At 41.4% G+C, this 92,605-nt stretch carries 53 protein-coding genes, 1 pseudogene and 1 CRISPR repeat array; of the genes and pseudogenes, 28 read left to right on the forward strand and 26 right to left on the reverse strand.

Annotated elements, in window-relative coordinates; genetic code table 11:
• The first annotated feature begins 339 nt into the window (after positions 1-339).
• Entirely contained in the window at positions 340-864 is a 525-nt protein-coding gene (locus H6H03_RS25395; protein ID WP_190957833.1) for a hypothetical protein, read from the forward strand.
• Between the two features lie 213 nt (positions 865-1,077).
• Positions 1,078-1,956, forward strand: coding sequence for a CheR family methyltransferase (locus H6H03_RS25400; RefSeq protein WP_190957834.1), 879 nt, complete (start codon positions 1,078-1,080; stop codon positions 1,954-1,956).
• A 201-nt stretch (positions 1,957-2,157) separates the two neighbouring features.
• Here the strand turns inward: H6H03_RS25400 and H6H03_RS25405 are convergent, their stop codons facing one another.
• Positions 2,158-3,324 carry a pyridoxal phosphate-dependent aminotransferase gene (locus H6H03_RS25405; protein WP_190957835.1) on the reverse strand — a complete coding sequence of 389 codons (1,167 nt, stop codon included), beginning with the start codon at positions 3,322-3,324 and terminating at the stop codon, positions 2,158-2,160.
• Between the two features lie 106 nt (positions 3,325-3,430).
• The gene (locus tag H6H03_RS25410) at positions 3,431-4,081 is read right to left on the reverse strand and encodes a class I SAM-dependent methyltransferase (RefSeq protein ID WP_190957836.1); all 651 of its coding nucleotides are present in this window, start codon (positions 4,079-4,081) and stop codon (positions 3,431-3,433) included.
• 318 nt (positions 4,082-4,399) lie between these two features.
• On the opposite strand from H6H03_RS25410, the gene H6H03_RS25415 reads away from it, so the two are divergent.
• Positions 4,400-5,881: a bifunctional metallophosphatase/5'-nucleotidase gene (locus H6H03_RS25415; RefSeq protein ID WP_190957837.1), complete on the forward strand. Its 1,482-nt coding sequence runs from the start codon at positions 4,400-4,402 to the stop codon at positions 5,879-5,881.
• Between the two features lie 201 nt (positions 5,882-6,082).
• Here H6H03_RS25415 and H6H03_RS25420 read toward each other — a convergent pair whose 3' ends face one another.
• From H6H03_RS25420 to H6H03_RS25430, 3 genes are all read right to left on the reverse strand, one after another.
• Positions 6,083-7,504 carry an AAA-like domain-containing protein gene (locus H6H03_RS25420; protein WP_190957838.1) on the reverse strand — a complete coding sequence of 474 codons (1,422 nt, stop codon included), beginning with the start codon at positions 7,502-7,504 and terminating at the stop codon, positions 6,083-6,085.
• 1,067 nt (positions 7,505-8,571) lie between these two features.
• Positions 8,572-8,967: a hypothetical protein gene (locus H6H03_RS25425; protein WP_190957839.1), complete on the reverse strand. Its 396-nt coding sequence runs from the start codon at positions 8,965-8,967 to the stop codon at positions 8,572-8,574.
• A 473-nt stretch (positions 8,968-9,440) separates the two neighbouring features.
• Positions 9,441-16,199 (reverse strand): DUF4347 domain-containing protein, encoded by a 6,759-nt coding sequence (locus H6H03_RS25430; protein WP_190957840.1) that lies wholly within the window; start codon positions 16,197-16,199, stop codon positions 9,441-9,443.
• Between the two features lie 1,509 nt (positions 16,200-17,708).
• Here H6H03_RS25430 and H6H03_RS25435 point away from each other — a divergent pair.
• Both H6H03_RS25435 and H6H03_RS25440 read left to right on the forward strand, forming a co-directional pair.
• On the forward strand, positions 17,709-20,477 hold the full coding sequence (locus tag H6H03_RS25435) for a zinc-dependent metalloprotease (RefSeq protein WP_190957841.1): 2,769 nt from the start codon (positions 17,709-17,711) through the stop codon (positions 20,475-20,477).
• Between the two features lie 439 nt (positions 20,478-20,916).
• Entirely contained in the window at positions 20,917-23,700 is a 2,784-nt protein-coding gene (locus tag H6H03_RS25440) for a PAS domain-containing protein (protein ID WP_199339088.1), read from the forward strand.
• A gap of 9 nt (positions 23,701-23,709) precedes the next feature.
• On the opposite strand, the gene H6H03_RS25445 is transcribed toward H6H03_RS25440, so the two are convergent.
• Both H6H03_RS25445 and H6H03_RS25450 read right to left on the reverse strand, forming a co-directional pair.
• The gene (locus H6H03_RS25445; protein WP_190957842.1) at positions 23,710-24,597 is read right to left on the reverse strand and encodes an alpha/beta fold hydrolase; all 888 of its coding nucleotides are present in this window, start codon (positions 24,595-24,597) and stop codon (positions 23,710-23,712) included.
• Positions 24,598-24,656: 59 nt separating this feature from the next.
• A complete protein-coding gene (locus H6H03_RS25450) occupies positions 24,657-25,166 on the reverse strand; it encodes a HugZ family pyridoxamine 5'-phosphate oxidase (RefSeq protein WP_190957843.1) in 510 nt (169 codons plus the stop codon).
• 83 nt (positions 25,167-25,249) lie between these two features.
• Between H6H03_RS25450 and H6H03_RS25455 the strand changes: the two genes are divergently transcribed.
• Positions 25,250-25,552: a hypothetical protein gene (locus H6H03_RS25455; protein WP_190957844.1), complete on the forward strand. Its 303-nt coding sequence runs from the start codon at positions 25,250-25,252 to the stop codon at positions 25,550-25,552.
• A 277-nt stretch (positions 25,553-25,829) separates the two neighbouring features.
• On the opposite strand, the gene H6H03_RS25460 is transcribed toward H6H03_RS25455, so the two are convergent.
• Positions 25,830-26,780, reverse strand: a complete 951-nt coding sequence (locus H6H03_RS25460; RefSeq protein ID WP_190957845.1) for an AAA family ATPase — start codon at positions 26,778-26,780, stop codon at positions 25,830-25,832.
• A gap of 47 nt (positions 26,781-26,827) precedes the next feature.
• Entirely contained in the window at positions 26,828-27,922 is a 1,095-nt protein-coding gene (locus H6H03_RS25465; protein WP_190957846.1) for a DUF4350 domain-containing protein, read from the reverse strand.
• A gap of 253 nt (positions 27,923-28,175) precedes the next feature.
• Between H6H03_RS25465 and dpdE the strand changes: the two genes are divergently transcribed.
• Positions 28,176-31,478, forward strand: coding sequence for a protein DpdE (gene dpdE / locus H6H03_RS25470; RefSeq protein WP_190957847.1), 3,303 nt, complete (start codon positions 28,176-28,178; stop codon positions 31,476-31,478).
• Between the two features lie 365 nt (positions 31,479-31,843).
• Positions 31,844-32,716: a DUF4351 domain-containing protein gene (locus H6H03_RS25475; protein ID WP_190957848.1), complete on the forward strand. Its 873-nt coding sequence runs from the start codon at positions 31,844-31,846 to the stop codon at positions 32,714-32,716.
• 281 nt (positions 32,717-32,997) lie between these two features.
• Here H6H03_RS25475 and H6H03_RS25480 read toward each other — a convergent pair whose 3' ends face one another.
• Together H6H03_RS25480 and H6H03_RS25485 are read right to left on the reverse strand one after the other, a co-directional pair.
• Positions 32,998-33,186 carry a WYL domain-containing protein gene (locus H6H03_RS25480; RefSeq protein ID WP_190957849.1) on the reverse strand — a complete coding sequence of 63 codons (189 nt, stop codon included), beginning with the start codon at positions 33,184-33,186 and terminating at the stop codon, positions 32,998-33,000.
• A gap of 40 nt (positions 33,187-33,226) precedes the next feature.
• The gene (locus H6H03_RS25485; protein ID WP_190957850.1) at positions 33,227-36,988 is read right to left on the reverse strand and encodes a DUF4912 domain-containing protein; all 3,762 of its coding nucleotides are present in this window, start codon (positions 36,986-36,988) and stop codon (positions 33,227-33,229) included.
• Positions 36,989-37,378: 390 nt separating this feature from the next.
• Here H6H03_RS25485 and H6H03_RS25490 point away from each other — a divergent pair, with 390 nt between their 5' ends.
• Complete coding sequence (locus H6H03_RS25490; RefSeq protein ID WP_190957851.1) at positions 37,379-38,986, forward strand: DUF6798 domain-containing protein; 1,608 nt, start codon at positions 37,379-37,381, stop codon at positions 38,984-38,986.
• 123 nt (positions 38,987-39,109) lie between these two features.
• On the opposite strand, the gene H6H03_RS25495 is transcribed toward H6H03_RS25490, so the two are convergent.
• Complete coding sequence (locus H6H03_RS25495; RefSeq protein ID WP_190957852.1) at positions 39,110-40,237, reverse strand: precorrin-8X methylmutase; 1,128 nt, start codon at positions 40,235-40,237, stop codon at positions 39,110-39,112.
• Between the two features lie 219 nt (positions 40,238-40,456).
• On the opposite strand from H6H03_RS25495, the gene H6H03_RS25500 reads away from it, so the two are divergent.
• The 3 genes from H6H03_RS25500 (at position 40,457) to galT (ending at position 46,557) form a co-directional block, all read left to right on the forward strand.
• Positions 40,457-42,397: a heavy metal translocating P-type ATPase gene (locus H6H03_RS25500; RefSeq protein WP_190957853.1), complete on the forward strand. Its 1,941-nt coding sequence runs from the start codon at positions 40,457-40,459 to the stop codon at positions 42,395-42,397.
• 1,224 nt (positions 42,398-43,621) lie between these two features.
• On the forward strand, positions 43,622-45,478 hold the full coding sequence (locus H6H03_RS25505; RefSeq protein ID WP_190957854.1) for a glycoside hydrolase family 2 protein: 1,857 nt from the start codon (positions 43,622-43,624) through the stop codon (positions 45,476-45,478).
• Complete coding sequence (gene galT, locus H6H03_RS25510; RefSeq protein WP_190957855.1) at positions 45,457-46,557, forward strand: galactose-1-phosphate uridylyltransferase; 1,101 nt, start codon at positions 45,457-45,459, stop codon at positions 46,555-46,557. The genes H6H03_RS25505 and galT overlap by 22 nt, the downstream gene beginning before the upstream one ends.
• A 290-nt stretch (positions 46,558-46,847) precedes the next feature.
• Here the strand turns inward: galT and psaB are convergent, their stop codons facing one another.
• The 3 genes from psaB to H6H03_RS25525 all read right to left on the reverse strand — a co-directional run bounded on the left by psaB (position 46,848) and on the right by H6H03_RS25525 (position 51,287).
• The gene (gene psaB, locus H6H03_RS25515; protein ID WP_190957856.1) at positions 46,848-49,076 is read right to left on the reverse strand and encodes a photosystem I core protein PsaB; all 2,229 of its coding nucleotides are present in this window, start codon (positions 49,074-49,076) and stop codon (positions 46,848-46,850) included.
• A gap of 619 nt (positions 49,077-49,695) precedes the next feature.
• The gene (locus H6H03_RS25520) at positions 49,696-49,917 is read right to left on the reverse strand and encodes a hypothetical protein (RefSeq protein WP_190957857.1); all 222 of its coding nucleotides are present in this window, start codon (positions 49,915-49,917) and stop codon (positions 49,696-49,698) included.
• A gap of 365 nt (positions 49,918-50,282) precedes the next feature.
• Positions 50,283-51,287 (reverse strand): GNAT family N-acetyltransferase, encoded by a 1,005-nt coding sequence (locus H6H03_RS25525; protein WP_242057885.1) that lies wholly within the window; start codon positions 51,285-51,287, stop codon positions 50,283-50,285.
• Positions 51,288-51,408: 121 nt separating this feature from the next.
• Between H6H03_RS25525 and H6H03_RS25530 the strand changes: the two genes are divergently transcribed.
• From H6H03_RS25530 to H6H03_RS25555, 6 genes are all read left to right on the forward strand, one after another.
• Positions 51,409-52,500: a M24 family metallopeptidase gene (locus H6H03_RS25530; protein ID WP_190957858.1), complete on the forward strand. Its 1,092-nt coding sequence runs from the start codon at positions 51,409-51,411 to the stop codon at positions 52,498-52,500.
• Between the two features lie 5 nt (positions 52,501-52,505).
• Positions 52,506-53,588: a galactokinase gene (gene galK / locus H6H03_RS25535; RefSeq protein ID WP_190957859.1), complete on the forward strand. Its 1,083-nt coding sequence runs from the start codon at positions 52,506-52,508 to the stop codon at positions 53,586-53,588.
• Positions 53,578-53,955: a cupin domain-containing protein gene (locus tag H6H03_RS25540; RefSeq protein ID WP_190957860.1), complete on the forward strand. Its 378-nt coding sequence runs from the start codon at positions 53,578-53,580 to the stop codon at positions 53,953-53,955. The genes galK and H6H03_RS25540 overlap by 11 nt, the downstream gene beginning before the upstream one ends.
• A 230-nt stretch (positions 53,956-54,185) precedes the next feature.
• Positions 54,186-54,995: a phytanoyl-CoA dioxygenase family protein gene (locus H6H03_RS25545; protein WP_190957861.1), complete on the forward strand. Its 810-nt coding sequence runs from the start codon at positions 54,186-54,188 to the stop codon at positions 54,993-54,995.
• A gap of 338 nt (positions 54,996-55,333) precedes the next feature.
• Positions 55,334-55,573, forward strand: a complete 240-nt coding sequence (locus H6H03_RS25550) for a hypothetical protein (RefSeq protein ID WP_190957862.1) — start codon at positions 55,334-55,336, stop codon at positions 55,571-55,573.
• Positions 55,574-55,791: 218 nt separating this feature from the next.
• On the forward strand, positions 55,792-56,796 hold the full coding sequence (locus H6H03_RS25555; protein ID WP_190957863.1) for a glycoside hydrolase family 43 protein: 1,005 nt from the start codon (positions 55,792-55,794) through the stop codon (positions 56,794-56,796).
• Between the two features lie 2 nt (positions 56,797-56,798).
• On the opposite strand, the gene H6H03_RS25560 is transcribed toward H6H03_RS25555, so the two are convergent.
• Positions 56,799-57,278 carry a DUF4383 domain-containing protein gene (locus tag H6H03_RS25560; RefSeq protein WP_190957864.1) on the reverse strand — a complete coding sequence of 160 codons (480 nt, stop codon included), beginning with the start codon at positions 57,276-57,278 and terminating at the stop codon, positions 56,799-56,801.
• A 979-nt stretch (positions 57,279-58,257) separates the two neighbouring features.
• On the opposite strand from H6H03_RS25560, the gene glf reads away from it, so the two are divergent.
• From glf to H6H03_RS25585, 5 genes and pseudogenes are all read left to right on the forward strand, one after another.
• Entirely contained in the window at positions 58,258-60,696 is a 2,439-nt protein-coding gene (glf, locus tag H6H03_RS25565; RefSeq protein WP_190957865.1) for a UDP-galactopyranose mutase, read from the forward strand.
• A gap of 284 nt (positions 60,697-60,980) precedes the next feature.
• On the forward strand, positions 60,981-63,212 hold the full coding sequence (locus tag H6H03_RS25570; RefSeq protein WP_190957866.1) for a family 1 glycosylhydrolase: 2,232 nt from the start codon (positions 60,981-60,983) through the stop codon (positions 63,210-63,212).
• 210 nt (positions 63,213-63,422) lie between these two features.
• A pseudogene (locus H6H03_RS25575) lies at positions 63,423-63,632 on the forward strand (SDR family NAD(P)-dependent oxidoreductase); the annotation flags it as partial.
• Positions 63,633-63,823: 191 nt separating this feature from the next.
• Positions 63,824-65,095: an ATP-grasp domain-containing protein gene (locus H6H03_RS25580; RefSeq protein ID WP_190957867.1), complete on the forward strand. Its 1,272-nt coding sequence runs from the start codon at positions 63,824-63,826 to the stop codon at positions 65,093-65,095.
• 429 nt (positions 65,096-65,524) lie between these two features.
• Positions 65,525-65,737, forward strand: a complete 213-nt coding sequence (locus H6H03_RS25585; protein WP_190957868.1) for a hypothetical protein — start codon at positions 65,525-65,527, stop codon at positions 65,735-65,737.
• Positions 65,738-66,185: 448 nt separating this feature from the next.
• On the opposite strand, the gene H6H03_RS25590 is transcribed toward H6H03_RS25585, so the two are convergent.
• Positions 66,186-66,389, reverse strand: a complete 204-nt coding sequence (locus H6H03_RS25590; RefSeq protein WP_190957869.1) for a hypothetical protein — start codon at positions 66,387-66,389, stop codon at positions 66,186-66,188.
• A gap of 2,003 nt (positions 66,390-68,392) precedes the next feature.
• Entirely contained in the window at positions 68,393-73,615 is a 5,223-nt protein-coding gene (locus H6H03_RS40550) for a PAS domain S-box protein (protein WP_190957870.1), read from the reverse strand.
• Positions 73,616-74,610: 995 nt separating this feature from the next.
• On the opposite strand from H6H03_RS40550, the gene H6H03_RS25600 reads away from it, so the two are divergent.
• Entirely contained in the window at positions 74,611-77,343 is a 2,733-nt protein-coding gene (locus H6H03_RS25600) for an EAL domain-containing protein (RefSeq protein WP_242057884.1), read from the forward strand.
• A gap of 411 nt (positions 77,344-77,754) precedes the next feature.
• Here H6H03_RS25600 and crcB (H6H03_RS25605) read toward each other — a convergent pair whose 3' ends face one another.
• From crcB (H6H03_RS25605) to H6H03_RS25630, 6 genes are all read right to left on the reverse strand, one after another.
• Positions 77,755-78,186, reverse strand: coding sequence for a fluoride efflux transporter CrcB (crcB, locus tag H6H03_RS25605; protein WP_190957871.1), 432 nt, complete (start codon positions 78,184-78,186; stop codon positions 77,755-77,757).
• A gap of 68 nt (positions 78,187-78,254) precedes the next feature.
• The gene (crcB, locus tag H6H03_RS25610) at positions 78,255-78,653 is read right to left on the reverse strand and encodes a fluoride efflux transporter CrcB (protein WP_190957872.1); all 399 of its coding nucleotides are present in this window, start codon (positions 78,651-78,653) and stop codon (positions 78,255-78,257) included.
• A 134-nt stretch (positions 78,654-78,787) separates the two neighbouring features.
• On the reverse strand, positions 78,788-80,626 hold the full coding sequence (locus H6H03_RS25615) for a PAS domain-containing sensor histidine kinase (RefSeq protein WP_190957873.1): 1,839 nt from the start codon (positions 80,624-80,626) through the stop codon (positions 78,788-78,790).
• A 16-nt stretch (positions 80,627-80,642) separates the two neighbouring features.
• Positions 80,643-80,912, reverse strand: a complete 270-nt coding sequence (locus H6H03_RS25620; protein WP_190957874.1) for a hypothetical protein — start codon at positions 80,910-80,912, stop codon at positions 80,643-80,645.
• A gap of 412 nt (positions 80,913-81,324) precedes the next feature.
• Positions 81,325-81,828, reverse strand: coding sequence for a hypothetical protein (locus H6H03_RS25625; RefSeq protein WP_313931913.1), 504 nt, complete (start codon positions 81,826-81,828; stop codon positions 81,325-81,327).
• A 650-nt stretch (positions 81,829-82,478) separates the two neighbouring features.
• Entirely contained in the window at positions 82,479-83,081 is a 603-nt protein-coding gene (locus tag H6H03_RS25630; RefSeq protein WP_190957875.1) for a glutathione S-transferase N-terminal domain-containing protein, read from the reverse strand.
• Between the two features lie 138 nt (positions 83,082-83,219).
• Positions 83,220-84,547: a CRISPR direct-repeat array (repeat unit 37 nt; unit sequence GTTTCAATCCCTAATAGGGAGTAAGTGAAATTTCAAC).
• Between the two features lie 340 nt (positions 84,548-84,887).
• On the opposite strand from H6H03_RS25630, the gene H6H03_RS25635 reads away from it, so the two are divergent.
• From H6H03_RS25635 to H6H03_RS25645, 3 genes are all read left to right on the forward strand, one after another.
• Positions 84,888-85,079 carry a hypothetical protein gene (locus H6H03_RS25635; RefSeq protein WP_190957876.1) on the forward strand — a complete coding sequence of 64 codons (192 nt, stop codon included), beginning with the start codon at positions 84,888-84,890 and terminating at the stop codon, positions 85,077-85,079.
• A gap of 318 nt (positions 85,080-85,397) precedes the next feature.
• Complete coding sequence (locus H6H03_RS25640) at positions 85,398-88,610, forward strand: PAS domain-containing sensor histidine kinase (RefSeq protein ID WP_190957877.1); 3,213 nt, start codon at positions 85,398-85,400, stop codon at positions 88,608-88,610.
• Positions 88,607-89,062, forward strand: a complete 456-nt coding sequence (locus H6H03_RS25645; RefSeq protein ID WP_190957878.1) for a response regulator — start codon at positions 88,607-88,609, stop codon at positions 89,060-89,062. Before H6H03_RS25640 ends, H6H03_RS25645 begins: the two co-directional genes overlap by 4 nt.
• Before the next feature lie 149 nt (positions 89,063-89,211).
• Here the strand turns inward: H6H03_RS25645 and H6H03_RS25650 are convergent, their stop codons facing one another.
• Both H6H03_RS25650 and H6H03_RS25655 read right to left on the reverse strand, forming a co-directional pair.
• A complete protein-coding gene (locus H6H03_RS25650) occupies positions 89,212-91,272 on the reverse strand; it encodes an EAL domain-containing protein (protein WP_190957879.1) in 2,061 nt (686 codons plus the stop codon).
• A gap of 233 nt (positions 91,273-91,505) precedes the next feature.
• Positions 91,506-91,706: a hypothetical protein gene (locus H6H03_RS25655; protein ID WP_190957880.1), complete on the reverse strand. Its 201-nt coding sequence runs from the start codon at positions 91,704-91,706 to the stop codon at positions 91,506-91,508.
• A gap of 77 nt (positions 91,707-91,783) precedes the next feature.
• Between H6H03_RS25655 and H6H03_RS25660 the strand changes: the two genes are divergently transcribed.
• A complete protein-coding gene (locus H6H03_RS25660) occupies positions 91,784-92,248 on the forward strand; it encodes a hypothetical protein (RefSeq protein WP_190957881.1) in 465 nt (154 codons plus the stop codon).
• Positions 92,249-92,605: the final 357 nt, after the last annotated feature.

The raw sequence follows: 92,605 nt of genomic DNA on the forward strand, positions 1-92,605 counted from the left end.
GGGACTGGGGACTGGGGACTGGGGACTGGGGACTGGGGACTGGGGACTGGGGACTGGGGACTGGGGACTGGGGGGAAAGATTTCTTCCCCATCCTCCCACACCCCCCAGACCCCCCAGACCCCCCACACCTCCTGCTTGCCCCATGCCCCAATCCCTTTTTTGTCAAAACAATATCAATGACAGGAAATTGACTTCAGTAATAAAATAATCTATATAACTTCTGTATTTAGAGGAAATGCCTTTGTTTCATGCAACTTTTTCGGTTATTTCTCTAGATAAAAGATGTTTCTCTCGGTAGATAGGTGTACTGACATTAACATACCTGTTATGTTTCAAATATGACAATAGTAAGACAAAATTCTCTAAATACATCACTCATTCCTCCAGAAATATTGGCAGAAAAATATATTGAAGCAGAGCGTATGCATGACGTTTTGCTACTACTGCAAAACTTGATTAACAGTGAGGAAGCCACTGTGAAATTAATTCTGGATTGTCTGTATGATGTTGGCTCGGTTAACCTAATCAATCAAAAGCTTCCCGTAAAACCTGTAAACAGGTTGATGAAATTAATTGCCCGGATGTCCAAACCAGTTTTTAGAACCTTGGCTTTTAATTGGTTTAAAAAGAACTGCCCGCAATTGATTGCTGATTGGTTACATTCTCAGGTGACTTTTGGAACTACCCCAGCTAAACCGCGAGAAATAGCCATTGAAGTTGCACCGATTCAACCATATTCTGCACTACAGACTGAAAATCTCAACCAAGAGATTAAAAATCTGCGTCACCAAGTGAGATTGCTAGCTGGGATTTCAATAATTGCGATCGCTGTTTTAGGAGTAACAGCCACTTGGTTAAACTGAAGCCCAAAATTAGCACCATTATCAAATTTAAAATTTAATCCCTCCAAGAACTCTTTTCGTCGTAAGATTCACTTGAATTAGCAAAACCTGACCAGCCTCAAACATTAATCATAGAAATGACCCCAATTGCAGAAGCATTCTTTCAAAAAGCTAATTCATGCATGAGTTAAAAATTACGAATTACGAATTACGAATTACGAATTACGAATTATTATGACTTTGCCCAAACCTAGCTTGGAGGACATAGAAATACGTTTGCTGTTGCAAGGGGTGTATGAGTACTATGGTTACGACTTCCGCAATTACGCCCTTTCCTCAATTAAGCGCCGTATTCTCGGCTTTATGCATTTAGAAGGGTTAGCTAATATTTCTGCTTTGCAAGAACGCTTACTTCACAACCGTGACAATTTAGAAAGATTTTTGCTGGCTCTGACAGTGAATGTAACATCAATGTTTCGCGATCCCAGCTTTTACAACACCTTTAGAACTCAAGTTATCCCGTTCTTGCAAACCTATCCCTTTATTCGCATTTGGCACGCTGGCTGTTCCACCGGTGAAGAAGTCTATTCAATGGCAATTCTACTAGAAGAAGAAGGGCTTTATCACCGCTGCCGTATATATGCAACTGATACTAATGAAAAAGTATTACAAAATGCTAAAAGTGGTATTTTTTCTCTAAAACTAATGCAGGAATATACTCATCTTTACCTCAAAGCTGGGGGCAAAAGGTCTTTTTCTGAATATTATACGGCAGCTTATGACAATGCTATTTTTCGAGCATCTTTAAGAGAAAATATTGTTTTTGCTCAGCATAATTTAGCAACAGATAGTTCTTTTAATGAGTTTAATGTCATCCTTTGTCGTAACGTCTTGATATATTTCAATCAGATACTTCAAAAGCGGGTACATGAACTGTTTTATAATAGCCTCTGTACCTTTGGTATCTTGGGTTTAGGAAGACAAGAATCCATCAGATTCACTCCCTATGAGCAACAATATGAAGAGATAGTCAGAGGTGAAAAGCTATATAGAAAAGCAAGAGCGCGAGGACATGAAGAGGCTCTCAGGCACAGAGATTTTAATCATAATTGATATATAAAAATCCGGTTTGATTTTTGAAATTATTTGAGTAGAGAGGGAACAGGGAAGAGGCGAGGCACAAGTATAATGATTTTTGAAAAAAAACTCAGTACACTCAATCTTCTAGAACCTTATTGCCTATTGCCTGCTATATAAAAAAAGCCCTCCCTGTTAGAAGAGGACATTTTTATTTTTAAATCAAATGACAAATCATTAAATACGCGACTTCACAAATTTCTCTAACCTATCCATCCCTTTTTCAATCGTTGCCAAATCGGTGGCGTAGGAAAGGCGAATGTTGTCATCAGCGCCAAAGGCAATTCCGGGAATGACTGCGACTTGATGTTCTTGTAGTAAGGCGTCGCAAAATTCCAAGGATTTCAAACCTGTTTTGCTGATGTCGGGGAAGAGATAAAAAGCGCCATCTGGTTTAGCGGTACTCAGTCCGGGAATGGCGTTGAGTCTGTCTAACATTACCTGTCGGCGTTTGGCGAAGGCTTGACGCATTTCTTCTACACAGTCTTGGGAACTTTCCAAGGCAGCGATCGCTCCATATTGAGCAAAGGTACAGACGTTAGATGTACTATGTCCTTGGATGGTACTCGCGGCTTTAATAATTTCCACTGGCCCTGCTAAATAGCCAAGTCTCCACCCAGTCATGGAGTAAGCCTTAGCAAATCCATTACTGATTAAAGTCCGGTCAAAAATTTCCTGACCCAAAGAACCAATGCTGATATGTTCTGCACCGTCATAGAGAATCTTTTCGTAAATTTCATCAGAGACGACAAAGATATCTGCATCAACTATTACCTCTGCCAATGCTTTGATTTCAGCTGGCGTGTAAACCATCCCCGTAGGATTAGATGGAGAGTTGAGGATAAATAACTTTGTCTTGGGCGTGATGGCTTTACGCAGCTGTTCGGGAGTAATTTTATAGCCTGTGCTTGCATCTGTGGGGACAATTACCGAAACTCCACCCACCAAGGTCACCATTTCTGGATAACTTAGCCAGTAGGGTGCAGGGATGATGACTTCATCACCTGGATCGATTAGAGCCACTATCAAATTGTACAGAGAATGCTTACCGCCATTGGTGACGATGACATTCTCGGATTTATAATCAAGACCGTTATCAGTTTTAAGCTTACGGGCGATCGCTTCCCTTAACTTTGGTTCTCCGGCTGCTGCACCGTATTTGGTTTTGCCTTCATCCAAAGCTTTTGCCGCTGCGGCCTTGATATGCGCTGGGGTATCAAAATCTGGTTCTCCAGCGCTAAAACTACAAACATCTATTCCCTCTGCCTTCATTGCCTTAGCCTTGGCTGCGATCGCTAAGGTTAAAGAAGGTGTTACCTGACTTACTCTTGCTGCCAGCTTCATTCTTACTTTATTTTGGCAAATCTTTCACTTACTTAAGGATATCCCAGAATCCACACCCAGATTTGCTTTTTGAAGGACGACAAACAAAAAAAATATTTTATCGCGTTTAGAGGCAGGGGGGCAGAGGGTCTTGCCCCCCTACCTGGGCTGTAGCTACCATTAATCCCCAAAACAAACCAAAACGAACTTTAGTTGCACGAGAAATTACAAAATTTGCACAAGTCAGGAAACTATGAAATTCTTCTTGGGTATAACATTGCTGGTGTGCTGGGTCAAAAATCTTCAATATAATATCCAAAATTTGGCAAAATAAATAATCTTTACACCAATCGAGAATTACAACTTTGCCATTAGGTTTGAGTACGCGCTTCATTTCTATTAATGCTGCCAATGGATCGTTAAAGTAATGGAATGAACTGGCAGACACAATTACATCAAAACTATTGTCAGCAAATGGTAACGCTGATGCACTGGCAGTATGAAATGAAACTTGGGGATAAATTTTACATTTTTCTTGAGCAATTGCTAACATTTTTTCTGAAATATCTACTCCGACAATTTTTAGAGTTGAATTTTCAGTTAATAGCAACTTTTCAAACTCACCCGTTCCACAAGCAACATCAAGTACAGTATCTAGTGGTGAGATTTCTGCCCAGTTTTTGAGAAAAGAAAGTGTATGAGAAATATACTTTTTCCAACGGCGATCGTACACAGATGCTAGACCGTTGTATTGTTTGTTAACTGTGGTTTCAATCATACCATAGCACTGTTATTTATTTTACTGTTATTAACATAGTTTTCTTTAATCGTGCCTACTTACTTCGGCTGCGATCGCTTTGCTAGCTAAAGCTAAAACTACTTCAAATGTCAAGAAAATTTTACCATTTGTATAGTTCAATTGGCTGAATTAGCAACCAGCGATCGCTCTTTAAATGTAATCACGATAATCCAGCAGATGATCTCACCTTTTCAGTACATTAATTTTATTTTTACTTTATAAATAAGCTCTAAGTTCGATTTAGCTGCGTGATATGATGCGATTGCCAATCAGCTTAATTATTTGAGGTAAAAAACGATGACGACGACTACAGAACGGTTTAAAAAATTTACAATTTTACATTCCAATGATATGCATGGAGACTTTTTGGCAGAAGCGAAGGGTGCCGAGGGTCATCTAATTGGTGGGCTGTCGCTGCTTTCAGGATATTTGAATAAAGTGCGTCAAGAAGAGAAAAATACACTTTTTGTCATTTCTGGTGATATGGTTCAAGGATCTATGATTGATGCCGAATACAAAGGTATTTCAACCATAGAAATTATGAATTTCCTTGCTCCTGACGTAGTAACTTTAGGAAACCACGAATTAGATTATGGATTTCCTCACTTACTTTTCTTGGAAAAGATGGCAAATTTTCCCATCGTCAATGCCAATTTATATATTAAAAAGTACAATAAACGATTGATGAATCCCTATCTGATCCTAAATGTAGATGGATTTGATATTATGTTCATCGGAGTTGTAACTGAAGAAGTGCTTAATTCATTAAGACTTGACACGAGTATAGGTACGTTTGTCAGTTTGGAAGATGCAGCAGCAGAAGTAGGTAAGATTTGCAACGCATACAAAAATGATGACATTGACCTGACAATTCTTCTGACACATATCGGTTTTGAAGAAGATAAAAAATTAGCTGCAATGCTAGATCCGGCCTGGGGCGTAGATATGATAATTGGCGGGCACTCTCATACATTTTTAGAACAACCAGCCCAAGTCAACAACATTTTGATTACACAAGCAGGAGTTGGTACAGACCAAATTGGACGCTTCGATATTACGGTGGACGACGATACTAATAGCATTGTTGAATGGAAGTGGCAACTCATTCCTGTAGATAAAAATCTTGCAGAGCCAGATCCAGAATTAGAAAAGTTTATTAACATTTTCAAAGAAGAAGTAGACCGCAAGTATAATAGACTGATTTGCAGGTTAACACGTCAATTGACCCATCCTAAGCGTGAAATAGAAACTGAATTAGGTAACTTAATTACTGATGGTTTAGCTGAATCAGTTATGTCTGATGTAGTTTTGGTAGCAAGTGGTTCAATACGTGTAAAGCAGTTAGGCCCTTTAGTTACATTGAGCGATCTTAAAGGAGCTTACCCTTATGATGGCCCGCTTTTTAGACTTAAAGTTACTGGTCAACAACTCACTCAAATATTTACATATATCATGAGACCAGAAAACAGAAAACCGGGTGAAAGTCAATGTTTTCAGGTAAATAAAGGTATTAAGGCAGTTTACAATGATGCAGAAAAAAGACTTGAGTCTTTAAGCATTAATGAAACTCCTGTGCAGGCAGATAAGCAATACACTATATGTTTACAGGAATATTTTTACAAAAGCTCAATTGTATGTCTAGGCATAACTCCTGAAGAATTGACAAAATTAGGCGATGCAAAAGTAGTAACAACATCTGCTCAGAATGTTCTTGAGGAATACTTTAGCTCTCACCAACTTCTTAACAGTAATACCGAAGGACGATTAATATATAAATAGGTAGTACCCCAAAGCAAAAGTAAAAAGTAAAAAGTTTATAGGTAGGTTTTTGAACTATTTAAAATACTTGCTTTATTTTGGCGAACCTGTAATCTGACATCACGCCGCAAATAAACTTAGCATCTGAAATAGTTAAAAAGCCTAGAAAACAAGACTTCTTTGTTTTGACTTTTCTATTTTTACTTTTGCCTTCCAGGCCGATTATTCAACAATTGTAGATAGTTGCTTTTCAAAGTAAGCGCGGTAGAGTTCGCAGCGCGGTAAAATGCGATCGCCCTCGTAGCGAATCACCCCCAAGCTTTCGAGTTTATGAACATCAACGGGATTGAGCGAACTGTTTTGCTTTTTAGTCACAACTTCAGCGTATGCTTTGGCTAAATGAGGTTTTTCTTGAAGGATTGACCAATGTCGCCATAAATGGTAGCGGTAAATGCCGCCATTAGCGATCGCCTCTTCTATGAGATTTTCTAAAGTAATTGCTTGACAGCATAGATAATACAAACCAATCCTAACCAATGCTGGATGCCCCCCCACCAGCGACATCAGTTGCCTAACCTCTTTATCAGCAGACCAGTTCAACCCATGTCGTTGGGCTAAATATTCTACTTGTTTTTCAGTAAATTCATTTAGACGAATAGGTAGGCCTATATTCAATGGTGAGTGGTTTATATCCTGCCATACATAGACTTCTGTAGAGTAAACTACCACTAACCTCAATTTTTGCAAGTTAGTATCTTGCCGTGCTGCTTCATACCAGGAGCGGAAGCAAGCAAACAAATCCTGAGCAACTTCAGGATGTTCAAAAAAGCTGTCAACGTCATTTAACACAAAAACTACTGGGCTTTCGAGCTGCTTAAGCAAATAAGATTTTAAGTATAATATGTAACTAATTTTACAGCCTATTTCCTCATTCCAGTTATCATTTAGCTTCGGGTCAATACCTAATTCTGTTGCAACTCGCCAGCAAAGACAACGCAAAAGCTTGTTTAAGTCTGTCAGACAGCTGGCATCGATTTGGTTACAGTTTAAGTTCACTGTGTGATAACCCTGCATCTGTGCAAAAGCTAACAGCCGCAGCACCAGAGAGCTTTTACCCATCTCTCTTGGCGCTCGAATCCAGATCACAGAGCCTGGTTGAGTGACTTCTCGATAAACTAGCTCCTCAATCGGGGGGCGATCGACGTAAAAGGGCGAATCTAGAGCTACCGGGCCATCTGGATATGACCAAAGATTTTCCAATGGTTCATGGTCTTGGTTAACAAATAAGTCTGTGTATAAAGGCTGGGACAAATTTACTTCTTCTGTATCTACACTCAACGAGAGACTTTTGTTGCTTGGTGTATTATTCGGCTCATTTAAGATTGTATAGTCTTCGCTACTTAGTTCTAGATTAAAGGCACTAAAGCACAACTTTAGGGTTTTTTGATCTACGCCTGTATTCAATGACCATAATCGACTCAGAGTTTTGGTAGAAACATTCATCCGAATCCGTAGTTCTTCTAGAGTAAAGCGATCGCCTTTATTTTGTGTCTTCTCTACAGCTAAGATCGCCGCTTGTAAGCGCTGCAACCCAGCAGAAGTTAGCACAAGTCCCCGCTTTCGCGTGCCCTTAAATTGTTTCATCTCGCGTAAGTATGAATCTACTTTTTTATTAACTGCCTTCGTATTTCTTTATTCTTCCATGTTTTCAAGCGCTTACTCAACTGTTATTTGAATGTTAATCGACATTTAGTTTATAGTTAAAAAAGATACCAAAATTTTTACTTAGGCTGCTAAGTAAGTGGGTACAAATAAACATAGCTATTAATTAGCTTTACAGTAATTTCCGCTCTTTATATTACTCGCTTTCTACTTAAGTCTTCCTGTTTTTTGGAAAAATTAACGCGAAAATATCCTTTATTTACTAAGGAAAGATAAAAACTCAAACCGTCTGATATTTAGAAAAAACGTTTTCTACATTAGAGTAAAAAGTAAACTCCACTACTTAACATGGGGTGTAGCAATTTTTTTAAGGGGGGTACAACTAACTTGTATTTTAAGTAATAAAATTAAATTTACAGTATTATTTATTGCATAAACTCAGTTAATAAGCTTTATATAAATAAGTTTATTTATGCTCAATTTGCTACGATATAGGACTCATATTTGATTTGGAGAAATAGACGTAGGGGAGCCAGCCGCATGGACGGGTTTCCCGACTTGAGCGGACTAGCATTGCGTTAGCCTGAGGGTACGGCACCAGTTAACGATTTAGGTGCGTTAGGCTACGCCATAACACACCCTACAAATACTTAGATTTTTTCATAACTCAAATCGGACTCCTATATTATCTAAAGCTATTTAACTAACTTATTTGGTATTAATATAGATTTTTGAATACAGATAAATCGAGCAAAATTCAGAAAAAGTTAGCCCACGGAGGTGGACTTCGTTTGTCTAGTAGCGAATTCTATTCGCCTAATACTTTTCTTCGGTAGTAACGTATTCATTGCCCAAGTTTGAGTTATAAATATAACATAGGCAAAGGAACAGCAATGCTGTTCCTCCGAGGATATCTTGTATTCGATTAAACTAAAAACTGTAGATATAGCAGTTGAAGCATAATTTAGGACATAAACCACTCGTAAAACCCTTACATCCAGAGACTTTATTTGCCTATTGCCCGCTATATACCAGTTTTCAGACAGAATTTAGCGTTGAACTTGGTTGGAGAGATTTTGCCCGGTCTTTGCTGGACTATTCCCTACATCACGGGCAGTTTCCTTAGCACCTTGTACGTACCCTGAGCCGAATTCTTTAAAGGCTTCTCCTGACTGTTGTCCAATTCTTTGAAGCCGTTCGCCAGGAGAGCCTTCGGTTTCACGAGCTTCTCGATTCCACTGGCCTGTTGTTTTCGGTCTTTGAGCATCATTTTGCTCTACCTGTTGACGAACTCTCTGTCCTAAATCTTGGTTACTAGACCCAGAAGTAATATTCGTCGTCAGCACTAGAAAACCAACTAACGCAACAGCTAAAAAACGTTTTACCTGAAGTCCTTGAAGCAGAGAACTGATATGACCAATCGCGTTAGAAATCAAATTTTTCATGGGAATTAAGTTGCTTTTTTTCACTACAAATAAAGATTAACTAGAAAAAACTAATTATCCTTCTAACAAAAGGCATATCTCATTTGTGAAAAATTAAAGGTTTTTAAATCCTGGGGAAGAGGTGATTTTTTAAATACAGTGATTTGTTACCCAATTGTCAATATAAACCTCCTTCCATATGAAAACTGCAATTTTTCAAAAATTAAGAGATAACAAGGTTAGGGGAACAGGCGAAAGTAGAAAAAAATGGAGATAAAATTCAATTATAAAAAATTAGATTCTTTAAATTAAATTGGATTCTCAATAAATGTTTTAATAAAAAGTTTTAAGAATTTAATACTTATAAAAAAAACTGTTTTAATTATTTACTATTTAAATACAAAAACCCCCCTTTTTGAGGGAGGTTGTAAGTAGCTACAAAGTTTCAAACTTCCTATAATTTGTCATTAAGTGTAACCCATGACCTGAAAAGGTCATACTAAAGTAACATCTTGACTGACAGAAAAGTTACTATTAGTGACGTTATCTAAAATCGCAATTTGCTGACTGTTGAAGAACAAGGTGTTGGTGCTGTAGTTGAAATTGAACTGCTGTAAAGTAACTCCTGTTCCAAAATTTAAAGCAGTAATCAAAATCTTATCTCCTTCTAGCCTATTAAAGTCTTTAATACGGTCGGTTCCTTCATTTGCTCTGTTAAAGATGAACTTATCTGCACCAAGTCCTCCCACAAGAAGATCGTTACCGAGACCACCCACAAGAAGATCGTTGCCATTTCCACCATATAAGGTGTCATTATCTTGGCTACCGTCATAGCTTTGACTCTGTGTGCCGTCGTCTTCGCCATAGAGAGAATCGTTGCCATCTGCACCGTAAAGGATGTCGTTACCTTGCTGACCGAAAAGAAGGTCGTCGCCATTGTTGCCATCAAGGGTGTCATTCCCCTTATAACCATTGAGATAATCCTTGCCATCCCCACCGCTCAAGGAATCGTCGCCCTCTTCACCATAGAGGATGTCACTACCTACTCCCCCATAAAGATAATCGTTACCATTTCCACCGTTTAGGATGTCATTGTCTTGGCTGCCGTCGTATGTTTGATTCTGTGTGCCGTTATCTTCGCCGTAGAGAGTATCATTTCCATCTCCACCGTTTAGGATGTCATTGTCTTGCTGACCGAAGAGAAGGTCATCGCCATTGTTGCCATCGAGGATGTCTTTACCCATGTAACCATTGAGATAGTCATTCCCGTCTCCACCGTTTAGGATGTCATTGCCAGTATTACCATAGAGGGTGTCGTTGCCAACACCACCATAAAGATAGTCGTTACCAGCACCGCCATCTAGGATATCGTTATCATAGCTACCGTCGTAGGTTTGGCCCTGCTTGCCATCGTCTTCACCGTAGAGATAATCGTTGCCATCTCCACCGTAAAGGATGTCGTTACCTTGCTGACCATAGAGAACATCATCCCCAGTGTTGCCATCTAGGGTGTCATTTCCCTTATAACCGTGGAGATAATCCTTGCCGTCCCCACCGTTTAAGTAATCGTCGCCCTCTTGACCGTAGAGAAGGTCGTTGCCAAGACCGCCATAAAGATAGTCGTTACCATTGCCACCGTCTAGGATGTCATCGTCGTAGCTACCGTTGTAGGTTTTTCCTTGTTTGCCGTCATCTTCGCCATAGAGAGTATCGTTACCATCATCACCGTGAAGGACATCCTTACCTCCCTGACCAAAGAGAAGGTCGTTGTCATTACCACCTGTTAAGAAATCGTTGCCATCCCCACCTTTGAGAGTGTCGTTGCCCGTCCAGGCATCAAGATAGTCATCACCAGAGCCACCATCAAGAAGGTCATCACCCTCATCACTGTTAAGGCGATCGTTACCATCTCCCCCAAAGAGTGAATCATTACCCCATCCGCCGGAGATAAAGTCATTATCCCATTCGCCATCAATTCTGTCGTTATTCCCTTCACCATAGAGTACGTCATTTCCACGCCCACCAAGGATTGTGTCGTCTCCATTTCCACCACGTATTTTGTCTTTTCCTGCTCCTGGAGTAATGAAGTTGTTTTCGCTACCAAACTTTTGATCTACCCCATCACTACTCTTACCGAAGATGCTTGTATATACACCCTCAAACGCTTTATAAGCCGAATTCGCTATATTACTACCAAATTCAAAAACTTTATTGTAGGTATTTAATACAGCTGAACTGACTATATTGAATCCACTAACCGCAGTATCGATCGCGCTATTTATAAGCTCAGCAGCTTTACCAACAGATGTAACGATCGCCTCTTTAAGCAAAGTCTCAACACTCGTCAGAGGAGCTAGCGATACCTCGTAAGTCTTATCTTTTACCAAATTACCAACGTTATAGTCTACTCTCACCTTTGAACCAGCAGCTGTGCCATCTGAGGTAATAGTAAGACCAGCAGCGATCGTACCAATACCAATATCTAGGGTTATTTTACCTGCAACGGTCAGCTTGTTGTTTTCTATACTTATCTTGCTATCTAATTTTTGACCGAATATTGTGGCATTACCTCCAATGTCAATTGTGTTGTCTTTTTTGTTGATAGAAAATACTGCATTTTCTATTTTCAGAACACCGAATAAATCAAGGTTAGCCTTAGCTATAAAATGAGATGAATTGACATCAATGCTAGCTGTTGCTATATCTTTTCCGAAAAACTTCACCTTACCCGATCCGGTAACCGTACTCTTCGTGAGAGCATTTTTGTTAATGGTTACTGAAAGATTGTCAATGTCTAACGCTACAAATCCCAAATCCAAATCGAAATCTTTGATATTGACATTGGTCGGAGTAATTTCTACGTCAATTTTAGCAACGGTCTTACCAAAAATTACTAACTTTCCGTCGCCGCGGAGATATGACGATCCTGGATCTGTAGGAGATACATTAAATGCTAAATCTAAGTTCCGATCGTTAGCTCCTGAAAGCTTCATAAATCCCCAGTCAATTTCCGGAAGCTTCAAAGACCCTGTTAAGGTTGGATTAGTCACGAATGGATTGGCATTAATATTTAAAGTAGCTTCTTTTCCCCAAGCACTTAATTTCCCATTAATACCAATACCTTGTGTTAATGTTGTGTCGCCAATTTTTGTCTCGAAAGGCACAAGCTTGATAAGTGGATCGATTTCTAGATCTTCGTCGGGTCCATCGATAGATACAACACTGACATCAAGGATTGTATTTACAATGCCTAGTGCATCGGTGATAATGGTGCTTTTACTAGCAGCTTTCGACAAGCCATAAGAGCCAACTGGTCCCAATAAAAGGTCAACCAAGCTGATTGGCTTCTCTGCCGTTAATTGAAAAGCATTTTTTGTTGGATCGAAAGTATTCTGCAAGAAAGCGCCTTTCAGAGATAACTTCCCAAACTTGAAGTCTCCTGCAAATCCCAAATTATTAATAAACGGTGCTATATAACTCCCACCAAGCTCAAATGCTAAATTCCTAACTTCTACACCATCCAGTCCAAAGGGGTTCTTCCAGGGGCTATTTTTTGCATCAAGTTGAAAACTCGCCTTCAGAGACTTTAGATCGAGAGCCAGTTCTCCAGAAAGATTTAGGTCAGGTTCATTATTTTGGAAAGGATCGTAGCCTTTAAGAGTTAAACCTCCTGCAATTGCAAACTCCGGAAATAAGTTATTATTCTTACTCACTTTCAACTTTAATGCAGCATTATTCAATATTGCAGTAAAATCGCCTAGACTGAAGAGTTTAATATTAGTCAATTTAGGAATAATACCAGCAAAACTAATCGATCCAGCCGTATCGATGGCAATATTGGCCCCTATCTTACCAATGCCTAAGCTATAAATAAATTTCCCAATATCAGTATTAACATTACCAAAATTAAGATCGCCGATAAAGTTGAATCCTTTGGTTAATTTGAGAGTACCTAATTTTGGATCGTTCAGTGAGGATACCGACTTACTGAGAATAAATTCAGGATTTTCTATCGTAAATGAATTGAGAATAGGAATTTCAGCAGCCCAAGCCGACTGACTAAAATCAATTTTATCCTTGAGCTTATAGTCAAAAATAGTCTTGGTTTTGTCAAAAATGAATCCGACATTGTTTTTATTTAGTAATCCATTCAGTTCCAGTTGCAGATTTTTTTCATCATTTTTTAAAAGATTAAAATTGAGTTGAGATAATGTGATATTAGAATTACCAAGAATTTCCTTTGTAATTTTATCGACGGTTTCCTTTATAAAAGTAATAGCACTATCAAAACTGAAAACTGTTCCCAAATCTAAATTAAATTCCTTCGCAAAACTGAGTGATAATCCTTGATTGGATAAGACTAAATCTACATCTCCGAGAGAATAAAGTTTATTTTTGATATCAGTCGGTAAATCAATTTTACTCAAGTCTTTGATTATGCCTAATAAATCACCTAAATTAATTTTGGGAATGGAAACTTTATATATGCGCTCCTGACCTGTCCCTTCTATAGTTAGGCTAGAATTCTTTAGAAGGAATGATGTTTTAGTGTTTCCTATTCCTAATTTATTAATTAAGTCACTAATGTTTAGTTCTCCTAAGTATGTTAATTTTACTAGGTTGTTTTCCTGCGTGACTTCTATACTGTTTAGATTAGCCGTTAGCTTTTCTACAACAACCTTCCGGAAGCTTTCAACAAATGATGGTAATTGCGTTCCTAAGTCCGTATATACTACTGCGACGTTAATAGCACGAGTGGTAGTATTACTGTCATCACTACCATCATTAACCGTAAAGCTGACAGTACGAGTGGAGATATTAGGGTTTTTGCTGGTATTACTGTAGGCTATCTGTCCAAGTGCGGTTGTATAGTTAGCAAGAGTAGCACTACCAGTGAGTGTAATTTTTCCTGTTTCAATATCGAACGCACCTGCTGTAATTCCTGTAGGTAATGTGCCAAGAACTGAGAGAATGTCTTGATCTTTTTGATAGTTACCAGTAATGGAAATAGTTGCACTGCCGATCTCAGAATCATCAATATCGGTAATCTTTAAACCAGTAGAACTAATTGGGATAGCTATGTTCTTTTTCATATAAGCAAGGCTACCCGATGCAGCTGCACCTAATACAGGTGCATCATTAACAGCCGTAACCTTGATAACACGAGTGACAGCATTACTGTTATTTGTACCATTATTAACTCTAAAGCTGACAGTACGAGGATCGATATTAGGGTTGTAACTTGTATTACTGTAGGCTATCTGTGCGAGTGCGGTTGTATAGTTGGCAAGAGTAGCATTACCGGTGAGTGTAATTGTTCCTTTAGCAGCGTTGAATGCATCTGCTGTGATGCCTATAGGTAATGTGCCAAGAACTGATAGAATGTCTTGACCTTTTTGATAGTTATCAGTAATAGAAATAGTTGCACTGCTGATATCAGAATTATCAACATCGTTAATTTCTATAACAGTAGAACTAATTAACATTGCTGCGGCTTTTTCTGTGTAAGCAAGGCTATCAGATGCAACTGCATCTAATACAGGTGAGTCATTAACAGCCTTAACATTAATAGTACGACTGACAGTATTACTGTTATTCGTACCATCATTAACCGTAAAGCTGACAGTACGAGCATCGATATTAAGGTTGTCGCTGGTATTACTGTAGGCTATCTGTGTGAGTGCGGTTGTATAGTTGGCAAGAGTCGCACTACCAGTGAGTGTAATTGTTCCTGTTTCAATATCGAACGCACTTGCTGTAATTCCTGTAGGTAATGTGCCAACAACTGAGAGAAAGTCTTGACCTTTTTGATAGTTACCAGTAATGGAAATAGTTGCACTGCCGATCTCAGAATTATCAACATCGGTAATCTTTAAACCAGTAGAACTAATCTTGGTAGCTGTGGCATTTTCCGTGTAAGTAAGGCTACCTGATGCAGTTGCACCTAATACAGGTGCATCGTTAACAGGCATTAGACTAAAGATTCCACCTGCTGCTGTACTGCCACCGTTGCCATCAATGACGTTGTAGTTAAGAGTTACGAAGCCATTGTAGTTAGCATTGGGCTTAAAGGTGTAAGTTCCATTACCATTGTCAGCCACACTGCCATTGGTAGCGCTGAGCTTAGATACAGAAAGGGTATCGCCCTCAACATCTGTGAAACCTTCTAAAAGGCTAGTGGCACTGATGGTGTAAGCAGTATTTTCTACACCATTGTTCAGGGTAGCTGCTGTTCCCGTGAGGCCGGGGGCATCGTTTACCGCCTTAACATTAATAGTACGAGTGACAGTATTACTGTTATTCGTACCATCATTAACCGTAAAGCTGACAGTACGAGCATTGATATTAGGGTTGTCGCTGGTATTACTGTAGGCTATCTGTGTGAGTGCGGTTGTATAGTTGGCAAGAGTCGCACTACCAGTGAGTGTAATTTTTCCTGTTTCAATATCGAACGCACTTGCTGTAATTCCTGTAGGTAATGTGCCAACAACTGAGAGAAAGTCTTGACCTTTTTGATAGTTAACAGTAATGGAAATAGTTGCACTGCCGATCTCAGAATTATCAACATCGGTAATCTTTAAACCAGTAGAACTAATCTTGGTAGCTGCGGCATTTTCCGTGTAAGTAAGGCTACCTGATGCGGCTGCACTTAATACAGGTGTTTCATTTACTTCTGTTAAGCTAAAGGTACTATTTATGGCTACTGTGGAGGCTAAAATACCTGGATAATTTACGATCGCTTGATAACTAAAAGCTAGTTGGGGTACAATCTCACCCACAGTTACTTCTAAATTCCAATCTCCTCCTAATGCTGCATTACCCGTTTTTGTAGCGGAAGCAGCAATGTTAGCGCCTGTTAAGGAATGTAGTTTGTTGAGAAATTCCTCTCCCGCATCACCAGCAGCAACATTACAACCGTATAAAAGTAAGTTGAGATTTTCTCTCGAACATTCCTGTAACTGTGACGCATAATCTTTCAAGGTATTTAGACTAAGTTCGCTATTACCTAAATACAGACATCCTGGCGCACCATGAGAGACAATGTGAACTGTCTCTACGTTCTGGCGTTGTTTCAATAATTCTGTAATTTGCTTTACTCCGTCTTCTTGTGCTGACAGAATAATAGTTTCAATTCCAGGAAAAGTTCCTTTGAGAAGAATTTCTATATCGTCAACAAAAGTATCGAGGAATAGGATTTGTACATTCATTACTTTTGTGGCACGATCTGTGGTGATTCTAGGATTCAAAGGCATAATGAATTTCTCTTAAATAATTAGTCTGGTTGTTATGAATTAAGTGATTTCTAAGCAACAATATATTTGCCAATTTGTGAGCTTAGAGAATAGAGCTTAACAAAGTGAATCAATACTGTTCGGGTTTTACATTTTGAACTCGGAATTTGGTTTGGGGAAAACGGTAAAGGGAAAAGGGTAAAGGTTTTTTCTTTTCCCTTTTCCCCTTAACCGACAAGTATTGCAAAGTGAATACAACCTAAAAATGTAAGCTTTTAGAAAATATTGCTTAACAAAATAGGCTCTGTTTTTGTAATATCCTTACTAAAACAGTCCAACGCAAGCATAAGCTTGATTATTAGGTAAAAATTCAAAACCAACCCTGGGCACAAGGTAGTATAAATTAATTCAATAAAACCTATTGAGTGTTTTATTGACTCAGTTTTTGCCTCATAGGAAAAAAGCTTGTTTCATTTAGATTTGATGTATGTCAATCCTCATAAATACGCGAAGTATCAAGCAAAAAAGCTTTTTTCCACTAGTCAAGTATAAATTACATATCTATCTATGGAAATACGTAGGAATACTGGGGTTTTAAGTTCCTGAGGCAATCTCCAATAAAAACCCGCATCCTGTGTTCTGCACTTGTAGCAGTTCTTTATCCAGCAGTGTTTGAATCACTGAATCGGAGAATTGAAATTGCAGCCGATGTAATGGAACACAACTACTGCACTTAGATTTCTCACGAATTCATAAAAAATGGCAGTCAAAAACTGCCAATATATATAGCAATCCGATTTGATTCCTGAATTACTCGTAGAGACTAGGGACTGGGGACTGGGAAGAAGGAATAAAGGTGTACTGAATTTTTTTCAAAAATCAAATATAAGTCCTATATATAGGATAAGCACTTCATTTGCAAACCGCAGATTGGGTTAGTGATATAGTTCGAGGATAAAATATCAGGATGAAGCTGCAAGCTTTTTTGGGATGAGTGAATAACTATATGGAAAAAAATTAAAATAACGAGAAATTTTACTAAAATAACTTACTACTTATTTATGTGTTTTAGTTTAGCGATACCTACGGTACACTGCGTGAACGCTCGTTTTTTCTCCAACTACACAAAATCAGCTTGCTCCTAAAGAAAGTCTGATGCTAGGGCACAATAACTAGCATCCCGTAGCAATAGTTGAAATTAGGAACGATTATTGGGAAATACGCCGATTTGTCACGCCACACCACATTTACATAACCCATGCTTGAAATTTCTGACTATGGCAAATGTAGCACCCAATACAATTTTAGTGCTACATTTGGCTTTTAATACAAGATATAGTCTTAAAAAACATGTGTCTTTAGATATAGAAATTATATATCTTCAGACATAGATACTCTATGTATAAATAATCTCTTCTTAAAAACGCATAATTACTGAAGAGTGGCTAATAGCAATCAAAAGTCACATTACTTTTAGGCTATTTGCAAATTTAGTCAACACTATAACTGCTTCAGGTGGAAAGCCAAAGGATGAAATACTGGGTCGCGAAATTAGCAATTTTTTTAGTTTTACTGTGCAACTTGTTACTAGTGACAGATTACGCAGCAGCCAACCAACTTGAAAATATTGATTTGCAGCCATTTAATGCACTCCCAGTAATTGAAAACTTAGCAAGTGCTGACAATAGTTTTGGCAATAGTAGAAAAGATGATTTTTTGCGATTTATTGAAATAGCTAAAAGCTCAGATAAATTAGAGGGACTCTTCACAATTTATTGCAATCATGACTCAGATAAAATTTATTTAGAAATTAAACCAGAACAGTTAAATAAAAACTATTTAGCCACAGTAACCTTAGAATCGGGCATTGGTGAAAATGGAATTTATAGTGGATTACCACTAGCTGATTTTCTTTTTTATTTCCGACGAATAAACAACAAATTGCATTTTGTTGTTCGGAATGTGAAATTCCGGACAGAAAGTCAATCGGAACAGCGATCGCTTGCTCGTTCATTTAGCGATTCAGTTCTTTATTCACTACCAATAGATGGTACTCATCCGTTTAGTAAAAATATTTTGATTGACCTGGATAACCTTTTAATGCAGGACTTTCCCGGATTATCTTCTTTATTAAAATACTCTTTGCAAGCTGATTATTACTTAGAGCCAAGCAAGTCTTATTTTGGAGATGTTAACAGCTTCCCCGAAAACATAGAGATTGATTCAATTTATGGTTTTTCTTCGCAAGAAGGAGCAGATTTAGTCAGCGTACCCGATAGCAGAGCGCTGACTCTCAAGGTACACTACAGTTTTTCTCAGCTAAGAGAAAACAACGATTATGTTCCCAGACTTGCTGATGACAGAGTAGGATATTTTATTACTGCCTTTCAAAATTTCTCTAACAATCACTCTCAAGAAGAATTTGTTCGTTACATTAATCGTTGGCATTTAGAACCATCCGACCCCAACGCTTCTTTATCTCCACCCAAAAAACCAATTGTATTTTGGATTGAAAATGCTGTACCACTAGAGTATCGAGATGCGATTCGTGAAGGCGTCTTGATGTGGAACAAAGCATTTGAAAAAGCTGGATTCCAAAATGCGGTTCAAGTACAACAAATGCCAGATGATGCTGATTGGCAACCGGCAGATGTACGCTACAACACTATTCGCTGGTTCAATTCTTTGGATGGAGGTTTTGCCAGAGGGCCAGCCCGCGTCAACCCACTCACCGGGGAAATTTTGGATGCAGATATTATTGTGGACGCCAATATGGTGCGCTCAATTCGCCAAACATATTACACCTACGTGGAGTCAAACAATAAGGGATTAAACTCCCAATGCACTGGTGAAGATTTACCTGAGAAAAATAGGGAATGGGGAAAAAGGCTAACGGTTAGCGGTTTCCAGTCGCACACTGCTAACTCTCAAGCATTGACTTCACAAAAGAATTCTGATGTCTGCTATGGTATGGGGTCTGTAAATCAGGCAACTATGGGGGCACTGGCATTGTCAATTTTGCAAAACGCTACACCGAGTAGTGAAGCCATGCAAGAATATGTGCATCAATATTTGCGTTCTTTGATTGCTCACGAAGTGGGACATACTCTTGGTTTGCGCCATAATTTTCACGGCAGCGCCATGTTAGCACCTCAAGAGTTAAATAACACCGAAATTACTCACACTAAAGGTTTAGTCGGTTCGGTGATGGACTATCTACCTGTGAATGTAGCACCACAGGGAGCAGAGCAAGGGGACTATTTCCCGGAAATTGTGGGGCCATACGACCAATGGGCAATAGAGTATGGTTATAAAATCAACCCATCGCCAAGAATTGAGCCAATAATTCCAGAAATGGAAAAAACTTTTTTAGAAAAGATTGCCTTGGCTTCACCGCAACCAGAATTATCTTACGCAACAGATGAAGATATCTCAGATATCAATCCCTTAGCAAATGTTTGGGATATGAGTAATGATGTGCTGGTTTATTCCCAGTGGCAAATGGATAACGCCCGCGTGATGTTGCAGCGCCTCGAAAAGGGTTATTTATCACCAGGAGAAAGCTATAGTAACCTGCGCGTCTTATTTGATAGAGTACTTGGATATTATTTTAGTAATGCGAAATTGCTCTCTCAATACATTGCTGGACAATCGTTTCGGCGTCTCCATGCTGGTGATGATACATCCTGGGCATTTGTGCCAGTTTCATTATTAAAACAACGTCAAGCCTTGACTAAATTACAAGAATATGTATTTGGTGAAAAGGCTTTTAATTTCTCAGGACAATTATTGAATCAATTAGCCCCATCACGTTGGCGACATTGGGGTAGTTTTGCACCGAATTATCGCCTTGATTATCCGATTCACGATCGCATTTTGAGTTTCCAAAGTGCGATACTGCGATCGCTATTAGATGGCGATCGCTTAAATCGGTTACAAGATATAGAATTAAAAACCCAGCCTGGCGAAGCACTCTCGATTCCAGAATTGTTCGACACCCTGCAAACAAGCATCTGGACAGAAGTTTTAAACCCTGGAGAATTCAAGCCGATTTCTAGTATGCGGCGTTCATTGCAACAAGAATATCTGAATATTTTGCTAGGGATGATGTTGCATACTAATGATGCACCTGAAGATGGTCGGACACTGGCGTGGTACGAATTGCGGCAACTGCAAACAGCCATAGATGTCAGACTCAAACAACTAAGTGAAAATATTGATATTTACACCTTAGCCCACTTACAAGCTTCTGGCGATCGCATCGATAAAGCGTTGAAGTCATTAGTCATTAGTCATTAGGCATTGGGCATGGGGCATGGGGCATGGGGCAACAGGCAAAAGGCAAAAGGCAGAAGTTCTTGAATTTTGAATTGATTTGTCTCCTCATTTCCCTATTACCCGCATTTCTCACAAGTTTGAAATGCAGAGGGGCACAGGGGTAGAGGGAAAAGAACAAGGCACATTGAACTCTCCCCTGCTCAAGGTTTTGAGAGATGTGGTGAGAAATCCGGCTATTAGTCTCATGTTGATTGGTGAATTTATTGGAACAGTGCTTTTAAGAAATATGGCTGAGAGACAGTTGATGTTATGGCTCTGGTTGGTGTAATTTATAATCCTGCGATCGCTCACGAACCTCTAATCTAGTTAAACTGGTATCGCTAATAGTCAACCTGATTGGACAGTTTTTATTATTGGTGGTTCTTGAGGGTGGGTTAACGACTACTAATATGGGACAAATGTGCTGAACCAAACCCAATATTTGAAGCGGTATGGAGTGGCGATGGCATCTGTCGCGATCGCTTTTTTACTCATGCTGGCACTTGACCCTGTTCTTCAATTGACACACGCTCCGTTTTTATTATTTTTTGGTGCAGTCACCGTCAGTGCTTTCTATGGAGGCCAAAATTCGGGAATTGTGGCAACTCTCCTTTGTGCTGGGTTTGCCCATTACTATTTTTTAAAACCACAGTACAGTTGGAATTTAACCCTAGCCAGTGGACTCCAACTAGCACTATTCATCCTTGAAGGAATACTCATTACTCTGTTTCTTGACGCACACCGCAAGGCTCAAGCACAAGTCCGTAAAAGCTTTAACCAACTTGAGGTAACCGAAGCAGAAATTAAAGATTTGACCCAGGCACTTCAACGTCGAATCGATGAACTGCAAGCCCTCTTTAATGTCATTCCAGTTAACATTGCCTTTGCAGAAGATCCTGACTGTCACGTGGTAAAAGTCAACGCTGCTTATGCAAAGCTGCTACAAATTCCCACAGATACGAATGTGGCTGTCACTCCAAAAGCCAAACAGTCTCAACTGCCGTACAAGTTTTATCAAAATGGACGAGAACTGCTTGGACATGAGCTTCCTGTAGAGTACGCCGCAAAGCATGGTGTGGAAGTGCGCGATGTAGAAATCGAACTGGTTCGACAGGATAATGCTGTGTTTAGTTTGTTCGGCAGTGCCGTGCCACTATTTGATGAATCGGGTCAGCCAAGGGGCAGCGTGGGTGTCTACACCAACATCACCGAGCGCAAACAAGCCGAAATTGCTCTACGCGAAAGTGAAGAACGTTTAAGAATCGCCAATGAACGCTTTGAATTGGCCGCAAAGGCAGTTAACTGCTTGATTTATGACTGGAATCTAGAATCCGATCGCATTGAAAGAACAGATGGATTAACCAAGCTATTCGGTTACTCGTTAGAAGAAGCTGAACCGACAGGGCAATGGTGGGTAGATCGCATCCATCCCGATGATTTGCAATCTATACAAGATCGGGCATTGTCTGTAATAGCAAAGGAAGATAACTTTTCTTCAGAATATCGCATTCTTAATAAATCCAACCAGTATGTTTATGTCCTCGATCAGTGTTTAGTCGTGGCGCGAGACCCTGATGGTAAGCCAACCCGAATTGTCGGTAGCACAATTGATATTAGCGAGCGCAAGCAGGCTGAATTCAAGCTTCAGGAAAGCCAACGCTTCATTCAACAGATTGCCGATTCCATACCGGGAACGCTCTACGTATATGATATGCAACAGCAGCGCAATGTGTATGTCAACCGTCAAATTGGTGAACTGTTAGGGTATTCACCCGAACAGATTCAAGCTTTTGGGGATCAACTCTTTGCTCAATTAATTTATCCCGAAGATTTTGCCGCCATTGGACTACAGTTTGAGCGGCTTAATCAGGCTCAAGAAGGCGAAGTGATTGATTATGAATACCGTATGCGCCATGCCAATGGCGAGTGGCGTTGGCTGTGGAGTCGCAACACAGTTTCTACTCGCACAGCCGATGGACTCGCGCATCAAGTGGTTGGTACGGTGCATGATATCACCGATCGCAAACTTGCCGAAACTGAACGGGAGCAACTGCTACAACGAGAACAAGCAGCACGAGAGCAAGCCGAACGTGCCAACCGAGTTAAAGATGAGTTTCTGGCCATCCTTTCCCACGAATTGCGATCGCCCCTCAACCCCATTTTGGGTTGGGCACAACTGCTGCAAACTCGGCAATTTGATGCTGCTAAAACGGCTGAAGCCTTGGCAACAATTGAACGCAACGCCAGACTTCAGAGCCAACTCATTGACGATCTATTGGATACTGCCAAAATTCTCCGCGGCAAACTGACTCTGGAAATAGCGAGTGTCGATCTGGTAGTTGCCATCGAGGCAGCGATGGACACAGTGAGGACAGCCGCCGTTGCCAAAAATATCCTCCTCCATTCGGTGCTGCCTCAAATTGGGCGGGTATTGGGTGATACAAATCGACTTCAGCAGATCGTGTGGAACCTGCTATCGAATGCCGTCAAATTTACCCCTCAAAATGGGCGGGTAGACATTCAATTGGCTCGAATAGGCGATCGCGCACAAATTACCGTCAGCGATACTGGCAAAGGTATTAAGCCCGACTTTCTGCCCTATATTTTCGAGTCATTCCGGCAAGAAGATGCTTCAACGACTCGAAGGTTTGGTGGGTTGGGGTTGGGGTTAGCCATCGTCCGTCAGTTGGTTGAAGCACACGGCGGTACCATTACCGCACAGAGCAAGGGCGAAGGGTTGGGAGCAACGTTTACAGTAGAATTCCCGTTGGCGAACCTTGAGGTAGAACCTGAGCAGACAGAGGCAGTGTTTGAAAAGGAACCCGATCTCAGTGGAATGCGAGTCCTGGTTGTAGATGACGAACCTGATTCCCGCCAGCTAATAGTAGTCATCTTGACTCAGTATGGCGCAGAAGTTATGGCTGTTACCTCTGCGGTGGAAGTGTTGAACAACCTGGAATCTTTTCAACCAAATGTATTAGTCAGTGATATTGGGATGCCTGATGTGGATGGTTATTCCTTGATCCAACAGATTCGCGCTCTACCACCTGAAAAAGGAGGGCAAATTCCGGCCATCGCTCTGACTGCTTATGCAAGAGAGGAGGATTACCAGCAAGCGATCGCCAATGGCTATCAATGGCATATTACCAAGCCCGTCAATCCAGAGCAGTTAGTTAAGGTAGTGCTGACTTGTCAGTTTAGATAACGTCTCCAGCTACCCTAGATACCCCTGCAATAAGCCTATCAGAATTTCTGGGACTTCCAAATGAGGTAAAACTCCGGCATCTGCGATCGCGTAAAACTTTTGAATTGCATTTGGATTTAAATTTGCTAATCTTCGTCCTGATTTGATGTTAGTAAATTGTGCTTTTTCTCCCCAAAATATCACCGTGGGAATTGTTAATTGCTGAATATATAAACTTAAATCAAAATAAAGTTCACCGCGCAAAAATGCTAAAGCGGCAAACTTAGCATTAGGTTGTTGGGCAGAAGTTAAATAAGCTTCTACCATTTCTTGAGATACTCGTTGTGGTTTAGCAAAGAGAAAACTTTCTAAAAAGTTTCGCACTGCAATTTCATTTTCTGCACCCAGACTATAAATAAAATCGTCTACCACTGGTGTATTGATTACTGAAAGCGGAAGTCTGCGTCCACTACCTTGTCCAAAGTCATTAAATCCAGAGGGACAAACCAAAAATAATCTTTGGAATAAATTTGGTTGGGTAATAGCTAGGCGGATAGCAAAAGCCGCTGTTAGAGACGAGGCTACTACTGTGACTGGTTGGCGACAAGTTTGGATGATAAATTCAGCGATCGTACTTAGATAATCCTTAATTTGATAATCTCTAACTGGATGAGCCGATTCTCCCCAACCGATTAAATCTGGCGCTAAAATTTGATAATTCGAGGCAAAAGCCGGATAAACTTTAGACCATTCATACGCAGACGCACCACCACCAAAGTTATGCAGAAATAGAAGTGGCGGTAAATTTTCAGTGTCAGCAAGTGCCCAAGGTGCATTCGTTTGAGTGTAATAAACCATTGCCCCCAAGGATGTATGGATGACTTTATGTCCAAAGCCAGGAGGTTGAAACTTAAGCATAAAATTAAAAAATTTAGTTTAATTGGATAACTAATAATTGATAATTTATAACTTCTAATTCATTCTTGCTTTTGATTGCTATCTCCTGTAATGTGAACAAGTTGATGAAGGTTATCACCACTGATGCGATAAGCTGCCCCGAAACCCACTACAAAACGACCTTCGCGGGGAGTTAGCTGGAAAACGCGAAAATCAGACAAGCCTCGCAAAATTTCTATAATTTGACCAAATTGTCCTTGAAATTTGTCAACAATTTGATTCCACTTGTCAGTTTCGCGCTCTACCAAAGTTACCGTACAATCAAAATTCAAACGGGTACGGGCAAAAATTTGGTTACTTTTGGCTTCATCCTCAATAAATAAAACACTAACATGAGGATTGGTATGGAGATTTTTGGTATGAGTCGCCAGACCACTGACATAAATATAAATATTCTTAGCATCATCCATGACAAAGGGAGCATAACTAGCATTAGGTATTCCTTCTGGGCTAACTGTGCTAATAATTATACTTTCAAATTGTTCGGGAAACTTTTCGTACTCAGCTTGAATGCTTTCTAGTTGACTCATAAGTCAATTACCGTTTAAGGAGTAACAATCGATTCTGTATTCTAACGCGCTTGAGCGATGTCTAAAAGAAGCTACACCTAAATGTGGAATGGCAAACATTTGGCTTAATTGTAGCTAGTTTCAAAGTTATATGGGCAATTAATGAATTGCTTCTACCAGAAATGGTAAAAATTGTTTTGAGCATTGCGATCGCCAAGCCCTCAGCACCCTCACCGAAAAACCACGAAAAGCTATCAGTTAGTCCAAAACAAACCAATCAAAAAGGGAGAAGTACCCGGATAATCGACCAACTGCATGGAAAAATCACGCAGGTATGTGTTGGGAAAGTGCGATCGCATTTGCACCCATTGTGCAAACCTGAATCTAAAATTAGTTTGCCAAAATAGGAAACTAACACTTCGTCAAAAATTTTCTGCAATTCCCTTGCCTAACAAAAAAATTATATTATCCTTTAGGATACTCTTCTAGATAGCTTCCTCGTCCGCCTTGAACTTAAGTTCAAGGCTAACAGCTAAAGTTTTCTCAACATGACTAAATCGCCAGGGTTTAGTGGAATATTTCAATAAAGAGATTCAAAAAACCCAGATATAAAATGACGATTTCCAATCCAAAATCGTTCGACTGAGCGTAGCCGAAGTCTAAAATTCAAAATCCAAAATCGTATCACCTTGGAACCGGCACTTGATTGATTACCGACGCAATTACCGCATCAATTTGTAAACCATCCAACATTGCTTCTGGTTTCAAAATCAGTCGATGACGTAGTAATGGCGATGCAACTGTTTTGACATCATCTGGTGTTACAAAATCCCTTCCAGTAAACCACGCTAGGGCTTGAGATGTCTGCAACCAAGCACCAGCGGCGCGAGGTGATGCACCCAAAGTTAAATCAGGATATTGACGCGATACTCTCACTAATGCCAACAAATAATCGACGATCGCTTCTGATACTTTAACTTCTTTGACTGCTTGTCGTGCTTGCAAAATATCGTCTACTGTGGCTACTGGTTTCAAACGGTTAATATCTAAACGTTTTGCTGCAAAACCCGCCTGACGATTGAGTAACATTTGCTTTTCAGCAGCTTGGTCGGGATAATCTACCACTAGTTTAAATAAAAATCTGTCTAACTGTGCCTCTGGCAAAGGATAAGTCCCCTCAAATTCTAGGGGGTTTTGGGTTGCAATTACCCAAAATAAATCCGGCAAAGGTAAACTTTCACCATCCAAAGTTACCTGCATTTCTTCCATCGCTTCTAGCAGCGCCGCTTGTGTTTTAGGAGGAGTACGGTTAATTTCATCTGCTAGCAATACTTCAGTAAATATTGGCCCTTTTTTTAAAGTGAAATTGCGACTATTCAAGTCAAAAATATTTGTACCAGTGATATCTGACGGTAAGACATCCGGTGTTAATTGAATTCGGCGAAACTCACCTTGAATTAACTGTGCTAACACTTTTACCAATAGAGTTTTACCAGTCCCCGGAACTCCTTCTAAAATTATGTGTCCGCCCGCTAATAGCGCTACTAAAAGTTGTTGTATGAGGCTAGATTGTCCGACAATTACTTGGTTAAGACTTTGACCAAGGCGAATTAAAATAGAATGGGTTTCGTTCATAATATTAATTTGTCACTTGTCCTTTGTTACGAATTACGAATTACGAATTACGAATTACGAATTAATCTAATGGTTCGCCATTTTCCCAACCAGCTTAACAGCTCTTGTTCGCTCATGGGCTGTTTGTGCGATCGCAGCTTTAAAACAGCATCTAAATCCGCGGCACTTGCACCTGTTTTTTCTACCCAGACATTGAGTAAAGCTTGGTGTTCTAGCGGTATTTGACCCAATCCCAAGGCTTTTTGGAGTTGCAATTGTTCTTGTTTACCCACCATATCAATTACAAAGTCGGTGGTATCAGCTTTCTGCAACACCAAGGCTAAGGCTTGGATATATGCCTCGCTGTTGTCGGTAACTTGTGTATCTAAAGTAACTGGTTTGCCAAAACGGCGATTTTGCGCCCAAATTAGCGTTAACAGTAGGATACCTATTTGGATGGATATTGGAAATAAAGGGGTTTTAGCAAAAAAACTAGACAAATCTCCTTCGCTTTCTTTCTCTCTAACATCAGCATCTTTATAGCCGTGAATGTATTCATCGACAAGTATTGTGTTACTATTTTTATTGACTAAATCGGCTAAATACTTAAAATTACTTAAATTATCTTGATAGGCGTTGGCGGCTAAATAAGGAGTGGTAGAAAAAATTACTTTGCCTTGCTTATATGTTTCTTGCCAGACAATAGCACCAAAGCGATCGCCTAAATCAATTTGCTTTTGCTTGGCTTTTTTATCTCGCCTGCGCGTCTCAATTTTAATATCGCCTTGGGGAGATTTTTGTAGGGTGCTAAAGTCTGCTTCTGTCACTCGCCCCTCAACACCTAAAATTACCAAAGTATTTCCTTTTTCCACCCATTCCCGTTCTTGAATATCAAGGCTTGTACCTCTGGGATAAGTGCTAACCTGTAAAAAGGTAGCTGGGTTGTTCTGTGGCTGAATTTCACTAAAAGGTTTTTGCCAGCGCTGAATTGAAACCCCTTGTTTTTGCATAAAATTATACCAAGCTCCATAGCCATCGGGAGCACGATTATAAGTAGAACCAACAGTAATTTTGGTATTATTAGGAGCTGCTATTAAACTCAGTAAAACGAGCGCTGCAATGGCGATCGCTCCCATCCAAGCAAGGCGATTTGAACGTTTCATTTTCTAGTTTGAATAATGATAATATTTCAGGTCGGATTTGTGGACTTGTGTATACATTAATTGAAAGTACGGTACGGTGGCTGTGGCAATCATAACTAATTAATACAACATGATATGAATGAAATTTACAGATCGCTATACTGAAAAACTCTAATAGCAGTTTATTGTCTATAATGGGATCTGCAAAATTGCCAGATATGGCTGAATAAACTAGTCTGGAAGATACTTTTAGTCTGTTTAGGGGACTGGATCTATGATTAAAGTTGGTTTACTAGTACAGTCCCAGAATAATTATTTGGGTATAGGAAAAGTTATCGAAATATCTGAGACTAATGCGATCGTTGAGTATTTTTGCTCTATGGGGCAACGTTTACAAAAAACTTTACCTCTAAGTTCGCTCTCTCAAGTCAGGCTTGAACCCCAAGCACGATGCTATATCAAGTCCGAAACCCAAGATAAATGGATAATTGGCAGAATTTTCGCCTGGGACGAAGATACAGAAGAATATCAAGTTGATTTACCAGATAAGAAAACTGCAATCGTTACCGAAGAAGAAATTTACGTCCGTTGTAATTTACCGAACACAGACCCCATTGAAACTCTAGCAATGAAGGGTCACGAAACGCCGTACTTCCACGATAAAAGATTGGCTTTCGTAAAATCTTTGATTCAGCAACGCGCAGTTAGTCGCGGGATGACGGGACTAATTTCGGCAAATATTAATCTTTATCCCCATCAGGTTGAAGTTGTTCGGCGGGTACTGGAAGATCCGATTCAACGTTATATCTTAGCAGACGAAGTAGGACTCGGAAAAACCATCGAGGCGGGTGCAATTCTGCGCCAATTCCTATTAGATGAACCGAAAAAAGGTGCGATAGTCATAGTTCCCCAATATTTGCTGCAACAATGGCGGACTGAGTTAGAAAACAAGTTTTATATTTCGCATTTTCCCAAACGAGTAGCGGTACTAGCTGTTGAAGATGTTCATAAAATTAATCTGAGAGCTAACATCGGCTGTTTAATATTAGATGAAGCCCATCACATCGCAGCAATGGCGAACTCTAAAGATGCAGCGGTGCTTCAGCGTTTTGAGACTTGCAAGCAACTAGCTCATAAAAGCGATCGCTTACTTTTATTATCCGCTAATCCTGTTGTGAATCACGAGCAAGATTTCTTAGCAATGTTATATTTGCTCGAACCCGAAACCTATAGACTAGACGATTTAGAAGGTTTTCGCGCTCAAGTTGCGAGCCGTCAACAAATAGGTAAAGTGTTGCTGGCTTTGAGAGAAGATGCAAAGCCTGTTGTCTTGAAAAACAATTTGCAGGAATTACGCAACTTGTTTCCTGACGATAAGTATTTACTCAAGTTAGCAGACGATTTAGAAACTTGTTTAGAAGGAAATTCTCCTGAGAAAAATCAACTTGTCCAAGCAATTCGCAGCCACATTAGCGATACCTATCGACTATATCGGCGAATGCTTCGCAACCGTCGCGCGGCGGTGGAAGATGTGATATTTGACCGCAATTTTACGCCCAAAGAAGAATATGATTTAGACGAGCGATCGCTTGATATTCACGAACTCATCAATCAATGGCGTAGTGTTGCTCCTAAAGAAAAGCAATATCAGCGAATTTTCCTGTTATTATTCCTTGCTTCGGGTACTTGGTTAGGCATTTTAGAACAAGTAATTACAACCCGTTTAACTGGTAAACCCCATGCTAAACTGAGTCAGGAATTTAAAGAAGATGATATTCGCCTATTAACTACAACTCCTAAGTTTTCCGGCGAAGAAGACATTTTACAATCCATATTAAAGGTTATTCGTCAACCTGTAGAAGACGGAGAACGCAAGGAAAATTTAAGAACAGTATTGCTAAATCAGTTAGGTACATACTTCAAAATTCCGGCAAACGTTCGCAGAAATCAAAAGGAATTTCTCACCAGGATACAGCAGAGAATCAAGAGACCAATTACAGGCGATATTTTCCCCAAATTCATTATATTTACAAGTTTTGCCCAAAGTTGTGCAGAAATTGTCCGCTATTTATCTGATACCTTTGGTGCAGAAGCAGTAGTCAGCCATCAATTTGGAGAATCGCCGGATAAAGTTGAGTCTGGCTTAAATAGATTCAAAAACAATCCCAACTGCTTTATTTTAGTATGCGATCGCTCTGGAGAAGAAGGGCGCAATCTCCAGTTTGCTGACTGGTTAATTCATTTCGATCTGCCTTGGTCACCTAATCAATTAGAACAAAGAATTGGTAGACTTGACCGCATTGGCAGCAAAATTGGCATCCAGTCTTGTGTATTGATTGGCCCTTATCTAGAAGATAGTCCCCACAATGCTTGGTATCAAGTTTTGAAAGATGGATTTGGGATTTTTCAACAATCAATTGCCAGTTTCCAGTTTTACGTAGATGAAAAATTGCCAGAATTAGAAGCAGCTTTATTTCAATCGGGTGCTGCTGGACTGGTACAAATGATTGAGCCAATCAAAGCACAAATCGAAGCCGAAATTCTCAAGATTAGCGAACTGAATGCTTTAGATGAAATCGACGCTAGTGATGAAATTGCAACCGAATATTTTCAAGATTTAGATAATTATGATGCTCGTCATTTAGAAATGAAGCGAGCAATTGAAGGCTGGATTTGCGACGCACTGGGTTTCAAACCAATGACTAACCCAGATTCTCCAGAAATGAAACGTTATCAACCGATAACGCGTACTTTGGTGCCAGTAAATGAGTTAAAAACCCGTTTTACTGACAGTTATTTAGACAAATATGGTACTTATAACCGCAGAATCGCCAACCAAAGTTCTGACGTTAAACTCTTGCGAATTGGAGAAGGATTTGTAGAGGCATTGTTGAACTATATAGATTGGGATGACCGGGGTCAAGCCTTTGCCATGTGGCGCACTGATGCATCTTGGGACGCAAAAGAAGGCAAGGAATGGTTCGGTTTTCAATACAATTATATAGTCGAGGCAAATTTAAAAATTGCCAAACAAGTTTTAATCGAGAATAAACTCGATAATTCTCAATACAAAATTTTGCAACGACGTGTAGATGCTCTATTTCCACCAATTATGGAAACCATCTATATTGATGGTCGCCAAGAACCAATATCTGTTGTTGAAGATCGAGCGTTGTTGGATATCTTACAACGTCCGTATAAAGATAGAAACAATAGTCAGCAACGAGATTACAATTTAGCAAAAGAGCGATTAGAAATTATTGACAATTTTGTTGAGCCTAGTAAATGGCAAAATTATTGCTATGAAGTGCGTAACGCTTCTTTAGCCTTACTTTCTAATCGTCCTGATTTTATCGAATTGTGCGAAAAACGTAGCTTGGTTGCTGAAAAGAAATTAAGCAACAGAGTAGAACAATTACGCCTGTTGTTGAATCAGCAAAGTTGGGATCAAGCATTAGCTGAAGAACTCAAAATAGAAACAGCTTTAAGTGCAGCTATTTTAGAGGGAATTCGCCGACCGCAAATCAAACTTGATTCTGTCGGCTTCATTATTGTTTCAGGGCGATCGCTTGCCTAATTTCAGTGATATAATTTCTAATCAAATAGCCTTAGTAACGTAACTAACCCTGCCCTCTCTCAAGGGTAGGGTTTTTTAGTAGTTTCAAACCTCTACTTCGCTATAGGGTAATACTCAACACTCAGTAAGCCGACAACTGAATGTGAGTCAATTTTTGAATTTTGAATTGCTTAATGCACTACTACTGAATACCAATTCAATTAATCATTGCAACACATCTTGGGTGAAGACGCGATGAATCGCGTCTCTACAAATGGTCTATTTGTTGCATTCTTTTTTGAGATTGGTGTAACTTATTTTGCTTTGCTGTATTAGTTAATTTATAATTAGTTATCATCTCAGTGAATATGCTGTTAAATTTATAAATGGCAGAATATGACAACCTGTGTAAATTACTTGCAGAAAAATATCCCCGTGATTTTATTCGGTGGTTATTGAATCAAGAACCGCGCACAATTAAAATCTTAAAAACCGAATTGAGCATCGAACCAATTCGCGCTGATTCTGTGACATTCTTGCAAATAGAAAATCGGATTTTACACCTGGAATTTCAAACTACAATTCAATCTCAAGCACCAATTTCACTGCGGATGTTAGATTACTACGTCCGATTAACACGTAAATACCAAGTTCCAATCACACAAGTAGTGATTTTCTTGCAAGAAACTAATGATGAAATTGCCTTTACCACAGAATATGTCAGCGAAGTGACAACTCATCGCTATCGAGTTATCCGAATGTGGGAGCAAGATTCAGCACTATTTATGAATAATTTGGGCTTGTTACCATTAGCACCGTTAACACGAACGAATTCAGCCCCAGCATTATTATCGCAAATTGCAGAAGAAATTGCTAAAATTCCAGATATTGAGACTAGAAAAAATACGGCTGCATATACAGAAATTTTAGCAGGGTTAAAGTTTGAGAAAGATTTGATTCTGCAATTATTAAGGGAGGAAACTATGCAAGAGTCAGTGATTTATCAATATATTTTACAGAAGGGAGAACAGCGCGGCGAACAACGCGGCGAACAACGCGGCGAACAACGCGGCGAACAAAAAGAAGCACTGAAATTTTGTCTGCTTTTACTTGAAGAACGCTTTGGTGAAATTGATTCGTCGATTATTGAGCGAGTGGAACTTTTAAATAAGGAACGCCTAGAAGCATTAGGTAGAGCTATTCTCCGATTTTCATCGTTATCTGATTTAGTAACTTGGTTAAACCAGCAAGAAAATTGATTTGTCAAAATTACTCGGCTTCAAATCTCTAACTTTTTCAAGAAGTTATACCAATTTAATGTGAAGTTGCACATATCTAGATCCCCCTAAATCCCCCTTAAAAAGGGGGACTTTGATATGTTTTTCTGGTTCCCCCCTTTATAAGGGGGGCTAGGGGGGATCGAATTCTATGCAGCTTCATAAAAAATTGGTATTAGGGATATTTTAATATAGATTATAGTTTAAAATTACAGCAATAAATTTAACTATCTTAGCGTGATAAAAAAGTTATATTTTGACATTTAACTTTCATAATTTGTTTGACCTATTTTTTCCACATTCTGCACCAACTCCTGTGGTTGTATCACCTTAACATCTCCACCAAACTCAACAATCCATCTCAACAAATCAAAATCATCTAATGTCCACTTAGTAAATATTGCCTGAAAACTAGAGACGTTGCATTGCAACGTCTCTACATCTGGATTCATAGTGTTGTTTATTGACAGTTAACCGTCAAAACACAACTTATTAGCTTTCGTAAGTTTCCTGGGAGAATTTCTTATGAATAGTTTTTGGAGATTCCCCATCAGCAGCTACTGTTATGAGATAGTCCATTAAACCATCTGAAAAGGGAAGACGTAGGTGGAAAGTACCATCGGGTTTGATTTTGATGGCGTTACCACCAATGGCTACGGTTGTATTTGGTTCCGTTGCTCCGTGAATAATCAACTCAGCATCTGCAACAAACCAAAAATCCCCGTGAGGACGATTAAATACACGCACAATTTCTGAACGCGCTACGCTTAACCAACGATCGCCATCTGCAAGATAACCAATCTCAGCTATGTAGTCGCGATCGCTGGTGGGAATCGCCACAAAGCGATCCCTTGCTACTTCTTCGCATTCATACTGCTGTACAAGTTGGCCAGTTTGATAACTCAGGTCAACGCCAGTCACATCATAAAGCCGCACTGCTAATTGAGAACCACCTTGTTGTCGCAGTGCTTGTTTTTGAGTTGGGGAAACACACCACGAAACATAAGCCCACTTGGGAGTACGCGGTGTTAGGACAATATTGCTTTCTTCTTGTGCATCGGCTGTTTCATCCACCACAGGTGAATGTTCCACAATTCCTGTATCAGCTGTTTCTTCCACCACGGGTAAATGTTCTGCGATTTGTGCATCAGCTGTTTCATCCACCACAGGCAAATCTTCGATGATGGGATCTGGTTTCACAGCACTGAAGATACGCACAATTGCTGAACGCCCCAAGGAAAACCAACGATCGCTTTCAGCAAGATAGCCGATTTCAGCTATGTAGTCGCGATCGCTTGCGGGAATTTCCACGCTCTTGTTGAGTAATTCTTCACTGTCGTACTGCTGTAGAAGTTGGGGAGTTTGATAACTCAAGTCAATGCCAGTTGCATCATACAGCCGCACTAACAATTGATAAACACCCTGTTGCCGCAGCGCAGATTTTTGGCTTTCGGTAATTTCCCAAGAAATATCAGCAGATGTATAACTGCGCGGTGTCAGCACAAGAGTAATTTCTTCTTGTGCATCAACTATTTCCTCCACCACGGGTAAATCTTCCACGATGGGATCTGGCTCAACAGGACTGAAGACACGCACAATTGCTGAACGCCCCAAGGAAAACCAGCGTTCGCCTTCAGCAAGATAACCGATTTCAGCTATGTAGTCGCGATCGCTTGCGGGAATTTCCACACTCTTGTTGAGTAATTCTTCACTGTCGTACTGCTGTAGAAGTTGGGGAGTTTGGTAACTCAAGTCAATGCCAGTTGCATCATACAGCCGCACTAGCAATTGATAAACACCCTGTTGTCGCAGCGCAGATTTTTGGCTTTCGGTAATTTCCCAAGAAATATCAGCAGATGTATGGCTGCGCGGTGTCAGCACAATAGTAATTTCTTCTTGTGCATCAGCCACAGCTGAATCTTCCACCATAGGATCTGGCTCAACAGCACTGAAGAAACGCACAATTGCTGAATGGGCGATGGGGAACCAGCGATCGCCTTCAGCAAGATAGCCGATTTCAGCTATGTAGTCGCGATCGCTTGCGGGAATTTCCATACTCTTGTTGAGCAATTCTTCGCTTTCGTATTGCTCTACAAAGTCCGGAATTTGATAACTCAAGTCCAGGCCAGTCACATCATACAGCCGTACTAGCAACTGAGAAACGCCCTGTTGTCGTAACGCTGACTTTTCGCTTTCGGAAATTTCCCAACGGACATCAGCCAATCTATGAGTACGGGGTGTCAGGAAAATACGGCTTTCTGGTTCTGCATATACTACACTACTTGTCTCGGTTGTTATCGGTACATTGTCAACGGTACCAGCCCAAGCTCCAATTCCTGCCCCGCCTGCCAAGGCCGCAGCACCCGCCAATGCCGATTCTTCATCTAGTAAATCTACAGGAGGTTCGGCTGCATCTGCTACAAGATTCAAGGCATCTTCTGGCAATCCTGGTACTTCATCTGTTACCACCTCGTCGGACTCTACTGAGCCTATATCTTCAGTTGAGGTAATACTTTCTAGCCATTCCAATTCTGCCTTGAGTTCTTCTTGGATCTCTTCTTCGCTTACTTCTGTGTCCCAATACTCAAAATCTGAAGTAGCTTTGGGCACATCTGGTAATTCAGACGTTGGGGTTGTTACCTCAGATAAAGGCAGTTCTTCATTTGGTGTTTCTTCTGGAATATTAGCCAGTTGAGGATATGAAGTATTAACAACAGCCGCTGGGGCTTCTATGTCCCATGCAACTTCGTCGGATTCCGGATGATTTTTTTCAGTATTATTTTCTTGGATTGTATCTTTTGTGGCGTTATTTTCCTTGTCTGCAAAGGTAGACCAAGTAGCCGCGCCAATTCCGGTTGCCAAAGCAGCACCACCCATTAAAGCTGTGGCTCCCAAGTTGTTATTCTCTGATACGGCTACGCTTGGAGTGGTGCCATTACTTGTCTGTTGTTGCGTACCATTCTCTGTAAGGTCAGATGATGTTTGACCATAAATTTGAAAAGGAGTGCTTTGCTCTTTTGGCAGCTGAAGGGTAGTGTCAGGACTGAGTGCAGTTTCGCCATCATCTGTGTTTGGTGGATCGGGATTTGGTTGTAGTGAATTGTCTGTTTTCTCAGGCAGAGATGGCCGTCGCCCAAAAAACCACCAGAGTAAGCCTCCACCTACAGTGGTAACCAACAAAGGTAAGAGCAACCAAAATGGTGTTTCTTTATTGACAATTGGAGCTTTTTCTGGAGGGGCGGGAGCGACAAAGGGCTGTTCGCCAAATACAGAAGTAGTTGCACTGGGAGAAGCTGTAGCAGTCGGTGTGGTTCCTGCACTGGGGGCAGCTGTGGCAGCAGGTTGTGAAACACTGGTGGCGATCGCTTCAGCTTCAGCGACTCTAGCTTGTTCTATAGCCTGCTGGCCTGCTGGTGCAAGGGTAAAACCGAGAAAACCTGCTGCCCCCAAGCTGGGATTTTTTTTGTAGATGTAAACTAATGGTTGCGAGAAGGGATATTTGGCATCGTCTGGCAAAGTTTGATGTAATTGCAGAACTCGCACACCTTCTAACTTCGAGATCTGATTGGCTAGGACATAGCTGATGCCGTCTTTACCTAGTTGTTTGACGATTTCAGCGGTATTATCGTCAGTTACTTGGGTAGCATTGGAGCCTGTAGCAAATTTCGCAGTTTTGAAAGCTGGGTAATCGCGAAAAGTATCGCGAGTATCGCTGGTTTCGGGGCGATCGATGACGCGAATCTTAGCGTCAGGGCCGCCTAATTGCGACCAATTTGTAATCTGTCCCCGAAAAATGCGGGCGAATTGCCTACTAGTTAGACTTTGCTTGAAAGGATTCTCTGCACCAACCACGATCGCAATTTTTTCACGCCGCAACCGGACTTGTTCTAGTCCTAGTGCTTTTTCTGCTGGCGTTAAACCACGGCCGATTGCTGCTATATCAATTTTGCCATCCAGCAAATCTCTCAGTGCCTTATCCGTTCCATTGGCAGCAATTTCAACCTTTGTGCCCGAAAACTGTTTTTCAAAATTATCTTTAAGACTTTGGTTGATTGCAGTTAAGCTACTTGAACCATCGATTCGCACTGTCGTTCCATTCTCCACTGTTTGCGGCAGTGGGAAAGACGGTGTTGGCGATGCAGATTGCGCCAGTGTAGGTGCCCAAACTACCATACTTGCCATCGGAGTCGTAGCTAAAGCAACCCATAATACCAGCTTCACTATTGAATTATCTTTTTTTTGTTGTTTCCACATAAGCCCCTTATTAAAGTAAAAAATACAAACCCCACCAGCCTTAATCCTTATCTTTTTATGGATTATGCAGGAGACCCGCTAATTATACATCTCTGTTATATTTCTTATCAGTTATTGTAAATATTTGTGTCTATATATACTTCGTTTGACTTTAACTGTGTTGTGCTTTGCTGAGCAAAATTTTAGTTAAATACAATTACCATAAACTTAGTTAGCTTTTATACGATACTTAAGTATAGCTGAATAACCACGATGCTTGTAAGATCGGCTAATTACTAAAGATAGTATAAACACGTATTAAAGATATCGTATGGAGTTAAATTAAAGTTTTGCTTAAGTAGTATAAGAGTTATAAAGTTTAGTTTTTTTGAGATGTTGAAATTACCAAGCATGAACCAGAAATATTTTTTACCCAAGAAATGGGCTTTGAACGCTACGGGTTGGCTAGTGTTAGAAATCATAGCAGTATTAGCATTACTCTGTCTCAGAAATTTGTTGTCTGATATCATGAGCAGAAACGATATTGACGCTCTGCCTTTAGCGAGACAATACGCCGATCCTAACTGGGTTCCGAGAGATTGGTCTGTTAATCAACCACCTGTTTATCGAGTGTTATTTCAGAGCTTATTTGGCTCGCTCATAGGAAGTTGGGGATTTTTAGCTAGTTCTCTAATTGGTAGGTTTTTTTGCTACGCGTTGATAGCTTGGGGACTAGTACTGATAGGCAGAAAATTAGGATTGAATTTGCCTTTGCAGCTGTTAGCAGTTGCAATGTTTCTTAAAGGAAATCAAGGTGTTGCTGCTGGAGAAAGAATTGTCGGAGTATTAGAAACGAAGATATTTGCTTATGCGATGGTCATGTTGGCCATCGCATTTATGCTGAGGAAGCGTTATCGCCTAATGGCTTTTTTGTTGGGGCTAGCAACTTCATTCCATATTTTGGTAGGCGGTTATACAACTTTATTTGTAGCAGTATGGGTGATTTTAAAACGAAAAATCTATTTTCCGAGTATGCGGGAATTGGGAATTATTATTCCGCTATACCTGATAACAAGTGTATTCGGTCTCAAAGCGGCCATTGAACAATTGTCTACCCCAACACCTGCAAGTCCGATACCGATTTCTTATATATATGTTTTTCTGAGGATGCCCCACCACCTGAATCCTTTATCTTGGCGTGCAAATTGGTGGATAATTCCTACTTTTTACTTGGTGATGCTTGTGAGTAGCGCTGCCGTCCTTTGGTTCAATCGTCCAACTCAAGCACTACCCGAACAGTTAGAAGAATACCAAGCTCGAATCGGACTTTTTGAGTTTACGCTGATCAGTCTGGTTCCTTATGGACTAGGATTAGCGATCGCTCCATTCGACTCTCAAGGAACTTTACTACAGTATTATCTTTTCCGCGTAGGTGATGTAATGTTGCACCTTAACGCCTGCCTATTGTTTGCTTGTGCTTTAGATCGAATCTTCACAAGTAGAAAACAACAAAAAGTACTGGTACTGTTATGTACTATCGTAGTGAGTATAAGCATTGTCAAAGGATTTCATAACTTCCAGAGAGAATTTCAATCTACACTTAATTTTCCTGACGAAAGCCAAGAGGTAGATCCTCAGTGGAAAGATCTGGTTACTTGGGTGCGAAAAAATACGCCCAAAAATGATATATTCGTATCTCCACCGGTTGAATTTGCCAACTTCATTTGGCTGACAGAGCGTCCAACCATTGCTAAATATAAGCTTATGGCTCAGACGAAAGCCGGAACATTAGAGTGGTTTTCCCGTATGCGAGACTTGAGTGGTAATTTTAACGGGGCCGATCCATTGACTAACTTTAGTGAGAAACTGCTTACACAAGGCTACAACAACTTGACAACAGACCAGGCTAAGGCACTAATGGTCAAATATGACGCTAGCTATTTCGTAACTCGGATTGAACATAAATTAGATCTACCAATCGCTTACCGCAATAAATCTTACGTTCTCTATAAAAAATAAGCTAATAAGGGAACAGGCAATAGGCAAAGAAAGTTTTTTGGGGTAGTGCTTTGACAATCACTTTATGTCCTAAACTATGGTTCAACTTATGTCAAATTCGACAACAGATTCAAAGCTAAAACTTCAGAGAAAATCTGCTGTTGGTTGATTGAGATAACAATGACAATCTGGTTTATCAATTAGCGATTCCACCAAAGCATTCAGGGCAGTTGCAGCTAAAGCAGCACCTCCGAAAGTTCCTTCAACTGTAATAAAAGGTATTCGTTGTTGCATTAGTTGTCGCTTAGCAGCGGGAGCATGGCTAAACCCAATAGGCATTGCAATTACGAGTGCAGGCTGAATTTTTTGATTGGCGATCGCCACGGAAACTTCTAGCAGCACCGAGGGAGCATAACCAAATACCAGCACGCAACCTGGAGTTACTTGTTGCAATTTTTGACGCCATTCTTGCTGCTGCCAAAAAGCAATTTCCGCCTCTGTGGCAGTAGTAATGTGGGGATTATCAATTAAAGTTTCAATGCGACATCCCAAGTGAAATAATCGAGTTCGATCCAAAGCAGCAGCAACAGTTTGGGTATCGACAACAATTTGACAGCCAGAAGATAAAGCTTCTCGACTAGCTGCGATCGCATCTCGACTCAACTTGACAAAAGATACCAAGCTCACATCGCCACAAGCCAAAACCAACTGAGAAATTAAGTGTTGTTCAATTTCCGAACGATCGGATAAATCGGGTAATAAATGTTGTAGCGATTCGCCAAAAGCCTCTGAGTGTGTGTGAATTTCGGCATCCAAACCACTCCACAATTTTTCTAATCCCCCCAATCCGGCTTGGGTTTCCACATCCAGTAACTTCAGTTGTGCTAACACTTCCGCCTGCATAATTTGACAATGGCGATCGCGTCCCAATAATCCTTCTAGCGCCGATGCAGTTTGCCGCAGTTGGGAAATTTGTTGCATCACAGCTCGATATTGCTGTTGTAGTTGCACCATCAAATTTTGATTTATGTCCGCCTCTGGTTCCACCTGCAAAATGTGGCGGATATGATTTAGCTGAAACCCTTGCTGCTTGAGTGCGACAATCCGTTGCAACCTCAGGACATCTTTTTGGGTGTAGAGACGATAATTGCTAGGCGATCGTACTGGTTGCGGTAGCAGTCCCAATTGATGATAATGCCGCACCATACGCGGAGTCAAACCCCCACCAACTGCTTCAGTAAGTTCCTTGATAGTCAAACAAGCAGCATTCATAATTTATTCCAAAAACGGCAAAATTTTTTGTAATTCTCCACAAGCCGCCTGAAGAGATGGCGGTGCAACAGTTAAATTGTCGTCTTTACCCACATCCAGCTTTTGAAAAACCCTCCGCATTAACTTTGCGTTCCTTTGCGTTTCAAAATCATTATAAGCCTTGACATTAACATTAATGTCAAGGTTTAGCCTGAGAAAGTCCCTCTTAATTCACCTCTCATGCTTTACCCACAGCGTTTTACCCAATTCACCAGAGAACACGCAGATATCTTAGCAGCCCTCCTTTGTGGCTTGCTCTTATTTCTCGGATGGTTCGCCCTACATCTCGGTGCTTTGGAATTAGCGCTACTGCTGCTACCTGCTGCTTACATTATTGGTGGTTACGAAAGTGCGCGGGAGGGACTGACTACCCTTTTCAAAGAAAAAGAACTCGATGTCGATTTGCTGATGATTGTCGCCGCCATTGGTGCTGCTAGTTTGGGCTTATGGCGAAGAGAATATCATTTAATTATTGATGGGGCAATTTTGATTCTCATTTTTGCCATCAGTGGCGCACTCGAAGGCTATGCCATGCAGCGAACTGAACGGAGTATTCAGAGTTTGATGAGTTTGACACCAGACACCGCAAGGATTTTGCTTCAGGGAAGGGAAGAGGAAGTTTCTATCAGTCAGCTAAAAGTTGGTGATGAAATTGTCGTTAAACCCGGAGAGTTAATTCCCACAGATGGAATTATCGTGTCTGGTTATAGTACCCTCAATCAAGCCGCAATTACAGGCGAGTCTTTACCTGTAGAGAAAACAGTCGGTGCAGAAGTTTTTGCCGGTACACTCAACGGCTATGGTGCATTGCAGATTCAAGTCCACAAACCAGCCCAAAGTAGCTTGATTCAGCGGGTGATTCGTTTGGTGGAACAAGCAAAGACACAAGCGCCTCCTTCGCAAGAATTTATCGATCGCTTTGAAAAAGCATATGCCAAAGTCATTGTAGTAGCCGGGATATTACTGGCAACTTTACCGCCATTTCTCTGGGGCTGGGATTGGGAAACTACCATTTATCGCGCCCTCACCTTCTTAGTGGTAGCTTCTCCCTGCGCGTTAATGGCTGCAATTATGCCCACCCTGCTTTCCGGAATTGCCAACGGTGCAAGACAAGGGATTTTATTTAAGAATGGCGCACAGTTAGAGAAGATAGGTAAAGTTCGGGCGATCGCATTTGATAAAACTGGTACCCTCACAACAGGACAAGTGCAGGTATTCCAAGTCATTGCAAGTAGTAAATACACACAAAAGGATGTCTTAAAAGCTGCCGCCAGTGTGGAATCATCTTCTGAACACCCCATTGGTAAGGCAATTGTACAAGCCGCTGCTGATTTGAATTGGGTTGGTGCAATCGAAGTACAAGCCATACCTGGACAGGGAATTGTAGGAATTGTCAAAGAACAACAGGTGATGGTTGGCAATGCTGCATTTGTGCAACAGTATGTCACAAATTTGCCCGAAGAATTGCGACGAATAGCTCAATATTTGGAGCAAGAAGGTAAAACAGTGGTTTGGGTAGCAGGGGAAGGAGAGGGAGCAGAGGGGCAGAGGAGCAGAGGGGCAGAGGTGATGGGTATCATTGCCATTGCAGATGAAGTCAGAGTGCAAGCAGCAGCGACTATTAATCGATTAAAGAAGCTGGGAGTTGAACAAATTGTCATGTTAACCGGGGATAATCAGGAAACTGCCAATAGTGTGGCCAAAGCGGTAGGAATTGAGCGCGTGTATGCTCAACTTTTGCCAGAAGATAAGCTGAATGTGATTCGTCGTTTACAACAAAAGTATCAAACTGTGGCAATGGTAGGCGATGGCATTAATGATGCACCAGCTTTAGCGCAAGCATCTGTGGGTATAGCAATGGGAGGCGCGGGTAGTGATGTAGCATTGGAAACCGCAGATATAGTTTTGATGGCAGACAGGTTAGAAAAAATTGCTGTGGCGATACATTTGGGTAGGCGATCGCAACGCATAGTCAAACAAAATATAGTCATAGCATTGGGTTTTATTGTCTTGCTTTTAGTAGGAAACTTTCTGGGAAATATTAATTTACCCATCGGCGTCATTGGCCATGAAGGTTCCACAGTTTTAGTTACCCTCAGCGGTCTAAGATTGCTAAAGTAAGGACTAGAAAGGCAAAGCCTAAATCGCGCAAGCCACAATAATAATTCGTAATTTTTACCCCACAACTTCATACCATTTCTGTATGAAGATGCGCTTATAGTCCAAGTAATAAAGAACGAACCGCCAAGTACGCCAAGAAATAAGAAATTAAGAGATTTGGCGCAGCTTCGCCAGGACTTACGCACAGGTAACGGAAAATCGTAGACGCATTAGCGAAGCGGTAGCGACGTTCGCGCAGCGGACGCACTAGAAGGAGCGTCAGCGGCTTGCCGCAGGCTACCACAGATAACGCAGAGAACACAAACAGAAGTCTGAGCGGAGGTTTCCTCCGTTGGCGCAGCCCGCGGCAGGCATCAGAACTCCGGTGAATAAGAGTTTCAGAGACTTATTGCGTAAGTCCTGTTCACAAAGAAACGGTATCAGTCGTGGGGTTTTAATATCGGGCATTGCTGAATCTAGGGATGATTTTTACCTCACGCAAAGGCGCAAAGGCGCAAAGAATCTACCTTTAGCCTTCGTCAAAAATCTTAATTCATCCCGTCGATATGCAGTACCTCTGTTATTACGCACTCAGAATGCTACCTAATCTGACATTTAGAGCAACAGCCAAGCTTGTTAGGACATCAACAGATGATAAAACTTAGACACAAAAAGAGTTTTCACCCAATCCCCAGTCCCTTACTATACCTCTAAAGTTTTTAATGACAACTCAACTAATGACTTTACAACTACCTTTGCAAACAAAAATACCATTCATCTAGCAATATTTAACGAATGCTGAGGTTATCTTCTTATATAACCTAATTTTAGCTATTTTTCTTTTGTTTGCTAATATTTCTTGACTAAATAAATGATTTTCCAAAAAACTGCTTAAACAATTTATTATATAAATAAAATTTTCATTGACAGGTACTTTCTCCTGCGGCAGATTTATGATAGTTATTAGCGACCTAAATTTAATGCTTTTTTTTAGATAACCTGGCAAAGATTGGTAAGGTATATGCCATAATGTCACGAGCTAGGCGTATATAAACTTATTGTTATACTTCAACACCTAAGTGCGGAAGGTATCACTTTGGCTACACAAAAATACAATACTACTAGCTCAATCCGATCCTTCATCGATGGGATAAAAACCCTTGCTTTATCTGGGAATCCAATATTTGGGTCTGGATTTAATCTATAGCAGGGGTTGATTGAGTTATAGATATAGGAGGAAATTTGATGAAATTTTTAGATTTGGAGAATCCTGAGGTTAAATTAGCCTCTAAAACTGATAGTAATTTTGTTGACTTAGTAGCAACACACCCGCGACCGTTGTTAAAGCGATCGCACTGGCAAACTTTAAATGGGCTGTGGAAATTCGCATTTGATGACCAAGGAAAATGTATCCAACCAGGCGATCTTAGCCAGTGGTCTCATCATATACAAGTTCCCTTTGCGCCCGAATCTACCAAAAGTGGGATTGGCGATAACGGTTTTCATGCAAATTGCTGGTACGAGCGAGAATTTGAAACGCCACCAGGGGATGGGAGATTACTATTACATTTTGGCGCTGTAGACTATCGCGCTCGTGTGTGGATAAACGATAAATATATAGCTGAGCATGAAGGCGGACACACTTCTTTCTCCTTCGATATTACCCATGCCTTAAATGACAGTGGGACAACAAAGGTAACAGTTTGGGCGCAAGACGACCCCCACGACCTGGCCAAACCTCGTGGGAAACAGGATTGGCAGTTGCAACCGCATAGTATTTGGTATCCTCGCACCACTGGTATTTGGCAAACAGTCTGGCTAGAACGTGTAGGTGAAACTTATATCGGTAACCTTCGTTGGATTCCCGACTGCGAACGGTGGGAAATTGGGTTTGAAGCTGGGCTGGCTGGGAATTTACCTAGTTACGGCGTCCAAATTAAAGTAAAACTCAGCACTGGCGATCGGGTGTTAGCAAGCGATACCTATGAAGTATTCAATGGAGAAATTACCCGCCGCATTGTTCTGGGCGATCCGGGTATTGACGACTGTCGTAATGAATTACTGTGGAGTCCAGAAAAGCCGACGCTCATAGATGCCCAAATTCAGCTATGGGATAAAGATCGTCTTTTAGATGAAGTGCAATCTTATACAGCAATGCGGACTGTCAGCATTCAGCGCGATCGCTTTATGCTCAACGGTCGTCCCTACTATCTACGGCTAGTTCTCGACCAAGGTTATTGGCCTGATACCTTAATGACACCACCCAGTGACGAAGCATTGCGACGTGATGTAGAACTCACAAAAGCTATGGGTTTTAACGGTGTCCGCAAACACCAAAAAATTGAAGACTCCCGCTTTTTATATTGGGCAGACGTTTTAGGGTTGTTAGTATGGGAGGAGATGCCCAGTGCTTACCGTTTCACGCCGAAAGCTGTGGAACGCATGACGCGTGAGTGGACGGAAATTATTAAGCGAGATGTCAGCCATCCATGTATTGTGGCGTGGGTGCCATTTAATGAATCCTGGGGAGTGCCAAATTTAGTGGAGACGGCGGCTCATCGTAACTACGTATTGGCAATGTATCATCTGACCAAGACTCTCGATCCGACTCGCCCGGTAATTGGTAACGATGGTTGGGAAAGTACGGATACGGACATCCTTGCTATTCACGACTACGAACGCCACCCGGAACGGTTAGCCCATCGCTACAGACCAGATATTCAAGTATCCGATCTATTTGAGCGTAGCCGTCCTGGGGGACGCATTCTCACCCTCGATAACTATCCCCATCAAGGACAACCAGTGATGTTAACCGAGTTTGGTGGTATCGCTTATGCACCTCTCGATCGACCTAATGCAGACCGAGCTTGGGGATATGAAAACTGCTCGAATATCTCCGAATTAGAAATGAAATACGCTGCTTTGCTCAAAACAGTTAATGACATTGAGCTATTTAGCGGATTCTGTTACACACAATTGACTGATACCTTCCAAGAAGCTAACGGTTTATTGTACGGCGATCGCACGCCGAAATTTCCCATTGAGGCAATCCGCGCTGCAACTCTCTCAGGACAAGGATTATGTACTCCCACAAGCTGTTAAAGCCCGACGGACGCAAACTCAAGTTATACAGTCGCTACCCAATAAGTGGTCAGTTAGAAGCCCCTAGCCCTAGTAACGAGCCAGTGCAAGCTAATCCCCACCTGCGCTGGCATCCCCTACGGGGGGAATGGGTAGCTTATGCCAGTCACCGTCAAGGGCGGACATTCATGCCGCCCCCAGAATACAACCCCCTCGCACCTACCACCAACCCGGAGTTCCCAACGGAACTACCCCAAGGTAAGTACGATGTGGCAGTGTTCGATAACCGCTTTCCCTCAATGGTTTCCACAGCGAACAATCCACCCGATACCATCGTGGAAACGTTACCAGCGAATGGAGCATGTGAGGTAGTAGTTTTTACGCAAGATGCCCGCGCCTCCTTAAGTTCCTTAGAGTTGGATCATCTGGATTTGCTGTTAGAAGTATGGGGCGATCGCACCCGCGAACTCGGACAAAATCCCCAAATCCAGTACGTCCTGCCCTTTGAAAACAAAGGTGTAGAGGTAGGTGTAACATTGCACCATCCCCACGGACAAATTTATGCCTATCCTTTTATACCGCCGGTTCCAGCGCGAATGCTCTCAATGCAGCAGGAGTATTATCAAGAACATCGGCGGGGTTTACTGCAAGACTTGATTCTTAAAGAGATTGTAGCTAACCAGCGAATTATATATCAAGATGAGTATGCGATCGCCTTTGTCCCAGTATGCGCTCGTTACCCCTATGAAGTCTGGATTGCAACAAAAGAGCCAGTTAGTACTTTTATGGATCTGACCCCACAACAACGTTGGGGACTTGCTAAAGCATTAAAAACTGTCACTCTTAAGTATGACGGCTTGTGGAATCGCCCATTTCCTTACTTGATGGCTTGGTTTGGTGCGCCAACGGACGGTTTACCCCATCCAGAAGCGCATTTACATGCCCAGTTTTACCCACCATATCGCACAAGCGAAAGGCTGAAATATCTGGCGGGAACCGAACTCGCAGCAGGGATGTTTGCCAATGATGCTTTACCGGAGGAAAAAGCCAAGGAATTACAAGCTGTGAAGGTGAATATTGAAGAGCCGATTTCGGCATAATTTAAGAGGCAATAGGCAATAGGCAATAGGGGAATCCAAAATTAGAGGATTTAAATGTTTACCACATCTGTGCAAAAACCGGGAAACCCTCTTTCCCCCAGCCCCCTGCCGTCCTAATTATAAGTATTCAACCGGACATGATATCAAATTAGCGGCAAGAAGTCCGATTATTGGGCAACTTCTTTTTGTTGTTGCCTATTGCCTCCTATATCCTCCTATATATAGAAATCCCCCCATAACCTAACGGTAAGAGGGGGATGATGGCTAAGGTCAGAAGATTTTTATAGATTTCAACCAAATTTCCCGGCTGTTGAAGCTATAAGGAATGCTGCGTAAGTAAGGACGTAGCCCACTGTGAAGTGAGCTAGACCTACTAACCAACCTTGGACAATGGACAAAGCAACTGGCTTATCTTTCCAATGAACTAAATTAGCCAGTGGAGTACGTTCGTGTGCCCAGACTAGAGTTTCAATTAACTCTTGCCAGTAGCCACGCCAGCTAATGAGGAACATGAAACCAGTTGCCCAAACCAGATGTCCAAAGAGGAACATCCAAGCCCAGACAGATAAATTATTTGTGCCGTAGGGATTGTAACCGTTAATTAACTGAGCGGAGTTAGCCCAGAGGTAATCACGGAACCAACCCATGAGGTATGTGGAGTTCTCATTAAATTGAGCGACGTTACCTTGCCAAACACCTAGATGCTTCCAGTGCCAGTAAAAAGTTACCCAGCCAAGGAGATTTAACATCCAGAACATAGCAAGATAGAAAGACTGTTCCCAAGAGGAAGTTTGGCAAGTACCACCTCGACCAGGGCCATCACAAGGGAAAGTGAAGCCGAAGTCCTTTTTATCAGGCATCAATTTGGTACCGCGGGCATCCAAGGCACCTTTGACACAAATTAAGGTGGTGGTGTGCAGGCCTAAAGCGATCGCGTGGTGAACCAGGAAATCACCAGGGCCAATGGTCAGGAACAAGGAGTTAGTACCGGCGTTAATCGCATCTACCCAATTTGGTAACCAGACGTTACCGTAGTTGGGCCAAGCTGTATAGGCAATGCTATCTGGGTTAGATAATAAAGTATCCATGCCATACAGCAATTTCCCGTGAGCAGATTGGATGAATTGAGCAAAAACTGGCTCAATCAAAATTTGCTTTTCAGGAGTGCCAAAGGCAACCACAACATCATTGTGGACGTATAACCCAAGGGTGTGGAAGCCCAAGAATAGCGACACCCAACTTAGGTGAGAGATAATCGCTTCTTTGTGCTTGAGTACCCGGTCAAGAACGTTACCTTTGTTTTGCTCTGGGTCGTAGTCTCGTACCCAGAAAATACCCGCATGGGCGAAGGCACCAATCATCAAGAACCCAGCGATGTACTGGTGATGAGTGTACAATGCCGCCTGTGTTGTGTAGTCCTTAGCTATGAAGGCATAAGGAGGCAGCGAGTACATGTGCTGTGCTACCAACGACGTAATAGTTCCCAGTGCTGCCAAGTGTATGGATAACTGGAAGTGCAGCGAGTTGTTATAGGTGTCGTACAACCCTTGGTGGGGTAAGTTGAACTGGCCTTCAGTTGTGATGCCAAAGAAATTTCTGGCGTTGAGCATTTCTTTGATGCTGTGACCAATTCCGAAGTTGGTGCGGTACATGTGACCGGCAACGATAAAGATGACTGCGATCGCCAAATGGTGATGAGCGATATCAGTCAGCCATAGTGACTCTGTTTGGGGATGAAAACCACCCAAAAAAGTCAGAATTGCCGTTCCTGCACCTTGGGATGTACCAAACACATGCCCTGGTGTATCAGGATTCTGGGCGTATACACCCCAATCACCTCTCCAGAAAGGTGCTAAACCTGCTGGGTGCGGCAAGGTAGTTAGAAAATTATTCCAACCAACATGAACGCCGCGAGATTCGGGGATAGCAACGTGAACTAGGTGTCCTGTCCAAGCCAGAGAACTAACACCAAACAAACCTGCTAGGTGGTGATTCAAACGAGGTTCAGCACTCTTGAACCAAGCCAAGCTGGGACGATACTTGGGTTGCAAGTGTAGCCAACCAGCGAACAAGAAAAATGCAGCTAACAATAGGAGGAAGACTGAACCTTGGTAGAGGTCATTGTTCGTCCGCATCCCAATGGTGTACCACCAGTGGTAAACACCAGAGTAAGCAATGTTAACAGGATTGGTAGCGCCCCCTTGGGTAAAAGCTTCTACTGCGGGTTTACCAAAGTGGGGGTCCCAAATCGCGTGGGCGATGGGGCGGATATGCAGCGGATCTTTAATCCACTGTTCAAAGTTACCTTGCCACGCTACGTGGAACAATAGACTAGATGCCCACAGAAAAATGATTGCTACGTGACCGAAATGAGTAGCGAAAATCTTTTGGTATAGATTTTCTTCGGTCATGCCATCATGGCTTTCAAAATCATTTCCCGTAGCGATCGCGTACCAGATCCGACGCGTAGTCGGGTCTTGTGCGAGATCCTGGTTAAATTTAGGATACTTTGTGGCCATGCAATTTAATTACATCTCCATAAAACGCTAATCCAAGTTACTAGTTATAGTGAGCCAGTAACTTTTTGCAATTGAATCAGCACCCTTTCAGCCTTAAATTCGAGGTCAATCTAATAGCAAAAGCTGATGAATATTTAGGGAAAAACATCCTTACAGCAGAATTCAAAAGGAAGCACTGCGTTGGGCAGGTTCCCTAACTTGTACTCCTTTCGGGAAGCCACAGGTAGTAACTGCCGTTGAGAATTGGTGAGTTCAAAGAGAAGTTCGAGCGCCGACTTCTGGCGATGGAAACTTCGGTGAATAAAACAGGTTTTATACCTGGCTACCAGACAAATAGTTGTGTAATTTACTTCCCTTGCAATCTGCTGTAATTCTTGCACTTACATTTTTAGGGGTATGATGCAATTCATTTCTATTACAGTAATAAACTAATTAATTAGTACTACTTCCATCTAACTAACGGAGGATATTTATGTTAAATGAACTTGTAGCCTTCAAGACACTCCCAAACCCTCAACACTTAGCACAATTTCCATGATGATGAGCTTAAATTTTTGTAAACATATGGCATAATCAGAATTTTTTAACAAAAAATTAAACTCAAAATTAGGTTAATTACTCAGGGGTTAATAATTCCGTAGTAAATGGCGACAACAAATAAGAAAGTAGCCAATATAAGCAGGGGAAATCCATAGCGAACTAGTGGATTGGGTAAATCTTGATTGGTGATTACATTATTCCTTTGTACCTGAGTTATAGGCTCAGATTTGCTGGTTGTTTGAACATTGAAATTCTCAGGTTTATTCTCTGTTTTTGTATTTTCAGTCTCTTGAGATTTCATCGGCTTTTTCCATTTTTTTGTAGCTTGCGTACTTTCATAATTCCAAACATTAGCTAACGGCTACATCATTCTTAAGAATTACCTTACTTCCATGTCGGCTTCGCCTAGAGTAGTTAGTCGATATGAAGTTAATTTGTATCAACTGCATTGAGTAATAATGCACTAAATAAGTCAGCGAGAAAAATTCAATAGGAGACCTCTTGCAAAAGTCCTTCTTTGCGTTCTCTTCTCTGCGCCTCTGCCTGATATAAAAAATTATTTATGCAAGAGGTCTAGGGAAATGCTATTGGCATAGGTATAAATCCCCTGCCAATCCAGTCAAAATAATAATTATTTGACATTTTGCCGCGCGGTTGATGCTGCTATTAATACAGCACAGATGGTAGAAAAGCCCCTGCTGGTTCGTTATACAGGCCGAGGCTCATTAACGTTGCGGTCTGGGTGACACGCAGGCCATGGTTCAAACACCAACGGAACAAGTCAGCGTTACGCATCGGAACATAGAAGCCTAACTCAGCGGATGCTGGAGCCGCGGCAATCAGGGCCTTTAAGTCTTCATTGTTCTCGGCGACAGCGTGACCGAAGAAGCCAATTTCGCTGGTATAGCCCGATACGCGCCCATCACACTCGACAAGCATTGCTGTGCCTCGCCCGATAGCTGCCTTTAGTTCGCCGGCCCTGTCATGACCATGAATGCGATCGCAGAGTTGATTACACACAGCAAGGTCGGCCTCAGTCATCAGACGAACGCTACGGCCGGGTATCGTTAAGCTGAGCGGCTTTCCTTCAAAATTCGCCAATGGTTCGCGCACATCGAAGCCGAGTTTTGTATACAGGGAAAGCGAGCGGCTGTTATGGGCCGCTTGAACGAGTCGCACACCAGCGTACCGTTTTTCGCGTGCCCGCTGTAAAACATCTTCCATCAGGCGACGACCAACCGAGCGATTTTGTGCAGCTGGGTCTACCGTAGTGGGGCCGACTCCGGCGATAGTGTCGCCTTCCCACAAAAAGTTGCTGCCGATGACGCGCCCATCAGATGCCTCCGCCACCACCGAATAAACTGCTGGGTCTGCTAAAATTTCGGTCAACATAGCTGCTCCAAACTCCGCAGAAGGAAAGTCGGGTGCTAAGCCATGCTGTTCGGCAATGGCACGGAATCCTTGATACAGAATTGTGCCACAGGGAAGTGCATCGTCGGTTCGTCCCGCACGCAGTATCACTGAAAATGTTTGTTCTAATACTTTGTCCATGATGAAAAGCCTTTCAAGTGTTCCTTTCGTAAGTTTGGGCGAACGGGAGGTCGAACCGAAATCAGGGCAAAAATGGAAATAAATGTTGGGAATGTTTGATTTTTTGTTACCTACAATCAAGTTATACCAATTAGCAGGTAATTGCGATCGCTACTCCACTATTTTGAATAGCAACCTCAGACAGACGCAGACAGACGTAGATTAACTTGATAATTATCTGTATCTATCTATAGTTTTTCCTATGAATGAAGAAGTCTCTAGGAAGTTGGAGTTAATCAGGGAAACATTGCGGGAAAACGAAGCCCAAGGGGTGCGCTTGCGGGGGACAGACTGGTTTGCTTGGGCGACGGCTGGCGCTTCTAACACCGTGCTGCTTGCTGCTGAAACTGGTGTGGCAGAAGTATTAGTAACTACTGAAGATGCTTGGGTATTAACGGATGAAATTGAAGCCCAACGTCTTATAGATGAAGAACTGCCTGCTAATTTTAAGGTGTACGTCAACCCTTGGGCTGATGGTGCTGCTGCGCGTGAGTCTTTCGTTCGTGATGTAACTGGCGGTGGAAAAACAATTAGCGATCGCCCCATCTGCAATTTAGAAAAGCCATTACCCCCAACTCTACAAACTCATAAACGGGTAATGATGTCAAGTGAACTAGAGCGATATCGCCAAGTCGGGCAAAAAGCCAGCTTTGCAATGACAGAGGTACTCAAAGCCGCCAAGCCAACTTGGACAGAATATCAATTAGCGGGTGCAGGTGCAGAGGCGTTATGGGCGAAAGGCTTACATCCAGCGCTGACACTGGTAGCAGGTGAAAGGCGTTTACCACTATACCGTCATGCTACAGCTACCGGTGAACAGATTGGACGACAAGCGATGTTGGTGTTTTGTGCTAGAGGTTACGGTTTGTATGCAAATCTGACTCGATTTGTTTGTTTTAGTCAGCTTTCAGGCGAACAAGCCGAATTGCATCGCCATGTTCGTGAAGTAGAAGCAGTAGTTTTGAATTTGTGTCAACCCGGAACCACTCTCGACAAAGTTTATCACGCCCTAGCTCAGACTTACGAGCAGCATGGATTTCCTAATGCCATCCGCGAACATCACCAAGGAGGAACCACTGGATATTTAGCACGAGAAATCGTTGCAAATCCAACTACTACCGATACTTTGACAGAAGGCATTGCTCTTGCTTGGAATCCCAGTTTACCAGGGGCAAAGGTGGAAGATACTTTTGCGATTCTCAAGGATGGCAAGTTGGAAAATCTGACTTTTGATGCAAATTTTCCTAATGTTGAAGTAGAAGGAAGGTTACGCCCTGTACCTTTGTACAATTAAAAATTATGGATTTTCAACAAATATTCGATAAACCAGCCCAAACTCAAGCTACCGCACCAGGAAGAGTAAATTTACTAGGCGAACATACAGATTACAACGATGGTTTCGTTCTGCCAACTGCGATTCCCCAATCTACGACGGTACAGCTGGGTTTTAGTAGTGAGCATCAACATCACTTTTACTCGGAAAACCTCAACGAGCAAGTCACAATTTTAGATATTAATCATACACCGTCTGGATTTGCCAGTTATATTTTTGGCTGTCTTGAGGTTTTGCAAAAAGCAGGATACACAATACCATCGCTTTGTGTATACGTCCAATCCTCGGTTCCTATGGGTTCCGGCTTGTCTAGCAGCGCAGCTTTGGAAGTGGCAACCCTACGGGCGGTGCGCCAACTTCTAGACCTTCCCATTGATGATGTTGAAATCGCCCAATTAGCCCAGCAAGCAGAAATTCATTATGCTGGGGTGCAGTGCGGCATTATGGATCAGATGGCTTCTAGCTTGGCGGATACTGAGCATATTTTGTTTTTAGATACTCGTACTTTAGAACGCCGTGTCATGCTTTTGCCTGACAACACCGAGGTTTTGGTGATTGATAGCGGCGTACCCCGCACCCTGGCAAGTAGTGGATATAACCAGCGGCGTGCGGAGTGTGAAGAGGCGGCGCGATCGCTAGGAGTTAAAGCACTGCGAGATATTACTGATCCTAAAGTAACAGAAAAACTACCCGAACCTCTACGGCGGCGTGCCCGTCATGTGATTACAGAAAATAACCGCGTCTTGGAAGTATTGCAAGGTGTATCTTCTCAACGCTTTGGCGAGTTGATGAACGCATCCCACGCTAGTTTGAGAGACGATTACGAAGTATCAGTACCTGCACTAGATACCCTAGTAGAACTATTGCAAAAAACTCCCGGAGTGTTTGGTGCAAGACTCACAGGTGCTGGTTTTGGCGGTGCTTGTGTGGCTTTGGTTGCGGCTGGTGAAGCCACAAGAATTGCAACCCATGTCCTCGAACAATACAACCAAGCTGGTTACAACGGACGAATTTTGGTTCCTTCTTTGGAGTTAAGCAATGCAGCCTAAAGTTGTTTATGGAAACGCAGCCGTTGAAGGGGCAAATCGTTGGGGATGGTTCATCGGTCACTTTATCACCCCTGAAGACGATCCGCGTTCCACAGAAATGTTAGAAGTAAAATGGGCTGTTCATAAAGCAGGTGAAAGCAGAACTGATTGGGCAGTCAATAACCAAGCTGCTACGCTTTCAATTCTCATTGACGGGGAATTTCGCTTGCAATTTGAAGATAGAGAAATTTTATTAAGTCGTGAAGGTGATTATGTTCTTTGGTGTGCAGGCGTACCCCATTGGTGGGTTGCTGAGTCCGACTGTACAATTCTGACTGTCAGATGGCCTTCAAGGCCAGGCGATAGTGTTGCATTGCCTGGAATTTAAGGGGCAATAGGCAATAGGCTTGAAGGTAGGTTTTTGTCTGTATTCTAGGCTCAGTTTATGTCAAAAACTATGGTTTAACTACCATAAATAATTTTAATTATTTGTTACGGAGAATTAGTATAAGCCACTCATTTGGAAAATAGTGCGCTACCATCGACGAGCAATAAAAAAATCTCCTAGAGGTCTGATATTAATACGCCTCTAGTTATAAGTTAAAGAGGATAACAAAGATGGTTCAAAGTATAGGCGGTATAGCGAAATATTCGGCTACCGACCTAGACCGATTAGCTCAACAACTAAATCAAGACGGAATTTGTATCATTCCCAGTCTTTTTGAGCAAAAATTAATTGAAGAGTGGGCAGAAGCTTTTGAAAAGTTATTTAGAGAGCGTCAAAATCAACCAGGTGGTTTAGCTCCTCGTGAAGTTGCCCGCTATTATCTGACATTACCTTGGGTTTCTCCATTTGCTAATGAATTGGTTTTTGCGAACCCAGTGATTATGGGTCTTTTAGAGCGTGTTTTCTATCAAGAATACGTCATGGTTCAGTTGGGAGTTGATGTCCCATTCCAGGGTTCGGATTATCAGGAAATCCATCGCGATTTTCGTCCGTTATTTAGCGACCAGATAGTAACGCCTCTCTACGCTTTAGCAGTTAATTTCCCACTAGTGGAAGTAACCGCAGAAAACGGGCCGTTCCAAATGGCACGCGGTACCCATGTATTACTGCGGGAAGAGGGATTAAAGAAGGTTGCCAGTGGTGAAATTCCGATGGAATCTTTTTATATGCAGCCTGGTGACGTGATGGTGCGATCGCCTTTAGCTTTGCACAGAGGTTCCCCAAATCGCACGAATCAACCAAGACCAATGGTTGTGATGGGCTATGCTATGCATTGGTTACACACACCAAAAGTAGAATTGACTCTCCAACGAGACTACTATGAGAGCCTACGAATGGAGATAAAACAAATGCTGCGGTGTCAGGTAGCTGAAGAGTTGCCTAAAGAAAAAGTTGAAACTTACGTAAATTTCAAGTATTAGGAGTAGGGAACAGGGAACAGGAAAGAAGGCTTTCTTAGGTATAGTGAGTTTTTTCAAAAATCAAATATGAGTCCTATATTAAGCTATAGCAATCCTATTTGATTTGTGAAAGCTAAAGTACATTTGTACGTTGTTCTTGACTGTTGCCTATTCCCTACCTTCATGAGTAATTTTGTAACTCCTGTACGGATTGCTATAAGTTATAAATATTTTTTATTCAAAAGTTTTTCTTAAAAAAGTTATACCGGGAATTCTATCTGAGGGTAGGAAATCTCTCAACAACTAAAAGGTATCATTTTATTATTACAACAACCTATTAAATAAGGGAGAAATTTTTTATGCCGTCAGAAATTCCTGAAGATAATCGCAAAGAAGAAGGTAAATACGATCCTCAAGATAACCCTGGAACCCAAACAACTGTACCAACTACAGAAGAGGGTGATACTCCTCTTGATGAAAGATATCGGATGACTGGTCAAGAATCAGGTACAGACGTTCGTCAAGGTGCTGAACCTGAAGCTCCTGGCGGTACTATAACCACGCCAGGTCTTCCTAATCAAGGAACGGAATCTCGTTAAAAAGATTCTTGAATTTAATCAAGATAAATGTTCATTTTTGCGATTCCAAGGCTTAGTTTTTCTGAAATTTGCCACAATTTAACTTAATACTTAGGGTGAATCTCTCCAGCTTAAAATTGAAGTAAGAATTTTAAGCTGGTCTGCTTAATTTGATAAAAGTCTACGCTATATAACTTATTAGCTTCAACTCTGGCGATCGCAATATTTACGGAATTCAAATGCAAACATATACTAATCCGGTCTACAAAGGTTATTTTGCCGATCCTTTTGCTTGGCAGTACCAGGGAGTATATTATGCGATCGGAACTGGTGCAGCAGAAGCACAAGGAATGGTAGATGCAATAGCAGACGCAGCAAATATTAACTCCAATAACAAATGCGTCTTCCCTCTGTTACGCTCTTTCGACTTTGTGAATTGGGATTTTGTTGGTAACGCACTATTGCGGCCAGACCCCGCCCTTGGTGATAATTTTTGGGCACCGGAAGTTGCTTACTGTGATGGAAAATTTTATCTCTACTACTCTGTAGGACACGAGGACAAGAATCATCAGTTACGTGTGGCTACAAGCGATACGCCGTTAGGCCCTTATCAAGATGTTGGCGAACCACTTGTAGATCCAAATTCCTGTCCTTTTGCCATCGATCCCCACCCATTTTGTGATGATGATGGACAGTGGTATTTGTTTTACGCCGTTGACTTTCTCGATACACCCGATGGAGTCCGTGCTGGCACCGCATTAGTTGTAGACAAACTCCAAACCATGACTCAGCTTGCTGGTGAGGGGAAAGTCGTTTTGCGGGCGCGGTCTGATTGGCAAAGGTTTTTAGCCAACCGCTTGATGTATGGTAAAATCTATGACTGGCATACTTTAGAAGGCCCCTGTGTTCGCAAGCATGGAGGTAAATATTACTGCTTTTATAGTGGTGGACGCTGGGAAACTGAGAACTACGGTGTCGATTATGGCCTTGCTGACAACGTGATGGGGCCTTACTCCGATGCAGGAAACGAAAACGGGCCGCGGGTGCTAAAGTCTGTTCCGAATTTTGTTAGAGGGCCGGGACATAATTCTATTGTTCTTGGGCCTGATGGTCACACTGAGTATCTTGTCTACCATGCTTGGACAGAAAATATGGAGATGCGGCAAATCTGCTTAGACAGGCTTATTTGGACACCAGAAGGGCCAATTTGCAAAGGCCCTACCTGGACGCCCCAGAACATCTGATATTAAAGATTTTGCGATACATTAACACCGCTGACTTTTGCTGGTATGACAATACTATAGTAGCCAGCAGCGATCGCTGCTAATGCGTTAAGCAAAACATTGGCGCGAAATAATGGCATTAAGCCAAAAAATGTCTTACCCAATGGCAACAATCCAATGATGGCTAGCAACGCATAAGCAATTGTAAAACCACGATTGAATAAGCGTGCAGCGCTAGTATTGTTGTAAAAAGTGATTCCTAATAATCCGACGGCGCAGCGTACAAGGTTATGCAAAAAGTTGGTGGGAATTGCACCAAACATATAACCAAAGCCCGCAGAATAAGCGCCAACAGATTCATCAAGTGGAACAAAAGATTGGCTCGTTCCTGGCAATGAAACCAAAGCTGGTACAAATCCAGCTAAACCTAAAGCTAAATAAATGATTCCAATCGCTAAAGCAATGTAACGCTCTATCATTTTTCCCTGGTTGATGTTTTCCATCTTTTTTACCCTGTGAAGTGTGAGATATCTACAAGTAGTAGCTGAATCTATTTTCTTAACATCTAAAAATAGATTGACTCTAGCTTTTTAACTGTCTAAGTGCAATATTTATAATTAAATTAGGGATTGCACTTTATTAATTTGAAACAGTAATACTAATGTTGTAACTCATAGAAAAAATCGATTTTCTGTCACTAGTTTGAATGTATTCTCTGCCAATAGTTTTAAGTTTAACTTTAAGTTTTTCACTTGAAATCACAATTTAGCTTAAAAAATAAATAGATATTTTAGAGAAAAAATACATAAACATAAAAGTTTTCATAGCTAATTTGCTAATCATTATTAATAACAAAAACCAACATAATATAGGACTCATATTTGATTGCGTGAAAAAAACTCACTTAATCTTCTAGAACCCTGTTGCCCTTCTCTACGAGATGCTGCGCCCGAAGCGTAGCTATGCCACAGGCTTTTCAGAAGCGATCGCTTGAGGTTTATTAATGCGATAGAAGTATTTTATGCATTATCAAAAGCTTTTTAACCTACTTAAGGCATATCACTAGATTGATTTATTAAATTCAAGACTACTATTAATTATTTAAATTTTTTTATGTACGAAAACGAACAGACAAAAAGGAAATATACTTATATAATTTTTAGCTAAAAATCAAAGTTTTTGTTACACAACTTAATACTTTGTTGTTGATTTCATTTAGATACTGATAAAAATCTAGTACTCAGGACTTAAATAAAAAAGTAATTTTATATTTATTTGGATAGATGATAAAGTAATAAATAAAACAGTATTTTACTGTTAATGCAGTTGCAACAAAGTATTGATTTTAACGATTTGATATAAAAAGACGCCAAAAAATATGTTGCAAGCTCTTCATCTGGAAGTGAATTTTACCCTGCTTTGAAAAGAAAAGTATTAGCGATTGGCTAGTCAGAATTAATAATTTAATTAACGAGAGAATCTATGGCAAGTGAAAAAGCTAAAGTCAAAAACAACGGTACCAGCAATATTATTGCGCCAAAACAGCGTAAAACAAAGCGATCGCAGCTAGACGAAATGGAATCATCAAGTGTATCAGTGCTGAATTTAACTTCGTCTCATAAAAAAGTTAAATCCACAGAAAGCTTTAAAGATACCCCTGATATAGTTTGCTTATCTCATTTACGTTGGAATTTCGTTTATCAAAGGCCACAACATCTACTTAGCCGTTGCGCTCAAGGAAAGCGAGTCTTCTTTATTGAGGAGCCAATATTCTCCGAAGAACCCTTGAAAAGGTTGGACATCAACGAAGATGCTAGTGGAGTAGTTGTGGTTGTGCCACATCTACCACAAGGTTTAAGCGAAGAAACAATCAACGCAGATTTACAACTACTAATTGATAGTTTCTTCACAGAGCATAATATCAACAAGTACATTTGTTGGTATTACACACCAATGGCGATCGCTTTTACCCGCCACTTGCAACCGCAAACTGTGGTGTACGATTGCATGGATGAGTTATCTGCATTCAAAGGCGCATCACCTACCTTAAAAAATTACGAAGCCGAACTATTCCGTCGTGCAGACTTAGTATTTACAGGAGGGCAAAGCCTTTACGAAAGTAAAGTTAACCAACATCCCAACGTTTATGCCTTTCCTAGCAGCGTAGATGTCGCCCACTTTGGTCAGGCCAGAAATCTTCAAGAACCAGAAGATCAAGCTCATATTCCCCATCCTCGCCTGGGATTCTTTGGCGTAATTGATGAACGGATGGATATCGAACTGCTTGCTGGGATTGCCGAAGCTCGTCCCGACTGGCATTTAGTAATTATTGGGCCAGTTGTCAAAATCGATCCAGCAACTCTACCACAGCATGAAAATATTCATTATCTCGGTGGCAGAGACTATAAACAGCTACCCGCCTATTTAGCAGGCTGGGATTTGGCGATGTTGCCGTTTGCGCGTAATGATTCAACACGCTTTATTAGCCCGACCAAAACTCCAGAATATCTTGCCGCAGGAAGACCCGTAGTATCTACTTCAATTCGCGATGTCGTGCGTCCTTATGGTGAGTCCAAGCTGGTGCGAATTGCAGATACAGTTTCTGAATTTGTTGCCGCTGCCGAACAGGCAATGCAAGAAGACACCCCAACCTCAGAATGGTTGAGTCGAGTAGATACCTTTTTAGAAAAAATTTCTTGGGATCGTACTTGGGCATCAATGATGAAGTTGATTGACTCTGCCATTGCAGCCCGCGATAGTGAAGACAAAGTTAACTCCAAAGGTGCGGTTGGTAAACAAGCGCCAAATATCATTACCAGAGATTATGTCTTCGATTATTTAGTCGTCGGTGCAGGTTTCTCTGGTAGTGTGATTGCCGAACGTTTGGCCACTCAGTCTGGTAAAAAAGTGCTGGTTGTAGACAAGCGCAACCATATAGGCGGCAATGCCTACGACCATTATGACGAACATGGCGTTCTCGTACATAAATACGGCCCCCACATCTTTCACACCAACTCCCGCGAAGTCTTTGAATACCTCTCGCGCTTTACTAAGTGGCGGTCTTACGAACATCGCGTTCTTGCCAGTGTAGACGGACAGCTCGTTCCTATTCCCATCAACCTCGACACCATTAACAAGCTGTATGGTATGAACCTCAATTCATTTGAGGTGGAAGAGTTTTACAAATCCCTTGCCGAACCAGTAGAAAACATCCGCACTAGTGAGGATGTGGTAATAAGTAAAGTTGGTCGAGTACTGTATGAAAAGTTTTTTAGAAATTACACGCGCAAGCAATGGGGACTTGACCCATCGGAACTTGATAGATCGGTAATTGCTAGAATACCTACGCGCACCAATCGTGACGATCGCTATTTTACTGATACTTACCAGGCAATGCCATTGCACGGCTTTACCCGGATGTTCGAGAATATGCTTAATCATCCGAACATCAAGGTAATGCTGAATACCGATTATCAAGAAATTCAAAAAGTCATACCTTGCCGCGAGATGGTTTATAGCGGGCCTTTTGACGAATTCTTTGATTATCGTTACGGGAAATTACCATATCGTTCCCTCGATTTCAAACATGAGACACACAATACCAGCGTGTTTCAACAAGCGCCAGTAATTAATTATCCCAACGAACATCTTTATACTCGTGTGACAGAGTTTAAATACTTAACTGGTCAGGAACACTCTAAGACTAGTATTGTTTACGAGTTTCCGAAAGCTGAGGGAGACCCTTATTATCCCGTACCGCGTCCGGAAAATAACGAAATGTACAAGCAGTATAAGGCGTTATCTGATACAACACCAGGAGTATATTTTGTGGGACGACTAGCAACCTACAAGTACTACAACATGGATCAATGTGTTGCTCAGGCATTGTCTGTGTACAAACAAATTGGGGTTAAGGCTTAAAAAGAGAATTCAGAATTCAGAATTCAGTAGGGTGCGTTGGGACTCATGTCCGTAACGCACCGCAAATCTGGGATGGTGCGTTAGCTTCGGCGTAACACACAATACTAGCGTGGCAAGCCTTAAATTGTGCATTAGAAAACTCTTGTGGGATGGGCATCTCGCTCGTCCAGTGCGGGCAAGATGCCCACACTACAAGAAAACTTATTGCAACATCTAAGGCTTGCCACGCCACTACAAAACTCTACCTTTCTAGATCAAGAAAATATCAGCTTGAGTTGTAAATTATGACTTCTGCTTTCAACTCGATGCTCAACACTCCTGAATCAAAACTTCCTCTAGAAGTGTGGGCTGGTGTAGAGTGTACGGTTAATCGTGTGGGTGAAGAGTATTTTGACCAGTTGGAACGTAATGGTCATGCAAAGCGTTTAGATGACCTAGATCTATTTGCACAACTCGGCATACACGCCATCCGTTATCCAGTCCTTTGGGAGAGGATAGCGCCGGATGGTTTGGAGAATGCTGATTGGTCGTGGGTAGATGAACGGCTGGAACGCTTGCGCGAACTTGGTATTCGTCCGATTGTGGGATTAGTGCATCATGGTAGCGGGCCGCGTGATACTAGCTTGGTAGACCCAGAATTTCCTGAGAAACTAGCGGTGTTTGCTCGTGCGGTTGCAAAACGATATCCTTGGATAACACACTACACACCGATAAATGAGCCACTGACTACAGCACGATTCAGTGGGATGTACGGTCACTGGTATCCTCACGGTAGGGACGATTTGACTTTCGTCCGTGCTTTGTTAGGGGAGTGTAAAGCGATCGCTCTTTCCATGCAAGCAATCCGCGAAGTCAACCCTAACGCGTTGCTAGTACAAACAGAAGATTTAGCTAAGATTTACAGTACACCAAAGCTGGCTTATCAAGCAGAATTTGAAAACGAGCGCCGCTGGTTAAGTTTTGATTTATTATGCGGTCGAGTCAACTCAACTCATTTCATCTGGGGGTACTTGCTAAAGTGCGGCATTAATGAAGCTGAATTTGAATTCTTTTTACAAAATCCTTGCCCACCTGACATTATCGGTGTTAACCATTATCTGACAAGCGATCGCTTTTTAGATGAAAACCTAGAAAATTATCCCACTTGGACGCATGGTGGTAATGGTCGGGACAAGTATGCAGATGTAGAAGCAGTACGAGTTTGCGCTGAGGGTTTGGCAGGGCCGCGGGCATTGCTCAAAGAGACATGGGAACGCTATCAACTACCCATTGCTGTCACTGAAGTTCATCTGAGTTGCACCCGCGAGGAGCAGCTACGTTGGTTCAATGAAGTTTGGAATGCAGCGCAAGAATTACGAGACGAGGGCGCAGACATTCGTGCTGTAACTGCTTGGTCACTTCTCGGCAGCTACGATTGGAATAGTTTAGTCACTCGCTCCGTAGGATATTACGAACCAGGCGTGTTCGATTTGCGCTCTCCACGTCCCAGACAAACAGCGATCGCCAAGATGGTGCGAGATTTCGCCACTGGGCATAAACCCAATCATCCACTACTTGACATACCAGGATGGTGGCATCGGCAAGAGCGCCTATTATACCCAGCGGTTAGTTGCGATAGGGGCAGAGGAGCAGAGGGGCAGAGGAGCAGAGGGGAATCTAAATCTATACTCTCCGCTCCTCCTCGTCCCCTGGCAATTGTTGGAGCCACGGGAACTTTAGGCAAGGCTTTTGCTCGGTTGTGTGAAGTACGAGGAATTCCCTATCGCTTGCTGACACGCCAACATATGGACATTGCCGATTCGGCTTCCGTCAATAAAGTACTTGCCGAGTTGCAACCGTGGGCGGTTGTGAACGCTGCGGGATACGTGCGGGTAGACGATGCAGAACGCGAACCCGATATTTGTTTAAAGGTGAACGCTGAAGGGCCAGCGATTTTAGCTACTGCTTGCGCTCAACATAACGTGGGACTGCTAACTTTTTCTTCGGATTTGGTATTCGATGGTGCTGAGTCTAATCCTTATGTGGAAACTGATACAGTTGCGCCCCTCAATGTATATGGATGTAGCAAAGTTTTAGCCGAAAAACTGGTATTGCGGGCTAATCCTGCATCGCTAGTGATTCGCACCAGCGCGTTTTTCGGGCCGTGGGATGATTATAACTTTGTCACCATCGCCCTACGCGAACTGAGTGCTGGAAATACTTTTGTCGCCGCCGAAGATGCGATCGTTTCGCCTACTTATGTACCCGATCTGGTCCATGCCAGCCTTGATTTATTGATTGATGGCGAGAACGGTTTGTGGCATTTGGCTAACAAAAGTGCTGTTGCTTGGGCTGACTTAGCCCGATTGGCAGCGAAAAAAGCAGGTGTGAGTGTCAGAGGTTTAATTTCTTTGCCTACCCAAGAACTTGGCTTAATTGCCACTCGTCCAGCTTACAGCGTTCTTGGTAGCGATCGCGGTGAATTAATGCCACATCTTGACAGTGCAATTTCTCGTTATTTAGAAGAAAGAGGTTAAGTAGAAGGCAGGAGGCAGTGTTTCGACTACGCGGTAATCGAGCGAAGTCGAGATTCAACAACCAGGCAGAAGGGAAAAGCCAGTTTTTATAAGAGTTTTAAACTTTTGTATTTTACATCTAATAATGATGTCTCCCTACTTAGTATAAAAAATTTTGGATTTTGGATTTGATTTCAATCTAAAATCCAAAATTGTTTCTAGTCCCCAATTATGTCAACGATTTTAGTAACAGGAGGAGCCGGCTATATTGGTTCCCATGCTGTATTAGCTCTAAAAAACGCAGGTTATGAAGTAATTGTTTTAGATAATCTGTCTAACGGACATCGAGAACTTGTAGAAGAAGTTTTGCAAGTAAAGTTGATTGTTGGAGATATGAGCGATCGCTCTCTTCTCGATGACATTTTTTCGACTCACAATATAACTGAAGCCAATTTGTAATACTCACCTCCAGCCAGAAGCAAGCTAATTAATTGCTAAAGTAACATTTCATTTGGGTTTTCAAGTTTGCATGTGTAGCTTGATTTTTTCAAATTGGAGTTACCCAAATTAGGAAACTTGCTTTGCTATTAATAACCGCATCCACCTATGGATGTGATTTTTCGGAGGACTAAATGGATTCAAAATATAACTTTCAATACTTTCAAGGAAATTCTCTTTCTCACCTGTTTGCTGAAGATATCGCAGATGCATCTTATGGGTTTATCTTAAATTACCCTGCAACTGCTAGTTGGGCTGCTTATCCGAATCAGAAAAAATATTTTATTCAAGATGGCAGTAGTGAAGCCAGCAAAACCTCCTTCGACAAAATTTGTCAGAAGGAACCTTGGAAAAATTTGGCTGTGTTAGGCGATCGCCTACCGGGAATTGTAATTATTCCACCATCAAAGTCGCTAATTGAATATTGGAAAGAGCATTTGGATTTCAAGGATTCTAATATTGAAATGATGGATTGCTCGACTTATTTGGATGACCTCAGCCAAAGCGATCGCTTTAACAAACTCATCACCCTATTTCCCTTCGAGCGCCTGAAAACAGAAAAACACGCTATTGAACCAGACACTCATTATCACTTACTCAGCAAAGTAACTTTAGGTGAATTGGGAGTGCAATGTCCAAAATACAAAACTTACAATCTGCACGCCTATAGTTTAGAAGACATTGAGTTACCAGAATTCCCCTACTTGATTAAAACATCCCACGGACTTTCAGGAGAAGGCACATATATTATAAAAAGCCCCAGCGATTTGAATTACTGCTTTGAAGAAATTAGGAAATATCTCAAGATTAAGTCGCTAGATACGATTATTGTCTCAGAATTTGTCAAGAATGAAGTGCAAAATTACTGCGTACAGTTTTATGTCAACAAGACTGGAGAGATAACCCTTATCGGTACTACCAGACAACTCGTTACTCCAGAAGGCAACTATTTAGGAGGACTAATTGACTACCGCAACACTGACATGAGTAAGTTTTTTGAGATGATTGCTGCCATTGGTCGGTATGCTCACAAACAGGGTTATTTTGGTACCATCGGCTTCGATGTGCTAGAAGATCGAGACGGACAGTTATATGCGATCGATGCTAATTTCCGAGTCAATGGATCGACTCCTCTATGTTTGCAGCGTCATACCTTGCTAGGGCTGGGAAAGGAAGTAGCTAAATATTCCAGCGATTACCGTATGGAAGGAACATTGGATTCAATTTTAGTCACCTTAAAACCAGAACTAGATCGTAAAGACTTGATTATCCTGTCGGCTTTAGAGAAAGTCAAATACGGAAAAATTTACACTGAAATTTATGCGATCGCTACTGGAGAATCTCTCGAAGAAATGCAGTATGTCGAGCAGAAATTACAGGATAAGGGATTACAATGGCTCACCTAAACATCACCATTAAGGAATTAACTTTTTTTAAAATTACTATTTTTTACCTTATTTCAGGTGAAAAATTGAGGTAGAAACATTTGTTTTTAACATAGATTAAAATACAGCAGATTGCAGCTTTGTAACTTACAGATACTCGTAATGGCACAACATATTGTATCCATAGCCGTGTATTTAATTTACCTGAAATACACTGTATATTGAAATTTAGCCCTGGTAAAGGGTAAAGGTTTTTTATTTCCCTTTTCCCCTTAACCGACAAGTATTGGAACTCAACCTACATTTATTTTTATCTCTCCAGAGTTATAGAAAAGGGTTAGGTTTAAACTTCTAAATATCCACTTCCTTTTATAGATGTAAATCCTCAATAAGTTATAAATAATAAAATATATCTTCCATTCATTTAAATGTATTTAATAAGGAGAAAAAATGAAGCTTCAAATAGAATGTAATCTAGTACAAATTAGCAAAATATGTTTAATTTGCCAAGAACATTTCCAGATACATGAAGCCAGATTAATTGTATGCAATGACCAAGGCGAAGACTATGGTGATTTGTGCTATCAATGTATAGCTAAAGGAGGTAATTGGGTTCAATATCAACTCCAACAATTCAGCCAAAAACTACTAGCTTTAAAATGATTTTGAAGATATTACAGTTTTGTAGTAAGCGGCTTTAGCTTTATTTTAAAAGCTAAAGCCGCTTACTACGAGCAAACTTAATCTTAATATTACATAACAGTTTGATTTGTTATTGCTAACTTACTTAATACAATTAATTATATTAATTTAATTACATATCTTATTTGTTATGAAGTGTAGATATAGGACTCATATTTGATTTCTGAAATGTAGGGTGCGTTAGCCTGAGGGTACGGCATCAGTTAACGATTTAGGTGCGTTAGGCTACGCCATAACACACCCTACAAATACTTAGATTTGTTCATAACTCAAATCGGACTCCTATATATAGAAGTCCTAAATCATTTGTGAAAATTTACAGCCGATTTCAAATCAATGAACTACATAACTTAAGTTGCAAAGGCATTTATTAAACCTGTTTTATTCCTGAGTTCTGGATTCTTCTGTATTATTCTGCTTCAATCAAATCACTTGACTGCTTGATTGGAAATAGGAATCGCATTAGCTGACCCAGTGGTATGGAGCGTTTTTCTTGAACAAAAACCAAGGGTACAAGTGCAGTCATCCGTAGTAAGCCTGAGAGAACAAACAGCCACAGCAAACCGCCAGCACCAGGCAGAGTTGCTAAAAAGCCAGCGACAGTAATACCCATTGCTCCAGTGATACCAAGCGCCTAACTCTAGCAAAAAATTACTGAGCAACGCGCCGCCAATAATACTGTAGAAAATGGTAGCAAAGACACTTTCATAAGTTAACGCCCTTAGACTTTGGCGAATTTCTACTTTAGGAATTTTTACAAACAGTTTTGGAGTCGGGAAAAGTACCGTCTCTGTTAATGCCCTATCCTCTGAGATTTCTTGAATTGGCACAGGGGGAAGAGAACTAGCTTCTAACGAAATATCATCTTCTTGGGGGTGAACCATGTTATCTAACAAGTTTTAAAGACTTAAATTGTTAAAACTACTATACGAATGTAGTTTGATTTCTAATTTATGTACGTAAACAGGCAATAGGCAACGGAAAGTAAACTTTTTGAGTTGTACCTAGCTTTGCAGGAATTAAATATGAGTCCTATTAGTCATAATTAGTAAAATTTCTCTAAAATTTCATCAATAAGCTCTAATGCTTGCAATTGCTTAGTTATGCCCAAGAATACTCCATAGTGAGTATTGAATATAAACTGCTTTAACAGGAAAAAATTGCACATTACTGCGCTGAGGTTTTTAATGAAATATTATTACGCACACTCTACGATTGTTCTTTAGGAAAGGGTGCGCGATCGCCTAGCGTTCCGTTCGTGAAGCGTCTCCTAGAGAAGAGAACGAAAGGCAGTTCTATAGATTAAGCTTTTTATGATGATGTGAAAAAGTAATTATTAAAATATGCTGTCAGACTATAATATAATACTAATTACATAATTCTTGAGAAAATTATTTCACTAAAATTTCTATCGTCAGGTGAGCGGACAACACTTGAGGGTGGAAATAAAGAAGCTCTCAATCAAAAAACTTCTTTACAATTTATAATCAGCACAACACTGGTAGTTATAACAATTCTGATAGTTGCTGCAACTGCTTATAACGGACTTGTTCACTAATACTACTTTGTTTAAGTAGAATATTTTTGTTTTTTGATGACATTGAATAGCGGTTGAATAACTTAAGATATCAAATCAGCTTCTCCACAAGTTATGGCAGTGTTTTGAATTAATCAAAAATCTTTATTTTAATGAAAACACTGCCATATTTCTTGTAAGAGTTTAATTTTACTTTCTCTGATTTAAGATGTTATCAAGAAACAATGTACAAGTCTATTGAGCTAATCGAGAAGCTGGTTAAAGGTATAGATATCTTCAACCGCCTTCGGTAAGAAGATATTCACATTGGGATAACACCTAAGAGGTTGTTTGAAAAGTCCTTTCGTCGGTAGCAAAACGTTATTGATCCCCCCAACCCCCCTTAAGAAGGGGGGCTTTAATTCCAGTTCCCCCCTTTTTAAGGGGGGTTAGGGGGGATCGATAAGTGCCTAAAATCACAGCGAAATACTTTTCAAACATCCTCTAAGTAAGAGGTCTATCGGGAAGACAAAGTAGTGAGGAACCTTCAGCCTTTGCTACACTTCCCTTTACCCATAAAAGGTAAAAAACCTGATTACTATGGTTACCCCAGTTGATTTTCACATCAATGAAGGCTTATTAATGTTTGGATGTGGAAAATATTTGTACTCTAGGATACGTAATAATTTAATGAAATGCCCTTTCTTTAGGTAGAGGATTGTACAAATTAAGAGAGTTAAATTATTTTAGTCACTAACTGTTTTACACTCTAAAAGCTCCTCAAGCTCCTCAAATTATTTTTGTTTGAGGAGCTTCATTAAGGCTGAATATACGTCTATTACATATGTTTGATGTAAAGTTATAATTATCATAGGTTATCCAAAGAGCAAAAAAGATGAAGTTTCAAATTTAAACTAATAAAATTTTGTTTGTTCTTCATCCTTTATATTTCAGTTTTGCCTATGGTCTGTGCAGCATCTTAAAATAACTTTCCCATAGTTTCCGTTGAGTATCAATGGAGAATCTGCTAATCTGCTCTTGCAAATCTAAGAAGCTCCTACTGGATAGATAAAAATCCGCTTCTTCAGTGGGCCTGTTTGCTATACACTTCCAATGATGGTTGCAATTGCTCTGACTAACTCATCTGGGTTGATGGGTTTGGCAAGATGCTGTTGAAATCCGGCTTGTAGTGCTTGTTGTTGGTTGATTTCTCCTGCATAAGCAGAAAGGGCGATCGCTGGTACGGTTCCTCCTTTTTGGGGTGGGTATTGCCTAATTTGCTGAATCAGAGAATAGCCATCCATTTCTGGCATACCGATGTCAGACACTAGTAAATCGGGCACGGATTGATTTAACAAGGTTAATGCCTGTAATGCACAAGCGGCTGTAGTCACTTGTGCGCCAGCTTGGGTGAGGATGAATTCTGCCAAATCCCGCATATCTGCATCGTCATCAACAACCAATACCCGAAGACCTGTGAGGTCGGGGACACTTTCCAAATGCCTATCATCTAAAGATAGCTTTTGCTCAACAACGTTTAACGGCAACCTGACTGTAAATGTTGCCCCCAAATTTTGCCCTGGGCTATCTGCGGTGACTATTCCTCCATGCAGTTGAGTTAAATGGCGGACAATTGCCAATCCTAATCCCAATCCACCAAATTTTCGTGTCGTTGCGCCATCCTCTTGACGGAAGTATTCAAATACATAAGGTAAAAATTCTGGGGTGATACCAATTCCTGTGTCTTTAACTTGAATTTGAGCATACATGCCCGCCTGTTCTAGTTGTACTTCAACTCGTCCGCCAGAGGGAGTGAACTTCACGGCGTTAGAAATCAGGTTCCAGAAAACTTGTTGTAAGCGGTTGATATCACCGGAAACTGTTTCAGAAACAGGGTTGAGTGTGGTGTGAATTTGGATATTTTTGGCTTCTGCTGCCAGTCGTACTGTTTCTAGGGCTGCTTGAATAGTTGCAGTTAAATTAACTGGTGCGACATTTAAGGACATTTTTCCTTGTAGGATGCGGGAGACATCCAATAAATCCTCAATCAATTGCGCTTGTAATTTGGCGTTGCGTTCGATTGTTTCTAAGGCTTGGTCGGCTTTTGCAGGATTTAGCCGCTTACTTCGCAGCAGTTTTGTCCAACCTAAAATCGGATTGAGGGGCGATCGCAATTCGTGGGATAACACTGCGAGAAATTCATCTTTAACTCTGTTAGCGGCTTCGGCTTTGGCGCGATCGCTTTGAGCTATGCGGTACAATTGGGCATTATCAATGGCTAAGGAAGCACGGTGAGCTAGTTCCTCTGCTAATTGTAAACTGCTCTGGTCATAGCGTTGTCCAGACTCGGCTGCAATAAAGGAAATTACCCCCAGAATTCTATTTTGGGTTCGTAATGGCGCTGTCATTACAGATTTAAACCCAACGGAGCGCAAAATTTCTAAATGTTCTGGGTCGCTGGCTGCTTGTACTAACAATTCATCGGGAATATCTGGCAATAAATCTGATTTGCCTGTGCGTAATGTCCATGCAGCACCTCTAGGATCGTTGGGGTTCAAAGGATATTTCTGTCTGATTTGCTCAGCCCATTGAAGTTTGGCGGGGTCGGTGTGAGCTACCGCAATCTGCTCGATAGAACCATCTTCTTTTAGTATGTGGACTGTACACCAATCTGCTAACTCCGGTACTGCCAACTGTGCTATTCGCTCTAGGGTAATTTGGTAATCGAGGGAAGATGCCAAAACCGCGCTTGCCTGTGCGAGAAAGCGTTGGTTACGCTCTAACCTGACTTGCTCGGTGACATCTATCACATAGGCTAAAACATCTTCTATTTGAGCTTTTGAGTTGGTTGTGGGCAGATAGTAAACATTGTAGTAACCTGGAGAGCGATCGCTACGACCAGGAGCGTTGATACCAAAGCTCAGTGAGATAAAGCGATTTCCTGTATTGTAAATCTCATCAAAAACTGAAACTATTCCGGGATCGATTTCACCAAAAAGCTCAGCAACTGAATGTCCTAAATGTTGTTCGCGAGTCAGTCCGTTGATTTGAGCTAATGCTTCATTAATGGCAATAAATCGCTGCTTGCCATCTAACAGTCCGATTCCCACCGGAGAAGTTTCAAAAATGTTTGTTAGTTGGCGTTGTGCGGTTTCTGCTTGCATCCTGGCAATGCGTTCGCGTTCTAATAATTGTTCCCGTTCTTGTTCAACTTGTTTGCGTTGTGTGATGTCGATAACAACGCCAATGGAATTTTTGGGATTTCCCTTCAAATCGTAAGTAAACTCTCCTCTAGCTTCCACCCAATGAATAGAACCATCCAACCAACGCAGGCGATATTCATGGTGATACTCTTTCTGAGTCTGCATGGTTTGTTTGACTTTGGCCTCAGTTTGTGCTTTATCATCTGGATGGACTCGACTTGCCCAAACTTCATAACTGGGTTGACACTCATAGGGTTGCATACCTAGCACTGTGAAGTGTCCTTCTGTCCAGCGCAATGCGCCTGTTTGTATATCCCAGTCCCAAGCTCCCATGCGCCCGACATTCAGCGCCAGTTGCAGGTGCGCTTCGCTTTCTCGCAATGCCTCTTCGGCACGCGATCGCTCTACGGCTAACCAAGTTTGTTCGGCAATTTGCTCCATCAGCGCCACTTCTTCGTCTCTCCAGTTTCGAGGAGAAATATGGTGCAGCACAAACAAGGCCACAAACCTTCCCTGTTTCACCAACGGCACGCATAAAAGAGATTTGGTTTCAATTGTCTTAAAGGCGGCTGCACCTGCTCCCTTAGTTCGAGGATCGGTATCGACATCATCTACAACAATTGTCTTGCCCTGCTTGAGTTCAGCAATGATTTGCGGCCCAAAAGCATCCATGTAGTGACAGCCAACAACGCTAATTGTGCCGTTACAGTAGTCGCGCTCGACCATGACGTATTCTTGGGTGGCATCAATTTCACCGTAAGTACAGCGACTAACTTGGAAATGCTGCCCTGTGGCACATACCACCTGCCACATAATTTCCTTGGAGTCTGGAAGACCCCGAATTGCATTATTTAATTGAATTAAAAATTCCTGTTGTGCCTCTTTATATTGCAGCTGTTGGAAGATTTGTTTGCGTTCTGTGATATCGACGGAAACGCCAATGGTGCGAACTCCCCGTCCAGTTGCATCAAGGTAGACTCTTCCTTGGCTGTTGAGCCAGCGCACAGATCCGTCTGGAGCAATCACCCGGTACTCCTGCTGATAAAGTGCCTCTCCCTGTGCTGCTCTTTGGGCTGCTTGCATGATTCGCAGCCGATCGCCTGGATGAATTACAGCCATAAACTCTTCTACCGTACCTTCTTCCAGCCCCCAAACCGAAAGCGCATTGGGAGAACACACCACGCGATTTGCGATTAAATCCATGTCCCAGGCAACTATCTGGGCTGAAGATAAGGCAAGTTGTAGGCGTTCTTCTGTTTGTCGCAGGTTTTCTTCAATTTCCTTGAGTTTCGTCACATCCTGAAACATACAAATACAAATTGCCGGATGCCCATACATTGCAGGCAAGGTTTCTCCCCAGCAAAGCGTCGAGCGAATACCTCCGGGTGTATGCCAATTCATTTGGTAATTTTCCAGCCGTTCTTCCCGTGCTAACAGCACCGCAGGCATTCTCTGTGTGGGAATGCGATCGCCATTGGCATCGGTGCAATAATAAGCATCGGCATACTCATCTAGGGATTTGTTTTTCGGTAAGTCGCCACCAGCCAATTCGTTGGCGATCCGATTAGAAAAAGTAACTTTTGCGGTGACTGGTTCAATAAATACTGTTGGTGTTGGCATCAAATCTAAGACAGTTTCTAACCATTTGTGCTGGTTTTCTAATGCCTCAGCTTGCTGCCTCATAGCTGTTTCTATATGCTTGCGCTCGGTTATATCTTGAAATACAGCCACAGCGGCCACAATTTGGTTTTGACTATTGAGAATTGGTGCAGAATTGACGCTAATAAAAATTTGCCGATCGCTACTTTGGAGGTGCAATTCTTCGTTAGAGACTACTTCACCTGTTTGGAGCGATCGCGCCAATGGATATTCATTACCAGCATATATCTCTCCATTAGGGTACAAGGCTACAAATGGTGTAATAGGTAAGTATTCTTTGAGTTCTAGAGACTGTTCGTAGCTATACCCTAGAATTTCCTTGGCTTGTTCGTTGGCGAGAACTAATTTACCAGACGCAGCATCGGCAATTAGCACTCCTGTTGGTAACTGCCGTAAAACGGCTTCAAATCGAGCATGTTCGGTTTCAAGTTCGCAAAGCAATCGCTCCCGTTCTGCCTCGGCTTGTTTGCGTTGGGTAATATCACGAAAATAGACTGCCACGCCCTCAGGTGATGGATAAGCATTTGCCTCTAGCCAACAGCCAACAGGTTCTCCAAACTCTTCCCATGAAACAGGAAGTTGTTGAGCTACTGCTTGATGCAGTGCTTGATATGCTACACTGCCAACCAGTTCGGGAAACGCCTCATGCCAAACGTGTTTACCAATGAGTTCTTGTGGTGTTCTGTGTAAAATTTTCGCTGCTGCCTGATTGACATAGGTGTAGTGCCAATTGCCATCGAAAGCAACAAAAGCATCTGTAATACTTTCAAGGATTGTTGTCACCCGGCGTTCAGTTTCTTGGCTAGCGGTGAGTTGGGTGTGTTGTTGCTGGGTAAGTCTTGTGTCGGTCATATCCCGACTAATAACTATGACTGAAACCGGTGTTCCCTGGTTATCCAATTCTGGAACCAACCGAGCCTGATAAAACCGCAGGCCAAAGGGGGTGGCAAATTCAAATTCAATTTCTTGCTCTTGAGCAGTTGCAAACACCTGACGTAAATGCTCTTGCCAAAATAAGTGGATGGGGTCTGACATAAATTCAGACATGGATTTACCCACTAGAAAATCCCGCGAAAGTCCTAAGGCTTGCTCGACAATGCGGTTGACATACAGGTAACGAATTTGGGAATCGAAGCGGGCGATGGCATCTGGCGCGTTTTCCAGTAAGGCCTCTAACTCTTGTTTTTGACGCTCTAAAGCGGCGATCGCTTGCTTTTGTTCGAGGATGCGTTGTTCCAACAAAGGGTTTTCAGCGGTTGCCCTGTTTTGCTTCAAACCTAAATCTTGCTCATTTCCCAGACTGCGGGCAAAGTATTCGATCAATTCCGAACGGGAAATTCCTCGGCTTTGGGCTTCCTCATCAAGCGATCGCCACGCTGTACTGGTAAGAGAGATACTAACTCGTTGTTTTTTTTCGGAATCCCAATTATTAACAAATTTACCAGTAGAGTCGCGTTTCATTCAAATTTATCCGTATACTTACACGGTTATTCTATTCAATCTGAATTTTACCTTTAGAAGAATCTCTCTTGAGACTGAGGTTTTGATTTCCAAACAAGTGTGAGTATTTTTCGCTCTCCTCACACCGCAATTAATAGACCTCTTGCATAAATATGAATTTGTATCACCCTCCAGGCGCAAAGGCGCAGAGAAGAGAACGCAAAGAAGGACTTTTGCAAGAGACTCCATGAACACAATTCACAACGAAGGAATGAAAATATTTCTTTCCTAGTCCCCAGTCCCCAGTCCCCAGTCCCTATTTTCAAGGCAGGTCTAATGAATGCCAGCAGTTCAAGGGAGGTGTATGGTTTGACAAAATTCCCAATTGCCTTTAAAAACGAAAAATCCACCAAGGCTGGCAATCAGTTTTTGAAATAGCAAAAAAATCTCCATCAATCAGCCAAATAACTTCCAAAATTTGCGAACCAGACTTGTTTTCTGATGGTTGAAAATTTGAGTTTTTCTGTAAACTATTTCTTAGTTGAGACTTTTAAGTATTTATACATAATTAAATGTAAAATAAAAAAGGACACTGTTTTTATTTGGCTGGGCGTCTGGGAAAACACCTTCTCCAATCGGCTTTTGAGTTATAAAGAAAGTTTTTATAGCTGTTCCCTATTCCCTACTTCTTATTCCCTACCCGAAAACTTTTGTAAATAGGTTTCAAAAAAATCTAGCAATAACTAGCGTTTGAAGATGAGCAAAAATTCGCAAAAATTGAATTTATCTTGAAGCTAAATCTCGCTCAAAATAAATAGTTTTATCAATTATGTTAGAGAAATATTAAGGATTATGATAGTAAAAATTTTTCCGAAATAGACTTTGGCGATCGCTATCATCAAACTCACACCCGAAAAACTCCGTTTTCTAATCGAACTCAAGTACTTGCATCTAGTTAATTTCCGTGATAAACAGCAAATAGCAGAATAGTTGCCAGTTATTTATTAAATAAAGCTATGGCTATTCATGATGTTCAATCTCGATATCAGTCTCCCGCACTTAACGCTTTATTCCGCTCATTTTCCCAAAAAGCCAGTATTGCAGTAGTCTTAGTTGGCTGTGCTGTGATTGTTGGTTGGATACAAGATATTACAGTTCTCAAAAGCATTGTGCCAGGATGGGTAGCTATGAAAGCTAACACAGCTATCTGTTTGATTTTGGGGGGAACATCTTTATGGCTGTGGCATTGGCAACCAAGAATTGCCATCAGACGTACTATCGCTCAAGCCTGTGCCCTTTTTGTCTTATTAATTGGTTTGTTGACACTAATTCAGTATGCCTTCAATGTAGACCTTGGCATTGACCAAATCTTCTTTCATACCAGTATCGACCCGCTAGGTGATGCCGCTCCTGGTCGAATGGCAGTTCATACAGCGGTTATTTTTGTGTTATTTGGATTAAGTCTACTGCTGTTGAATTTGGCTGCTCCTAAATATTTACTAGCCCAATTATGTGCAATAGTGGCATTTTTCATTGCCGGAATGGGGCTGTTGGGGTACATATATGGCAATGCACTTTTGTTTAGATTTGGCTCCTTAACATCAATTGCAGTGCATACAGCAGTTGCATTCTTGTTGTTAGCCTATGGCATTTTGTTTGCCTGTCCAAATCGTGGGTTGATGGTCGTAGTCAGCAGTCAGAATGCAGGTGGGATTGTAGCGAGGTTTTTATTACCCCCCGCAATTGCGTTTCCGCCAGTTATATGCTGGGTAGTTTTAGCTGGTTACCGAATGCAAATTTATACTGCTGAATTCGGACTGTGTGCCTTAAGCATTTTGAATATTGTTGTCTTTGTAATACTGATTTGGTGGAATGCTCGTTCGCTCAACGCGATCGATCGCCAGCGTCGCCGAGCGCAAACAGCGCTTAAAAAAGCAAATGAAGAGTTAGAACAGAGAGTGTCTTCACGCACAAGGGAATTGTTAACGACTCTGGGACGGTTGCAAGAAGAAATTGCCGAGCGCCAATCTATAGAACAAGCTCTTTTTCAAGAAAAAGAACTGGCTTTAGTGACATTGCAATCTATTGGCGATGGAGTAATTACAACTGATGGAAGTGGCTTGATTAAATATCTGAATCCAGTTGCAGAAGTGCTGACTGGCTGGAGTTTAGCCGAGGCACTAGGCTTGCCATTAACAGAAGTTTTTAGAATTATTAATGAAATTAGCCGTCAAACCGTAGAAAACCCAGTAGAAAAAGTTTTGCATTCTGGTGCGATCGTGGGTTTAGCTAACCACACAGTTTTAATTACCCGCAACGGCACAGAGTTGTCCATTGAAGACTGTGCTGCACCGATTCGTACCAGAGACGGCCAAATCATAGGTGTAGTCCTAGTGTTTCGCGATGTGAGCCAAAACCGCAATCTGGCACGTTTATTATCCTGGCAAGCTAGCCACGATGCTTTGACTGGACTGGTTAACAGGCGCGAGTTTGAAAATCGCTTAATAGAAGCTGTAACCAGCGCTCAGTCTGCCAAAGAACAGCACGCATTGTGTTATTTAGACTTAGACCAGTTCAAAATTATCAATGATACTTGTGGTCATCTTGCTGGTGATGAACTATTGTGCCAAGTTGCTAGTTTGTTTAAAACTTATCTGCGTTCTTATGACATACTTGCACGTTTAGGCGGAGATGAATTTGGCATCATATTCAACAATTGTTCTCTAGAGACAGCATTATTAATTTGCGATCGCCTACGTGAAGCAGCGCAAAACTTTCGCTTCGTGTGGAAGCAGGAGAAAATTTTTAATTTGAGCGTCAGCATCGGCTTAGTTGCGATCGACGCAGATACTGACAATACGAACACTGCCTTAAGTGCTGCCGACGCAGCTTGCTATCTTGCGAAAAATCAAGGGTCTAATCGCATACATGTGTACCAAGCTAACGATCTTGAGCTAGTAAAGCAACGTGGCGAAATCCAATGGGTAGGAAAAATTAATCAAGCGCTGGCAGACAATCGTTTCCGCCTTTACTACCAATCTATTGTTCCTGTATCGCAGACTTATTCTTTAACAGAGCATTACGAAGTTCTGCTACGGCTAATCGATGAAACGGGTGAGGTGGTGTCACCAATGGCGTTTATTCCAGCAGCTGAACGTTACAATCTCATGCAAACTATCGATCGCTGGGTGATTCACACGTTTTTTGCTAATCTCGCGCAATACGGGAATTTACAATGGCATGATTCTCGATCGCTTAAACACAGTCGTCGCTCTTTATATACAATTAATCTTTCTGGCGCTAGTATTAATGACGATCGATTCATTGATTTTGTGTGCGAGCAATTTCTTTTATACAAAATACCGCCCACAGCAATCTGCTTTGAAATCACTGAAACTGTCGCCATCAAAAACTTAGGTAAAGCCGCTGGATTTATTCGCTCACTCAAGGAATTTGGCTGCTGTTTCGCCTTAGATGATTTTGGTAGCGGTATGTCTTCTTTTGCTTATCTCAAAAATCTACCAGTAGATTATCTCAAAATCGATGGCAGTTTTGTCAAGCATATTGTAGAAGAACCAGTTAGCTTAGCAATGGTAGACGCTATCAATAAAATTGGTCAAGTTATGGGACTGCAAACTATTGCTGAGTTTGTAGAAAATAAGGCTGTGTTGGAAGTAATTCAAAACCTGGGAGTAAATTATGCTCAAGGTTATGGAATTGCCAGACCACGACCTTTTCGTTTCAAATAAATTTTGACCAATTGGGTATCAAATATCAAGTTTAAAAATTCAAACATTTGGGATGCTCCCTATTTGCCTCTCATGCTGAAGCAGAAGCACTGGCCGATCTCAACTTTCTTTGGGAGAGAGAACAGCTAATATCAGGTTCGTCTAATTACTTACGATAAAAACTTTGCAGACTTCTTTGCGCCTTTGCGCCTTTGCGTGAGATTTAATCATAACTAATCAGCCGGACATAATATAACAGTAAGGTTTGTACTCACTTTTACGTTGCCTGTTTTTCCTTCCCTATTAAGTAGAACAATTCAAAAAAACCGAACTATGTAAAGAAACATAAACTAGGCTAAAACCCTCTTCACTCCTGCCTTCTGCCTCCTGCCTCCTGCCTATTCCTAACGATAAATATTCACACCGACCTACTTACAGCTTGTCCGAGTAATCAGTAATGCTGGATTTAGAATTAAGGTTACCTAAAATTACACCCAATTGCACAGCAATCATACCAACTATCATACTGCCTAACCAATAGATTAAAGCTACTGTTGTATTGCCTTTATCTATTTGGGTAAAAGTCTCTAATCCGTAAGCCGAAAAAGTCGTGTATGCACCGCAAAAACCAGTGGCGATCGCTAACCGAATTTGAGGTGAAAGGCTTTTAAACTTTTGCTCGTTTAAGGTGTAAAAAAAAGCAATGATAAAACACCCAGTTACATTAATAAAAAACGTACCATAATAGGAAAAATCTTTCCCAATAATTCCTTTGGTCAATTCAGCGATCAAGTAGCGTCCTACAGCACCGGGAATCGCACCCAACGCGATCGCCATAACAGTGCGAATAAAACTCTTTTGCATTATTAACAGTTTCCTTCGTAATTAACTAATGGGATACAGATTGGTATTTTTGTTGAAGAGAATCGTTATTATTTCACAAATAGATGCCCTAAATAACCACCTAATATAATACCAACTACTGCTAAAATTGCACTGCCAGCCCAGTAAAAAATGCTAGTTCCTTGCTTACCATTTCGCCACAGCGTGAATGTATCGTATCCATAGGTTGAGAAGGTTGTATAAGAACCCAAGAAACCAGTTCTTACTAATAAATCAATCTCTGGTGGAAATCCTTTTATCCCCTTAAATAAGGTGAAGAAAAAGCCCATTAGTAAGCAGCCTGTAAAATTGATGATAAAAGTGCCGTAAGGAAAGTTTGTACCTATGGCTCTCTTGCAAAATTCAGTCAGATAATACCGACTCACTGCACCAGGAATCGCACCAATAGCGATCGCCAGCACACCGAACAAAGTTACATCTTGCAACAATTGATACACTCCTTAGCTAACTACATCCACTGCCACAGAATTAAACCTTTTGAAAAAATAACCTTAAGTATTTAGCTTAATAGCACAAGTCCCTAAAGTCTAATGCTTTGTAAGCATTTCGTCCTCTGGAATATCTAGTGTCGAATTGGAATTGCGATCGCAAACTCTGTTCCCTGTCCTAATTTTGAGTAACACTTCAATTTGCCGCCATGCTTTTCGGTAACAATTTGATAGCTAATAGACATTCCCATACCTGTGCCTTTACCCACGGGCTTGGTAGTAAAAAATGGATTAAAAACCTGTTTTTGAACTTGCTCCGACATCCCTAAACCGTTGTCGCCGATGGCAATTTTTACCCAATTAGAATCAATTAATGTGGTATGAATGGTAATAGTGGGTAGAGAAACTTCATTATCTTTTTTTTGTTCTAAGGCATCAATAGCATTTGCTAAAATATTCATAAATACTTGATTTAGTTGTCCGGCGTAACATTCTACTAAAGGTAAGTTGCCATAGTTTTTAATGACATTAATTTCGGGGAAATCTGCCTTTTCTTTGAGGCGATGTTGCAAAATCATTAAAGTACTATCTATACCTTCGTGAATATCTACGGCTTTGAAATCGGCTTCATCCATGCGCGAAAAAGTACGCAGCGACAGAACAATTTGACGGATGCGTTGGGTTCCTACTTTCATTGAATTCAAGATTTTTGGTAAATCTTCTTGAATGTACTCTAGGTCAATTTCTTCGCATAAATTCGGCGGTACTAACTTGTAGTCTTTCGGTGAATCCATAGGATAGCAACTGCTATTTTGTAATTCACCCATATTGCTGAGTTGATATGAGCGAACTAACTTTAATAAATCTTGGGTATGTTCTTCTAGGTGGCTGAGATTACCGTGGATAAAATTAACAGGATTGTTGATTTCATGGGCAACACCAGCAACCAGTTGTCCAAGGCTAGACATTTTTTCCGCCTGAATCATTTGCGCTTGGGTGCGTTGGAGTTCTTGCAGGGCTTGGGCTAAATCCAAAGCCTGTTGTCTGAGTTGGGCTTCGATGTGCTGGCGATCGCGAATATCACGGGCAATAGTTGAGAAGAATTCAACCTTTCCCTGTTCATTTTTGTGGGCAATCAACACTTGGGAAACTGGAATCTCTTCACCATTGCGACTCCAAAATATAGATTTGCCAGACCAAATTCCCTCTCGAAGTGCTGTAGGGATAATCTCATTCTGGAATTGATTCGATCTTGATACTTCACTAATATGAAATTTTTTAGTTTCTGCGGCTGGAATTGCTAAAATTTTTTGACCTGCTGTGTTGAGATAGCAACTATTTCCATCTGCATCAGCCATACCTACAATGTCACTTGTAGCTTCGATAATCGCTAGTAATCGCCTTTGCTCTTGTTCTGCTCGTTTTTGGTTGCTAATATCCCGCACTACTGAAAGGGCTTGGAGTTTACCATTGTAGTCAAAGAGTTTACCTGTGACTTCTATATCAAAATTAGTCCCATCTTTGTGAATATCTATAGCTTGAGTGTAAAATTCTTTTCCCATCTTAATCTTGTTGATAAATTCCTCAAATTTATCAAAAGAATCTGGATGAATGAAATCTGTAGGATTTAACTGTAAAATTTTTTCTAGGGAATAGCCATGCATCTGGCAAAAAGCTGGATTGGCAGCGATAATCTTACCAGTATCTAAATCAACAATATTGATGCCATCATTGACAGTCTCGAAAATACTACGATAGTTAGCTTCTTTTTCACTTAGGGCAGCTTGAGAAGTTTTGAGGATTAATTCTGCTTCACGATTATTTTCTAATAGTTGTTTTGATTCTTGAAGTTCCTGCTTTAATTGGGCGATTTTTGCACAGAACTCGGCGGTAGATTTTGCAAGTTGTTGCTGTAACTGTGCGTTTTGCTGACGAAGAAAAAGTATTTCCTGTTCGAGTTTTTCAGTATACATGACTCGTTTCTCCTACTTAGTGTTGAACTGAAATTAAGATTGCAAATTCGACACTGTACCCTGGAGAAGAGTTACATTGGAGCAAATTATTATATTTTTCTAGTATAATTGGTCGAGCGATCGCCACTCCTAAACGTGTACCTTTATCGACAGTTTCAATGGTAAATAAGTTGCGTAGCTTGACGACTACTGATAATAAGTCAGTCTCTGGCACACCTCTATAAATTATAGTTGCCAAACCATCATAAAATTGTTCGCTCAGAGGATATCCAAGAATACTCAGCATAATGCCAAATCTGAAACACCAGATTTAGTATTCCCATATAGAGATAATATTATTATGGTAAATATAGCAATCCGATTTGCTTACTGAAATTATTTGCGTAGATAGGCAAAAGGCAACAGGCAACAGGATTCTAGAAGATTAAGTGTATTAAGTTTTTTTCACGCAATCAAATATGAGTCCTATATACAGTTGTGCCTTCAATGTTAGCGATCGAAGACGGGATAACTTTAGGTTTTAGCTAAAATCGTTGCTTAATGCATACTACAACAGGTATGACCATTTCAGTTAGTGCCTCCCCTAGACAATTGGCAATACCCCGTGTATTGGGAAGCAAGCTACGCAATTCGCAGTAACAATTATTAGAAGCTTGAACCCACCACTAGACAATTGACAATTGACTAAGGTTATGATTTTATTCTAAATAATTCACAGGAAAAGGCGAATCAACAGCGTTATCTGAAACTATTGGCCGGCTACCGTCTATATCTAGAGTATCTTCAACTTTAAAATTACTCTTAGCGATGGGGCGTTTGCCATCGATGTCAAGAATAGCCTCAACCTCTAAATCACTAGGGTCAATTGGACGTTTACCATCTATATTTAGCGTGTCATGCTCTTGAAAATGGCTCTTAGCAATTGGGCGTTGACCATCTATATCAATTGTTCGATCGCTAATATCTTCGTTTTTTACAATTGGGCGATCGCCATCTATATTAATAGTTTCCTTAATCTCAATGTTACTCGGATCGACAGGGCGATCGCCATCTATATTAATTGTTTTCGTTATCTGTTTGGATTCGTTAGATGATAAACGGATATTAGTTTCAGAAGTTTCTGTATCCCGTTCCGAATTATTTTTACTATTATTAACTTGGTTTTTGTTATCCATTTTTTCTATTGTTTGTTGTTCTAGCACTATATATCTGCTAAGAGCATAAACCCAAAAGCGATTTATGTCTCAGCTAAAGAAACTGGGGGATTGGTTAAAGAATAGGAAATTTGATAATTTCTCTGATATTTGATTCTCAACTAGAATACTGAAGTGGAATCAAAAAATCTTCTACCACAGCACCGAATAGATCTCTGACTTAAGAGAGATCTGCGAACATGAGCCTTCTAAGTTCACAGAGCGATCGCAGTTTCATAACTGTGTGACATTGCCTAACTTATACCATTTCACGAAAAATCTGATGTAGATGTAGGTTGGGTTGAGGAACGTAGACGCCGGAGGCGGCTTCCCGAAGGGTAACCCAACACCTCAAAGTCTTGTATGTGTTGGGTTTCACTTCGTTCAACCCAACCTACGCATCTGTTTCATTCGACGGACTCAACTTAAACCGCAATTCCTCCCACACCGTAATCTGTGATTCGGTGTCAGGAGGAATTGCAGAGCAGACTTGTAATAACTGAATACAAAAAACGGCGTTGCATAAATGCGGGATGAATTAAGATTTTTGACGAAGGCTAAAGGTAGATTCTTTGCGCCTTTGCGCCTTTGCGTGAGGTAAAAATCATCCCTAGATTCAGCAATGCCCAAAAAACATTGAGGTCGTTATGTACTTGTATTTAAGGGACTTGCATTCCACGTTGCACAGCAGGACGTTGCTGCACTGTCTCCACCCAGCGTTTGAGATTTGAGTAATTGTCAAGTGTTAAACCTTGAAATTCATAAATCGCTACCCACGGATAAGTTGCGACATCTGCAATAGAATAGTTACCACAGATAAATTCATTATCTTGTAGTTGTTTATCTAAGACACCATAAATGCGTAAAGTTTCCTTTTCGTAACGTTCGATCGCATAAGGAATTTTTTCGGGTGCAAAGCGTTTAAAGTGGTTAAGTTGTCCAAACATTGGCCCGACTCCTGCCATTTGGAACATCAGCCACTCTAGAACTTGAAAACGGCTTTTTTGGTCAGTAGGTAACAGACAACCTGTTTTTTCGGCTAAGTAAATTAGAATTGCGCCCGATTCAAAAACTGTAATCCCAGTCTCTTGGTCAACAATGGCGGGAATTTTACTATTGGGATTGATGGCAATATATTCAGGTGTAAATTGCTGTTGAGTAGTAATGTCAATTTTGTGGACATTATAAGGCAATTCGACCTCTTCAAGCATCACGGAAACTTTGCGTCCATTGGGCGTGGTAAAGGTGTAGAGATCAATCATCTGCTGCTACCTCAAAATCTTGGCAATTTACGATGGTAGTATAGCTTTGATTGAGAAATAAGGGTATTGGCCGATAGAGAGATCGCAGTAAGGCGAGGCGTGAAAATGTTCAGAGCTTGCGTTACTTAGTTGTTTACCAAAACAATCCCTAATAGGGAGTAAGTGAAATTTCAACCGTATACTCTGCCGATCGTCGTATATATTCCCCGTTTCAATCCCTAATAGGGAGTAAGTGAAATTTCAACGGAGATATTATGGCACGAGTAAAGAGAGACGATGTTTCAATCCCTAATAGGGAGTAAGTGAAATTTCAACAGCAATAGAAAGACCTGCTAGGGGAAACGCCAACCGTTTCAATCCCTAATAGGGAGTAAGTGAAATTTCAACTTTTATGTAATTTCGGAAGTGTCTTCACCGACTCGTTTCAATCCCTAATAGGGAGTAAGTGAAATTTCAACTTCACACTCAATAGTTATGGCGATCGCGAAGAATGTTTCAATCCCTAATAGGGAGTAAGTGAAATTTCAACTTATTTTCTAATACCCCAACTGGTTTAGAAATGTTTCAATCCCTAATAGGGAGTAAGTGAAATTTCAACATGGGCATTTACTCACTCTGGTAAAGTATCGGTGCAAGGACTGTTTCAATCCCTAATAGGGAGTAAGTGAAATTTCAACGAAAACTGTAGAAAGTCGTTACTTTCCGATCAATGTTTCAATCCCTAATAGGGAGTAAGTGAAATTTCAACTGCCTGGTAGTGAGAAGCTCCGGCTTAGTGACCCGTTTCAATCCCTAATAGGGAGTAAGTGAAATTTCAACATCAAGCGACAGGCGGAATCAATGAATCACCGCTGTTTCAATCCCTAATAGGGAGTAAGTGAAATTTCAACTATATCCGATGTCAGAAACTTTACGCAAGCGGTTTCAATCCCTAATAGGGAGTAAGTGAAATTTCAACAGCCAACCCTGTGCAGCGCCAAGGCTCACGCCGTTTCAATCCCTAATAGGGAGTAAGTGAAATTTCAACATCGGATGGAGGTGTGGATTACGGCAATCCTGCCGCATACGTTTCAATCCCTAATAGGGAGTAAGTGAAATTTCAACCCTGATATTACACCGTTGTATACAGTCTGTGTCAGTTTCAATCCCTAATAGGGAGTAAGTGAAATTTCAACTTAACACGATATCGAGCGCAATTATCACCCTGTGGTTTCAATCCCTAATAGGGAGTAAGTGAAATTTCAACTTGGTTTTGTCTACACAGGTAATGATGGTGAGCCAGTTTCAATCCCTAATAGGGAGTAAGTGAAATTTCAACACGCTATTTGCCAAAAGCGGGAGCGCTGAAACTTGGCAGTGGGTTTCAATCCCTAATAGGGAGTAAGTGAAATTTCAACGTCGTTCCCGCGGTTAGTCAGCAATTTACAATGTTTCAATCCCTAATAGGGAGTAAGTGAAATTTCAACCGTAGAAGTCCGAAACGCTGTTTTTATTTGATTTTCAAGGTTCTGATGCGCGGATGAGGCAATCATATCATGAAGAATTGAGATTGAGTAGTAAAAAAATAGCTAAAACCTAGCCTGTGTAAAGGGCGCGGATACCTGAGCAACTATTTGCGCCAAAACTCTTATACTAAGCGAATTTGAAACCTTCTCCCCCATATTTTGTTTTGGACACCTACCCATCCGCGCATTCGGTAAGAAGCTTAGGGGGGATCGATAAAGTGCCTAAAATCATAACCAACCACTTTTCAAACAACCTCTTAGCAAGGCTACGGTGTACACACAAGTCTCTTGACCTGCACCTTTGTTGCATCGCCTTGCACCTTTGTTGCATTGCCTTGCACCTTTGTTGCATCGCCTTGCACCTTTGTTGCATTGCCCTGCACCTTTGTTGCATCGCCTTGCACCTTTGTTGCATCGCCTTGCACCTTTGTTGCATCGCCCCGTTCTTCTTGCCTGTTGCCTATTGCCTATTCCCTATTCCCTACCTTCATGAGTAATTTTGTAACTCCCATAGGACTCATATTTGATTTATGAAAAAACTCAGTATACTTTAGAGAGCCTTCTTCCCTGGCTACGTAAATCGTTTCAGAAATCAAACGGATTCCTATAGCTGTAGTAAGTTAGTCGAGGATTTTGATTAGCCGAAGCAGCTGGTTTCAATCAGTCTGGTTCTAATAGCGATCGCTAGACTAAATGCCTTAGCCTATTACTAGGGAGTGAAAGAAAGTTGGGCTGAGGTATGGTGAATATTAATTTCTAGATTGCTAATTTAACCCTACAAAACTTAGTTTTGCAAAGGTAAGAGGCCGTCGTGAACTATCAATCTCAGCTATGGTCAGTGTCGTTGTTACCGAGGATAGCCAAACTAGCAGCAGCGTTTGTTGCTAGTATTGGCTGCCTTGTCCTGATTGGCTGGATTCTAGATATCAGCGTTCTCAAAAATGTGCTGCCATTAGCGACTATGAAGGCAAACACCGCTTTGGGCTTGATTCTAGCGGGAACTTCTTTATTTTTCCTCACCAAGGGTCAACCTTCTAAACAAGGCTGGATTGGGCAAATCTGTAGCCTTGCTGTGGCAACGATCGCTTTAGCTACCCTCAGCGAATATCTGGGCGGCTGGGATTTGGGAATCGATCAATTACTTTTTGCCAACAATCCCCAACCTATTGGCATCTTAACGCCAGGTCGCATGTCACCATTGACAGCAGTCTGTTTTGCTTTTGTCGGCAGTGCTTTATGGTTGAGTGCAGCCAATAAGCGATCGCCAAGTTCCAAGGGAATTTGGGTAGAAATATTAACCATCCTCACAAGCTTAATCGCCCTTCAAGTCGTTATTACCTATGTTTATGGGGTTCAACCTATAATTGCTTTTCCAGCCTACACCCAGATGAGTGTGCATACGGCAGTCTGTTTTGTCGTCCTAGCCATTGGCATTTTCATGGCTAACCCAGACCAAGGGTTGATGAGGATTATGATAGCAGATAGCGCAGGTGGAATGATTGCACGTCGCCTTTTGCCGGTGGCGATCGCTATTCCGTTGCTCTTGGGGTGGTTGCAGATCGCCACAGCGCGGATGGGATTGTTTGAACCAGGCTTTGCTACTTCTATCTCAGTTGTATTACACATCATCACTCTTACAGGACTCCTAGTTTGGAATGGGCAACAGCTACATCGCCTTGATTTGCTAAAGCAGGCAACCGCTGGGGCATTTTCTCACAGCAATGAACACTTAGAAGCTAGGATTCAAAAGCGACAGGCTGACTTACTAGAATTGACCAGCGAGGCCATCTTTGTCCGAGACGAACAAGGTGCAATTACCTATTGGAATCGCGGTGCAGAAGCGATGTATGGCTGGACGCGCCAAGAAGCGATGGGACATATCACCCACACATTCCTACAAACCCAACCCCTAGAGTTAGCCAGCAATCTCGACCAGATGCTCTTAGAGCAAGAACTCTGGCAGGGTGAATTAACCCACACTTGCAAAGATGGTCAGCAAATTATTGTTGAAAGCCGTCAGGTGCTAATCCGAGATGAGCAGGGCGATCCCAGTGGTTTTTTAGAGGTGAATCGAGATATCACCGAGCGCAAACAAACCGAAGCAGATTTGCAGAAGTATAAAGATATTTTTCAATTTGCCGAACATGGTTTAGCGATCGGCCGAGGAGCAATCATGGAAAAGGTTAATCCTGCCTTTGCTCGGATACACGGTTACTCGGTTGAAGAACTGGCAGGCAGCCAGATTCTCGATATCTTTCCACCAGAAACTCATACACAGACGATGGAGTTTATCCAACGGCTCAATGAGGTGGGACATCTAAGCTATGAGTCAGTTCATCTTCGTAAAGATGGAACCGTGTTTCCAGTCTTGCTTGATATTACAATGGTTGACGATCGCCCCAATTTACCGTATTGGATTGTCAACCTAGTTGATATAACTGAGCGCAAGCAAGCCGAGCAAAGAATTTTGAACTTAAACCAGGAACTCCAAAGACAGTTAGCAGAGTCTCAAACGCTATTAGAAGTCATTCCCATCGGCATTGGCATTGCACTTGACCCGGAATGTGAAAAGATTCGAGTTAACTCAGCCTTTGCTCAAATGTTAGCCATTGCGCCAACTGCCAATGCTTCCTTAAGTGCGCCAGAAGGCCATCGCCCAACAAACTTTCAGATTTATCAAAATCATCGGCAACTGGCTCCAGAAGATTTGCCCTTGCAACGTGCAGCCACTCACGGGATTGAGGTTCGAGATTTTGAAGTTGATGTGGTGTGGCATGATGGCACAACCCTAACGCTATTAGAGTATGCTGCTCCTCTGTTTGATGAACGCGGGCAAACCAGAGGAAGCATTGGCGCGTTTTTAAATATTACTGAGCGCAAGGGAGCAGAGATGGCATTACAGCACTCATTGAAAGACCTGGCTGACTTTAAGTTTGCCCTCGATCGCTCCTCGATTGTTGCCATTACCGATACCCAAGGTACAATTACCTATGTCAACGATAAATTCTGTGAGCTTTCACAATACTCAATAGAAGAATTGATTGGTCAAAACCATCGAATTATTAATTCTGGGTATCACCCTAAAGAATTTTTTCAGCAGATGTGGGCAACCATTACCAAAGGACAGGTATGGCAAGGAGAAATTAAAAATCGTGCCAAGGATGGTACGTTTTACTGGGTTGCCACCACAATTGTGCCATTTCTAGATGCCACCGGTAAACCATATCAGTACATCGCTGTTCGTTCTGACATCACAAACCGTAAAGTCGCAGAAGCCGAGCTTTTACAACTAAACATTACCCTGGAACAACGAGTTGAAGAACGTACTGCCCAACTTCGGGAAGCCAATAAGGATTTAGAAGCTTTCTCCTACACTGTGGCTCACGATTTGCGGGCACCGTTGCGAGGAATCCAAGGGTTTGCGGAAGCTTTGGTAGAGGATTATGGCGATCGCTTGGATGAAACTGCCCAACAGTACATTCATTACATCGTTGGAGGCATCGAGCGGATGAATGAACTCATTAGCGATCTGCTGGCATATAGCCGCCTGAGCCGCGAACAGATTCGGCTAACTCCCGTGCGGTTAACTCAGGTTGTGGCAGAAGCGCAAGCGCAACTGGAAGCAGATTTACGCCATCGTCAAGCCCAGATCGCTATTGCATCTGATTTGCCCATCGTCTTGGGACACCGCTCGGTTTTAGTACAAATGGTTGTCAATTTATTGTCAAATGCTGTGAAGTTTGTAGCCCCAGAAATTCAACCACACATTAAAATTTGGGTTCAAACCCAGGAGAATTGGGTGCGTGTGTGGGTTGAAGACAATGGCATTGGCATTAACCCCGCCCATCAACAGCAGATATTTGGCATTTTTGAGCGTCTGCACGGCGTTGAGGCTTACCCAGGTACAGGTATTGGATTGGCAATTGTGCGTAAAGGAGCAGAACGCCTGGGAGGACAAGCAGGCGTAGAGTCTGCTTGTGGAGACGGAAGTCGATTTTGGATTGAGTTACAGGCAAGCAAATGAAAAGTTATTACAATTCGACTATTTTGCTCGTGGAAGACGAGCGCGCTGATGTATTTAGAATTCAAAGAGCGTTTCAAAAACTAAATACAACCAGCACCTTAGAAGTGGTTAGTGATGGCGAACAAGCAATTTATTATCTTGGGGGGCAAAGCATTTATCAAGATCGCGATCGCTACCCAATTCCGATTCTCATACTGCTCGACCTCAAACTGCCCCGCTATTCTGGCTTCGAGGTTTTAACTTGGCTCAGAAATGAGTCAAACATTAAACATTTGCCAGTAATAGTTTTGACATCATCTGAACAGCAAGTCGATATCGATCTGGCTTACACTTTAGGAGCCAACTCTTATTTAGTCAAACCACCCGACACAAACACGCTATTAGAAATGGTGCGCTCCCTTGGTTTATTTTGGGTTGTGTTTAACCGTCCGCCTCGATTGGAACCTAGCTAGCAATACTAAAAGAAGAAAAAATTATCAGTCGTTACTATTAATTAATTGGCGTTGCATAAATGCGGGATGAATTAAGATTTTCAACGAAGGCTAAAGGTAGATTCTTTGCGCCTTTGCGCCTTTGCGTGAGGTAAAAATCATCCCTTGATTCAGCAATGCCTAATTAATTCTATTGCTGCTAAGTTATCCAATGGTTTGGAAAAAAAATATCCTTGGGCATATTCACAGTTCAAGTTTTGGAGAAACGTTAGTTGTTCTTTTGTTTCTACTCCTTCAGCAGTCACATTTACACCTAGCTTATGTGCCAAAGAAACGATGATTTCCACAATTTCTAAATTTCTCTTATCTGTACTGATTGGGTTAATAAAAGAGCGGTCAATCTTTAACACACTAATCGGAAAGTTATAAAGACGCTCTAATGAAGAATACCCAGTACCAAAGTCATCAATTGATAACTCAATGCCCAATTCTTGAAGTTGTGAGAGTGTCGCAATTGCTTGACCATTTTCTACAATTGCGCTTTCAGTAATCTCTAGTACTAAGTTCTTAGCATCAAGACCAGTCGAATTCAAAATTTGCCCAATCCGTTCAATCAAATCAGGCTGGGAAAATTGCTTGACAGAAAGATTAACGCTAATTTTCTCTAGCGAAGTATTACGATGGTTGACTAGCCAATGTTGCATTTGCCGACACGCTTGGTACAGTACCCAGTAGCCAATTTGGACAATTAGTCCAGTTTCTTCAGCTAAAGGAATAAAATCAGTAGGATTGAGCAAACCCCGTTCTGGATGCTGCCAGCGCAACAGTGCCTCGAAACCCAAAATAGAGCCACTAGCCAGCGAAACAATTGGTTGATAGTAAACTCGAAACTCATCACGTTCAATTGCTCGACGCAAATCGGTCTCTAATTGCAATCTCGCCAGAGCTGAAGCATACATCTCAGAGTTGAATAATTCAAACCGCGCTTTACCCGATGCCTTGGCTCTGTACATCGCTGTGTCCGCATCTCTAAGTATATCTTCTGGTTGCTCATACTCTACTGTCGAACTCAAAGCAATGCCAATACTAGCCGTTGTGAAAACTTCTTGAGAGTCTAAATAGAAAGGTAATGCCAGTTCTTGTTGAATTCGCCCTGCTACTTTGATAGCGTCTGATACATCTTGGATTCCATCCACTAAGATTGTAAATTCATCCCCCCCAAGACGTGCTGCTGTATCTGTTGAGCGGATACATTGCGATAACCTGTTTGCAATCACAAGCAGAAATTGATCTCCTTTTATGTGTCCTAGACTGTCATTGATCACTTTAAATCGATCTAAATCTAAAAACAGTACAGCAAACAAATAATTTTCCTGGCGTTTGGTTTGTGCGAGTGCATGTTTTAAACGCTCCATAAATAAGGCTCGGTTAGCCAAACCTGTGAGTGCATCGTAAAACGCACTTTGGAGTAATTGTTTTTCTGCTTGTTTGCGTTGGGTAATATTTCGATTAACTTCCAAAACTCCTTTTGGCTGACCTTGTGCATCCCGCATTAAAACCTGACGACTTTCGACAATAATTTGGGTTCCATCCCGTTGGGTTTGCGTCAGTTCGCCTGACCAGTTTGCTTGTAGATACAAGATTTCATCGATATTAGGGCAGGTTGGCGGAAATTGTGTTTGTAATAAAACATGGGGTATCTTGCCTAGTGCTTCTGCACTCGTCCAACCGTAGAGTTGTTGGGCACTACGATTCCAATATGTAATTGCATTGCTGGCATTGCGGACAAAAATGGCTTCATCCACCAGATCTAACAATTGAGCTTGTTCAGCAAGAGTGTTTTGGGCTGTTTGCTTTTGCTCTAATCGTTGCAAAATTGAACGGATAGCAGCTGGCAGACGGATATAGTGTTTCACTGATTTGATGATGTAGTCATCCAGTCCCGCTTTCATAGCTTCCACGGCAATCTCTTGAGAGCCACTACCAGTAAACATAACTACTGGACAATTCGGATAGCGAGATTTGATTTCATGTAAAATAGCTAACCCATCACTCCAACGCAGGCTGTAGTCAGTGATGACAAATTTAAAGTTACCTGCTTCCATTGCTTGCTGATATTGTTCTGCTGTTGCGACTTGTTCAATTTGAATATCAGAAAATTCTGACTTTAGTTTACGGATGACTAAAGCACGATCCTGTTCATTATCATCAATTAAAAGCAGACGCAGCATTTAACTTGGTTGAGAAGTTAATATGAAAAATTAGCAATAGTATTATTTATACTCAATAAGCATAAATAATACTATTCTTCTTTAGAAGTATCATTAGCGATTTCTCAACACCAAAAAAGCTTCTGTAGGATACATACCTAAGTAAATACCTATTGTCAACAGCAGCGCCGTCGCCAGATTTACCCCCAACTTATATAACAATAGATAAAAATACGTACAATTTTTGATTACTTTCAGTTAAAATGAGCAGAAATTTTTTCACAACGATGTAAATAAATTTGAAGCACGCGATCGCTTGCACAAGTTTCCAAACACTGCGTAAATAACTTAGAAGCTGCTGCAAGGTTTTTCTTATCTAAAACTACAGCTTGCTCAAATAAACTTTTTGTGTCCTGATTAAAGGTTTTTCTGGCAAAAATTACTCCTTTACTCAACCTGACATCATCTGTAAGGATGAAGCTTTTATTTTCATGCTCGGCTTCAATGTAACTGCATTGAGTAAAATCGAACTATGAAAACTGACTCAAGTGTTACTATAGATACCAATCCGCCTAAAATTCAGCCTCAAAAAAAGACATGGCGAACTATTGGCATAGTGTTATTTTTGATTATTATTGTTACTTTCTTCGCTTACAGACTAGAAATTGTTTTAGGTAAAACTCCCAGCTTAGATAAAACTTTTACACCCATAACACAAGCTGCACCCCAGGAAATAGGTTCTTATGATGTGTTGGGGTACGCAATTAATAAAGAAGAAGCAACACGATTATTGCAAACACAAGCGGGAAGCAAACAACTATCGCCGGAAAATGGCGCTTTTGCTGTCACAGAAGAAACATTAAAACTGGGACGAGATGCTTTTTATTCAGAAACCTTTGGCAATGAAATCTTTCAAACCGATGTAGTGGGAGCGCTGAATGGCCGGATTAATATGATAACTGTAGGGCAGGCGATCGCCACGATTAGTACATCATAATCATGTCCTATTTTAGAGTTTGTGTGCGAGCGATCGCTCAAGAATCTTGATTAAACTATCGTTTGGGAATTGCATTTGTTGATTACTATTATTTATTCTATTGAATCAATTTGAACAAACTTTATTACCAGCACTACCACATACAGCAGTTTTCTTTTGCATGAAGTACAAAGTCACTGGTTTTGAGGCAGGAGGCAGAAGGCAGTGTTTCGACTACGCGGTAATCGAGCGAAGTCGAGATTCAACAACCGTGTTTCGACTACGCGGTAATCGAGCGAAGTCGAGATTCAACAACCAGGCAGGAGCCAGAAGAATAATTTGATTTGTGAATCCTTGGTTCTGTACCTCATTTAGTTG

The organism is Nostoc paludosum FACHB-159, from assembly GCF_014698835.1.
In the GTDB taxonomy this organism is placed as follows: Bacteria; Cyanobacteriota; Cyanobacteriia; order Cyanobacteriales; family Nostocaceae; genus Nostoc; species Nostoc paludosum.

What these genes read in the sequence shown, in the direction of transcription:
- H6H03_RS25395 (WP_190957833.1), top strand. Translation starts at nt 340, where the DNA reads ATGACAATAGTAAGACAAAATTCTCTAAATACATCACTCATTCCTCCA.
- H6H03_RS25400 (WP_190957834.1), top strand. Translation starts at nt 1,078, where the DNA reads ATGACTTTGCCCAAACCTAGCTTGGAGGACATAGAAATACGTTTGCTG.
- H6H03_RS25405 (WP_190957835.1), bottom strand. Translation starts at nt 3,324, where the DNA reads ATGAAGCTGGCAGCAAGAGTAAGTCAGGTAACACCTTCTTTAACCTTA.
- H6H03_RS25410 (WP_190957836.1), bottom strand. Translation starts at nt 4,081, where the DNA reads ATGATTGAAACCACAGTTAACAAACAATACAACGGTCTAGCATCTGTG.
- H6H03_RS25415 (WP_190957837.1), top strand. Translation starts at nt 4,400, where the DNA reads ATGACGACGACTACAGAACGGTTTAAAAAATTTACAATTTTACATTCC.
- H6H03_RS25420 (WP_190957838.1), bottom strand. Translation starts at nt 7,504, where the DNA reads ATGAAACAATTTAAGGGCACGCGAAAGCGGGGACTTGTGCTAACTTCT.
- H6H03_RS25425 (WP_190957839.1), bottom strand. Translation starts at nt 8,967, where the DNA reads ATGAAAAATTTGATTTCTAACGCGATTGGTCATATCAGTTCTCTGCTT.
- H6H03_RS25430 (WP_190957840.1), bottom strand. Translation starts at nt 16,199, where the DNA reads ATGCCTTTGAATCCTAGAATCACCACAGATCGTGCCACAAAAGTAATG.
- H6H03_RS25435 (WP_190957841.1), top strand. Translation starts at nt 17,709, where the DNA reads ATGAAATACTGGGTCGCGAAATTAGCAATTTTTTTAGTTTTACTGTGC.
- H6H03_RS25445 (WP_190957842.1), bottom strand. Translation starts at nt 24,597, where the DNA reads ATGCTTAAGTTTCAACCTCCTGGCTTTGGACATAAAGTCATCCATACA.
- H6H03_RS25450 (WP_190957843.1), bottom strand. Translation starts at nt 25,166, where the DNA reads ATGAGTCAACTAGAAAGCATTCAAGCTGAGTACGAAAAGTTTCCCGAA.
- H6H03_RS25460 (WP_190957845.1), bottom strand. Translation starts at nt 26,780, where the DNA reads ATGAACGAAACCCATTCTATTTTAATTCGCCTTGGTCAAAGTCTTAAC.
- H6H03_RS25465 (WP_190957846.1), bottom strand. Translation starts at nt 27,922, where the DNA reads ATGAAACGTTCAAATCGCCTTGCTTGGATGGGAGCGATCGCCATTGCA.
- dpdE (WP_190957847.1), top strand. Translation starts at nt 28,176, where the DNA reads ATGATTAAAGTTGGTTTACTAGTACAGTCCCAGAATAATTATTTGGGT.
- H6H03_RS25475 (WP_190957848.1), top strand. Translation starts at nt 31,844, where the DNA reads ATGGCAGAATATGACAACCTGTGTAAATTACTTGCAGAAAAATATCCC.
- H6H03_RS25480 (WP_190957849.1), bottom strand. Translation starts at nt 33,186, where the DNA reads ATGAATCCAGATGTAGAGACGTTGCAATGCAACGTCTCTAGTTTTCAG.
- H6H03_RS25485 (WP_190957850.1), bottom strand. Translation starts at nt 36,988, where the DNA reads ATGTGGAAACAACAAAAAAAAGATAATTCAATAGTGAAGCTGGTATTA.
- H6H03_RS25490 (WP_190957851.1), top strand. Translation starts at nt 37,379, where the DNA reads ATGAACCAGAAATATTTTTTACCCAAGAAATGGGCTTTGAACGCTACG.
- H6H03_RS25495 (WP_190957852.1), bottom strand. Translation starts at nt 40,237, where the DNA reads ATGAATGCTGCTTGTTTGACTATCAAGGAACTTACTGAAGCAGTTGGT.
- H6H03_RS25500 (WP_190957853.1), top strand. Translation starts at nt 40,457, where the DNA reads ATGCTTTACCCACAGCGTTTTACCCAATTCACCAGAGAACACGCAGAT.
- H6H03_RS25505 (WP_190957854.1), top strand. Translation starts at nt 43,622, where the DNA reads ATGAAATTTTTAGATTTGGAGAATCCTGAGGTTAAATTAGCCTCTAAA.
- galT (WP_190957855.1), top strand. Translation starts at nt 45,457, where the DNA reads ATGTACTCCCACAAGCTGTTAAAGCCCGACGGACGCAAACTCAAGTTA.
- psaB (WP_190957856.1), bottom strand. Translation starts at nt 49,076, where the DNA reads ATGGCCACAAAGTATCCTAAATTTAACCAGGATCTCGCACAAGACCCG.
- H6H03_RS25520 (WP_190957857.1), bottom strand. Translation starts at nt 49,917, where the DNA reads ATGAAATCTCAAGAGACTGAAAATACAAAAACAGAGAATAAACCTGAG.
- H6H03_RS25530 (WP_190957858.1), top strand. Translation starts at nt 51,409, where the DNA reads ATGAATGAAGAAGTCTCTAGGAAGTTGGAGTTAATCAGGGAAACATTG.
- galK (WP_190957859.1), top strand. Translation starts at nt 52,506, where the DNA reads ATGGATTTTCAACAAATATTCGATAAACCAGCCCAAACTCAAGCTACC.
- H6H03_RS25540 (WP_190957860.1), top strand. Translation starts at nt 53,578, where the DNA reads ATGCAGCCTAAAGTTGTTTATGGAAACGCAGCCGTTGAAGGGGCAAAT.
- H6H03_RS25545 (WP_190957861.1), top strand. Translation starts at nt 54,186, where the DNA reads ATGGTTCAAAGTATAGGCGGTATAGCGAAATATTCGGCTACCGACCTA.
- H6H03_RS25550 (WP_190957862.1), top strand. Translation starts at nt 55,334, where the DNA reads ATGCCGTCAGAAATTCCTGAAGATAATCGCAAAGAAGAAGGTAAATAC.
- H6H03_RS25555 (WP_190957863.1), top strand. Translation starts at nt 55,792, where the DNA reads ATGCAAACATATACTAATCCGGTCTACAAAGGTTATTTTGCCGATCCT.
- H6H03_RS25560 (WP_190957864.1), bottom strand. Translation starts at nt 57,278, where the DNA reads ATGGAAAACATCAACCAGGGAAAAATGATAGAGCGTTACATTGCTTTA.
- glf (WP_190957865.1), top strand. Translation starts at nt 58,258, where the DNA reads ATGGCAAGTGAAAAAGCTAAAGTCAAAAACAACGGTACCAGCAATATT.
- H6H03_RS25570 (WP_190957866.1), top strand. Translation starts at nt 60,981, where the DNA reads ATGACTTCTGCTTTCAACTCGATGCTCAACACTCCTGAATCAAAACTT.
- H6H03_RS25580 (WP_190957867.1), top strand. Translation starts at nt 63,824, where the DNA reads ATGGATTCAAAATATAACTTTCAATACTTTCAAGGAAATTCTCTTTCT.
- H6H03_RS25585 (WP_190957868.1), top strand. Translation starts at nt 65,525, where the DNA reads ATGAAGCTTCAAATAGAATGTAATCTAGTACAAATTAGCAAAATATGT.
- H6H03_RS25590 (WP_190957869.1), bottom strand. Translation starts at nt 66,389, where the DNA reads ATGGGTATTACTGTCGCTGGCTTTTTAGCAACTCTGCCTGGTGCTGGC.
- H6H03_RS40550 (WP_190957870.1), bottom strand. Translation starts at nt 73,615, where the DNA reads ATGAAACGCGACTCTACTGGTAAATTTGTTAATAATTGGGATTCCGAA.
- H6H03_RS25600 (WP_242057884.1), top strand. Translation starts at nt 74,611, where the DNA reads ATGGCTATTCATGATGTTCAATCTCGATATCAGTCTCCCGCACTTAAC.
- crcB (WP_190957871.1), bottom strand. Translation starts at nt 78,186, where the DNA reads ATGCAAAAGAGTTTTATTCGCACTGTTATGGCGATCGCGTTGGGTGCG.
- H6H03_RS25615 (WP_190957873.1), bottom strand. Translation starts at nt 80,626, where the DNA reads ATGTATACTGAAAAACTCGAACAGGAAATACTTTTTCTTCGTCAGCAA.
- H6H03_RS25620 (WP_190957874.1), bottom strand. Translation starts at nt 80,912, where the DNA reads ATGCTGAGTATTCTTGGATATCCTCTGAGCGAACAATTTTATGATGGT.
- H6H03_RS25630 (WP_190957875.1), bottom strand. Translation starts at nt 83,081, where the DNA reads ATGATTGATCTCTACACCTTTACCACGCCCAATGGACGCAAAGTTTCC.
- H6H03_RS25645 (WP_190957878.1), top strand. Translation starts at nt 88,607, where the DNA reads ATGAAAAGTTATTACAATTCGACTATTTTGCTCGTGGAAGACGAGCGC.
- H6H03_RS25650 (WP_190957879.1), bottom strand. Translation starts at nt 91,272, where the DNA reads ATGCTGCGTCTGCTTTTAATTGATGATAATGAACAGGATCGTGCTTTA.
- H6H03_RS25660 (WP_190957881.1), top strand. Translation starts at nt 91,784, where the DNA reads ATGAAAACTGACTCAAGTGTTACTATAGATACCAATCCGCCTAAAATT.